At 68.4% G+C, this 114,505-nt stretch carries 100 protein-coding genes, 1 tRNA gene, 1 pseudogene and 1 other annotated feature (1 of these 103 running past the window's edge); of the genes and pseudogenes, 49 read left to right on the top strand and 53 right to left on the bottom strand.

Annotated features, from left to right (window positions below):
• Positions 1-13: 13 nt before the first annotated feature.
• The 4 genes from AC0VYB_RS17860 to AC0VYB_RS17845 are packed head-to-tail and all read right to left on the bottom strand — an operon-like array spanning position 14 to position 6,793.
• A complete protein-coding gene (locus tag AC0VYB_RS17860) occupies positions 14-2,302 on the bottom strand; it encodes a protein kinase family protein (RefSeq protein ID WP_475384902.1) in 2,289 nt (762 codons plus the stop codon).
• 60 nt (positions 2,303-2,362) lie between these two features.
• Positions 2,363-3,976 (bottom strand): murein biosynthesis integral membrane protein MurJ, encoded by a 1,614-nt coding sequence (gene murJ, locus AC0VYB_RS17855; RefSeq protein WP_063250374.1) that lies wholly within the window; start codon positions 3,974-3,976, stop codon positions 2,363-2,365.
• Positions 3,977-3,979: 3 nt separating this feature from the next.
• Positions 3,980-6,262 (bottom strand): DUF6049 family protein, encoded by a 2,283-nt coding sequence (locus AC0VYB_RS17850; protein WP_197932181.1) that lies wholly within the window; start codon positions 6,260-6,262, stop codon positions 3,980-3,982.
• A gap of 42 nt (positions 6,263-6,304) precedes the next feature.
• Complete coding sequence (locus AC0VYB_RS17845; RefSeq protein WP_197932180.1) at positions 6,305-6,793, bottom strand: NUDIX domain-containing protein; 489 nt, start codon at positions 6,791-6,793, stop codon at positions 6,305-6,307.
• Between the two features lie 114 nt (positions 6,794-6,907).
• Between AC0VYB_RS17845 and AC0VYB_RS17840 the strand changes: the two genes are divergently transcribed.
• The 9 genes from AC0VYB_RS17840 to AC0VYB_RS17800 all read left to right on the top strand — a co-directional run bounded on the left by AC0VYB_RS17840 (position 6,908) and on the right by AC0VYB_RS17800 (position 17,081).
• Positions 6,908-8,389, top strand: coding sequence for a CCA tRNA nucleotidyltransferase (locus AC0VYB_RS17840; protein WP_313450692.1), 1,482 nt, complete (start codon positions 6,908-6,910; stop codon positions 8,387-8,389).
• 109 nt (positions 8,390-8,498) lie between these two features.
• Entirely contained in the window at positions 8,499-10,205 is a 1,707-nt protein-coding gene (locus tag AC0VYB_RS17835; RefSeq protein ID WP_259800809.1) for an AMP-binding protein, read from the top strand.
• A gap of 325 nt (positions 10,206-10,530) precedes the next feature.
• Positions 10,531-12,870, top strand: coding sequence for a transglycosylase domain-containing protein (locus tag AC0VYB_RS17830; RefSeq protein WP_259800808.1), 2,340 nt, complete (start codon positions 10,531-10,533; stop codon positions 12,868-12,870).
• A 50-nt stretch (positions 12,871-12,920) separates the two neighbouring features.
• Positions 12,921-14,345, top strand: coding sequence for a hypothetical protein (locus tag AC0VYB_RS17825; RefSeq protein ID WP_259800807.1), 1,425 nt, complete (start codon positions 12,921-12,923; stop codon positions 14,343-14,345).
• 176 nt (positions 14,346-14,521) lie between these two features.
• Positions 14,522-14,812: a 30S ribosomal protein S6 gene (gene rpsF, locus AC0VYB_RS17820; protein ID WP_009376857.1), complete on the top strand. Its 291-nt coding sequence runs from the start codon at positions 14,522-14,524 to the stop codon at positions 14,810-14,812.
• Positions 14,813-14,843: 31 nt separating this feature from the next.
• Complete coding sequence (locus AC0VYB_RS17815) at positions 14,844-15,449, top strand: single-stranded DNA-binding protein (protein ID WP_475384901.1); 606 nt, start codon at positions 14,844-14,846, stop codon at positions 15,447-15,449.
• A 35-nt stretch (positions 15,450-15,484) separates the two neighbouring features.
• Positions 15,485-15,724, top strand: coding sequence for a 30S ribosomal protein S18 (gene rpsR, locus AC0VYB_RS17810; RefSeq protein ID WP_009376853.1), 240 nt, complete (start codon positions 15,485-15,487; stop codon positions 15,722-15,724).
• Positions 15,725-15,740: 16 nt separating this feature from the next.
• Complete coding sequence (rplI, locus tag AC0VYB_RS17805) at positions 15,741-16,199, top strand: 50S ribosomal protein L9 (protein WP_259819735.1); 459 nt, start codon at positions 15,741-15,743, stop codon at positions 16,197-16,199.
• A 246-nt stretch (positions 16,200-16,445) separates the two neighbouring features.
• Positions 16,446-17,081, top strand: coding sequence for a DUF1345 domain-containing protein (locus AC0VYB_RS17800; RefSeq protein WP_475384900.1), 636 nt, complete (start codon positions 16,446-16,448; stop codon positions 17,079-17,081).
• A gap of 174 nt (positions 17,082-17,255) precedes the next feature.
• On the opposite strand, the gene AC0VYB_RS17795 is transcribed toward AC0VYB_RS17800, so the two are convergent.
• Positions 17,256-17,858 carry a DUF488 domain-containing protein gene (locus AC0VYB_RS17795; protein WP_172706598.1) on the bottom strand — a complete coding sequence of 201 codons (603 nt, stop codon included), beginning with the start codon at positions 17,856-17,858 and terminating at the stop codon, positions 17,256-17,258.
• A complete protein-coding gene (locus AC0VYB_RS17790; protein ID WP_172706599.1) occupies positions 17,855-18,070 on the bottom strand; it encodes a hypervirulence associated TUDOR domain-containing protein in 216 nt (71 codons plus the stop codon). The genes AC0VYB_RS17795 and AC0VYB_RS17790 overlap by 4 nt, the downstream gene beginning before the upstream one ends.
• A gap of 349 nt (positions 18,071-18,419) precedes the next feature.
• Between AC0VYB_RS17790 and AC0VYB_RS17785 the strand changes: the two genes are divergently transcribed.
• Entirely contained in the window at positions 18,420-19,718 is a 1,299-nt protein-coding gene (locus AC0VYB_RS17785; RefSeq protein WP_101623312.1) for a DUF445 domain-containing protein, read from the top strand.
• A 147-nt stretch (positions 19,719-19,865) separates the two neighbouring features.
• Here AC0VYB_RS17785 and AC0VYB_RS17780 read toward each other — a convergent pair whose 3' ends face one another.
• Genes AC0VYB_RS17780 through AC0VYB_RS17770 form a run of 3 tightly spaced genes read right to left on the bottom strand, consistent with a single transcriptional unit; the run spans position 19,866 to position 21,761 of the window.
• Positions 19,866-20,972, bottom strand: coding sequence for an FUSC family protein (locus AC0VYB_RS17780; RefSeq protein ID WP_259801247.1), 1,107 nt, complete (start codon positions 20,970-20,972; stop codon positions 19,866-19,868).
• A 10-nt stretch (positions 20,973-20,982) separates the two neighbouring features.
• Complete coding sequence (locus tag AC0VYB_RS17775) at positions 20,983-21,372, bottom strand: VOC family protein (RefSeq protein ID WP_009376839.1); 390 nt, start codon at positions 21,370-21,372, stop codon at positions 20,983-20,985.
• A complete protein-coding gene (locus AC0VYB_RS17770) occupies positions 21,369-21,761 on the bottom strand; it encodes an ArsR/SmtB family transcription factor (protein ID WP_009376837.1) in 393 nt (130 codons plus the stop codon). Before AC0VYB_RS17770 ends, AC0VYB_RS17775 begins: the two co-directional genes overlap by 4 nt.
• A 189-nt stretch (positions 21,762-21,950) precedes the next feature.
• Between AC0VYB_RS17770 and AC0VYB_RS17765 the strand changes: the two genes are divergently transcribed.
• The 5 genes from AC0VYB_RS17765 (at position 21,951) to AC0VYB_RS17745 (ending at position 28,014) form a co-directional block, all read left to right on the top strand.
• Positions 21,951-22,676: an ABC transporter ATP-binding protein gene (locus tag AC0VYB_RS17765; protein WP_259788476.1), complete on the top strand. Its 726-nt coding sequence runs from the start codon at positions 21,951-21,953 to the stop codon at positions 22,674-22,676.
• Between the two features lie 8 nt (positions 22,677-22,684).
• The gene (locus tag AC0VYB_RS17760) at positions 22,685-24,040 is read left to right on the top strand and encodes an FtsX-like permease family protein (RefSeq protein WP_313450680.1); all 1,356 of its coding nucleotides are present in this window, start codon (positions 22,685-22,687) and stop codon (positions 24,038-24,040) included.
• A gap of 26 nt (positions 24,041-24,066) precedes the next feature.
• Entirely contained in the window at positions 24,067-25,443 is a 1,377-nt protein-coding gene (locus AC0VYB_RS17755) for an FtsX-like permease family protein (RefSeq protein ID WP_259788474.1), read from the top strand.
• A 164-nt stretch (positions 25,444-25,607) separates the two neighbouring features.
• Entirely contained in the window at positions 25,608-26,945 is a 1,338-nt protein-coding gene (dnaB, locus tag AC0VYB_RS17750; protein ID WP_009376829.1) for a replicative DNA helicase, read from the top strand.
• Positions 26,946-27,018: 73 nt separating this feature from the next.
• Entirely contained in the window at positions 27,019-28,014 is a 996-nt protein-coding gene (locus AC0VYB_RS17745) for a LysR family transcriptional regulator (protein ID WP_259801251.1), read from the top strand.
• On the opposite strand, the gene AC0VYB_RS17740 is transcribed toward AC0VYB_RS17745, so the two are convergent.
• The 4 genes from AC0VYB_RS17740 to AC0VYB_RS17725 all read right to left on the bottom strand — a co-directional run bounded on the left by AC0VYB_RS17740 (position 27,986) and on the right by AC0VYB_RS17725 (position 32,170).
• The gene (locus AC0VYB_RS17740) at positions 27,986-28,924 is read right to left on the bottom strand and encodes an NAD-dependent epimerase/dehydratase family protein (protein ID WP_259788462.1); all 939 of its coding nucleotides are present in this window, start codon (positions 28,922-28,924) and stop codon (positions 27,986-27,988) included. The two genes, AC0VYB_RS17745 and AC0VYB_RS17740, sit on opposite strands and share 29 nt — an antisense overlap.
• Positions 28,925-28,926: 2 nt before the next feature.
• Positions 28,927-30,507 (bottom strand): succinic semialdehyde dehydrogenase, encoded by a 1,581-nt coding sequence (locus AC0VYB_RS17735; RefSeq protein WP_259788458.1) that lies wholly within the window; start codon positions 30,505-30,507, stop codon positions 28,927-28,929.
• 30 nt (positions 30,508-30,537) lie between these two features.
• Entirely contained in the window at positions 30,538-31,446 is a 909-nt protein-coding gene (locus tag AC0VYB_RS17730) for an acetoacetate decarboxylase family protein (protein WP_063250368.1), read from the bottom strand.
• 154 nt (positions 31,447-31,600) lie between these two features.
• Positions 31,601-32,170, bottom strand: coding sequence for a TetR/AcrR family transcriptional regulator (locus AC0VYB_RS17725; protein ID WP_063250367.1), 570 nt, complete (start codon positions 32,168-32,170; stop codon positions 31,601-31,603).
• Positions 32,171-32,264: 94 nt separating this feature from the next.
• On the opposite strand from AC0VYB_RS17725, the gene AC0VYB_RS17720 reads away from it, so the two are divergent.
• The 4 genes from AC0VYB_RS17720 to AC0VYB_RS17705 all read left to right on the top strand — a co-directional run bounded on the left by AC0VYB_RS17720 (position 32,265) and on the right by AC0VYB_RS17705 (position 34,772).
• On the top strand, positions 32,265-32,993 hold the full coding sequence (locus AC0VYB_RS17720) for a type 1 glutamine amidotransferase domain-containing protein (RefSeq protein ID WP_063250366.1): 729 nt from the start codon (positions 32,265-32,267) through the stop codon (positions 32,991-32,993).
• On the top strand, positions 32,990-33,781 hold the full coding sequence (locus AC0VYB_RS17715; protein ID WP_063250365.1) for an SDR family NAD(P)-dependent oxidoreductase: 792 nt from the start codon (positions 32,990-32,992) through the stop codon (positions 33,779-33,781). Before AC0VYB_RS17720 ends, AC0VYB_RS17715 begins: the two co-directional genes overlap by 4 nt.
• 20 nt (positions 33,782-33,801) lie before the next feature.
• A complete protein-coding gene (locus AC0VYB_RS17710) occupies positions 33,802-34,248 on the top strand; it encodes a hypothetical protein (protein ID WP_063250364.1) in 447 nt (148 codons plus the stop codon).
• 80 nt (positions 34,249-34,328) lie between these two features.
• Positions 34,329-34,772 carry an acyl-CoA thioesterase gene (locus AC0VYB_RS17705; protein ID WP_223289833.1) on the top strand — a complete coding sequence of 148 codons (444 nt, stop codon included), beginning with the start codon at positions 34,329-34,331 and terminating at the stop codon, positions 34,770-34,772.
• A 16-nt stretch (positions 34,773-34,788) separates the two neighbouring features.
• Here the strand turns inward: AC0VYB_RS17705 and AC0VYB_RS17700 are convergent, their stop codons facing one another.
• From AC0VYB_RS17700 to AC0VYB_RS17685, 4 genes are all read right to left on the bottom strand, one after another.
• Positions 34,789-35,457, bottom strand: a complete 669-nt coding sequence (locus tag AC0VYB_RS17700) for an HAD family hydrolase (protein WP_144587768.1) — start codon at positions 35,455-35,457, stop codon at positions 34,789-34,791.
• Between the two features lie 51 nt (positions 35,458-35,508).
• Entirely contained in the window at positions 35,509-36,288 is a 780-nt protein-coding gene (locus AC0VYB_RS17695) for a DeoR/GlpR family DNA-binding transcription regulator (RefSeq protein WP_009376807.1), read from the bottom strand.
• Between the two features lie 209 nt (positions 36,289-36,497).
• Positions 36,498-37,871, bottom strand: coding sequence for a putative PEP-binding protein (locus AC0VYB_RS17690; protein WP_144587766.1), 1,374 nt, complete (start codon positions 37,869-37,871; stop codon positions 36,498-36,500).
• A gap of 496 nt (positions 37,872-38,367) precedes the next feature.
• Entirely contained in the window at positions 38,368-38,571 is a 204-nt protein-coding gene (locus AC0VYB_RS17685; RefSeq protein WP_009376805.1) for a cold-shock protein, read from the bottom strand.
• 300 nt (positions 38,572-38,871) lie between these two features.
• On the opposite strand from AC0VYB_RS17685, the gene AC0VYB_RS17680 reads away from it, so the two are divergent.
• From AC0VYB_RS17680 to nrfD, 6 genes and pseudogenes are all read left to right on the top strand, one after another.
• Positions 38,872-39,621, top strand: a complete 750-nt coding sequence (locus AC0VYB_RS17680; protein WP_222125955.1) for an ABC transporter permease — start codon at positions 38,872-38,874, stop codon at positions 39,619-39,621.
• Positions 39,622-39,689: 68 nt separating this feature from the next.
• Positions 39,690-40,106: a thioredoxin family protein gene (locus AC0VYB_RS17675; protein ID WP_009376803.1), complete on the top strand. Its 417-nt coding sequence runs from the start codon at positions 39,690-39,692 to the stop codon at positions 40,104-40,106.
• Complete coding sequence (locus tag AC0VYB_RS17670) at positions 40,103-40,840, top strand: class I SAM-dependent methyltransferase (RefSeq protein WP_095376528.1); 738 nt, start codon at positions 40,103-40,105, stop codon at positions 40,838-40,840. The genes AC0VYB_RS17675 and AC0VYB_RS17670 overlap by 4 nt, the downstream gene beginning before the upstream one ends.
• Before the next feature lie 47 nt (positions 40,841-40,887).
• Positions 40,888-44,052: pseudogene (fdnG, locus tag AC0VYB_RS17665) on the top strand (formate dehydrogenase-N subunit alpha); the annotation flags it as partial.
• 506 nt (positions 44,053-44,558) lie between these two features.
• A complete protein-coding gene (locus AC0VYB_RS17660; RefSeq protein WP_009376796.1) occupies positions 44,559-45,665 on the top strand; it encodes a 4Fe-4S dicluster domain-containing protein in 1,107 nt (368 codons plus the stop codon).
• Positions 45,662-47,041: an NrfD/PsrC family molybdoenzyme membrane anchor subunit gene (gene nrfD, locus AC0VYB_RS17655; protein WP_475384899.1), complete on the top strand. Its 1,380-nt coding sequence runs from the start codon at positions 45,662-45,664 to the stop codon at positions 47,039-47,041. Before AC0VYB_RS17660 ends, nrfD begins: the two co-directional genes overlap by 4 nt.
• A gap of 490 nt (positions 47,042-47,531) precedes the next feature.
• On the opposite strand, the gene AC0VYB_RS17650 is transcribed toward nrfD, so the two are convergent.
• From AC0VYB_RS17650 to AC0VYB_RS17640, 3 genes are read right to left on the bottom strand one after another with little or no spacing between them, the layout of a single operon-like run.
• Positions 47,532-49,172, bottom strand: coding sequence for an amidohydrolase (locus AC0VYB_RS17650; RefSeq protein ID WP_475384898.1), 1,641 nt, complete (start codon positions 49,170-49,172; stop codon positions 47,532-47,534).
• A gap of 45 nt (positions 49,173-49,217) precedes the next feature.
• A complete protein-coding gene (locus tag AC0VYB_RS17645; protein ID WP_475384897.1) occupies positions 49,218-50,015 on the bottom strand; it encodes an MFS transporter in 798 nt (265 codons plus the stop codon).
• Positions 50,012-50,440, bottom strand: a complete 429-nt coding sequence (locus tag AC0VYB_RS17640) for a hypothetical protein (protein ID WP_475384896.1) — start codon at positions 50,438-50,440, stop codon at positions 50,012-50,014. The genes AC0VYB_RS17645 and AC0VYB_RS17640 overlap by 4 nt, the downstream gene beginning before the upstream one ends.
• Positions 50,441-50,589: 149 nt before the next feature.
• Here AC0VYB_RS17640 and AC0VYB_RS17635 point away from each other — a divergent pair, with 149 nt between their 5' ends.
• Positions 50,590-51,192 carry a TetR/AcrR family transcriptional regulator gene (locus AC0VYB_RS17635; protein ID WP_475384895.1) on the top strand — a complete coding sequence of 201 codons (603 nt, stop codon included), beginning with the start codon at positions 50,590-50,592 and terminating at the stop codon, positions 51,190-51,192.
• 49 nt (positions 51,193-51,241) lie between these two features.
• Here the strand turns inward: AC0VYB_RS17635 and AC0VYB_RS17630 are convergent, their stop codons facing one another.
• The 3 genes from AC0VYB_RS17630 to AC0VYB_RS17620 all read right to left on the bottom strand — a co-directional run bounded on the left by AC0VYB_RS17630 (position 51,242) and on the right by AC0VYB_RS17620 (position 53,744).
• Positions 51,242-52,285, bottom strand: coding sequence for an ankyrin repeat domain-containing protein (locus AC0VYB_RS17630; protein WP_475384894.1), 1,044 nt, complete (start codon positions 52,283-52,285; stop codon positions 51,242-51,244).
• An 8-nt stretch (positions 52,286-52,293) separates the two neighbouring features.
• Positions 52,294-53,292 (bottom strand): selenide, water dikinase SelD, encoded by a 999-nt coding sequence (selD, locus tag AC0VYB_RS17625; RefSeq protein WP_009376786.1) that lies wholly within the window; start codon positions 53,290-53,292, stop codon positions 52,294-52,296.
• 95 nt (positions 53,293-53,387) lie between these two features.
• Entirely contained in the window at positions 53,388-53,744 is a 357-nt protein-coding gene (locus tag AC0VYB_RS17620; protein ID WP_063250354.1) for a nuclear transport factor 2 family protein, read from the bottom strand.
• A gap of 121 nt (positions 53,745-53,865) precedes the next feature.
• On the opposite strand from AC0VYB_RS17620, the gene AC0VYB_RS17615 reads away from it, so the two are divergent.
• Entirely contained in the window at positions 53,866-54,654 is a 789-nt protein-coding gene (locus tag AC0VYB_RS17615; protein WP_009376784.1) for a helix-turn-helix domain-containing protein, read from the top strand.
• Positions 54,655-54,667: 13 nt separating this feature from the next.
• Here the strand turns inward: AC0VYB_RS17615 and AC0VYB_RS17610 are convergent, their stop codons facing one another.
• The 3 genes from AC0VYB_RS17610 to AC0VYB_RS17600 all read right to left on the bottom strand — a co-directional run bounded on the left by AC0VYB_RS17610 (position 54,668) and on the right by AC0VYB_RS17600 (position 58,324).
• Positions 54,668-56,434: an FAD-binding oxidoreductase gene (locus AC0VYB_RS17610; protein ID WP_475384893.1), complete on the bottom strand. Its 1,767-nt coding sequence runs from the start codon at positions 56,432-56,434 to the stop codon at positions 54,668-54,670.
• Positions 56,431-57,300, bottom strand: a complete 870-nt coding sequence (locus tag AC0VYB_RS17605; RefSeq protein WP_162909075.1) for a lysophospholipid acyltransferase family protein — start codon at positions 57,298-57,300, stop codon at positions 56,431-56,433. Before AC0VYB_RS17605 ends, AC0VYB_RS17610 begins: the two co-directional genes overlap by 4 nt.
• A 226-nt stretch (positions 57,301-57,526) precedes the next feature.
• Positions 57,527-58,324, bottom strand: a complete 798-nt coding sequence (locus AC0VYB_RS17600; protein WP_040341360.1) for an SDR family NAD(P)-dependent oxidoreductase — start codon at positions 58,322-58,324, stop codon at positions 57,527-57,529.
• Between the two features lie 130 nt (positions 58,325-58,454).
• Here AC0VYB_RS17600 and AC0VYB_RS17595 point away from each other — a divergent pair, with 130 nt between their 5' ends.
• Genes AC0VYB_RS17595 through AC0VYB_RS17585 form a run of 3 tightly spaced genes read left to right on the top strand, consistent with a single transcriptional unit; the run spans position 58,455 to position 62,444 of the window.
• Entirely contained in the window at positions 58,455-60,671 is a 2,217-nt protein-coding gene (locus AC0VYB_RS17595; protein ID WP_009376780.1) for an HAD-IB family hydrolase, read from the top strand.
• On the top strand, positions 60,665-61,669 hold the full coding sequence (locus tag AC0VYB_RS17590) for a hypothetical protein (protein WP_167560096.1): 1,005 nt from the start codon (positions 60,665-60,667) through the stop codon (positions 61,667-61,669). Before AC0VYB_RS17595 ends, AC0VYB_RS17590 begins: the two co-directional genes overlap by 7 nt.
• Positions 61,659-62,444, top strand: coding sequence for a ferritin-like domain-containing protein (locus AC0VYB_RS17585; RefSeq protein WP_167560094.1), 786 nt, complete (start codon positions 61,659-61,661; stop codon positions 62,442-62,444). Before AC0VYB_RS17590 ends, AC0VYB_RS17585 begins: the two co-directional genes overlap by 11 nt.
• 87 nt (positions 62,445-62,531) lie before the next feature.
• Here the strand turns inward: AC0VYB_RS17585 and AC0VYB_RS17580 are convergent, their stop codons facing one another.
• From AC0VYB_RS17580 to AC0VYB_RS17570, 3 genes are all read right to left on the bottom strand, one after another.
• Entirely contained in the window at positions 62,532-63,239 is a 708-nt protein-coding gene (locus AC0VYB_RS17580) for a YczE/YyaS/YitT family protein (RefSeq protein WP_259864120.1), read from the bottom strand.
• 2 nt (positions 63,240-63,241) lie between these two features.
• Positions 63,242-64,294, bottom strand: a complete 1,053-nt coding sequence (locus AC0VYB_RS17575) for a glucose 1-dehydrogenase (RefSeq protein ID WP_259820805.1) — start codon at positions 64,292-64,294, stop codon at positions 63,242-63,244.
• A gap of 96 nt (positions 64,295-64,390) precedes the next feature.
• A complete protein-coding gene (locus AC0VYB_RS17570; RefSeq protein ID WP_259820806.1) occupies positions 64,391-65,329 on the bottom strand; it encodes an SMP-30/gluconolactonase/LRE family protein in 939 nt (312 codons plus the stop codon).
• A 160-nt stretch (positions 65,330-65,489) separates the two neighbouring features.
• On the opposite strand from AC0VYB_RS17570, the gene AC0VYB_RS17565 reads away from it, so the two are divergent.
• The 5 genes from AC0VYB_RS17565 to AC0VYB_RS17545 all read left to right on the top strand — a co-directional run bounded on the left by AC0VYB_RS17565 (position 65,490) and on the right by AC0VYB_RS17545 (position 69,793).
• Positions 65,490-65,585 (top strand) — tRNA-Sec (locus tag AC0VYB_RS17565).
• Between the two features lie 75 nt (positions 65,586-65,660).
• Entirely contained in the window at positions 65,661-67,121 is a 1,461-nt protein-coding gene (selA, locus tag AC0VYB_RS17560) for an L-seryl-tRNA(Sec) selenium transferase (protein ID WP_009376769.1), read from the top strand.
• Positions 67,121-68,968, top strand: a complete 1,848-nt coding sequence (gene selB, locus AC0VYB_RS17555; protein ID WP_009376752.1) for a selenocysteine-specific translation elongation factor — start codon at positions 67,121-67,123, stop codon at positions 68,966-68,968. The genes selA and selB overlap by 1 nt, the downstream gene beginning before the upstream one ends.
• A gap of 172 nt (positions 68,969-69,140) precedes the next feature.
• The gene (locus AC0VYB_RS17550; RefSeq protein ID WP_009376749.1) at positions 69,141-69,386 is read left to right on the top strand and encodes a type II toxin-antitoxin system Phd/YefM family antitoxin; all 246 of its coding nucleotides are present in this window, start codon (positions 69,141-69,143) and stop codon (positions 69,384-69,386) included.
• Entirely contained in the window at positions 69,383-69,793 is a 411-nt protein-coding gene (locus AC0VYB_RS17545) for a type II toxin-antitoxin system VapC family toxin (protein ID WP_009376747.1), read from the top strand. Before AC0VYB_RS17550 ends, AC0VYB_RS17545 begins: the two co-directional genes overlap by 4 nt.
• A gap of 137 nt (positions 69,794-69,930) precedes the next feature.
• Here AC0VYB_RS17545 and AC0VYB_RS17540 read toward each other — a convergent pair whose 3' ends face one another.
• Positions 69,931-71,202 (bottom strand): M20 family metallo-hydrolase, encoded by a 1,272-nt coding sequence (locus AC0VYB_RS17540; protein WP_009376745.1) that lies wholly within the window; start codon positions 71,200-71,202, stop codon positions 69,931-69,933.
• 31 nt (positions 71,203-71,233) lie between these two features.
• Positions 71,234-72,565 (bottom strand): MFS transporter, encoded by a 1,332-nt coding sequence (locus AC0VYB_RS17535; protein WP_009376744.1) that lies wholly within the window; start codon positions 72,563-72,565, stop codon positions 71,234-71,236.
• A 222-nt stretch (positions 72,566-72,787) separates the two neighbouring features.
• Here AC0VYB_RS17535 and AC0VYB_RS17530 point away from each other — a divergent pair, with 222 nt between their 5' ends.
• Together AC0VYB_RS17530 and AC0VYB_RS17525 are read left to right on the top strand one after the other, a co-directional pair.
• Positions 72,788-73,945, top strand: coding sequence for an RsbRD N-terminal domain-containing protein (locus AC0VYB_RS17530; protein WP_167560084.1), 1,158 nt, complete (start codon positions 72,788-72,790; stop codon positions 73,943-73,945).
• Positions 73,946-74,112: 167 nt separating this feature from the next.
• Positions 74,113-74,532 carry a VOC family protein gene (locus AC0VYB_RS17525; protein WP_009376740.1) on the top strand — a complete coding sequence of 140 codons (420 nt, stop codon included), beginning with the start codon at positions 74,113-74,115 and terminating at the stop codon, positions 74,530-74,532.
• Between the two features lie 177 nt (positions 74,533-74,709).
• Here AC0VYB_RS17525 and AC0VYB_RS17520 read toward each other — a convergent pair whose 3' ends face one another.
• Positions 74,710-75,918: a DUF2332 domain-containing protein gene (locus tag AC0VYB_RS17520; protein ID WP_240941165.1), complete on the bottom strand. Its 1,209-nt coding sequence runs from the start codon at positions 75,916-75,918 to the stop codon at positions 74,710-74,712.
• A 482-nt stretch (positions 75,919-76,400) separates the two neighbouring features.
• Here AC0VYB_RS17520 and AC0VYB_RS17515 point away from each other — a divergent pair, with 482 nt between their 5' ends.
• Positions 76,401-78,797 carry an HNH endonuclease signature motif containing protein gene (locus tag AC0VYB_RS17515; RefSeq protein ID WP_475384892.1) on the top strand — a complete coding sequence of 799 codons (2,397 nt, stop codon included), beginning with the start codon at positions 76,401-76,403 and terminating at the stop codon, positions 78,795-78,797.
• Here AC0VYB_RS17515 and AC0VYB_RS17510 read toward each other — a convergent pair.
• The 3 genes from AC0VYB_RS17510 to AC0VYB_RS17500 all read right to left on the bottom strand — a co-directional run bounded on the left by AC0VYB_RS17510 (position 78,717) and on the right by AC0VYB_RS17500 (position 81,499).
• On the bottom strand, positions 78,717-79,640 hold the full coding sequence (locus tag AC0VYB_RS17510) for an IS3 family transposase (protein ID WP_009381362.1): 924 nt from the start codon (positions 79,638-79,640) through the stop codon (positions 78,717-78,719). The two genes, AC0VYB_RS17515 and AC0VYB_RS17510, sit on opposite strands and share 81 nt — an antisense overlap.
• Positions 79,548-79,676, bottom strand: a sequence feature (AL1L pseudoknot). It overlaps the preceding gene by 93 nt.
• Positions 79,637-79,942 (bottom strand): transposase, encoded by a 306-nt coding sequence (locus AC0VYB_RS17505; RefSeq protein WP_009381361.1) that lies wholly within the window; start codon positions 79,940-79,942, stop codon positions 79,637-79,639. (Overlaps the previous feature by 40 nt.) Before AC0VYB_RS17505 ends, AC0VYB_RS17510 begins: the two co-directional genes overlap by 4 nt.
• 378 nt (positions 79,943-80,320) lie before the next feature.
• Entirely contained in the window at positions 80,321-81,499 is a 1,179-nt protein-coding gene (locus AC0VYB_RS17500; protein ID WP_240941302.1) for a LysR family transcriptional regulator, read from the bottom strand.
• Here AC0VYB_RS17500 and AC0VYB_RS17495 point away from each other — a divergent pair.
• Positions 81,468-82,328: a DMT family transporter gene (locus AC0VYB_RS17495; RefSeq protein WP_009376727.1), complete on the top strand. Its 861-nt coding sequence runs from the start codon at positions 81,468-81,470 to the stop codon at positions 82,326-82,328. The two genes, AC0VYB_RS17500 and AC0VYB_RS17495, sit on opposite strands and share 32 nt — an antisense overlap.
• A 42-nt stretch (positions 82,329-82,370) precedes the next feature.
• Here the strand turns inward: AC0VYB_RS17495 and AC0VYB_RS17490 are convergent, their stop codons facing one another.
• Complete coding sequence (locus tag AC0VYB_RS17490) at positions 82,371-83,357, bottom strand: siderophore-interacting protein (RefSeq protein ID WP_063250349.1); 987 nt, start codon at positions 83,355-83,357, stop codon at positions 82,371-82,373.
• Between the two features lie 392 nt (positions 83,358-83,749).
• Entirely contained in the window at positions 83,750-86,563 is a 2,814-nt protein-coding gene (locus AC0VYB_RS17485; RefSeq protein WP_009376717.1) for a hypothetical protein, read from the bottom strand.
• A gap of 577 nt (positions 86,564-87,140) precedes the next feature.
• Here AC0VYB_RS17485 and AC0VYB_RS17480 point away from each other — a divergent pair.
• The 3 genes from AC0VYB_RS17480 (at position 87,141) to AC0VYB_RS17470 (ending at position 89,887) form a co-directional block, all read left to right on the top strand.
• A complete protein-coding gene (locus tag AC0VYB_RS17480; RefSeq protein ID WP_475384891.1) occupies positions 87,141-87,590 on the top strand; it encodes a hypothetical protein in 450 nt (149 codons plus the stop codon).
• Between the two features lie 629 nt (positions 87,591-88,219).
• Positions 88,220-88,909, top strand: coding sequence for a hypothetical protein (locus tag AC0VYB_RS17475; protein WP_475384890.1), 690 nt, complete (start codon positions 88,220-88,222; stop codon positions 88,907-88,909).
• A 303-nt stretch (positions 88,910-89,212) separates the two neighbouring features.
• Positions 89,213-89,887, top strand: a complete 675-nt coding sequence (locus AC0VYB_RS17470) for a DUF6226 family protein (protein WP_475384889.1) — start codon at positions 89,213-89,215, stop codon at positions 89,885-89,887.
• Between the two features lie 7 nt (positions 89,888-89,894).
• On the opposite strand, the gene AC0VYB_RS17465 is transcribed toward AC0VYB_RS17470, so the two are convergent.
• Both AC0VYB_RS17465 and AC0VYB_RS17460 read right to left on the bottom strand, forming a co-directional pair.
• Entirely contained in the window at positions 89,895-90,836 is a 942-nt protein-coding gene (locus tag AC0VYB_RS17465; protein WP_475384888.1) for an ornithine cyclodeaminase family protein, read from the bottom strand.
• A 173-nt stretch (positions 90,837-91,009) separates the two neighbouring features.
• The gene (locus AC0VYB_RS17460; protein ID WP_475384887.1) at positions 91,010-91,930 is read right to left on the bottom strand and encodes a LysR family transcriptional regulator; all 921 of its coding nucleotides are present in this window, start codon (positions 91,928-91,930) and stop codon (positions 91,010-91,012) included.
• A gap of 191 nt (positions 91,931-92,121) precedes the next feature.
• On the opposite strand from AC0VYB_RS17460, the gene AC0VYB_RS17455 reads away from it, so the two are divergent.
• Both AC0VYB_RS17455 and AC0VYB_RS17450 read left to right on the top strand, forming a co-directional pair.
• Positions 92,122-93,456: an aromatic ring-hydroxylating oxygenase subunit alpha gene (locus AC0VYB_RS17455; protein ID WP_475384886.1), complete on the top strand. Its 1,335-nt coding sequence runs from the start codon at positions 92,122-92,124 to the stop codon at positions 93,454-93,456.
• A 62-nt stretch (positions 93,457-93,518) separates the two neighbouring features.
• Positions 93,519-94,664 (top strand): FAD-binding oxidoreductase, encoded by a 1,146-nt coding sequence (locus tag AC0VYB_RS17450; protein WP_475384885.1) that lies wholly within the window; start codon positions 93,519-93,521, stop codon positions 94,662-94,664.
• A 9-nt stretch (positions 94,665-94,673) separates the two neighbouring features.
• Here the strand turns inward: AC0VYB_RS17450 and AC0VYB_RS17445 are convergent, their stop codons facing one another.
• Complete coding sequence (locus tag AC0VYB_RS17445; RefSeq protein WP_475384884.1) at positions 94,674-95,666, bottom strand: proline racemase family protein; 993 nt, start codon at positions 95,664-95,666, stop codon at positions 94,674-94,676.
• Between the two features lie 31 nt (positions 95,667-95,697).
• A complete protein-coding gene (locus tag AC0VYB_RS17440) occupies positions 95,698-97,821 on the bottom strand; it encodes an oxidoreductase (protein ID WP_475384883.1) in 2,124 nt (707 codons plus the stop codon).
• A gap of 235 nt (positions 97,822-98,056) precedes the next feature.
• Here AC0VYB_RS17440 and AC0VYB_RS17435 point away from each other — a divergent pair, with 235 nt between their 5' ends.
• Positions 98,057-98,857 (top strand): GntR family transcriptional regulator, encoded by an 801-nt coding sequence (locus tag AC0VYB_RS17435; RefSeq protein ID WP_475384882.1) that lies wholly within the window; start codon positions 98,057-98,059, stop codon positions 98,855-98,857.
• 80 nt (positions 98,858-98,937) lie between these two features.
• Here AC0VYB_RS17435 and AC0VYB_RS17430 read toward each other — a convergent pair whose 3' ends face one another.
• Together AC0VYB_RS17430 and AC0VYB_RS17425 are read right to left on the bottom strand one after the other, a co-directional pair.
• Positions 98,938-100,446, bottom strand: coding sequence for an MFS transporter (locus AC0VYB_RS17430; protein ID WP_081590970.1), 1,509 nt, complete (start codon positions 100,444-100,446; stop codon positions 98,938-98,940).
• A 405-nt stretch (positions 100,447-100,851) separates the two neighbouring features.
• On the bottom strand, positions 100,852-102,438 hold the full coding sequence (locus tag AC0VYB_RS17425) for an aminotransferase class I/II-fold pyridoxal phosphate-dependent enzyme (protein WP_475384881.1): 1,587 nt from the start codon (positions 102,436-102,438) through the stop codon (positions 100,852-100,854).
• Positions 102,439-102,528: 90 nt separating this feature from the next.
• Here AC0VYB_RS17425 and AC0VYB_RS17420 point away from each other — a divergent pair, with 90 nt between their 5' ends.
• Positions 102,529-103,518, top strand: coding sequence for a LysR family transcriptional regulator (locus tag AC0VYB_RS17420; protein WP_475384880.1), 990 nt, complete (start codon positions 102,529-102,531; stop codon positions 103,516-103,518).
• Between the two features lie 95 nt (positions 103,519-103,613).
• On the opposite strand, the gene AC0VYB_RS17415 is transcribed toward AC0VYB_RS17420, so the two are convergent.
• The 4 genes from AC0VYB_RS17415 to AC0VYB_RS17400 form a co-directional block, all read right to left on the bottom strand.
• The gene (locus tag AC0VYB_RS17415) at positions 103,614-104,072 is read right to left on the bottom strand and encodes an RrF2 family transcriptional regulator (RefSeq protein WP_475384879.1); all 459 of its coding nucleotides are present in this window, start codon (positions 104,070-104,072) and stop codon (positions 103,614-103,616) included.
• 145 nt (positions 104,073-104,217) lie between these two features.
• Positions 104,218-105,114 (bottom strand): sulfite exporter TauE/SafE family protein, encoded by an 897-nt coding sequence (locus AC0VYB_RS17410; protein ID WP_475384878.1) that lies wholly within the window; start codon positions 105,112-105,114, stop codon positions 104,218-104,220.
• Between the two features lie 441 nt (positions 105,115-105,555).
• A complete protein-coding gene (locus tag AC0VYB_RS17405; protein WP_475384877.1) occupies positions 105,556-106,293 on the bottom strand; it encodes a GH25 family lysozyme in 738 nt (245 codons plus the stop codon).
• A 125-nt stretch (positions 106,294-106,418) separates the two neighbouring features.
• On the bottom strand, positions 106,419-107,684 hold the full coding sequence (locus AC0VYB_RS17400) for a pyridoxal phosphate-dependent aminotransferase (RefSeq protein ID WP_475384876.1): 1,266 nt from the start codon (positions 107,682-107,684) through the stop codon (positions 106,419-106,421).
• 225 nt (positions 107,685-107,909) lie between these two features.
• Here AC0VYB_RS17400 and AC0VYB_RS17395 point away from each other — a divergent pair, with 225 nt between their 5' ends.
• Genes AC0VYB_RS17395 through AC0VYB_RS17385 form a run of 3 tightly spaced genes read left to right on the top strand, consistent with a single transcriptional unit; the run spans position 107,910 to position 110,090 of the window.
• A complete protein-coding gene (locus AC0VYB_RS17395; RefSeq protein ID WP_475384875.1) occupies positions 107,910-108,530 on the top strand; it encodes a TetR/AcrR family transcriptional regulator in 621 nt (206 codons plus the stop codon).
• Between the two features lie 43 nt (positions 108,531-108,573).
• Positions 108,574-109,359, top strand: a complete 786-nt coding sequence (locus tag AC0VYB_RS17390; protein WP_475384874.1) for an ABC transporter ATP-binding protein — start codon at positions 108,574-108,576, stop codon at positions 109,357-109,359.
• A complete protein-coding gene (locus AC0VYB_RS17385) occupies positions 109,356-110,090 on the top strand; it encodes an ABC transporter permease (protein ID WP_475384873.1) in 735 nt (244 codons plus the stop codon). Before AC0VYB_RS17390 ends, AC0VYB_RS17385 begins: the two co-directional genes overlap by 4 nt.
• A gap of 72 nt (positions 110,091-110,162) precedes the next feature.
• On the opposite strand, the gene AC0VYB_RS17380 is transcribed toward AC0VYB_RS17385, so the two are convergent.
• The 6 genes from AC0VYB_RS17380 to AC0VYB_RS17355 form a co-directional block, all read right to left on the bottom strand.
• Positions 110,163-110,738, bottom strand: a complete 576-nt coding sequence (locus AC0VYB_RS17380) for a GNAT family N-acetyltransferase (RefSeq protein WP_009376670.1) — start codon at positions 110,736-110,738, stop codon at positions 110,163-110,165.
• A 44-nt stretch (positions 110,739-110,782) separates the two neighbouring features.
• On the bottom strand, positions 110,783-111,907 hold the full coding sequence (locus AC0VYB_RS17375; protein ID WP_475384872.1) for an ABC transporter permease: 1,125 nt from the start codon (positions 111,905-111,907) through the stop codon (positions 110,783-110,785).
• Positions 111,904-112,791, bottom strand: coding sequence for an ABC transporter ATP-binding protein (locus AC0VYB_RS17370; protein WP_101623372.1), 888 nt, complete (start codon positions 112,789-112,791; stop codon positions 111,904-111,906). Before AC0VYB_RS17370 ends, AC0VYB_RS17375 begins: the two co-directional genes overlap by 4 nt.
• A gap of 34 nt (positions 112,792-112,825) precedes the next feature.
• Positions 112,826-113,503: a TetR/AcrR family transcriptional regulator gene (locus AC0VYB_RS17365; RefSeq protein ID WP_475384871.1), complete on the bottom strand. Its 678-nt coding sequence runs from the start codon at positions 113,501-113,503 to the stop codon at positions 112,826-112,828.
• Positions 113,504-113,756: 253 nt separating this feature from the next.
• Positions 113,757-114,428 (bottom strand): response regulator, encoded by a 672-nt coding sequence (locus AC0VYB_RS17360; RefSeq protein ID WP_009376666.1) that lies wholly within the window; start codon positions 114,426-114,428, stop codon positions 113,757-113,759.
• A protein-coding gene (locus AC0VYB_RS17355; protein ID WP_009376665.1) for a sensor histidine kinase crosses the window boundary here: on the bottom strand, positions 114,425-114,505 show its final stretch. The gene runs 1,347 nt beyond the window's last position; only the last 81 of its 1,428 coding nucleotides appear in the window; its start codon lies beyond the right edge, outside the window; its stop codon occupies positions 114,425-114,427. Before AC0VYB_RS17355 ends, AC0VYB_RS17360 begins: the two co-directional genes overlap by 4 nt.

Below are 114,505 nucleotides of genomic sequence, written 5' to 3'. Positions count from 1 at the left end.
CGACCGCGACCGCTCAGGCGAGGTCGACGGTGCTGATGGTAGCGCGGTACCCGCCGTCATCCTTGGGCAGCTGGGTGATCCACAGGATGAGAGAATCGGTCTCCACGCCCTCATCGAGCTTGACGGTCACCCCGTCGTCGCCCTTTTCGAACTCGCCCTCGCCGACCTTCTTCGCCGAGGTGGGATCGGAGCCGTTGAGGATCTCGAACTTTCCCCCGGAAGTCGAAGACTTCACGGTGACCTCATTGACGGTCGCCGACTTCTCGAGCTCGAAGAGCAGGCCGACCCCGGACTTGAGGTTGCCGAACTTCGCCGAGTTGTAGCGATCCGTCCGCCACGACCCCTTCTCGCCGGAGACGACGTCGCCGGCGCGGTCGTCGTTCTCCTTGTCGTCGCCCTCGGGATCGAGTGCGGAGACCTCGGCGATCTTCGGGGGCTCGGCCTTCGGTTCCTCCTCGGCCGGACTGTCTTCCGCGGGTTCGCTCGGAGCCGCAGTCTCGGGTGTCGCCGTCGGCTCGTCCTGTCCCGAATTGAGATTGACGACGATGATGCCGATGATCACTGCGGCGACGACGAGGAGACCGAGGACGAGGAGGGCGAAGGGCTTCCGCGTTCGGGCTCGGGTCTCCCGCGGATCCTCCCCGGGGGCGGACGCCAGGCTGCTCGCCGAGGCGGCCCCACCGTTCCCGTGCCCGGACCCTCCGGTGGATGCTGAGCTCGTCGGTGCGGTGTTCCCGGGTCCACCGGCTCCCGCCGCTGCCGCGCCCACGCCGGCCGCCGCGGTCCCGGCGGCCGCGGTCCCGCTTTCGCCCTGGTCGACGGTCTCCGGGGAGAGCCTGCGCACCTGCTTCGGCGGGGCCGCTGCTTCGGCTTCCTCGCGCCGCGCGGCAGCCGAGGCATCGAGGGCGGCGAGGCGGCGTCTCGCCTCCTCCTCCTTCGCGCGGGCGATGCGGCGCTCGCGTTCGTATTCGCGCAGCTGGTGCTCGCGCTGCTGCTCCGAGGTCTCGAACATCCCGCCGAGGAACCACGAACCGTCGTCTTCGTCGTCGATGATCACGCGGGTGTCGTTGTCGTCGTCCTCCTCGTCGACGGCGACGATGTCCATCGCCTGCGTGTCAGGGTCGGGTTCATCGCGGTTGAGGATCGGGGTCGTGAGATTCTCGTCGTACTCATGCGCGGAGTAGCCGGAGTACTCCGAGTACGTCTGCTCGGGGGACCACTCGTCCCAGTCCTTCGCGGCGTTGTCGATCTGCTCCGCGCCGATCGGGAAGCTCGAGGCCTGTCGCATCTGCATGCGCTCCGCGTAGCGACCGGTCGTGCGTCCGACGACACCGGCAGCCAGGCCACGGGTCCCAGGACGGGTGATGCCGATGCGCACCAGAGCCGCCTTGACCTGGTCGTCGCTGGCCTGCGATGTCGACCCGCCGAGCGGCGCCGGACCCGGACTCGGCAGCTTCGTCGCCTCGTCGAAGCTCGACGGGGACTCGTCGAAGAGCTTGTCGTTCTCGGCTGCGGGCGTGCGGTTGACGTAGCGCAGCAGCTCGGCGTCCCATTCGTCGAGGAATCCGAGCACCTCGGCGACGGACCCGGGACCGGGATCGGCGCCTGTGAGCACACCGCTGACGAAGTCGTCGAGTTCGGCGGGGATCTCCGGGTTGAGTGACTTCGCCCGCGCGATCCGCGAGTTCTCGCGGGGCGCTGCGGGGATGCCGTCCTTGCCCTCTTCGCCCGGCCAGTATCCGGTGACCGCTGCGTAGAAGAGGCGGACGAGGTCGAGGGCGTCCTGCCGGGAGGCTGCCGTGGGCGTGTAGTCGTCGGGGTCGATGACGCCGTTGCCGAGCGCGAGCGCGGCATCGATGCCGATTCCCGAGAGAAGGATCCCGCCGTTCGCGTTGATGCCGACGACGCTCGGGCGGAGGAACATGTGGAAGAGACCTCGCCTCGCCGAGGTGACGAGGACCGTGCCGACCTCCCCGATGAGCGCGCGGGCGGCGTCGATGGGAAGCGGCGTCTTCGGGAGGATGGTGCCGAGCGGGGTGACGGCGATGCGCGTCGAGACGACGTAGTCGAGCCCGTTCGAGTTCCCGACGTCGAGCGTCGGGGCGATCCGCGGGTCGCCGAGGATCGAGACCCGGCGTGCGGCTTCGAGGACGTCGGAGCCGCCTGAGGCGTCGGCGACGTGGATGAGGACCGGTTCGTCGAGGATCGCGTCGAGGGCGGTGCACACCGCACCGACCTCGGGCCTGTCCTCCAACCACGGGCGGTCAACCGTTGATACGACATAGCGACCGGCAACGACCATGCCGGGTTCGATATCGATCAGGGGGATCACCTCCGGGGCGGCGGGACGGACGAGGACTGACTATCTCCTAAGTTTTCCAGCTGCGAGGCCAATAATCGAATGCAACTCTCGGACTCGGAGCAGAAAGCAGGCTCCGACGTAGACGATGAGCATGACCGTGCCGACTCCCGCGGTGGCGACGAAGGCCTGCCATCGCCCGGAGAGTGCGAAGTCCGGGAAGAAGAGGAGGAGCCCGTAGCCGGCGAGTCCCGCAGCGAGCGCGGCGAGGAGGAACTTCACATGCGCCTTCGCAATCGTGCGGACGTCGATGTCGCCAAGGCGTTTGGAGAGGATTGCGAATGAGAGGATCATCGCGAAGAGGTAGCCGAGGCTCATGACGAGGCCGATGATCGCCACCGTCACGGACTTCGGGAAGATCGACGCCGAGAGGACGGCGAGGGACTGGAAGACGATCTGCGGCAGCTGGATGAAGAACGGCGTGCGCGCATCCTCGTACGCGTAGAACACGCGCTGGGCGAGGTAGTTCGCGCTGAACGGGATGAGCCCGAAGACCATCGTGATGATGACGAGCCCGACGGCCATCGCCTGTTCCCGCCCGGCCCCGGCGATGATCATCGCCACCGGAGAGGCGAGGACGACGAGGGCGGCCACGGCGAAGGAGTTGACGAGCCCGACCATGCGCACGCCCATCGAGAAGTCGGACTTCACCGCCTCGGTGTCGTGCTCGGCGGCGTTCCTGCTCAGTGAGGTGAAGAGGGCGGTCGCGAGCGAGACCGCGATGAGGGAGTGCGGCAGCATGAAGACGAGGTAGGCGTTCGTGTACGCCGCGTTCGAGGCGTTCCCCTCGCCGGGCACCGAGGCGCCGGCGGCGACGCGGGAGATGATGAGGAAGCCGAGCTGGCCGATGAGCATCGCCGCGAACGTCCAGAAGGCGACCTTGCCGGCCGTGCCGAGGCCGACGCCGCGGAAGCCGAAGGTCGGCCGGTATCTGAAACCGATCCGCTTGAGCGGCCAGATGAGGATGAGCGCCTGGGCTGCGACGCCGAGGGTGGCCGACCCGCCCATGAGCGCGATCTTCTCGGGCGTCCACGTGTCGAGCGTGTGCGGTGAGGCGGTGTTCGTGCCGAAGACGACGATGAAGACGAGGAGTCCGGCGATCGCGACGATGTTGTTGAGCACCGGCGCCCACATGTAGGGACCGAACGACGACTTCGCGTTGAGGACCTGGCCGAGCAGCGTGTAGAGGCCGTAGAAGAAGAGCTGCGGCAGACACCAGTATGCGAACGCCGTGGCCAGCGCCATCTGCTCAGGACTCCACCCCGAGGAGTAGAGCCACACGAGGATCGGGGCGGCGAGCGTCGCGACGACGCTGACGATCGCGAGCAGGAGGAAGGAGAGCGTGAGGAGGCGGTTCGTGTAGTCGCGTCCGCCGTCCTCGCGCTTCGTCGCGCGCACGAGCTGGGGAACGAGCACGGCGTTGACGACGCCGCCGGCGAGCAGCATGTAGAGGGTGTTCGGGACCTTGTTCGCGACGTCGAAGGCGTCGGCCTGGACGGCGGTGATGCCGATCGCGGTGGCGAGCAGGGAGGCCTTGACGAGGCCGAGGATGCGCGAGGTCAGGGTGCCGGCGGTCATGATCGCCGAGGATCGCGCCAGGCTCGAGAAGTTCGCCACGTCCTACCTCTTCTCCGGTTCGTCGTTCTTCGCGCGGGCGACCGCCGCCGCCAGCTGCTGTTCGGGGATCTTCCGCCGTCCGCGGGACACGGACTTGACCAAGCCGATCACGAACACGGCCGCGAGCGCCAATCCGACGACCGCGGTGCCGATGTTCTCCCAGTCCGCGCGGACCCGCACGAGCAGTGAGGCGTCCTTGGGCAGGACGACGCCGTCGGCGGTGACCATCTCGATGGTCGTGGGCACGTCGGCGTTCGCGAGCCCCTCGACGGGGACATCGACGCGCATCGTCTCCGCGGGTGGGACGGCGACGGTCTCCGTGGTCTGGGCCCGCAGCTGCGGGGTCTGCGGTTTCATCTGCAGCCTGAGCGTCGCCTCGGCGTTGGTGTCGTTGACGATCGTCACCGGGATCGTCGTCTTCTCCCCGGTGACGAGGAGCACCGAGGAGCCCTTCTCGAGGTAGAGGCCGTCCATCTGCGCCCGGCTCGTCTGCTGCGCCTTCGCCAGGCACGTCGACGAATCCCCGCCGAGGGTCCACGCGACCGAGGTGCACGCGAGCAGGGACCGGTCGAGGCGCGTGTTCGCGGCCTCAGGATCGGAGAACGCGCTGTTGAACTTCGACTCCGTGGTCCGGACCTCGGCGATCCCCTCGAGCGTGCTCGTGGCGATCCGCTCGGGATCCGTCGCCTTCTGGAGCAGGCCCCGCGGTTCGGGATCGCTCTCGAGCAGGGCATCGAGACCGGCCGCTTCGATCCAGGGGGTTCCGGTCACGGTCTTCACTGTCGACTCCCACCCCGCCGAGGCGGTCGTGCGCGGCAGAGGCACGAGCAGGTGCCGTGACCGGTTGGGCGCCTCTGACTGGATCGCCGCGGTCGTGGCGACGAGTTCGCTCATCGCCGCCGGCGGTGCCTCGGCGTTGATGACGTCGGCGCTCAGCCGGGTCAGGGCCGAGTCGGAGATGAGCGTCTCGACGGTCGACTGCCCGTCTGAGGTCGTCCGGGTCACCGAATGCGCGTCCTCGCGGATGCCTGAGGTGGGAGGCTGCTGGACGTCATCGAGGATGACCGTCGAATTCCCCGCCTTCTGCAGGGCGCGGAGGTCCGCACGGTCCGCGGTGCCGGCGATCGGCCACGCGATGTCCGTGCGGGCATTCGGAAGGACATCCTTGACGATGCTCTTCTCCTTCTCCGCGAAGGCACCGAGGTCGTCGAGCTCCTCGCCGGTGAGCGAGTTCTGATCGGGATCGCCGAAGGGCAGGGCGAGCACCGTGCGGGTCTCTGCGGTCGCGAGGAACTCGCGGTACCACGCGTCGAGGCGCTTGCGCTGCTCCTCCCGCTCGTCGGGGCCTTCGGCGGCTGCGGTCTCACCAGGGCTCGGCGGCGGGGAGGGCGCACCGGTCTCCTCCTCCTCGCCGTCCTCGGCGGGGGGTTCTGCCACGGCGGCCTCGAACGAGGCGACGACCCTGGGGTCGAGGGCGATGGCCACCTTGGGGTCCTCGAACGCCCGGGCGGCGTTCGTCAGCGCTCCGTCCTCGGCGATCGCGGCATCGAGCTCGTCGGGGCCGATGAGGCCGTCGGTGGTGTAGCCGGGCAGGGTGACCGGGGCGAGGAAGCTGATCGCTGTGCGATCGAACTTCGGGTTCGGATACCACGTCGTGAAGCCCACTCCGGTGGCCAGCGCCCCGGAGGCGTCGCGGATCTGCACGCTCAGTCCACGGGACCCCCACGAGGAGTTCGGGGAGGACGCGCGCAGACCGAGCTGGTCGGCGGGCACCGTGATCGTGAACTCGCCCGTGGACCCCGGGGCGAGTTCCTTGGCGAAGGTCGCATCCACCGAGGTGACCGGATCGGCATCGTCACCGCCCTGCTTCTCGGCCTGCTTCCTCGCCTCCGGCCCGTCGCTGTTGAGATCGGCGACGACCCGGTGCCGGGACTGATCGGTCTTCCACGCTTCGATGCGGTATTCGGAGTCGAGGGTGCGCAGCGACATGCCGAGGCGCAGCTGCGGATCGACGATCGCCGTGTCCGTCGAGTTCGTCACCGTTCCGCGCACGGTCAGGGTGCCCTTGTCGTCGAGCCACGGAGTGATCTCATCGAGTCGCATCGACACGCCGGTGCCGGATCTCCCGCCGTCGGCGTCGCCGCCGTCGGCCGCGCCGCTCGCATTCTCGCCGCTCTGGCCGCCGGAAGCCGCCGCGGCCAGGGGGAGGGCGAAGACCGACCCTGCCAGCAGCAGGGTCGCAGTCAGCAGCGCGAAGAGGACGCGCGCGGGGGTGAAGCTGTTCACTGTTCCATTTCGTTCGTCATGCGGCACACAGGCACACCGCCCTCACAACTCCCACTCACGGACCATGGGACGGGCAGCGGCGACGATACGGCGTTCGTTGGCGAACGACAATCGCGTCCGCAGCTCGTCGAAGGGCACCCAGGCGGCGTCGACGGCCTCCTGGTCGGGATCGTTGTCGACCGTGAGCGTGCCGGACCTCGCGCGGAGCAGGAAGTGGTGGACGAGTTTGTGGATGCGGATCCCGGTCACCGTGAACCAGTAGTCGACGGTACCGAGCGGGCAGATGACCTGGCCGAGGATCCCGGTCTCCTCCTCGACCTCACGGCGGGCCGCCTCGGCGGCGGTCTCCTCCCCTTCGAGATGCCCTTTGGGCAGGCACCACTCGAGACGCCCTGCGCGGTTGAGTCGGGCGATGACGGCCACACTGAGATCCTGACTGGAGAAGTCGACGACGATGCCCCCGGCGGATGTCTCCTCGACCGTGGTGCGTCGGGATGCCCGCGGTCCCGGTTTGGGCATCGGTGTGGTCATTCTCCTACCTTAATGGGCGATTCTTGGAAGTCCCGCTTGACGCGCTCCCGGTAGGCTGGAGGTTGCTCGATCGCCGTGCCCGCAGGCCGGCTTACCCCAAGAGTCAGGAGTTCGGTGGACCCGCAGAGCGCGCATGTGCGGCTGTACGACAAGCTCGATGAGCTCGACGACATCCTCGGTCCGCTCGGCAGTCGATTCGCCGAGGCGGGATTCGAGCTCGCCCTCGTCGGCGGCTCGGTGCGCGACGCGCTCATGGGACGGCCGATGCCCGACCTCGACTTCACCACCGACGCCCGCCCCGACGACATCCTCGCCCTCATCGTCGACTGGGCCGATGCCCATTGGGACATCGGCCGGGAGTTCGGCACGATCGGAGCGATGAAGTCCGGGGTGCAGATCGAGATCACGACCTACCGCGCCGAGGCGTACGAGCCCGATTCGCGCAAGCCCGTCGTCCGCTTCGGCACCGACCTCGACGCCGACCTCGTCCGCCGCGACTTCACGATCGGGGCGATGGCCGTGCGCCTGCCCCAGAAGACCTTCGTCGACCCCTACCAGGGCTTCGACGACCTCATGGCCGGCCGGATCCGGACACCCGGAACCCCGGCGGACTCGTTCTCCGACGATCCGCTGCGGATGATGCGCGCCGCGCGCTTCACCTCACAGCTCGGACTCGACGTCGATCCCGGTGTCGAGGCGGCGATGACGGAGATGGCCGACCGGATCGCCATCGTCTCCGCCGAACGCATCCAGGTCGAACTCGTCAAGCTCATCACCGGCGTCGATCCCGCCGCCGGGATCGACCTGCTCGTGCGCACCGGGATCGCCGACCATGTCCTGCCCGAGGTGGCGGGGCTGCGGCTCGAGACCGACGAGCACCACCGGCACAAGGACGTCTACCAGCACAGTCTCACCGTGCTCCGGCAGGCCGTCGACCTCGAGGCCGCCTATGCCGCGAGGCAGCGGGAAGCCGGAGTCGAGGCCGCCGACCCACAGCACCTGCCCGAACCCGACTTCGTCGTCCGCTTCGCCGCCCTCATGCACGATGTGGGGAAGCCCGCGACGAGGAACTTCCTCCCCGGCGGTGCCGTGACCTTCTACCACCACGATGTCGTCGGCGCGAAGCTCACGGCGAAGCGGATGAAGGCCCTGCGCTTCGACAAGGACACGACGAAAGCCGTCTGCCGCCTCGTCGAACTCCATCTGCGCTTCTACGGCTACGGGGATGCGGGGTGGACGGACGCTGCCGTGCGCCGCTACGTCACCGATGCCGGATCCCTGCTCACCCGCCTCCACATCCTCACCCGTGCCGATGTCACGACGCGGAACCGGAAGAAGGCCGACCGGCTCGCGTTCGCCTACGACGATCTCGAGTCGAGGATCACCGCGCTCGCCGAGCAGGAGGAGCTCGCGGCGATCCGGCCCGACCTCGACGGTCGGCGGATCATGGAGATCCTCGGCATCGAACCCTCTCCGCTCGTCGGGCGGGCCTACAAGCACCTCCTCGAGATGCGCCTCGAGCACGGACCGCTCGGCGAGGAGCGGGCCGAGGAGATGCTGCGGGCCTGGTGGGCGGAGAACTCCCCGAAGGAGTGACACCGCCCCCCGCCTCTACGGGGACGGCCGCCGCCTGGTAACTTCGGAGTCGTGAGAATGTGTGCGCCGTCACAGACGACGCGCGAGCAGCGACCACGAGGAGACCGCAATGACTGTGACTGACGAGTTCCGGGCGGCCAGGGGCCGGCTCATCGAGCTCCGCAGCGACTACAACGCTGCCCGTGAGAACTTCGAGTGGCCGCGCTTCTCGCACTTCAACTTCGGCATCGACTGGTTCGACCGGATCGCCGAGGACAACGACGATCCTGCGCTGTGGATCGTCGAACAGGACGGGTCGGAGGGCAAGTGGAGTTTCGCCGAGCTCGCCGCACGTTCGAACCAGGTCGCGAACTTCCTCCGCCGCTCCGGCGTCCAGCGCGGGGACCACGTCATGGTCATGCTCGCCAATCAGGTCGAGCTGTGGGAGACGATGCTCGCCGGCATCAAGCTCGGCGCCGTGCTCCTGCCGACGACGACGCAGCTCGGTCCCATCGACCTGAGCGACCGCGTGGAGCGGGGCCGGGCCCAGTTCGTCGTCGCCGGTCCTGAGGACGCTGCGAAGTTCGACGACGTCGACGCCGAGGTCGTTCGCATCGTCGTCGGCGGAGAGCCGACCCGCCAGCAGGACTATGCCTACGCCGAGGCCGAGGAGGAGCGCACCGAGTTCGAACCGCAGGGCCGCTCCCGCGCCGACGACCTGCTCCTGCTCTACTTCACCTCGGGCACGACGTCGAAGGCGAAGATGGTCGCCCACACCCATGTCTCCTACCCCGTCGGACATCTCTCGACGATGTACTGGATGGGGCTGACCCCCGGCGACGTCCATCTCAACGTCGCCTCGCCCGGATGGGCGAAGCACGCCTGGTCGAACATCTTCACCCCGTGGATCGCCGAATCGTGCGTGTTCCTCTTTAACTACTCGAAGTTCGACGCCGGCGCGCTCATGGAGACGATGGATCGGGCCGGGGTGACGAGCTTCTGCGCGCCTCCCACGGTCTGGCGGATGCTCATCCAGGCCGACCTGGGCCAGCTGCAGACCCCGCCGACGAAGGCCCTCGGGGCGGGTGAGCCGCTCAACCCCGAGGTCATCGACCGGGTCAAGAGCGAATGGGGTGTGCTCATCCGCGACGGATACGGACAGACGGAGACGACCCTGCAGATCGGCAACTCCCCGGACCAGCCGCTCAAGTACGGGTCGATGGGCAAGGTGCTCCCCGGCTACGAGGTCGTCCTCATCGACCCGGCCAGCGGGGAAGAGGGTGACGAGGGCGAGATCTGCCTCCGCCTCGACCCGCCTCCGCTCGGCCTGACCACCGGGTACTGGAACAACCCCGAGAAGACCTCTGAGGCCTTCGAGGGCGGCGTCTACCACACCGGCGACGTTGCGCAGCGCGATGAGGAGGGCTACATCACCTACGTCGGGCGGGCCGACGACGTGTTCAAGGCCAGCGACTACCGGCTCTCCCCGTTCGAACTCGAGAGCGTGCTCATCGAGCACGAGGCCGTCGCCGAGGCGGCCGTGGTCCCCTCCCCGGATCCGGTCCGTCTCGCCGTCCCCAAGGCCTATGTCGTCGTCGGCAGCGGCTTCGAGCCCGATGCCGAGACCGCGCGCTCGATCCTCGCGTACTGCCGGGAGAACCTCGCCCCCTACAAGCGGATCCGCCGACTCGAGTTCGCCGAGCTGCCGAAGACGATCTCGGGCAAGATCCGTCGCGTCGAACTCCGCGCGAGAGAGGATCAGCTCCACCCCTTCAGCGGCGAACCCTCTGTCGAGGGGACCGAGTACGCGGACACCGACTTCGACCTCAAGGGCTGAGTCGGGCGGCTGCACGACAGGGGATGCGGACGGGAGGTCGGCCTCGCGGTCGGGGCGATTTCAGTGCCTGTGACAAGGGAGAATGTGAGCAAACACGCACTCTGAGTGTTTGCTTTACGTGAAGAGATGTAAAATTGCCGGTGAACGGGTTGCCGTAGGCGCGCCGTTCTCACAGCGGGTGATGCTCAGCAGCCACATGGCGCGGCGGAACCGCATTTTTCACGGTGTTCCAATGAACGCGTGCGACACTGAAATCCATTTGTGACCTTTTCGAACCTCGTCGCCATCGCAGTGCGGGACGTGGAGAAGACCTGGAGGACCTTGGGTGGCTAAGGCAGAGAAAGCAGCCGGAACCAGAGGCAGGAAGACGAAGAATCTGCTCAACTATCCGCGTGCCGGAGTGAGCGGGTGGACGCGCTTCCTGCCCAGTCTGCGCATCCTCGTCGTCGGCGGACTCAGTGCGATCATCCTCGCGTGCATCGCGTTCGCAATCGGCTACGCGACGACCGAGGTCCCCGAACCCAACCTCGAGGCGACCGGGCAGACGTCGACGATCTACTACAACGACGGCAAGACCCCGATCGGCCACTACAAGATCGAGGACCGGAGGTCTGTCGACATCGGTGAGATCTCCGAGCCGATGCAGAAGGCCGCGATCGCTGCCGAGGACACGTCGTTCTACGAGAACCGCGGCATCTCGATCAAGGGCCTCTCCCGCGCTGTGGTCGGCGTCGTGACCAACCAGTACGCCGGCGGCGGCTCGACGATCACCCAGCAGTACGTGAAGAACTTCTACCTGACGAACGAGCATTCGCTCGACCGCAAGGTCAAGGAGATGTTCATTGCGCTCAAGATCGACCAGCAGCAGAGCAAGGACGAGATCCTCGCGAACTACCTCAACACGATCTACCTCGGACGCCGCTCCTACGGTGTCGAGGTCGCAGCGCAGAACTACTTCGGCAAGTCCGCGAAGGACCTCGATCTCGCCGAATCCGCGCTCCTCGCCGCGATGATCCAGCGCCCCGGTGCCGCCGATCCTGCGGAGAACCCGGAGATGTACCAGGACCGCTTCGACTACGTCATCAAGTCGATGGTCGACGAGGGCTTCATCACCCAGGAGCAGGCCGACCAGGTCGAGATGCCCGAGGTCAAGGCGCAGAGCAAGGAGGACTCGCTCAGCGGTCAGAAGGGCTACATGTGGGAGTACGTCCGCAAGGAGGCCATGGCGAAGCTCGGGATCGACGAGTCGCAGCTCGACCGCGGCGGCTACGACATCGTCACGACCTTCGACGCGAAGCGGATGAAGGAAGCCGAGCAGGCGATCAACGACCTGCCGAAGGACAAGCCGAAGGGCCTGCAGGCGGGCCTCGTCTCGATCGATCCGAAGACCGGCGGCATCGAAGCCTTCTACGGCGGCAAGAACTACCTCGATCAGGCGTTCAACGCCTCGACGCAGGGACACGCTCAGGCGGGTTCGACGTTCAAGCCCTTCGCCCTCGTCGCCGGCTTCGAGAACGGCGTGCGCCTGACCGATCGGTACCCGGGCAGCCCGACGACGCTCAACAATGACGGCACTCCGTGGCCGGTGAAGAACTTCGGCGGCTCGAGCTATGGACCGGTCACCCTGCTCAAGGCCACGCAGTCCTCGATCAACACGGCCTATGCAGCGCTCAACGTCCAGGTCGGTCCCGACAAGACCGTCGACGTCGCACAGCGGGCGGGCCTGAGCCCCAACTGCACGAAGGAGCAGATGGCCTCGGGCGACACCGGCAACTGCACGATCGACCTCACCCCGAACGCGGCCAACGTCCTCGGTACGCCGAGCGTCAAGGTCATCGACATGGCCACCGCGTACGCGACGTTCGCTTCGAACGGCGTGCGCCACGAGACCCACTCGATCGAGTCGGTCTCGAAGGACGGCGAAGAGGTCTACAAGGCCGACACCAAGGGTGAGCGGGTCTTCGACAAGGCCGTCGCCGCCGAGACCACCTACGCCCTGCGCCAGGTCGTCAACGGCGGGTCGGGCAGCTACGCCCAGAACCTCGGCCGCCCGGCGGCCGGCAAGACCGGTACGTCGACGTCGAACAAGTCGGCGTGGTTCTCCGGCTACACCCCGCAGCTGGCCACCTCGGTCGTCCTCTACCGTGAGGTCGACGGCAAGTCCGTGCCGATCGGCGCCTACGGCGGTCGCAGCGAGGTCACCGGTGGTTCGTTCCCGATCCAGGTGTGGACGGCGTACATGAAGGACGCCCTCGAGGGGACGAAGGTCGAACCCTTCCCCGAGCGCGGCAAGCTGCCAGAGGTGAAGAAGCCCGCCAATACGAACGCTCCTCCGGCGCCCAAGCGCGAGCCGCGCGAGGATGACGACGACGCGCGGAAGAAGGCTCCCGTCGACGAACCGACGAAGAAGCCCAAGGACGACGAGGAGAAGGACTCCGGCAAGGACAAGGACAAGGAGAAGGACGCCGACTCGACTGCCGATACCGACGGCAAGGACTCCGCCGACGGGTCGAATGAAGGGTCCAAGGACGGCAACGAAACCGGGTCGTCAGACGAAGGCGGGGACGGTGAGAATCCGACGAAGCCGCCTAAGAAACCGGACCCGACTAAGCCCCCGAAGAAGCCGGTTCCTATCGATCCGCCGACCGGAGCGCCCGGCGGGTGATCCCGCACGCCGGGGGCCGGTCATCGTCCGATGACCGGTAACCTCTGAATATGCCTTCGACTCCAGCCACCCGGATCGCCGAGCCCCTGCTCGGCGGTCCGGACGGCATTCACCGCGGTTCCGCATCGGCCGTGTACCTGCGCGGGCAGGCCTTCGTCCTCGCGGGGATCCTCGGGATCACGACGTTCCTCGCTCTCGCTCTCCAGGGGCCGTGTCTGAGCTCGGGCTACGAGCGGCCGAGCGCCTCGGCGAGGATGTGCGCGGGCCCCCTGTCGACGGCGTTCCTCGGGCAGTTCAATCCCGAGGCGGTGGGCCGCGCTCGCGGCGGAGCCTCGGGACTCTCCGTTCTCGACGGCGTGCTCGTCGACGTCTTCCGCCTCATCACCGATGACGTCTCGGTGTTCATGGCCTTCGTCCTCCTCCTCAACGTCATCGGCATTGCCGCCCTCGGCGTCGCCCTTCTCCTCCTCGCCCGCCGGCGGGCATGGCTCGTCGCCGTCTTCGCCTCACCCGTCATCCTCTTCACCCTCGGATCGACGCTCGACCCTCTCGCGCTCGCGCTCAGTCTCTGGGCCGTCGTCCTCGTCGTCGCTCCGGCTCCGGTGACTCCGCGACCGTGGCTGGCGGGGATCCTGCTCGCGATCGCCGCGTTCGAGAATCCGCTCGCTCTCCTCGTCCTCGCCGCCCTCACGCTCTCGGGGCTCTACCCGCCGGGCCGGCTCGAGCGCCGCAACCCGCAGATGATGATCGCAACCGCGACGATCGCCTCGGCGATCATCCTCGTCGCCGACGGCACCACGATCCGCCGGATCACGCAGTGGCTCTCGGACGCCGTCGACGGCGGTTCGTTCGCCTCGATCCTCGTCATGGCCCGCATCGGTGACGCCGGGACGTGGGCGACGGTGTGGATCGTCGCGAGCGGGATCCTTGTGGCGGGCGTCCTCGTCGCCCTGTTCATGGTGCGTGGACACGGCCTCGACCCGGCCGTCACCTCGTGTCTGCTCATCGGCTCGTGCCTCGTCCTCGCCCCCGCCCTCATGCCGTGGGATTCGCTGTGGATCCTCCCCTTCCTCGCCCTCGCCGTTTCCCGGTGGTGGGTGCTCATCGCCTGGGCCCTCGCCGAGGCGGTCTTCGCCGTCGCGATCCAACTCGGCGACGTCACCGGCATCGATCCGAGCAAGGGCCTCGAACCCTCCTTCATCGCCCTCTTCTCCCTCCTGCGGCTCTTCGCCCTCATCATCGTCGTCGTCTTCGCCGGGGAGAACCTCTACCGGCGTCGGGTGCGCGGACGGCTGCGCCCGCGGATCCGGACGGCAGAGCCGGCCACCGGCGATGCCGATCCCGAGACCGCGGGCCCCCGCGCCGACGTCGCGGCCGGCGGGAATGACGGAGCGGCCGGCGGCGGTGCCGGGACGGTTGCCGCGGGAGACTCAGGCGGACACGGGGACTCGGGCACCGCCTCGGCGAGGGAATGACCCTGCCCCCGTGGCCAAGGGCACGGGATTCCGACATGACAGCCGGAGGCGCGGTCCCGTAGAATAGTGAGGTCTGTTCCCATTTCGCGGACGTCGCGGAGGACGGAACGGGCACGCATTTACCCTCCTGCCATGGACCGACCATGGCCGTGAAGACCAGAGGAGGTGGGTGACACATGCGTCATTACGAGCTCATGCTCATTCTCGACAGCGACCTCGAAGAGCGGACGTTGGCTGACACCGTGAACAACCTGATCAAGGTTGTCCCGGCAGAGAACGGAACCGTCGACAACGTGGACATCTGGGGACGTCGGCGCTTCGCCTACGAGATCCAGAAGAAGTCCGAGGGCTACTACGTCGTGGTGGACTTCCACGCGGAGCCGGCCACGACCAAGGAACTCGATCGTCAGCTCGGACTCAACGAGTCGGTGCTGCGGACCAAGATCCTCCGCCCGGACGCCAAGTAAGCGTCACGCTACCCCGTTTGAGGAGCATTCAATGGCAGGCGAAACAGTCATCACGGTCGTCGGGAACCTGACAAGCGATCCCGAACTGCGCTTCACACCCAACGGTGCTGCAGTCACGAACTTCACCGTGGCCTCGACGCCGCGTATCTTCGACCGTCAGTCGAACGAGTTCAAGGACGGGGAGACCCTGTTCCTGCGCTGCTCGGTCTGGCGTGAGATGGGAGAGAACGTCGCCGAATCGCTGCAGCGGGGTACCCGGGTCATCGTGCAGGGCCGACTGAAGTCGCGCTCGTTCGAAACCAAGGAAGGCGAGAAGCGCACGGTCATGGAGCTGGACGTCGACGAAGTCGGCCCCAGCCTGCGACGCGCGACCGCTCAGGTCTCGAAGAACGAACGCGGCGGCGGAGGCTTCTCCGGCGGTGGCGGCAACTCCGGCGGCTACCAGGGTGGCGGCCAGCAGGGCGGCTACCAGCAGCAGTCGTCGGGATGGGGCAACAACCCGCAGCAGGGTGGACAGCGCCAGGGCGGCTACAGCCAGGGGAACAACGGTCCGAACAACGACCCGTGGGCATCATCTTCTCCCCAGAACGACAACGGCGGCTGGGGCAATCCCGGCGCCGACGAACCGCCGTTCTGACCACGTTTTAGACATTTCTCATACAGGAGAGACTCATGGCAAAGCCAGAGATCCGGAAGCCTATCAAGAAGAAGGCGAATCCGCTCAAGAAGGGCGAAGCGGCCAACATCAACTACAAGGACACCGCTACGCTCCGCAAGTTCATTTCTGACCGTGGCAAAATCCGTGCACGACGCGTCACCGGCGTGACCGTGCAGGAACAGCGCGTCATCGCGAAGGCCGTCAAGAACGCCCGCGAGATGGCACTCCTGCCCTACTCGAGCTCTGCTCGCTGATCGGAGGAGAACAGTTATGCCGAATCGCAAAGTGATTCTCACTCAGGAAGTCGACGGCCTCGGGGCCGCCGGTGACATCGTCGAGGTTCGCGCCGGCTACGCGCGCAACCTGCTCGTCCCCCGCGGCTGGGCCACCCCGTGGACCGAGGGCGCGGAGAAGCAGATCCTCGCGCTGCGCAAGGCCCGTCAGGCCAAGCAGATCGCCGACCACGACGAAGCCGTCCGCGTCAAGGACCAGCTCGAGTCGACGAGGGCTCGCATCGAGCTCAAGGCCGGCAAGAACGGTCGCCTCTTCGGCGCCGTCACCCCGGCGCTCGTCGCCGAGGCGCTGCAGACCGCGACCGGACACGACTTCGATCGTCGTCAGGTCGCGCTCACCGGTCACGTCAAGACCTCCGGCAGCTACACCGCTGTCGTGCGCGTCAACGACACGATCACCGCGAACGCCAAGTTCGACGTCATCGGCAAGGCCTGATCGCCGCAGCCTGATCGGCTGACGGTCCTGCGGGATCGTAGGCTGGTCGGTCCCCCGGGTCTGTGAGCTGCTCGGTCCTCCGGGACCGGCCGCCGAGACCACGACCGCCGGGTGCCCATCGTGGGCACCCGGCGGTCGTGCATTCACGTGGCAGGAAACGGCCAGATCGGCTCCGGGTGTGGCAGAGTGTTGTCGAAAACCTCGATTGTCGGAACTCCCGCCCCGGTCGATTGGAGACGTGACCCAATGAAGAAGCTCATGATCAGCGCCACCGGACGGCTCGTCGCGTCCATCATCGTCGGTCTCATCATCGGCGGCATCGTCGGTCTCCTGACCACCACCGGCGATGGGTTCCTCGTCGGCATTGCGGCGGCGGCGACGTTCTTCGTGCTCGTGGGCACCGCCGCCCTGTGGCCGATGTCCTCCGAGGAGACGAAGTCGAACGCGAGCCGGGAGGACTTCAATCCCGTCCTTGACGAGGTCGTCATCACGATCGCCCAGCTCTGCGGACTCGGCGGCATCATCCTCCTCCAGATCGTCGGCGGCTCCCAGGCCGGTAACTGGGAAGCTGCGATCGCCCTCCTCGGCGTCTTCATGTCCTGGGCCGGCCTGCAGATCCTCTACAGCGCCCGCTACGCCTACATGTACTTCGGCGACGGGACCCCTGGCGGCATCGACTTCAACTCCGATCGGGTGCCCAACTACAAGGACTTCCTCTACTTCGGCTACGCGGTCGGCATGACCTTCGGCGTCACGGACACGAGCGTCTCCGACACGCAGATCCGCGCCGTCGTGCTGCGCCACAGTCTGCTGTCCTACGTCTTCAACGCGGTCATCCTCGCCACGGCCATCAACCTCGTCGTCGGGGTCTTCTCGAACTGAGGGCGGCGGGGCGCAGGGAGTTGCGCTGCGGGTGCGGTCGTGCGTGTAGACGACACCGCAGACGGGGTTGTCGGCTGTTCCGGAGGAGGATCCGATGCGAATCCGGGCCCGATTTCGGACTCGATTCTCCTCGGGAAGACTGCCGAGGGTAGGACGAAGACTTAGTGAGCGCAATCAGCGCTTCGGGTAGGTGATGGTCCGGTCGTCGGCGACGACGGCACCTGAGCTGAGCACCGCCTCGGCGGTCTGATTCCTTCCGAGCACATGACGGACGGGACGGTCACGGGCGAGGAGGTAGTCGGCGATGATGCGCCGATGACAGCGCCACCACACGGCCTCCGAGCACATAACGGCACACCGCCGCTCATCGCCCCAGCCGAGCAAGACGTCGATGTCGGTGGCGAACTCTACGCCGAGGGCATGGTCGGCGTAGTTGTGGAAGCTGCGGTTCTCCCACCATGCGTTGACGTCGAAGGGCACGTCGTCGCTGACATTCCGCCGTCCGGTCAGTCCGTCGAGACGACGCAGCTCGATGTCCTGATCCGCAAGCGCCTCGGCGAGGACATCGGCGTTGAACTGCGGGTTCGCCTTCGATCCGGGCAGCTTGCGGACGTCGACGACCACCTCGGCGTGATTCTCGTGGAGAAGGTCGAGGAACTCCTCGAGGGGCCGGTTCGAATGGCCGATCGTGAGGAAGTCGGGTCCGCCCGGTGCGGGTGCGGGGGCTTCGGGCTCACCCGATGCGGGCCCATCCGGTTCCGGCGCGGAGTCGCTCATCCGTCGATGAGGTGGAGTGCGCTGCCCTTGTGGGCGGCGATGTGATCGGTCTTGTCGCTCTTGATCGCGTACTGGGGATCGTCCGGCGTCGCCCGGTGCGTGTGCCCCTTGTAATCGAAGTCCGCGGTGTGGACCCGGATGATGTGCCCGGAGACCTCACCGGCCTCGGAGTTCCACCCCACGTGATCGCCGACGGAGAATTCGTGTGCCATGACCTGCCCTTTCACTCGAATGCGTACCTGGCTCTGCTCATGTCGATGCGGTGCCCGACCATCGGCGTGCTCCCCGTATGCTGAGTTCCGCGCGTATCCCCTGCGGACTGAGTCAACCACTCTGACTGAGAGGGCGCCGTCCATACGACTACGGTACTCTCCTCGACAAGGCGACTGTTGTCGAAGCCGCTTCCGCAGCGCGTGGTCCGTGGGTGCTCGGGACGGCGGGGACCCTGATCACGGCACGCACGCTCGAGGTTCCCAGGTCCGACCCAGCCGGTCGGCACGGAACCCGGCCCATAGTTCGCTAGAGTCGGTGTTCGCTAGAGTCGGTGCCCAGGGGGTAGAGATGACGATCGAGAGAACCGAGCCGATGCCGCGCTTCGGCGGGCCGAGCGAACTCACACCGGAGGATCGGGAACGAGCGCGGGGCCTGCGGAAGATGCGTCGGCTCGCCCTTTCCCTGCTCATCCTCGCGACCCTCATCTTCCTCTCGACGAACCTCTTCACCGACCTCTCGGGCGTCTGGGGCTTCATCGCCCGCGGCTCCGAGGCCGCGATGATCGGTGCGATCGCCGACTGGTTCGCCGTGACCGCACTCTTCCGCCACCCACTCGGCCTGCCGATCCCGCACACCGCAATCATCCCCCGGAAGAAGGACGCCCTGGGGGCGAGTCTCTCCGCGTTCGTTGCGACGAACTTCCTCCACGCCGAGGCGGTGTCGACGAAGATCCGGTCGCTGGGAGTCTCACGGCGCGCCGGGGAATGGCTGAGCAGGTCCGCCAACCGCGACCTCGTCGTCGACCGGGCCGCCGGCGGACTCGAGTACGTCCTCGACCGCATCGACGACGAGCAGATCGCGGCGCTCACCCGCAACGTCATCATCCCGCGTCTGGTCGCGACGAAGAAGTCACCGGTGCTCGGCCAGCTGCTGCGCCAGATCGTCCTCGACGGTGCCCACCACAAGCTCGTCGACCTCGTCATCGCCGAGGCGTACACCTGGTTGAGCGACAATCCGCAGGTCATCGACGAGATCGTCCACAACCGCGCCCCGTCCTGGGTGCCCGACTTCGTCAACGATCAGCTCGCCAGCCGTCTCCAGCGCGAGATCCTCGGCTGGCTCGTCGACGTCCGCGACAACCCGTACCACAAGGCCCGCCAGGCCCTCGACGCGTGGCTCGTCGACCTCTCCACCGACCTCTCGACCGACACGCCGCTCGCCGAGAAGGCCGAGGACATCATCAACGACCTCCTCACCCAGGACGGGGTCGTCGACTCGGTCCTCGAGATCTGGACCTCCCTCAAGCAGCTCCTGCGCGAGGCGATCATCGAACCCGACGGTGAGGTCCGCGACCGCATCGCCGATCTCATCGGCGAATTCGCCGAGCGCCTCCAGACCGACACCGCGTTCGCGGAGAGGATCGACGACCGCGTCGCGACGACCGCCGGCGACCTCGCCGAGAGCTTCGGCCCCGAGATCGCCAGCGTCATCTCGGACACGATCGAACGCTGGGACGCGAAGGAGGCCGCCGACCGCATCGAGCTCTACGTCGGCCGCGACCTCCAGTACATCCGCATCAACGGCACCGTCATCGGCGCACTCGTCGGCCTCGCCCTCCACACGGTCATCGTCCTCCTCCCGACCTGAGACCGGCGTCATCACCGACCGCATCGTCCGGTGAGAGGACCGATGCCGCCATGCGCACGGAACTCACGATCGACGGTCTGCCCATCCGCCCGAGGCCGCGGGCGGTGACCCGGCACGAGCCGAGGTGCGATGAGTGCGGAACCCGGCTCACGCCTCGGCGAGGCCGTCGTCCGTGCGCGACTGAGCGCTGCGACGCCTGCCGAAGTACCCGACGACGAGGACGACGGCGATGCCGACGACCGCCCCGAGCAGTGTCTCGATCCCGCGGTCGATGATGAGCGTCGAGCGTGGGATCGGGTGCGCGAGCTGGGTCATGAGGAGGATCATCGGGGTGAAGAACGTGAGCGCGAACCCGTAGTTGCGCATCATCAGGTACTCGGTCGGGAACTGGAGGAGGATGACCGGGATCGCCAGCCACACCGGTGAGGGGTCCGGCCAGAGGATGAGCGCGGTGAGGATGAGTCCCGAGAACGTCCCGAGGACCCGGTGGACGCCGCGGGAGATACGGCCGGGAAGCTCGGCCGCGGCCAGCGGCACGGCCGCCGAGGCCATTGCCCAGTACGCGTGATCGAGTCCGATGAGCGTGCCGAGGATCCCCGCCGAGGCGACCGCCACCGCATACGTGGCAGCGTGCCTGACCATGCGCGGAGCATGCGGGCTGCGCAGCGGGGTGATCGCCCGCCGGGAGCCTGGCCGCCAGGTGCGGGTGCGGAACCATCCGAGGAAGCCGATGGCGATCGCGAAGGCCGCCGCGAGGACGCTGATGCCGATCGACACCCACGGTGGGGCCAGCGGTTCGACCGAGGCACAGGCGCCGAGGGCGAAGATGGCGTAGAACGGTCCTCCCGGGCGCATCCGCGCGCGGTCGGCGATGATCGACCCGACCGCGGCGAAGAACGCCTCGATGCCGATGAGCCCCCACACGGGTGTGTCCATCGTCGCGAGCATGACGCCGATGACGACTCCGGAGAGGAGGAGCACGGCTGCCTGGAGCTGGTGGATGAGTCGCAGCTGGTGCGGCTCGCCGCGGCCGTACATGCCGCAGAAGGCACCGAAGACCGCGTAGATGATGAACTGCTCATACCCGAGGATGAGGAGGACGAGCGAGGGGATCGCGACGCCGAGGCCGACCCGGATCGGTGCCCCCCGGTCGTCATCGCCGGGCTCGAGGCGCAGGGTGCCCCGCAGATAGTCGATGATCCTCTTCATGGCTGTGGTGCCGACCGCCACCCGCCAGGTGGTCGGCGGACGCACCGGGGCGCGGTCATTCCTCCTGGTGGATGAGCTGGACGAGATTGCCCACCGTGTCGTCGAGCACGGCGGTGGTGATCGGCCCCATCTCGAGGGGCTTCTGGGTGAATGATACGCCGAGGCCGGTCAGCCGCTCGTACTCCGCGGCGACGTCGTCGACGGCGAACTGGTTGATCGGGATCCCGTCGGCTTTGAGCGCCGAGGTGTACTCGCGGGCCGCGGGGTGCCCCATCGGCTCGAGGACGACCTCGACGCCGTCGGGCGCCTCGGGTGAGACGACCGTGAGCCAGCGCGCCTCACCGACGGGGACGTCGTGCTTGAGGACGAAGCCGAGCTTGTCGGTGTAGAACTCGAGCGCGCGGGCCTGGTCCTCGACAGGGATACTGATCCACTGTGCCTTCATGATGGGTCTCCTTCTCTGGGGTCTGCGGTGCCTTGGGTTGGGGTGGCTGGTGCTGGGCGGTCCGGTGCTGGGCTGTTCTGTGCTGGGCGGGCGGTGCCGTCGGACTGCGCTGCCGCCTGCTGCCCTCCGGTCCACCGGTCGAACGCTGTCCGGAGCGGTTCGGGATCGAGCCGGTGGAACTTGTAGCGCCCCTCCCTCCTGGTGACGACGAGGCCGGCGGATTCGAGGACCTCGAGGTGCTGTGACACCGCCTGCCGGGACAGGCCGAGCCCGTGCCTGTTCGCCAGGCGCGAGCAGATCTCGAACAGGGTCTGGTCGTCGCGCTCGGCGAGCTCGTCGAGGATCGTCCGCCTCGTCGGGTCGGCGATCGCCTTGAAGAGGTCCGTCACCCCGCCACCATAGGCAAGTGATCACTTGCCTGTCAATGGTCTGAGGTCACTGAAGGTGTCGAATCAGGCCGATCTGTTGTCCCAGGTCACAGTCCCCGCAGTTCCCCCACCAGGAGAGTCGGGTTTTCCTACCGCGAGCAGTGGGAGGACTGCATGGCCGCTGAGAACGATCGACGAAACCATGGAGATATGAACACACACATGCCCGCGATCATCACCGCCTCCAATGTCGTCAAGCACTACAACCAGACCTACGCCCTCGCCGGAGTCGGCCTCGACATCGGCCTCGGCGAGTCCCTGGCCATCATGGGACCCTCGGGGTCCGGCAAGACGACCCTGCTCCACTGCCTCGCCGGAATCATCCGCCCCGATGAGGGCTCGATCCGCCTGCTGCCCACCGATCGCAGCGCCGCCGCGGACATCACCGGCCTCAAGGAGTCCGGCCGCACCGCGCTGCGCCGCGAGGTCTTCGGCTTCGTCTTCCAGCAGGGACTCCTCCTGCCTGAGCTCACCGCCGAGGACAATGTCGCGCTCGCCGCGATGCTCGCCGGCATGAACCGAACCGAGGCCACGAAGCACGCCCGTGCCTGGCTGCAGCGCCTCGGCCTCGGCGAACACCTGGGCAAGCGCATCGGTCAGCTCTCCGGCGGCCAGGCCCAGCGTGTGGCCATCGCCCGCTCCCAGGTCACTCAGCCCGTCGTCACCTTCGCCGACGAACCGACCGGAGCCCTCGACTCCCGCACCTCCTCCGAGGTCCTCTCCGAACTCCTCGCCTCGACGACCGGACGCGGTTCGACCCTCGTCGTCGTCACCCATGACGAGAACGTCGCCGCCCGCTGCTCGCGCGTCGTGCGCCTCGCCGACGGCCGCATCGTCTCCGACTCCGCCGCGCAGTACGCGACGAACAACGGGTGATGCCGACCATGAATGTCCTCCCACTCGTCCTCTCGAAGCAGACGTTCACCTCGACGACGGCCCGCCTCGTCGCGATCGCGTTCTTCGCCTGCTCGACCCTGTTCCTCACCGTCGCCGCCGGCGCCTGGGCGTTCAACGACCGTCCCGAGGTCGACCGCTACGCCGAGGTGGCTGAGCTCTACCGCATGCTCGCCGTCCTCGCCACGGTCTTCCTCATCGTCCCCGCCGTCAGCCCCGGCGTCGCCTCAGCGAAGCTCAGTGCCCGCCGTCAGGACGAGCGCCTCTCGATGCTCTCGCTCCTCGGTGCCTCGAAGGGCACGGTGCGCCTCGTGGCCGTCGCCGAACCCTTCATCCCCGCTGCCGCGGGCATCCTCGCCGGCATCGTCGGCTACCTGGTCCTCGCCTACCCCCTCAGCTTCATCGTCTTCACCGGTGTTCCGCTCGGATACTCTGCGCTGCTCATGCCGGTCTGGCTGCTCGCTGCGGTCGTCGTCGGGCTCCTCCTCGTGTGTCTCCTCGCCGCTCTTCTCGGGCTGCGCAAGGTCATCGTCTCCCCGCTCGGTGTGCGCACCCGCTCGCTGGCGCGGAAGTTCCCGATCGTGCGCATCATCACCGTCGCCGTCCTCGCCGTCGTCATGGTCTCCGCCCTCGTCTTCTCCCAGCAGGAGGGACAGCGTCAGCTGACGACAGCGATCGCGAGCATCGTCACGATCGGCGTCGCCCTCCTCGTCATCAACGTCCTCGGTGTGCTCATCATGAGGGTCCACGCCGCGGTCAGCAGCCGCATCGCCCGTCGCCCCGGTGCGATGCTCTCGGCGGCGATGATCGCCGATGCGCCGTCGCAGTACTGGCGTCGGGTCGCCGGTCTCGCACTCATCACCTTCATCGCCGTCGTCGGCGGAGCGGGAGCGGCGATGATGCGGGGCAACATCGAGGCCCTGCCCGCCGAGGAGCTCGCGCAGATGGGCCCGTACCAGTTCACCGCGGACGACGTCTTCACCGGACTCATCCTCACCCTCGGATTCGCGTTCGTCTTCATCGTCGTGTCCGCGACGATCAACCAGGCCGCGGACATCCTCGACCGTGCCTCGACGTACCGTGAGCTCCACGCGGCCGGCATGACGCAGTCGATGATGCACGGAGTCACCGTCCGTTCGGTGATGTCCCCGATCATCCTCGTCACCCTCGTCTCCCTCGTCCTCGGCGGACTGCTCGCGGCGGTCATGGCTCAGGCCGAAGATGTCGGTGATCCCGTGACCCTCGGCGTCGTCTCCGCAGTCCTCATCGGCGGAGTGGCAATGGTGTGGCTGGGACTGCAGTTCACTCGTCCGCTCGTCCGCCGCGTCACCGCGGTCGCCGCCTGAGGCGACCGCCCGAACAGGAGTCAGCCATGTCGGCACCCGTGAAGATCCTCCCCGTCGTCCTCGGTCGCAGGACCGTGACCTCCCCGAGTTCGCTGCTCGTGATGAGCTCGTTCTTCGCCTGCGCGACGCTCTTCCTCACCGTCGCCGCGGGGGCGTGGATGTTCTTCCAGATCCCGCCGATCCCCGAGGCCGAGGGGATCGACGGAATGTACAAGTTCCTCGCCGCCTTCGCCACGGTGCTCCTCGTCATCCCGGCGAGCACCCTGGCGTCGGCTTCGGCGACGCTCTCGGCGCGGCGGCAGGACGAGCGGCTCTCGACGATGTCCCTGCTCGGGGCCAGGCGCTCGGAGATCGTCGCGCTCGCCGTCGCCGAACCCCTCGTCCCCGCCGTGTGCGGCATCGTCCTCGGCGTCGGCGGCTACCTCGTGCTCGCGTGGCCGGTCAGTCTCATCCACTTCCTCGGTCGGCCGATCGGGTATGCGAACATGCTCATGCCGCCGCTGCTGCTCGCAGGCGTCGTCGTCTTCCTCATCCTCGTCTGCGTCCTCTCAGCGCTCGTCGGGCTGCGGAAGGTCACGGTCTCCCCGCTCGGAGTGCGCACGAAGTCGCTTGACCGGAAGTTCCCGCTCGGCCGGGTCATCGCCGTGACCGTCGCGATCCTCCTCCTGCCGGTCGGCCTCTTCCTCGCGAAGTCCGCGGAGCTCGGGTTCGCCGTGGTCATCGCTGCGATCCTCACGGTGTTCCTCCTCGGGCTCATCGTCGTCGACCTCCTCGGCGGGCTGCTCATGCGGTGGTTCGCCCACATCGCCGGCACCCGGGCCTCGTCGTCGGCCAGGCTCATCGCCGCCCGCCTCGTCTCCGACGAGCCGAAGCGGTTCTGGCGCCGGGTCTCCGGGCTGGCGATGACGGCGTTCGTCGCGGCCGTCGGCGGATCGGGCATCGCGCTCATGCAGGTGGGGATGGACACCGTCGAGGATCCCGCGACCGATGCTCCCGCCGAGGTGGGGGTGTTCTTCGAGGACATGTTCACCGGCATCCTCCTCGTCCTCGGCATCTCGATCGTCCTCATCGCCGTCTCGGCGCTCATCAACCAGGTCGCCGACATCTACGACCGAGCCGACACGTTCGCCGACCTCTATGCCGCGGGCATGGATGTCGACACGATGCACGCAGCCCTCGTGCGGGCCGTGCTCTCCCCGGTCGTCTGGGTGAGCCTGCTCGCCGGTGGACTCGGCCTCCTCCTCGTCCTGCCCCTGGCCGGTGCGGCGCTCGTGTTCAAGCCGGTCACGTTCCTCACGATTCTCGCGTCAGTGGTCGTCGGTATCGTCGTCATCAGACTCGGCCTCCAACTCGCGAAGCCGATTCTCGCCTCGGTGGCGACTGCCGGGCGCGCCCGGGTCTGAGGGACGTCTGGCAGGACCACCGCAGCACCGCCTCGGCGGGCCCTTCGTCCGGTCGCCGAGGCGGTGACGAGGATCGCTGTCGATCCCGAGTCGGGCCCGGGTAAAGTGGGATGGCACTGCATCCGGGTCGGGGCCGTGGAACGGCGAGGGAGGAAGTCTTGGGAGTGACGACAGATCAGGAGTTCGACGGCCTGAGGACCCCTCCGCAGGACGTCGAGGCCGAGGAGAGCGTCCTCGGGGCGATGCTCCTGTCGAAGGACGCGATCGCCGACTGCGTCGAGTCGATGTCCGGCGACGACTTCTACCGTCCGGCCCACGAGACGATCTACGAGGCGATCCTCGACCTCTACTCCCGCGGTGAGCCCGCGGACTCGGTGACGGTCGCGAACTACCTGACGAAGACCGGTGACCTCTCGCGCATCGGCGGGCCCGCCTACCTCCACACGCTCATCGCCTCGGTGCCGACCGCGGCGAACGCCGCGTACTATGCGACGATCGTGCGCGAACGCGCCGTTCTGCGCCGCCTCGTCGAGGCGGGCACGCGGATCGTGCAGATGGGCTATGACGCCGAGGGCGACACCGATGACGTCGTCAACAACGCGCAGGCCGAGATCTACCGGGTCACGGAGAAGCACACGACCGAGGACTACGTCATCCTCTCCGAGATCCTCGGCGAGGTGGCGCAGGAGATCGAACGCAACGGCGACACGGATGGGCAGACCGCGGGTGTGCCGACCGGGTTCACCGAGTTCGACCAGCTCACCAACGGCCTCCACCCCGGGCAGATGATCGTCATCGCCGCGCGCCCCGGTGTCGGCAAGTCGACGCTGGCCCTCGACTTCATCCGCTCGGCGGCGATCCACCACAAGCAGGCCGCCGTCTTCTTCTCCCTCGAGATGGGCAAGAACGAGCTCGTCATGCGCCTGCTCTCGGCCGAATCGGAGATCCCGCTGCAGTCCCTGCGCCGCGGCGAGCTCAGCCCCCACGACTGGACGAACCTCGCCGCGACCGAGGCCCGCATCAACGATGCCCCGCTCTTCGTCGACGATTCCCCGAACATGGCGCTCACCGAGATCCGCGCGAAATGCCGCCGGCTCAAGCAGCAGCACGACCTCAAGATGGTCTGCGTCGACTACCTCCAGCTCATGAGCTCGGGCAAGCGCGTCGAATCGCGTCAGCAGGAGGTCTCGGAGTTCTCCCGTTCGCTCAAGCTGCTCGCGAAGGAGCTCGAGGTCCCGGTCATAGCGCTCTCCCAGCTCAACCGCGGCAGCGAGCAGCGCACCGACAAGCGCCCGATGATCTCCGACCTCCGCGAATCCGGTTCGATCGAGCAGGACGCCGACATGGTCCTCCTCATCCACCGTGAGGACATGTACGACAAGGAGCACGAACGAGCCGGTGAGGCCGACATCATCGTCGCCAAGCACCGTGCCGGACCGACCGGTGACATCGCCGTGGCGTTCCAGGGAGCGAAGTCGCGCTTCGTCAACATGCCGCAGTAGGGGGCGATCACGCGGGCGAAGATCTACCGCGAGGGCTCCGCCGACGCCTGAGTCGCTTTGTACGATGGCAGTCATGGACACGACGCCGAACGACCTGCTCGTGCTGCTCGCGGTCTCCCGGTCGGGGAAGTTCGCGTCGGCCGCCCGGGTTCTCAAGGTCAACCACACGACGATCTCCCGGCGGATCGCCGCCCTCGAGAAGTCACTCGGCGGCCGCGTGCTCTCCCGCTCCGCCGAGGGCTGGGAGCTCACCGAACTCGGAGCCTCCGCCGTCCGCGTCGCCGAACAGGTCGAGTCCGCGGTCCACAGCCTCGGCGAATCCGGACAGACCCCCGACCCGATCACCGGGGTCGTGCGGATGTCGGCGACCGACGGGTTCAGCGCCTTTATCGCCTCCCCGGCGGTCGCGAAGCTGCGGCAAGCTCATCCGGGGCTGAGCGTCGAGATCATCACGGTGACGAGGCAGGCGCTGCAGCAGCGGTCGGGCCTCGACATCGAGATCGTCGTCGGCGAACCCCAGGCACACCGCGCCGAAGCGCTGCGACTCGGGGAGTACGCGCTGGGCATGTATGCCGCCCGCGACTACCTCACCGAGCACGGGACCCCGAGCACCGTCGACGAACTCATGGAGCACCAGCTCGTCTACTTCGTCGACGCGATGCTCCACGTCGACGACCTCGACGCTCCCCGGCGACTCGTGCCGTCGATGAAAGACGGGGTGACCTCGACGAACGTGTTCGTCCACGTCGAGGCCACCCGCGCCGGCGCGGGCATCGGGTTCCTCCCGTGCTTCATGGCCGACCGGCATCCCGACCTCGTCCGGCTGCTGCCGGGCGAGCTCTCCGAACGCCTGCCGTACTGGATGGTCCTGCGCACGGATTCGCTGCGCCGGCCCGCGGTCGCCGCCGTCGTTCAGGCGCTGCGGGAGGAGACCGTTTCGCAGGCGGAAGCGCTGCTCGGCCGGAGCAGACACTCCGACGCAGCGGCCGAGACCGACAGCGCCGGGCCCGACAGTGCTGGGCCCGGCGGCGCCGCTCTCGTCAGTGCGCCCGATCAGCCGGCTCGGTGAGGATCGCCCCGATGCCCTGCTCGTACGTCGTCACGGCGAAGTCCGGGAATCGGGAGGCGAACTTCGCGGTGTCGAACACGTTGTCCCCGCGGTACCGGGGTAGGAGTTCGGCCGCCTCGGCGAGCATCGGATTGAACCGGCTCCCGATCTTGAACACCCACAGCGGCAGCACCGTGTACCCGATCCTCCGCCCGGTGACCGCCGAGGCGATTCCGATGAGCTGCCGGTAGGTCTGCCGGTTCTCATCGATCGGCAGATGCCACGTCTGCCCGTAGGCGTCCGGGGTGTTGCCGAGGAGCGCGAGCGCCCGCGAGGCATCCGGAGTCCAGATGAGCGAGCGCTTCGTGCGCGCACTCACCGGCACCAGCGGGCGCTTGCCCGCCCTGATCCGGTCGAAGACGAGCATGTTCGACCAGCTCTTCGTCTTCCCCGGCCCGTAGAACTCCGGAGCCCGACCGATGAGCGCCTCGATCGTCCCCGCCTTCATCTCCTCGAGCAGCATCGTGACGATCTCCGCCCGCACCCGACCCTTCCGGCCGCCGGGCGCGAATCCCGTCGACTCGGTTTGCGGGGCAGGCGTGCCCGGATACATGTACGTGTTGTCGAAGAAGACGAGCTTCGTGCCGTGGACCTTGCACGCGTCGATGACGTTCCTCATCATCACCGGGAACTTCTCCTCCCACAGCGCCGAATCCATCGGCAGTCCCACGGTGAGGTAGGCGATCTCACTGCCCGCGACGGCGCGCTCGGTCGAGACCGGGTCCATGAGGTCGGCGGCGACGAGCTCATCGGTGCCGTTGACCTGTTTGGGTCGCCGGCTGACGAGACGGATGTCTGTTGTGAAGTTCCGGTGGAGCTCGCGGGCGAGCTCATCGGCGATGGGTCCGCCGGCTCCGAGGATGGTCTGCATGATCACTTCACTCCCGGGATGTGCTTGAGCACGCGCAGCGCGCCGGAGACGATGCGGGCGTAGCGTGCGGGATCGGCCTTGTCCGGTGCACCGACGGGCAGGAGTCGCGAGGCGGCGATGGTCTGCGATTCCGTGTACTTGAGGATGCCGTGCTCCCCGTGACGTCGGCCGAGTCCCGAGGACTTCATCCCTCCCATCGGAGCGTCGACGGAGCCCCACGCGGCGGCATAGGCGTCGTTGACGTTGACGGTTCCCGCCTGAAGACGGGCCGCCACCCGGACACCACGGTCCTCATCCGAGGTCCACACGCTGAAGTTGAGTCCGTAGTCGCTGTCGTTGGCCTTCGCGATCGCCTCCTCCTCGTCGGCGACGCGGTAGAGGCTGACGACGGGACCGAAGGTCTCGTGGGCGAAGACCTCCATCGACGCGTCGACCTCGGTGAGGATGGTCGGCTCGAAGAAGTACGGGCCGAGATCCGGGCGGGCATTCCCACCAGCGAGGACGGTCGCTCCCTTCGCCTTCGCATCCTCGACATGGCGGACGACGGTGTCGAGCTGCTTCTGCGAGACGAGCGATCCCATGTCCCCTGAGTAGTCGAGACCGGCCGACAGCGTCATCGCCTGTGCTGCGGCGGCGAACTTCGTCGTGAACTCGTCCCAGAGGACGCCGGGAACATAGATCCGCTCCATCGAGATGCACAGCTGACCGGTGTTGGAGAAGCTCGCCCGGATCGCCCCGGACACGGCTCTGTCGACATCGGCATCGTCGAGGACGAGCAGGGCGTTCTTCCCGCCGAGCTCCATCGAGGACTCGATGAGGTTCTCCCCGGCCTGCGCGGCGACGGTGCGACCGACGGCGGTCGACCCCGTGAACATGAGGAAGTCGGAGTTCTCGATGATCGGCCGGCCGAGCTCGGCACCCGAACCGGTGACGACCTGGACGAGGCCGGGCTGCATGCCCGCCCGTTCGAGCAGTTCGACGGCCCACAGGGCGGAGAACGGGGTCTGCGCGTCCGGTTTGGCGAGCACGGCGTTGCCGGCGACGATCGCCGGGAGGGCATCGCTGATGCCGAGGGTGAGCGGATAGTTCCACGGCGAGATCACCCCGACGACGCCCTTCGGATGGTGGAGTTCCCAGACCTTCGTCAGGCCCAGCTGCACACCCTGCCGGCGCTTGGGCCGGAGGATCCTCTCGGCCGTATGCGCATAGTAGCGGGCGTTGATGGCGACATCCATGATCTCCTCGAACGCGTGCCGACGGGCCTTGCCGTTCTCGAGCTGGATGAGGTCGAGGACTTCGTCCTGATGGGCGAGCACGAGGTCATGGAAGCGCAGGAGCACGCGGGCGCGCTCCTTGATCGGTCGCTCGGCCCACGCCTGCTGGGCTCTGCGGGCGCGTTCTGCTGCGGTGACGATGTCGACCTCGGTGCCGTGCGGCACGGTGCCGAGGACCTCACCGGTCATCGCATTGGTGACGTCCTGAGTGGAGGCGGGATCGGCCACCTCGACGCGGCGTGCCAGGGCCGCGAGCCGGTCGGTGGTGATCCTCGGGGTGAGCCGCCGGGCGGCGGTGAGAGTGGACACGATGGTCTGCCTTTCGAACGTATGAGGAGGTCAGTCGAGGGAGATGACCCGGGGCATGTGGAGTGCCGCCTGGCCGTGGGTCATGACATCGAACATGAGCGTGCGACCCGTGCGCAGCGAACGGAGATCGTCGGAGACCCGTCCCTCGCCGAGGTGGAGGTCGATGTCCCGCGGGAACAGCGTCGTCCCCGAGACCAGGGCATTCGTCTGGTTGAACGTTCCGTGCCAGCCGCCGTCGAAGTGCGTGTACGACGTCAGCGAGGACACCGCGGTTCCCGAGCGATGCCGCTTCTGCCGCGGGGTCGGCGCGTGGAGTTCGACGTCGATTCCCCCTGAGTCGTTGAGCACCCGTCCGGAGACCGACTGCGCCGTGATGTCGACGTCGATGTCGGTGACCCACTTCGGGAAGCCGTAGCCGTCGTGGCCCCGGACCTGGGCGATCTCCGTATTCACCGGCAGCGAGAGGACGTAGGAGTCAAGATGGTTGTTCTTCAGCGCCGCGATGAGGTCGATCGCCCCGAGCGGACCGTGGTGGGGCGGCTTGACCGCGATCCCCACCGCCGCCTCGGTGTAGAAGTCGATGTCGGCGACGTCGTAGCGGAAGAGGATGAGCGAGGCGAGGCCGAAGCCGGGGACGACCTCGAGCGGATTGAGAGGCGCGGGAAGGCGATCGCGCAGAGCGCTGGTCGGAGCGAGCATCGTCAGACGTGCACTCGACATCGCGTAGTAGAAGTTCGGGGTGAAGGTCGGTCCGATCGCCGACTGCACCTCGACCTTGGGCTGGTCCCGGAAGAACTCCACGCCGCCCACCCGGGGGTCGCGGGCCACATCGTCGAGGTCGGTCTGCATCCGGTAGCGGTCGAAGAGTCCGCCGGCGGGGACGGACACGGTGCGGTTGCCGAGGGTCACTGTTGTGGAGGTATCGCGGTCGATGCTCATTGTCACTCCCATTCGCTTCGGTACTCCCGGGTCGAGAGTAGCCAGCCGAAGTTAACGGTGTCAACATCGAGATGGAGGGAATCATTCCCCTGGGGTGGTGATCTCGGACTCAGGCTGCGGGGGCGGGGCACATGCGCGGTGCGGGCGCGGCGCCTCAGCCGGCGACGGCGGCGAAGGCCGCGCGGACGCGGTCGTCGAAGTGGTCGTCATTGCGGCCCAGCGTGCCCTCGAGGTGGAGCGTGGCCATGCCGTGGGCGAGCGCCCAGCCGGCGGTGGCCATTCCGTGGGCGTCCCGGTCAGGGTGGATCTTGGCTGTGACCTCCTCGATGAGCGCGAAGACCTGCGCGCACGCCTCACGGCGGGCTTCGTCGTCGGCGAGCTCGGAGCCGAACATGAGCGCGTAGAGCGCGGGATGGTCCTCGGCGAAGTGGATGTAGACGAGTGCGAGATCGACGAGCGGGACCTGCCCGGCCTCGGTCGCGTCGATGACGGCGCGGAGCGCCGCTTGAAGTTCGCGGAACCCGTGTTCGGCCATGGCGGCCTCGATGTCCTGTTTGCTGCCGAAGTGGCGATAGGGCGCGGCCTGCGAGACCCCGACCCTGCGCGCGACGGCGCGCAGCGAGAACGGCTCTCCTTCCTCGAGCATTTCGATCCCCGCCGCCACGAGGGCGGCGCGGAGATTGCCGTGGTGGTGACGTGGCTTCTCGGTGGTCGGCGTTGACACTGCTGTGGTTCCCCCATACGTTGTAGACACCGTTAACTTTACCAAGCCGGTCGGCCGAGGAGGTCGGCGGCATCTGCGCCCGGAAGGCATTCCCATGACCTCGGTTCTCTTCGTCATCACCGCAGCCACCGGCTGGACGCTGCGCGACGGCACCGTCCACCCCACCGGCTACTGGGCCGAGGAGGTCGCCGAACCCTACCGCGTCTTCTCCGAGGCCGGATGGGACATCACCGTGGCCACCCCGGGCGGAGTCGCCCCGACCCTCGACGAGCTCAGCCTCGGCGTCGCCGGCGGCAGGCCGAAGAAGCGCCAGGAGATCCGCGACTATCTCGAGTCGATCAAGGACGTCCTCGACCATCCGGTCGCCCTCGACTCCGTCGATGAAGCCGACTACGACGTCGTCTTCTACCCCGGGGGCCACGGTCCGATGGAGGACCTCGCGGTCGACCCGGTCTCAGGCGAACTGCTCAAGCGCAGACTCGCCTCGGGCAAACCGCTCGCCCTGCTCTGCCACGCCCCGGTCGCCGTCCTCGCAGCGACGAACGACGACGGCACGAACGCCTTCGCGGGGCGGACGATGACCGGGCTGTCGAATGTCGAGGAACGGCTCAACCCGTTCGCCTGGAAGGCGAAGTGGCTGCTCGAGGACGCGGTCAAGGACGCGGGCATCCACTATGAGAAGGGCATCGTGCCGCTGCGCCCCCATGTCGTCGTCGACGGCAGCCTCTACACGGGACAGAACCCGGCATCCGCCGAGGCGCTCGCCGACCGCATCCTCGCCGATGTCGAGGGACAGACGGCGGGCACGGGAGCAGCCCGATGAGGCGTGCACCGCTCGACCACCGCGGCACCACCGCGCTCGTCACCGGCGCGAGCTCGGGTCTCGGCGCCGAGTTCGCTCGCCAGTTCGCCGCGCGTGGGGCCGACCTCGTCCTCGTCGCCCGGCGCCGGGATCGGCTCGAGGCGCTCGCGGATGAACTCACGGCCGCGCATCGCATCACGGTGAACGTGTTCACTCAAGACCTCGCAACCTCCGACGGGGTGCACGGTCTCCTCTCCGACCTCGAGACCCACGGAATCGCCGTGGACTCGCTCGTCAACAACGCCGGCTTCGGCATCACCGCCCCGTTCGCCGAGACCGATGCGCACCGCCTCGACGAGATGCTCGCCCTCAACGTCGTCGCCCTCACTCGCCTGACCAGGACGCTGCTGCCGCAACTGCTCAGTGCTGACCGGGGCGTCCTCGTCAACGTCGCCTCCGCTGCGGCATACCAACCGACGCCGGGCATGGCTGCGTACGGGGCGACGAAGGCCTATGTCCTCTCGCTCACCGAGGCGATCGCCGAGGAGACGCGCAGGAGCGGCCTCCGCGTCCTCGCGCTCAGTCCCGGACCCACGAGCACGGAGTTCTTCGCCGTCGCCGGCGGCGACTTCTCCCAGCCGATCAGCTTCGAGACCCCGGAGAAGGTCGTGTCCGTCGCGTTCTCCGCCCTCGACCACCCGCAGCCGCGGTCGGTCATCTCGGGACTGTCCAACCGGGCGATGGTCGCCGCCGCCGGTCTCATGCCGCGCCGGATCGCGCTCTACGCGGCCCGTCGTGCCCTCGAATGACCTGGTTTTAGGGTGGTCGTATGAGCATCGACACCGCAGAGATCACCGCATACCTCGACCGCTATGCGCGGTCGTTGAGCGATTTCGACGCCGAGGCGGCCGCCGGGCTGTGGTCGATCCCCGGCATGATCGTCGACGAGACGTTCGCCGGAGTCCTCGACTCCCGGGAGGCGATGGCCCAGGGACTCGAGCAGTCCTACCCCGTCTATCGAAAGCTCGGGCTCGCCTCCGTGGGATACGACCTCCTCGGCGAGGATCACCTGACCGAGGGGTTCGTCATGGTCCGCGTACGCTGGGACTTCTTCGACGCCGACGGCGCCCGGCTCACGGACAGCGTCGCCCACTACCTGCTCCGGCGGGAGGACGAGGGGCTGCGGGCGACCGTGTGCGTGCAGACCGACGACGTGGAGAAGCTCCAGGCGCTCGCCGCCGAGAAGGGCGTCGACCTCTTCGCTCAGGAGGAGTGACCACCCCGCGTGTCGGCGGGCGTCACTGCCTGACACATGGTCGAAAAACCGGTGAAACATCCGCTCGCTACGCTGGCCGCATGAGCGAGACGACTCTCACGGCCAGGGCCGAGACGACCGGCGGGATGAACTTCTACACGCGCAAATGGGTGCGGCCCGAGGACCTCAATGCCAACGGCTCGCTCTTCGGCGGCAGCCTGCTGCGCTGGCTCGACGAGGAGGCCGCGATCTATGCGATCGTCCAGCTCGGCAACCACCGCGTCGTCACCAAGCTCATCTCCGAGATCGAGTTCGAATCGTCTGCCCGCGAAGGCGACATCATCGAGATGGGCTTGGTCGCCACCCACTTCGGGCGCACGTCGCTGACGATGCGGGCGAAGGTCCGCAACATGATCACCCGCAGGGTCATCCTCAGCATCGACCGGCTCGTCTTCGTCGGCGTCGACGAGTTCGGCACGCCGATGCCGCACGGCTACACGACGATCACGTACAAGCGCGACCGGATGACCGCCGAGAACGGATGAGAGTCGAGGGGACCCCTCAGCGGCGAGGGGACCCGCCGGGAGCGGTGCGCTCGCCGGCGACCGGTCCGCTCGGGGCGTCGAGGACTCCGAGGGACTCGAGTTCGGTGCGCAGGTCGTCGGCGCCGGTGAAGACGATGCCGATGATCCCGAGCCGGCGGGCCGCCTCGACGTTGGCCTCGAGGTCGTCGACGAAGACCGTGCGGTCCGGGTCGAGGCCGAAGCGGGAGAGGAGGAGGTCGAAGATCGCCGGATCAGGTTTGATGAGCTTCTCCCGACCGGAGACGACGATGTCCTCGAGCTCGCTGATCGCCGGGGCTGCGACGGGTGCGTGGTGGATCGTCTCGGCCGACCAGTTCGAGAGCCCGAGCAGCCGGACGCCGGCGTCCTTGAGCTCGGCGACGATGTCGGCCATCCCCGGGATCGGGCCGGTGAGCGAGTGTTCGAAGCGCTCATAGTAGCGGGCGACGATCTCCCCGTGGCGGGGATCGACCCGTGCGGCGCGGTCGACCACCTCGGCGACGGTGGCCCCGTTGTCGGCGGAGACGTTGAGGGAGGCGAAGTCAGCCGCGGCGGCGAACTCCTCCCACTCGGCCCGACTCATCTCATCGGAGAGGGGACCGGTCTGGTCCCAGCCGACGAGGACCTGGCCCAAGTCGAAGACGACGGTCGTGGGGACATCGGACATCGGAGCACCGCCTTGGAGTGGATTCGTTCCCGGACTCCCTACGCTACCGCGTCAGGCGAGGAGGACCTCGACCCCGGCGGCGGTGAGTTCGGCGACCGCCTCGGGATCGGCGTCCTCGTCGGTGACGAGGACATCGATGTCCTCGAGCGGGCAGATGCGCACGAAAGCGCTCTTGCCGATCTTCGAACTGTCGGCGACGACGACGACCTGCTTCGCGCGGGAGGCGAGGACTCCGTTGATGCTCGCCTCGCCCTCATCGTGGGTCGTCGCCCCATAGCCGAGAGCGACGCCGTCGACGCCGAGGAAGACGAGGTCGAGGTTGAGCTGGGAGATGACGTCGTAGGCGATCGGGCCGATGAGCTCGTTCGACTGGGGGCGGGCGACCCCGCCGGCGACGACGAGCTTGATGTGCTGGCGCACCGTGAGGAGGTTGGCGATGTTGACGGCGTTGGTGACGACGGTGAGCCGGCTGTCGTAGGTGTGGTGGACGAGATCGGCGCGTTGGGCGAGCGCCTGCGCGGTCTCGCTCACGGTCGTGCCGCCGTTCATCCCTACGGTCATGCCCGGTTTGACGAGTGAGGCGCTGAGCGAACCGATCCGCTCCTTCTCATTCGCCCGCTGCGCTGACTTGTACTTGATCGGAAGGTCGGCGACCCCGGAGGACACGGCCCCGCCCCGCGTGCGCGTGAGCAGCTGCTGTGCCGAGAGGTGGTCGAGATCGCGACGGACAGTCGCCGTCGAGACCGCAAGCCTGTCGGCGAGCTCGTTGACGCTCATGTGATCGTTCTCAGCGAGGAGCTCGAGTACTGCGTTGAGACGCTCATATCGCATCGCGCGACCTCCTGTGCTCCTATGGCATACCGAATGTTGTGCATGAGCGTAGCACTCGGCTTCTCGCCGCGATCAGGCGGAATGCCGTGAGTGGGGATTCTCGAGGAGTTCGGCGAGCGTGGCCGCTCCCGCGCCTCCGGGCGTGTCCTCGTCAGCAGCATCCTCGTCTCCCTCGCTGGTGGGCAGCAGTGGTCGTCAGTCGGTGCGATTCAGGCTCGGTGGGTGGGCTCAGGGGTGCGCAGGTCGGCGGTCGCGAGCGCATGCCGGGCGGCTGCCCGCGCCGCGCTCGCCGAGGAGGCGCCGAGCGCGGCGACGGCCATCGCCTGGCACTGACCGTGGTCGGATTCCCCGATCGCCTCAGCGACCGCGGGCAGCGCCCGCGGCGACATCGACAGCGAGGTCACACCGAGTCCGACGAGCACGCATGCGAGGAGCGGGTCGGCAGCCGCCTCGCCGCACACCCCGACGGGTTTGCCGTGCGCGGTTCCCGCCACGGCGACGGTGCGCACGAGGCGGAGGACCGCGGGCTGCCACGGATCGTTGAGCTCGGCCACGGCACCGAGCTCCCTGTCGGCTGCCATGGTGTACTGCGTGAGGTCGTTCGTCCCGATCGAGACGAAGTCGCATTCGGCGAGGATCGCGTCGGCCATCACCGCTGCCGCGGGCACCTCGATCATCACCCCGGCACGGGAGATGCCGTAGCGCCGGGCGATCATGCGGAAACCCCTGGCTTCGGCAGGGGTCGAAATCATCGGCGCCATCACCCAGGGGTCCACATCCTGCACGCGGGCGGCGATGGCGATCGCCCGCAGCTGGTCCTCGAGCAGATTCGTCGTCGCCCGATATCCCCGGACCCCGAGCGCGGGATTGCGTTCGCCGAGGCCGTGTGACGGGGGCATCGTCGTATCCGTGCCCGTGTCGAGGGTGCGCAGGATGACCTTGCGCTCCGGGACCTCGGCGAGCACAGAGGAGTAGAGCCGCGCCTGGACCTCGATGCTCGGTTGCCGGGTGCGCGTGCGGAAGGCGAGTTCGGTGCGGAAGAGCCCGATTCCGTCGGCCTCGCACGCGGCCACCTCGGCCGCTCCGGCTGCGTCGCCGACGTTGCCGAGGAGTTCGACAGGGTATCCGTCGGCGGTGCGGGTGCCGCCGACGCTGCGTTGTGCGGCCGGTGCCGCTGTGCTGCGGGCGGGTGACTCCGTGACGTCCGCGACGCGGACCCGGCCGGTCCCGCCGTCGACGCGGACGCGCATGCCGGTGCGCAGGGCGGTGGCTCCGGCGGCGACGACAGCGGGGATGCCCAGAGACCGGGCGACGATCGACGTGTGGCTCATCGGACCTCCGGCCTCGGTGATGAGCCCTGCGACGAGATCGGGATTGAGGCCGGCGGCGTCCGCGGCGGAGAGATCGCGGGCGATGAGCACGGTGGGCTCACGGAGCTCGGGGGCACCGCCGGCCGCCTCCGACTCTCCGTTCTCGGTCAGCGTCTGCGGGCGCGGGGGTCCGAGCCTCGGTGCCATGAGCTGCACGACGCCGACGCCCGTGCCCGGGCTGACACCGAGTCCGGTGACCACCTCGGCGCTCACTGGGAGGGACTCCCGGACGTGGAGAGCGGGGTGGCCATCGTTGACTCCTCAACGGTCTGCAGCGAGCGCGGGGTCTGCCGTGCGACAGCGAAGGACTCCGCCAAGAACATGAGCAGAGTTGCATAAAAATGCACAAAAAGTCAACGGAATGATCGAAAGTCTCACGCTGTGAGCATCGTTGGGCAACGGATTCCGCAGGCTGAACAGACTGCAGGATCACCGTGGAATCCCTGATCAGAGTTGAAGTGCTTCCGCTATCAGCCTCATCGTCAGCGGCGCGGGCGACGGAAATCGTCGGTGCGCTGCCATCGGGACTGTGATCGGTTGAGTGACAATTCGATCATCTTCGATCATCGAGAGGATCGGCATATGTGCTCGGCACATATGCGAAGCGGCCGGTGACAGCAGACATGCTGTCACCGGCCGCTCCGATCCGCGTCGGGACGATCAGCGCGGAGGCGTCGACCGTCCCGAGGAAGTCTCTGGGCTGGTGGGCTCAGAGGGGGCGAACGGTCGTGGCCTGGAGGCCCTTCTGTCCCATCTCGGACTCGAATTCGACGTTCTGTCCCTCGACGAGCTCGCGGTAACCGGTCGATTCGATGGCGGAGTAGTGCGTGAAGACATCGGCCGAACCGTCGTCAGGCTGGATGAATCCGTAGCCCTTCTCCGCGTTGAACCATTTCACGGTACCTGTGGTCATATTCTTTGTATCCTTATTCAACTGCGACCGCCGGAGCGGTCTTGATGGTCGGATCCGAGACGGATCCGGCTGTTCACACACAGGGGCCCGAGCGATGGTCGGCGGGTGCCGCACATCGCCGGGCCGTGAGGTGTGAGTTTTCCGTCGGAGGACGTGCGGACGAACCGCAGGTCCGACGGAGATCTGGGGGAGGCGTCGATGCACGACGCGTATGAGAAGGGAGAAGAGGGAAATGAAGCGATGCCCCCACCCTAGCAGAGTCCGCCGGTGCACGGTCGCGCGGCATCCTAGACTGTCCTCGTGACGATCACCGAGGTCCTTCCCTTCCTGGGCGGCATCACCGTCCTCCTCGTCATCACCTTGGCCGTCCTCCGGTTCGCCGAGGTGGGGCTCGGATGGCTGCCTGTCGTGGCGATCGTGCGCGCCGTCGTCCAGCTCGCCCTTGTCGCCCTGCTCCTGTCCGGGGCGCTCACCGCCTGGTGGTCGGTCGCCGCCTTCGTCGGTCTCATGCTCACGACTGCCTCGGTGACCTCCCTGCGTCGGGCCCGCGGGCTTCCGCGCGGACCGCTCGGCGCCGTCCTCGGCGTCGTCATCGGCACCCTTGTCACCCTCGGGCTCGTCCTCGTCCTCGGACTCGTCGATCTCCGGTTCGAACGGGTCATCGCGATCGCCGGCATCGTCTCGGGCAACGCGATGACCGTGGCCACGCTGTCGATGCGCCGCTTCGCCTCCGATCTCCACACCGGCTGGGGCGAGGTCGAGGCGTGGCTCTCCCTCGGTGCCCAGCCTCGGCGGGCCGGGAAGCGGCTGCGGCAGACCGCGGTGCGCGAAGCCCTCCTGCCCAACTTCGACCAGACGAAGAACACGGGGCTCGTCACCCTGCCCGGAGCGTTCGTCGGCGCGCTCTTCGCCGGCGCGGCACCGCTCGAGGCCGCCCAGTTCCAGATCGTCGTCCTCACAGCGATCATGCTCGCCGGGGCGATCACCGCCGTCGTCGCCACGCAGGTCGCCTCCGGGGTCGCCCTCAAGCCGGCAGAACCAGCACAGTGAACCCTGCTGAAAAGGACAGATGCCTCCATGTGCAGACAGCGCCCATGATCCGGGTTTAGACTGCCCAGATGTCTACGATCGAGATCACCCAGGACAACTTCGAGACGACCATCAACGACAACTCCATCGTCCTCCTCGACTTCTGGGCCGCCTGGTGCGCCCCGTGCCGCCAGTTCGCCCCCGTCTTCGAGCAGGCCTCCGACGCCAATCCCGACATCGCCTTCGGCAAGATCGACACCGAGGCCCAGCAGGAACTCGCCGGGCTCTTCGCCGTCACCTCGATTCCCACCCTCGTCGCCTTCCGTGACGGCATCGTCGTCTTCGCCCAGCCCGGAGCGCTCGCCGCCCCGCAGCTCGAGCAGGTCATCACCGGGGTCAAGGACCTCGACATGGATGCCGTCCGCGCAGAGATCGCCCAGCGCGAAGCCGCATCCGGCTCCGACGGCGCGAACGAGGGAGCGACCGAACCCGGTCAGGAGAGGTGAGCCGCAGACCGCATCCGGGGTCGGCTGGTGAGTGGGAGGAGCGCTACGCCGGCACCGAGGCGGTGTGGTCGGGCGAGCCGAACCCCTCCCTCGTCGACGTCGTCACCGAGCTCGACCTCTCGCCCGGTCGCAGCCTCGACGTCGGCTGCGGCGAGGGCGCCGACGTCCTCTGGCTCGCCGCCCGAGGCTGGCAGGCGGTGGGCATCGACGTGTCCGCGACCGCCATCGACCGAGCCCGCGCCGCCGCTGCGGCCGCCGGGACGAGCGCGGACTTCGCGGTCGCGGACCTCACCGACTGGGCCGGAGCGACCGACGCCCGGAGAGCGGCAGCATTCCCTCGCCGAGGCGGCTTCGACCTCGTCACCGGATGCTTCCTCCACACCCGGATTCCCGACACGCGCGAGGAGCTCCTCTCCCGCCTCGGCGAATTCGTCGCCCCCGGCGGACACCTCATCCTCATCTCCCATGCCGGGATCCCGCCGTGGGCCGCCGGCCACTCCGGCGGTGACGACGGGTCGCATGACCACGATGCCGACCACGACGCCCATGCTGGTCACGACGCCCACGACGAGAACGACTTCCGCGGTCCGGAGGAGGACTTCGCCCTGCTCAAGGCGAGCGGAACCGGGGACTGGGAGCTCGACCTCGGCGAGATCCGCACTCGTGCGGTGACCGCTCCGGACGGCTCCTCAGTCGACCTCGACGACGGCATCCTCGTGGCAAGGAAAGTTTAGGCATTCTTCACTACACGACGTAGAGGTCGCGGGGGTAGGATGACGCCATGGCTCGGTTCAGCTTCCTCGAGTGGCCGGTACTCCGGCAGTTCCGTTCGTCCGACCCGACTGGACGCGGCGAATCCGTCGTGTCCCCGCAGACGCGCAACACGGTGCCGCGGACGACGACGGCCGACAAGGTCGTCCAGTCGGTCTGCCCCTACTGCGCCGTCGGCTGCGGTCAGCGGATCTTCGTCAAGGACGACAAGGTCGTCGGCATCGAAGGCGACCCCGACTCGCCGATCTCCCGCGGACGCCTGTGTCCGAAGGGCTCGGCGAGCGAGCAGCTCGTCAACAACCCCTCCCGACAGACCGAGGTCCTCTACCGCGCCCCCAAGGGCAGGGACTGGCAGAAGCTCGACCTGAGCACCGCGATCGACATGATCGCCGACCGCTTCATCGACGCCCGCCGCAACCACTGGGAGGATGTCGACGACAAGGGCCACCCGCTCCGGCGGACGATGGGGATCGCCAGCCTCGGCGGGGCGACCATCGACAACGAGGAGAACTACTTCGCGAAGAAGCTCTTCACCGCGGCCGGGGCGATCCAGATCGAGAACCAGGCCCGCATATGACACTCCGCCACGGTTCCCAGTCTGGGAACCTCGTTCGGGCGCGGCGGCGCCACTCAGCCCGTCCAGGACATGGCGAATGCCGACTGCATCGTCATCCAGGGCTCGAACATGGCCGAATGCCATCCGGTGGGATACCAGTGGGTGACTGAGGCCAAGGCTCGGGGTGCACGGATCATCCACGTCGATCCGCGCTTCACCCGGACCACGGCGGTGGCCGACAAGCACGTCCCGATCCGGGCCGGCTCGGACATCGTCCTCCTCGGTGCGCTCATCAACCGCGTCATCTCCGACGGGCTCTACTTCGAGGAGTACGTCCGCGCGTACACGAACGCGACGAACCTCATCAGCGACAACTACCTCGATCCCGAGGACCTCGACGGGCTCTTCTCCGGCTACGATCCGGCGACGAACTCGTACGACAACTCGACGTGGGCCTACCAGACCGACGAGGCGGGCGTGGCCCTGCGCGATCCCAACCTCAAGGACCCGCGCAGCGTCTTCCAGATCCTCGCCCGCCACTACTCGCGCTACACCCCTGAGATGGTCGCCGACAACTGCGGCATCTCGGAGGCCGACTTCGAGTATCTGCTCGAGTCGATCACGACGAACTCCGGACGCGACCGGACGACGTGCTTCGCCTACGCCGTCGGTTGGACTCAGCACTCGCTCGGCGCGCAGTTCATCCGCACCGCCTCGATCCTCCAGCTCCTGCTCGGCAACATGGGCCGCCCGGGCGGCGGCATCATGGCGCTGCGAGGACACGCGACGATCCAGGGTTCGACGGACATCCCGACGCTGTTCAACCTCCTGCCCGGCTACCTGCCGATGCCGAGCGCCGGGGTCCATGACACGTTCGACGACTACGTCGCCGCCGTCGGCACCCCGGAGACCCACAAGGGCTACTGGGCCAACGGACGCAGCTACGTCGTCAACCTGCTCAAGGCCTGGTGGGGCGATGTGGCGACACCGGAGAACAACTTCGCCTTCGACTACCTGCCGCGGATCAACGGCGCCCACGGGACCTACCAGACCCAGGTGCGCATGCTCAACGACGGCGTCGACGGCTACTTCATCCTCGGCCAGAACCCGGCCGTGGGATCGGCGAACGGGCGCATGCAGCGCATGGCGATGAGCCATCTCAAGTGGATGGTCGTGCGCGACTTCAGCCTCATCGAATCCGCCACGTGGTGGAAGGACGGCCCGGAGATCGCGACCGGGGAGCTGAAGACCGAGGACATCGACACCGAGGTGTTCTTCCTCCCCGCCGCCAACCACACCGAGAAGGCCGGGACGTTCACCCAGACCCAGCGCCTCGTCCAGTGGCGTCACAAGGCGGTCAATCCGCCGGGCGATGCGCAGAGCGAACTCGAGTTCTTCTTCGAACTCGGCAATCGGGTGCGGGAGAAGCTCAAGGACTCCGACGATCCGCGCGACCGGCCGCTCCTCGACCTCACGTGGGACTACCCCCTCGACGAGGACGGCGAGGTCGACGCCGAGGCAGTCCTCCGGGAGATCAACGGCTACCATGTCAGCGGCGAGAAGGCCGGGCAGCCTCTCTCCGTCTACACCGAGATGACTGACGACGGCACCACCGCCGGGGGCTGCTGGATCTACGCGGGCATCTACAAGGACGGCGTCAATCAGGCCGCCAGGCGCAAACCGCGCACCGAACAGGACGAGATGGCCCTGGAGTGGGCGTGGGCGTGGCCGGCGAACCGGCGGATCCTCTACAACCGCGCCTCGGCCGACCCCGAGGGCAAGCCGTGGTCGGAGCGGAAGAAGCTCGTGTGGTGGGACGAGGAGAAGGGCCGCTGGGTCGGAGCCGACGAACCGGACTTCCCCCTCGAACGCGAGCCCTCAGCGCACTCCGACGTCCCCTTCGGCGGGCCCAGCCAACTCGACGGCGACGACCCGTTCATCATGCAGGCCGATGGCAAGGGCTGGCTCTTCGCACCCAGCGGCATGGTCGACGGTCCGCTGCCGACCCACTACGAACCGCAGGAGTCGGGGACGAGCAACCCGCTCTACACCCAGCAGAACAACCCGCTGCGCAAGATCATGCGTCGCGAGGACAACCTGTCCGCGCCCGGTGCCGGCTTCCCCGGCTCCGAGGTCTACCCCTACGTGTTCACGACCTACCGGCTCACCGAGCACCACACGGCCGGCGGCATGTCACGGTGGCTGTCCTACCTCTCCGAACTCCAACCGGAGATGTTCTGCGAGGTCTCACCGCAACTCGCCGAGGAACTCGGCCTCGAACCGTACGGGTGGGCGACACTCGTCTCCCCGCGCGGAGCGATCGAGGCCCGTGTCCTCATCACCGAGCGGATGACGCCCCTGACCATCGGCGGACGCACCGTCCACCAGATCGGCCTGCCCTACCACTGGGGCGTCGGCGGCGACGGGGCGTGGGTCGACGGCGATTCGGCCAACGACCTCCTCGGCGTGACGATGGATCCCAACGTCTTCATCCAGAACGGCAAGTACGTCGCGGGCACCGCAATGGCGGGCAGGCGACCGCGCGGTCCCGAACTCGTCGACTTCGTCGAGAAGTTCCAGCGTGAGGCGGGGCTGACCCCCGAATCGGGCAACGAACTCGTCACCGTGCCGCCGGAGGTCGTCGACGAGGCGGCCGCCGCGGGATCCCCGGCGACGACCGGCGGACACAACGAGCGCGGAGGCGACTCCGCGGTCGGCGTCACCCCCGGTCGCACGTACGGTGCCGACGAGAGCGGAGACTCCGGCGGCGCCTCGGCGAAGGGGCACCGCGAGGTCACGGACTCCGGGGACTCGTCCGACGCCGTGGACGGTCAGGGCGAGGGCTCGGCCGGTTCGGACCGCCCGACATCGTCGGGAGGCACCGATGCGGTCGGCGGGTCCGAGGCTCAGTCGGGAAGCACCGACGACCAGCCGAAGAAGCGCGTCGACGCGAACTTCGCCGTCGACGGCGACCCGACCGACGGGGACCCGGACTACGGCTACGACGCCGAGGGCCGACCGTACGAACCGGTCGATCCCGAGCAGCCGGCGAACGCCTGGGAGTACGAGAAGCGAGCACGCAGACGCGACGATGAGCGCGCTGAGGAGAAAGAGGAGGACGACTGATGGCGGCACCGACGCTGGATGGCGGCACCGTCGCGGACGGCCACTGGCACGACTCGACGCACCACCGCAAGGGATTCTTCACCGACACCTCGATCTGCATCGGCTGCAAGGCGTGCGAGGTCGCGTGCAAGGAATGGAATCACAACCCGCAGGACGGCAACTTCGAGATCCTCGGGATGTCGTACGACAACACGGGTGAGCTCGGTGCCAACACGTGGCGTCACGTCGCCTTCATCGAACAGGGCAAGGAGCAGATCGAAGCGGCGAGGGAGTCGGGTCGCAAGCTCGTCAACCTCGGCATGCCCGGGATCCGCCCGCGCACGGATGAGACCTCCGGCCCCCAGCCGGTGGGCGGGGCAGGCGGAGGTCTGCCGTCGTCGCCGCAGCTCGACGTCGACCTGCTCGCCCCCGGAGCCCTCGACCCCGTCGACTTCGACGGCGTCGACACGACGCCGCCGGACACCGCGGACTTCCGCTGGCTGATGTCCTCGGATGTGTGCAAGCACTGTACGCACGCCGGCTGCCTCGACGTCTGCCCGACCGGTGCGCTCTTCCGCACCGAGTTCGACACCGTCGTCGTCCAGGCCGATGTCTGCAACGGCTGCGGCACGTGCGTGGCCGGCTGCCCGTTCGGCGTCATCGAACGCCGTGACGACGGCACGATCCGTCCGCCCACGGACCGCAACGGCAACGAGCGGCCCCTGGACACCGACGACATTCCGAACATGCACACGGCGAACAAGTGCACGCTCTGCTACGACCGCCTCGTCGAGGGTCAGACCCCGGCGTGCGCGCAGACCTGCCCGACGACGTCGATCAAGTTCGGCGACCGGGAGGACATGGTCGCCCAGGCGCACGACCGCGTCGCCGAGCTCCATGCGAAGGGACTCACCGAGGCGCGCCTCTACGGGGCCAACCCCAACGACGGCGTGGGCGGCACCGGATCGGTCTTCCTCCTCCTCGACGAACCCGAGGTCTACGGCCTGCCGCCGGACCCCAGGGTCGCGACGAAGGACCTGCCCGCGATGTTCGCCACCGCAGGCATCGCCGCGCTCGGCATGATCGCCGCGGCCGGTCTGTCCTTCCTCGGGAGCCGACGTCCATGAGCACATCCGAATACGATTCCTACCGTCCCCCTGAGCCCGAAGGCGGCCGGAAGAAGCGTCGCCGAGGCGGTCGTGGAGGGCCCGGGTCTGGCCGCGGTTCCGGTGGTCAGGGCGGCTCCGGCGGCGGCTGGCAGAACCGCGGCGCCGACGACGGACGCGAGATGCCGATGGTCGAGGACGTCGAGTTCACGTCCTACTACGGTCGGCCCATCGTCAAACCGCCGCCATGGGGGCATGAGATCTCGCTCTACCTCTTCCTCGGCGGGCTCGCCGGGGGGTCGACGCTGCTCGGGCTCGGCTCGCAGCTGAGTGACCGGCCGGGCATGCGGGCGGCGACCCGGCTGACCGCGATCACTGCGACCGCCGTCGGCGGTGCCGCGCTCGTCAAGGATCTCGGGCGTCCCGAGCGGTTCATCAATATGATGCGCGTGGTCAAGGTGAGCTCCCCGATGAGCCTCGGCACGTGGATCCTCTCCGGGTTCGGCGTCGGCGCGGGCATCACGTCCGTCATCGAGGTCGACCGGCTGACGAGGGAGAAGCTCATCCCGCTCGGTCCGTTCCGGAAGCTGCTCCACGCCCTCGAGCTGCCTGCGGCCCTCGAGTCGGCGCTCTTCGCGACCCCGCTGGCCGCGTACACGGCCGTGCTCCTCGGCGACACCGCGGTGCCCACCTGGAACGCTGCCGGCCGCAACGGACTGCCGTATGTCTTCGTGTCCTCGGCATCACTGGCCGCCGGTGGTGCGGCGATGGCGCTCTCGCCGGTGCGCGAGGCCGAACCGGCGCGCCTGCTCGCCCTCATGGGGTCGGCCGGGGACATGTATGCGATGTCGCAGATGAAGAAGCGCATGCACCCGGTCGAGGTCGAACCGATGGAGGACGGCGAACCCGGTCACAAACTCCACCGGGCCGAGAAGCTGCTCATCGCCGGCGCGATCGGCGCCGCCGTCGTCGAGGTCGGAGCCAGCGTGTTCGCGAAGAAGCTCGGATCGCGGACCGGGGACAAGGCGCTCGGCGTCGCGAAGGGTGCGGCCAAGGGCGCTGCCTCCGGGTTGGTCTCGGGTGTCGCGTCTCTCAAGGGCGCGGGAGTCGTCAAGGCCGCGGCGAGCGGGGCGGCCGGTCGCGTCGCTGCCTCGGGCGCCGCGACGGTGGCCGCGAACAAGGCGGGCCGGAGCTGGAAGACGCGGACTCTGCTGCGGACGCTGTCCGTGGTCAGCGGTGCGGCACTGGCAGCCGCCTCGGCGTACACGCGTTTCGGTGTGCTCGAAGCCGGCATCGAGTCGACGAAGGATCCGCGCCACGTCATCGAACCCCAGCGCGCCCGCCTCGCCGAGCGCCGCGCCCGCGGCATCACCGACGACTCGATCACCACCGCGTGACCAGCGCGGTGCTCGGGGAGTGTGTGCGGCTGCGTGCGCTGGATGCGCGGGGAGTGTCGTCGCGACGCACCTGTAGCGGCACGTCATACCCTTAGCGGCAGTCCCGCGGCGGAACGCCACATCCTCCGCGTGGCTGCGCACAAACTACCCTGAGCGCCTAATCCGAGCGGTGCACGGGTTGTTTGTGCGGCTGCGTGCGCTGGATGCGCGGGGAGTGTCGTCGCGACGCACCCTGGGCATCACGTCATACCCTCAGCGGCAGTTCCGCGGCGGAACGCCACGTCCTCCGCGTGGCTGCGCACGAACAACCCTGAGCGCCTAATCCGAGCGGTGCACGGGTTGTTTGTGCGGCTGCACCGACAGGGTGCTTGACGGGGGTCGCCGAGAGGCACCCTGGGCATCACGACCTACCCCCAGCGCCACGTCCTCCCAGAAGCGCCACGTCCTCCCAGGAGCGGTACGACCAACCCGCCCGTCGCTTCTGCGCTCCCTACACCTCGACCGCGGGGCCCCGCCAGAGCACGTCGCCGTCGACGATCGTCTGCAGCACACGGGAGTCGAGGAGTTCGTCGCGGGCGCCGGTGAACGGGTCGACGCTGACGACGATGAGATTCGCCCGTCCGCCGGGCACGATCTCGCCGACGCCGTCGGTGAAGCCGCCCGCCTGCGCCCCGGCCCGGGTCAGCCCGTCGAGCGCCTGCGCGGGCGTGAAGGCACGCTCGGGATGGTACTCGGCGGGCCCGGGTTCGAGAGCCGAGCGCGTGGTCAGGGCGATGAAGAGATTGTGGGCGGCCTCATGGGGCGCGGTCGGAGCGTCGGTGCCGAGTGCGATCGGCACTCCCGCCTCCCGGAACCTCTGCCACGGGAAACCCGTCTCCGCACGCTCGTCGCCGAGCATCGCCTTCCAATTGCCCATGATCGCCGGATCGCAGTGGACCGGCTGCATCGACGCGGTGACCCCGAGGGCCGCCATGCGCCGGATCGTCGCCTCCGTGCACGATTCGAGGTGTTCGATGCGCGGAGTCCGGATCTTCGGGCCGTTGACCCGCACACACTCCTCGACGAGGTCGAGCGCGATCTCGCTCGCCCGATCCCCGATCGCGTGCATGGCCAGCTGCAGACCTGCGGCGTCCGCGGCCACCGCCACCGGTGCGGCGGTCTCGAACGACCAGATCGGCTCGGCATTCGACCCGTCCGCGTACGGTGCGCGCATCGCCGCGGTGCACGCATCGATGACCCCGTCGAGGATGAACTTCACCCCGGTGATCCGGAACGAGTCCGTGTCGAACCGCTCGGCGACGAGGTCGCGCACCTCGGCGGCGCGGGCGACGGCGGCAAGGTCAGCCTCCGGATCACCGGTCGGTCGGAGCAGCCAGTGCGCGCTCACAGGAAAAGGCAGCCGGCCGTCGCGCTCGAGCCGGCGGAGGAACGTCGCGAGCTCGGTCTCACCGAGAGCCATATCCGTCGCCGCCGTCACCCCGGTCTCGAGGTAGGTCGCGAACGCGAGGTCGAGGAACCGATCCCGGTCCTCGTCGGTGGTGATCTCATCGAGGTAGGCCCAGACGTACTCGATCGCCGCGCTCTCGAGGAAGAACCCGGTCGCCGCCCCCGTGCCGTCGCGGACAATCCGGCCGCCGGGTGGATCCGGCGTCGTCGCGTCGATGCCCATCGCCTCAAGCGCGGCCGTGTTCACCCACGTCGAGTGGACGTCGTTGGAATCGAGGACGACGGGGATGTCGGCGACCGCCTCGTCGATCATCGCCGCGGTCGGCTCCCCGCCCGGCACGGCTTCGAACATCCAGCTGGCGCCGAGGAGGTACTCCGCATCCGGCTGCTCCTTCCGTGCCTGTCGGAGCCGGTCCTGGATCTGCTCGAGGCTCGTGCAGTCCCGCAGTTGGACCTTGTCGAGCGCCTGGCCGAACATCGCGAGGTGCGTGTGCGCCTCGACGATGCCGGGGGTGACGAGTGCCCCGCCGAGGTCGGTGACCTCGGCGTCCGGCCCGGCCGCTGCGACGACGGACTCCCGGTCCCCGACGGCGAGGACACGGCCGGCGTCGAGGGCGACCGCCTCGTCGAGGGGGGAGTGCTCATCCCCGGTGAAGACGGTGGCGTTGGTGAAGACGGTGGTCATGGTGTCCTTCCGTGGAGGGGCAGGGTGCGGGGACGGCGGGCGCGGTCAGGCGGGGTCCTCGCCGAGGTGGCTGAGCGTGCGTTCGACGCGGGTCGAGACGCGGGCGATCCACACGGTCGGGATGATGACGACGAAGCTGACGATGCCCATGATGAGGCCGAAGTTCGCGATGCCGACGGACTCGATCACCCACGCGCCGATGATCGGGGCGAAGCTCGACCCGACGATGTAGGCGCCGATGAGGGGGCCCGACCAGCTGCCGCGCGCGTCGAGGCCGGCGGCGGTGGCGATGAAGAGGACGAACGCGAACGCGTAGATCGTGTTGACGACGACGATGAGGACGGCGAGGGTGAGCGCATCCGTGGTCATCCCGATCCAGATCTTCGTGATCCCGCCGAGGAGGAGGGCAGCGGCGAGCGGCACAGCCCGTCCGATCCGGGTGCCGAGGAGGGTGACGACGAGCATCGCCGCGGCCCCGACACCGGCGGCGGCGCTGAGCGCGAAGCCGAGGCTCTGCTCGCTCAGACCGACGGCGTCGCCGAGGACGGGTGCGAGCGTCCATACGGAGTCCTCGCTCGTGCCCCACACGGGGAAGACGATGAGGACGCCGATGCCGGCGAGCATGATCGTGCGCGGCGTGCGGGACCCGGCGGGCGCCTCGGCGACGATGTCTGCGGTCGAGTAGTCGGGGGTGTCGGGCAGCCACACGGTCACGGCGAGGCTGATCGCCGCGAGCAGGGCGAGGGCACCGAAGACGGTGATCTGGGCGAGCCCGATGACGGGGATGAGGGCGAGGACGACCATGACGAGGAGACGGTTGACGACCCCGCTCGTCGCGCTCACCCGGTTGGGATTGCGGACGGCCGCGATCGCCGCGCCCGAGCTCGAGATCGCTGTGCCGACCCCGCCCCGCCGATGATGAAGCCGGTGACCACCGCGCCCGGGGAGCCTGCGAAGGCGGCGACGAGGAAGCCGATGATCGCGACGATGAGCCCGATCGAGGCGAGCGTGCGACGGTGGGAGCCGGAGGCGAACCGCGAGGTGGCGAGGCCGACGACCGCCGAGGCGAGCAGCGCCCACGTGAGGATGTTGCCGGAGGCGATGACGTCGAAGCCGACGTCCTCGAGGACCGACATGATGAGCGGGGCGAGATTGGCCATCATCAGACCGGCGAGCGAGACGAGGAAGATCGCCGCGCCGTTGCGCAGTCCCAGCGGCACGCGCGGATCGTCGACGGTGCTCGCCTGGGTCGGTGTCGGTGAAGTCATGGACGGCCCCTTTGCCAGAAACTCAGTTAACCGAAATGTTTTCGGTTAACTAGTATGGTGCATGCCACACCCGTCGATGTCAATCCATCGGCGCCGACCAGCCACTGCCGACCAGCCACTGCCGACCTCGACCCGGGAAAGAGCACTCGATGGCACGTCCGACCTCACCGCTGCTGAGCCGAGAGAAGATCGCGCTCGCCGCGATCGAGATGCTCGACTCCGGGCAGGAGCTCAAGATCCAGCCGCTCGCGAAGCGGCTCGGGGTCAGCCTCTCTTCGCTCTACCACCACGTCGACGGGCGGGAGGGGATCGTCCATGCGATGCGCGAGGTACTCAGCGGGCAGTACGTGCTGCCGACGCCGGACGGGGATACGTGGCAGGACGCGGTGCGCGCGGGGGTCGGCTCGCTGTGGCGCCTCTACGCCGACCATCCGCGGGTGATGATCCACCTCCTCGGCGTGACCATCGAAGAACCGCAGACCCTGCGCCTCTACGAATCCCTCGTCTCTGCTCTCAAGCGGGCGGGGCTGCCCGAGGGCGAGGTCCTCTCGACCGTCGAGGTTCTCGACGCCTTCGCGTTCGGGGTCGCGATCGATGCGCTCTCACCGACGCAGATCTTCGCCCCCGACGACGAGGACTCACCCCTGACGGATCTCATCGCCGCGCATCCGACGGGGACTGCGCGCAACGAACTGCTCTATCGGCGCGGCCTCGACATCATCATCGCCGGCATCGAAGCGCGGGTGGGGTGAGGGAGCGCGCGGGCCGGCTTTCGAGAGCCCGACGAGTGGGTGAACGCGTTCAGCGGAGGTAGTCGGGCGTGTCCAGGGGACGGCGCTCGGGGTTGGTGAGCACCCAGGTCACGCTCTGCTCGGTGAGCGTGTCGACAGCCTGCTCCGAGATCCCGCCGCCCCGGACCTGGTCGAGTGCGGCATCGACGGCGCGCAGACCATCGTCCGAAAGCGGCACCCCGCTCCGCACATGCCGGGAGAATGCCGTCGCCATCGCCGCGAAGTCGCGATCCCAGTTCGCCCCGCCGTTGTCGAGGACCTCATGACCGATCCGACCGGCGATGCGGATGACCTCACCCTGCACACTCGCGGCGGGGCCGGAGCCCGGCACAAGGATCCTCCACAGTTCTGAGAACTGCTTCGTCCATCCTGAGGTAGTGACGGTGATCGCCTCGCCGTCGGCGAGCACGCGAGGGCGTGCAGGCAGGTCGATATCGAACATCTCAAGGAGATCTGTCATAGCGTCGACCGTCGCGATGCGAGCATTGCCGGCGGCCTGGTACCGGTACAGCGTCGTCATCGCCTTGCACAGATACGGGCGAGCGTCCTCGCTCAAAGTTCCGCCCCGGGAGGCGAGGAGCCGGACGACGGGCAGTCCTCGTTCGACCTTCGACGGTTCGCAGCGGATGGCGGCGAGATCGAGTGCCGTCCACCCGAGCGGATCCGTCTCGGTCAGGGTTGCCCCCCGCTCGAGGAGCAGGGCGACGACGTCGACGCGGTGGTTGGCCGCCGCAGCACACAGCGGCGTGTGCCTGCTTCCGGCTCTGATCGGGTCCGCCCCGCGCTTAATGAGCAGGTCGACGACCTCGAGATCGCCCGCCGCGGCTCGCGTGACCAGCGGCGACGCGCTGAACTGGTCTTCGGCCTCGATGTCGGCACCGTGGTCGAGCAGCCAGGTGACGCCCTCGGCGGTGACGGTGCTGTAGGCGAGAGCCGTCTGCTTGCGGTATCCGCCGCGGGCATCGAGCGGCCGAGACTCGAAGATCTCCTCCACCTCGGTCAGGGAGTACGCATCGCCGTATTCTCGGAAGTCCTTGGGCAGGGTCGTCGCCATCGTTCTCCTCAGCGGACGGTGATGCCCGACCCGGCGACGGTCTCGCCGATGACGGGGTAGCCGGGCAGCTCGCCGACGACGAGGAGGCCGCCGGACGTCTGCGCATCGGCGAGGAGGAGCAGGTCGTCCTCGGTGACGGTGTCGCCGGTCGTCAGGTGCGGACGCACCCAGTCGAGGTTGCGGCGGGTGCCGCCGGAGACGAATCCTGCCGCGATCGACTCATCGACCCCGCCGAGGCGGGGGACCTTCGTCGTGTCGATGACCGCACCGACCCCCGAGGCCCGCCCCATCTTGAAGAGGTGGCCGAGGAGGCCGAAGCCGGTGACGTCGGTGGCCGCGCGGACGCCTGCGGCCACAGCCTCCCGGGACGCGGATGCGTTGAGTTCCGTCATCGTCGCGATCGCCTCGGGGAAGACCTCTCCGGTCTGCTTGTGTCGATTGTTGAGTATCCCGACGCCGATCGGCTTCGTCAGGGTGATCGGCAGTCCCGCCTCGGCGGCGTCGTTGCGCATGATCGCCTCGGGATGGGCGACCCCGGTGACGGCCATGCCGTACTTCGGCTCGGGGTCGTCGATCGAATGACCGCCGGCGACGGGGCAGTTCGCCTCGGCGGCGACGTCGAGGCCTCCGCGGAGCACCTCGGTGAGCAGCTCGAACGGCAGGACCTCGCGCGGCCACCCGACGAGGTTGATCGCCGTGACCGGGGTCCCGCCCATCGCGTAGATGTCCGAGAGCGCGTTCGCCGCCGCGATCCGCCCCCAGTCGTAGGCATCGTCGACGACGGGGGTGAAGAAGTCGGCTGTGCTCAGCACTGCGAGGTCGTCGCGGATCCGCACCGCTGAAGCGTCATCGCCGTCGTCGAGACCGACGATGACCTGCGGGTTCGTCTGCCCGGTGAGGCCGCGGACGGCGTCCTCGAGCTCGCCCGGGGGGATCTTGCACGCACAGCCGCCGCCGTGGGCGAAACCGGTGAGGCGGTACTCCGAGACATCGATCGAGGTGTCCATGTGCGCGAGCCTAGCAGGGGAAGACTGCGGTGGTCTGGGTGTCCGAGAGGACCCCGACCGGTGCCGCGTGTGCACCTGCCGAGGTCCTCTGGTGTTCAGGCCGAAGCTGGCACCCTGTCGAGGAATCCACGCACATCCTCGATCCGGCCATGGTCATCGACGATGATGACGTCGAAGCCGATGATCACGGGTTCTGCGCCTTCGGGTCCCAGGCCCCAGCGGAAGCGAACCTGGTCGTGGTGGCCGTCCGGATCTCCGAGCGCTGTGAAGACGAAGTCCGGGAACTGGGACTGTGTGCTGTCGATGAGGGCGTCGATTCCTCCGCGCCCTCCCACCTCGGACAGGGGATCACAGTAGCTGAGGTCAGCAGAGAAGTGACGTTCGAGCAGTGCCTGCCGGTCGTCCCGGGCGGAATTCCAGGTCGCGATGCAGGCGTCGATGATCTGCTGCATGATGGCTCTCCTTGATTGTTGGGTGTGCAGGATCATCACCCATGTTTTCGCCGCTGCAGGGCGTTGGCCATGACTTCACAGGTCATGGAGGACGAGTCCGGCGCATGCCTACACTGACGACATGAACACGGTGGCGAAAGCGCAGTCGGTGGGGGACATGCTGCGGTGGTGGCGGGAACAGCGTCGCTTCAGTCAGCAGGAGCTGTCGAATCTCTCCAGCGTCTCGACCCGCCACTTGAGTCGGGTAGAGACCGGGCGTGCCCGACCCACTCCGGAGATGATCGACTTCCTCGCAGAGAACCTCGATGTGCCGTTGAGAGAGCGCAATCGGCTGTTTCTGGCGGGCGGCTATGCGCCGAAGTACTCAGAGGCGGACCTTGACGACACCTCTCTGTCCGTGGTGATGACCGGCCTGCGAGGTCTCCTCGATGCGCACGCACCGTACCCGGCTCTGCTCCTCGACGAGCAGTGGACGATCATCGACGCCAATGACGCGGTCGCTCACCTGCTGACCGACTGTGCTCCCGAGCTGCTTGAACCACCTGTCAATGTTGTCCGTCTCAGCCTTCACCCTCGCGGCCTGGCCCCGCACCTGGAGAATCTGTCCGAGTGGGCTGCTCATCTCTATCACCAGGTGCTGCGGCGGGGACAGCGCACGTGCGACGTGCGATTGAGGGATCTCGCCGACGAGATCTGCGAACTGATCGGGGAAACACCCCGCACGGAGGTCCCGGCGGGTCCCGTGGTGACGATGTCACTGCGAACGGAGACAGGGGTGTTGAAGCTGTTCAGCACCAGCGCCCGGCTCACGACTGCAGCCGACACCGCCCTTGAGGGTCTGCAGTTGGAGACGTTCCTGCCTGCCGATGCCTTCACGCGTCGGCACTTCACGTCCACCCAGGGGCAATAGGCTGTCAACTGGGTCAGTCGACGGCAGCGGCACGGCTGTGCTGGGACCCGGGGTCGGTACGGCCCTTGGGCACCGCCTCGGCGACGATCTTCCCGGGGTTGAGGTTGCGTCCGGGATCGGTGGCGCGGAAGAGCGAATCGACCATGAACGCGCCCGCCTCGGTGATGTCGTCGACGAGCCACGGACGATGCTCGGTGCCGACCCCATGGTGGTGGGAGAGCCCTCCCCCGGAGTCGATGAACTCCTGCTGCACGGCCTCCTTGACCATTCGGTACTCCGCGAGCGCGGTGGCCTCCTCGGTGTAGGGGATCGCGAACGTGAAGTAGAGGCACGCGCCTCCGTGATAGCTGTGGGACATGTGGCAGAACATGAAGCCGGGGCCGCCCATCTCGGCACGGACCTGGGCGAAGCGCTCATGCACGCGCGCATGCATGTCCTTGAGGTTCGCCCAGCTCACCCCCGTCTCGCAGACGTCGCCGAAGACCCGGTAGTTGAGGAGGAAGTCGCGCAGGTAGGGCGTGTCGAACTTCTTCTGGTCGTAGATCGCGCCCGGCCCGGTGCCGAGGCTGATTCCGCCGCGACCTGCGACGATCTTCTTGACCGCGGCCTTCTCGCGTCCGACGTGCTCCTTCGAGCCCTCGAAGCAGACGTAGGACAGGCACATCCCCTCCGTCGTGTCCCAGCCGCGCGAGCGCAGATAGGCGAAGAGTGCGTCCTGACCGCGGGCGGTGAGCTTCGCCTTCACCGTCGTCGGCTCCGAGACCATGGCGAGGCTGAACCGCGTCTCGGGTCCGTCGGAGAGCCGGGTGAACGTCGGGTTGGCCTCCGAGCGCGCGATGTCGTGCATCGCCTCGACCCCGGACGCCCAATCCGGGTAGAGGTAGGCGACGACCTCCCTCACCTCCGGCTTCCGGTGGATCCGGACCGTGCATTCGCTGATGACGCCGAGGCGGCCCTCACTGCCGAGGATCATCTCGTGGACCGAGGGGCCGGAGTCCCGGCCGGGGATCGGCTTGCTCACGACGACTCCGCGCGGGTGGACGACGCGCATCCCGCGCACGATGTCCTCGATGTCGCCGTACCTGTCCGACTGCATCCCGGACGACCGGGTCGCCGCCCACCCGCCGAGCGTCGAATAGCTGAACGAATCGGGGAAGTGCCCCATGGTCCACCCGCGGACGCCCAGCTGCTCCTCGAGGTCGGGTCCGTACGCGCCGGCTTCGACCCGCGCGAGGCCCGAGTACTCGTCGACCTCGAGGACGCGCCGCATCCGACCGAGGTTGAGCGACACGATGGGGCGCTCCTCGTCGGGGTCGGGGGTGACCGAACCGGAGATGCACGAGCCGCCCCCGTAGGGGATGAGGACGAGATCGTGGTCGAGGACCGCGGTGAGCACCTCGGCGATCTCCTCCTCGCTGCCGGGATGGACGACGACATCGGTGAGACGGGGCATCGTCCCGTTCCGGACACGGTAGAGGTCGGGCAGGGAGCGCCCGAAGGAGTGGATGACCCGCAGCTCGTCGTCGACGCTGACGTTCTCGGTCCCCACCGCCTCGGCGAGGACGGCGAGGCCATCCTCGCTCACCCGTGAGGCGGGAACGTCGAACCCGCCGAGGTCGGGGATACGCGGGCGCGGGGCGTTCCACAGGTCGAGGCCGACCTTCTCCTTCGCGATCGCAGCGAAGGCGGGCTTCGTCTCCCAGCGGAACTCGACGCCGTCGGCGCCCCAGCCCCACCAGCGGTGTCGCCTGACCTCGTCGACGCTCAGCGGTGCGCTCACGTCCTCGTCCCTTCGTCGGTGGTGTGATCTGTGGTGCCCGGTCTGTCGGCTGTGGCCTGCTCTTCTGCCGCGCCCTGCTTGTCGGGCTGCGGGGCACGGTCGGTGCGCCCGGATTCGTCGCCAGGGACACGTCGGTGGGTGAGTCGGGCGAGGCCGAGTTCGTCGGCCCCGGCGTCGAAGAGCTCCTCGACCCGGCACTGGACCCGCGCCGTCAGCGCCGGCAGCGACTCCCCGGGCTGGGCGAGGACGGGGGCGCCGACGATGACGCGCACCGGCCGGCGGCCGGGCACCGGCCAGCTCGTGCCCTTCGGCATCGCCTCCGAACCGCCGACGACGGCCGTCGGGACGATGGGCGCGCCGGTGTCGACGGCGAGTTTGATCGCCCCCACCTTGAAGTCGGCGACGAACCCGTTCTGCTGACGCCCGCCCTCGGGGAAGAGGAGCACGGGCACACCTGAGCGCAGCAGGGCGCGGGGCGTCTCGGAGCTGCCGTGGGAGCCCTCCCGGTAGACGGGGAAGGCGTTGAAGAGGAGTCGGACGAACATCCGCTTGTGCCACGCTGTGAAGAAGTAGTCATAGGCGACCCCGGCGGCGAGCAGACGCGCCTGTCCTCGCGGCAGGCTCTGCGCGATGAGCGGCGCGTCGAGGTGCGAGGTGTGGTTGGCGACGACGAGGAACCCACCGCGCAGGCCGCGCACCTCGGGATCGATCCGTGCCGAGGGGGTGATCGTCGAGCGGACGAGACCGCGAAAGAGGACGCGCTGGAGGACGAAGCGCAGCGCCGCGCGCGCCCGGGAGCGGTACATCGCCGTGGGCGGGGCTGGTCGGGGCGGGGGCGCGGCCTCCGGCGTCTGGGGCACAGTCATCGGGGCCGTCTCGGGCACGGTCGATGGCCCCTCGGGCGCATCCGATGTGGTTCTCTCTGCTCTCATCGCCCGGGGTTCGGAGCCGACCCCAGAACCGGATGCCGCCTCGGCGAGGAAATTCTCCCCGTCCCTCGTACGGTGCCCCACGCGCGGACGAAGCCGCTCGCGCGGATGGCGCACGTCGTGCGAGCGAAGCCCCACGTACGCACGGTCGTGGGGCTCGCGATCAGGCGCCACGGCGGTCTCTCTCCTCGTTCCGGCGGGAGGTGAGAGCACTCGAGAGTCGGTGGATCGCCGACCGGGGGGCGATCCGGAGGCCTGCGACGATGGCCTTCCAGCGCAGCTGCGGTACGCTCACGGTCCGACCCCTGGCGACGTCGCGCAGGCACTCCTCGACGAGGTCGTCGGGGTCGAGCCAGAGGACATCGGGGATCGAGGTCCCGGCGATGCCGGCGCGGGCATGGAACTCGGTGCGCACCCAGCCGGGCACGAGCGCCGTCACGGTCACCCCGGTGCCGGCGGTCTCGACCGCGAGCGACTCCGAGTAGTTGAGCGCCCAGGCCTTGATCGCGGTGTAGTTGTTCTGGGTCAGGCCCGAGCTCACCGAGCACACGGTGATGATCCACCCGCGTCCGCGCTTGGTCATCGCCCGGGCCGCGGCACCGCCGATGACGAGCACCGCCCGCTGCATCACCTCGAAGCCGCGGTCATGCTCCTCGAGGTCCGTGGCGAGCAGGCTCGCCCGCACGGAGAACCCGGCGTTGTTGACGACGATGTCGATGGGTCGGTGCTCTCCGGGGTCCTCGATGCGGACGGCGACCCGCGTCTGGTCGTCACGGTCGGCGAGGTCGGCAATGAGCGTCTCGACCTCGATCCCGAAGGTCGAGCGCAGGTCGGCCGCGAAGGTCTCGAGCCTGCCCTCATCGCGGGCGACGAGGACGAGTCCGACGCCGCGAGAGGCGAAGGCCCGGGCGAACGCGGCACCGATGCCCGCGGTGCCTCCCGTGATCAGAGCGACATGCATGCTTGTTACGATACAGTGACCTGCGTCATACTCCGCGATGACCTTGAGGGTGACCGCACCACCCATCCGATTCCCCGCCGGCTCCGAATGAGCATCCGAGACCGTTTCCGCGCGACCCGATAGGCAGCACATGACATCCAGCCGCATTCTCCTGACCGGCGTGACGGGATTCCTCGGTCAGGCGGTGCTCCAGGCCCTGCTCGAGAGCAGGCCGGACGTCACCATCACCGCCCTCGTGCGTCCCCGGGGCACCCGGTCGGGCAGGCAGCGCCTCGAACGGCTGCTCGCGAAACCGGTCTTCGGCTCCTGGATCGGACGGGCCGGTGAGGCCGCCGTGCGGGATGCTCTCACGGCGCGTGTCGAGGTCCTCGAGGGTGACCTCACCGACCTGCCGCCGCTGCCGCACGCCTTCGACGTCGTCATCCACTCCGCGTCGTCGGTGTCCTTCGACGCCCCCATCGACGAGGCGTTCCGCACCAACGTCACTGGAGTAGAGCATCTCTACCGGGCCCTGCGCGAGACCGGGCAGGACCCGCACGTCATCCACGTCTCGACGGCGTACGTCGGCGGCATCTCCAAGGGCCTCGCCCAGGAGCGTCGGCTCAGCCACAACGTCGACCACCGCGCCGAGTCCGCGGCCGCTGAACTCGCCCGCGACCGGGTCGAAGCCGAATCCCGTGCTCCCGAACAGCTGCGCCGCTTCCTCCGCAGTGCCCGCGCCCAGAGTTCCCGGATGGGACCCAAGGCCGTCGCCGCGTCCGCCGAGGCGGCGCGGGAGGCCTTCGTCGCCGACCGCCTCGTCGAGTTCGGCCGCACCCGCGCCGAATCCCTCGGCTGGACCGACGTCTACACGTTGACGAAGGCGATGGCCGAACGCGTCGCCGAAGCCGAATGGGCCGACCAGGGCCACCGGGTCTCCTTCGTCCGGCCCTCGATCATCGAATCCGCGCTCCGCCTGCCCCACCCCGGCTGGATCGACGGCTTCAAAGTCGCCGACCCGCTCATCATGGCCTATGCGAACGGCGGGCTGACCGAGTTCCCCGGCCACGCGGACTCCGTCCTCGACATCATCCCCGTCGACTTCGTCGTCAACGTCATCCTCGCGCTCGCCGCAGAGGACGAATCCACCGCCGCCGAGGCGGGGGCCCGGTACTTCCATGTCGTGTCCGGCACGTCGAATCCCCTGCCGTTCCACCAGATGGTGAGCACGGTGCGCGAGTACTTCCTCGACCGCCCGATCCCCGACCCCGAGGGCGAACCGACCCCGGTTCCCGAATGGAGCTTCCCGAGTTCCGAGCTCATCGAACAGCGCATCCGCCTCAAGGAACTGAGCTCACGTCTCGGGCGGGCCGTCGTCGACCGGCTGCCGTCGTCCCGGCGCACCCGCGGGTGGGTCTCGCATCTGAGCCGCGTCGATGCGGGGCTGCGGTCTCTGCGCCAGTTCGCCGACCTCTACCGGCAGTACACGAAGACCGAGATGGTCTTCGACGACGCTGCCACCCGCCGACTCCACGAACGACTGCCCGCGGACACTGCGCCCGAGCGGGGGTTCGACGTCACCGACATCGAGTGGGACCGGTACTTCAAGGACATCCACCTGCCCGCCATCACCGAACTCACCCGCACCTACGCCCGCACCCGGGCGCGCACGAGGCAGGACCGCACCACCTCGGCGGGGCTGCTGCCTGCCGGCGATGCGCTCGCCGTGTTCGACCTCGACGGCACGGTGATCTCGACGAACATCGTCCGGCAGTACGCGGCTGTCGTCCGCGCCACCCAGCCTCCCCACCGCTGGCCGGGAGCGCTCGCCGGCATCGCCGGGATCGTCCCCGGGCTCCTGCGCGCCGAATCCCGTGACCGCTCCGAGCTCATCCGCATGGTCAACCGCCGGTACCGGGGGTTCCACATCGACGAGCTGCGCGCGGTCATCGCGGGCAGCCTCGGGGAGCGGATCCGCGACTCGATCCGCCCGCAGGCCCGCACCCTCATCGACGAGCACCGCGCGGCCGGACACCGCACCGTGCTCGTCACCGGTGCCCTCGAAGTCCTCGTCGAACCGCTCGCCGACCTCTTCGACGAGGTCGTCGCCACCCGCATGGACGTCACCTCGGACGGCGTGCTCTCCGGGTACCTCGCGACTCCGCCGCTCGTCGACGAAGCCCGCGCGAACTGGCTGCGGAAGTACGCGAGCGGCGTCGGCGCCGACCTCGCGAAATCGACCGGCTACGGCGATTCCTTCGCCGATGCCGCGTGGCTCGAGCTCGTCGGCGAGCCGATCGCCGTCACCCCCGACCTCGGCCTCTACGGACATGCCCTGAAGAAGCGATGGAAGGTGCTCGAATGGTGATGCAGGGAAGCCGGAGTGCGGTCGACGTCGAGCATCCGCCGGGTCACGTCGACGGACGCCTGTTCTCCGACGCGGACCATCCGACGGTCCTCGTCACCGACTTCGACGTCCCCGGCTACCTCGAGCAGGCGCGGGGTCGCATCCCCGTCGACCGCGAGCGCATCGATCTGCCCGCCGAGGCGGCCCGTGACCTGGGATTCCTCTGGCGCTTGGAGAACTCTGCGCTCGCCGAGACCCGGGCGCTGCTGGCCTCATGGACGGCGAACGAAGCCCGGATCACCGCCTTCGTCACCGCGTGGGGATATGAGCGATACTGGCTGGCCAAAGCGCTGCGGGACGTCCTCGATGCCGGTCGGACAGCTTCCGTCCCAACCCCTTCGCGCTCGCCGTCGACCAGGCTGCGCGAGGTCTGGGTCGAGCGTGCGCTGCCGATCGTCGCTCCCATCGTCGGGGGCGTCGTCAGGGAGCCCGTCACCGCCGGCCACATGGCCCGGCTCGCCGTCCAGGAGGGCGCCCTCCAGGTCGCGGAGGCCGCCCTGCTTCCGCGGCTGAACGGGGAGGCCCGCCGTGTCCTCGCCGAGGTGGTCGAGCGTCGCGAGGAGATCGTGCGGTTCTTCCGCACCGAGGCGATCGCCCGCATCACCCGGTCACGGCGCGAAGCCGTCCTCGCCCGGATCCACCTCGGCTGGCCCTGGGCGCCGCTGCGCGTCGTCGGTGTGCCCGAGCCCGACGAGGCGGCGGCACTCGCGAGCCTCTTCGCCGAGGGCTTCGACCGGCGGGCGCTCACCGCCTCCGATGCGGTGATCGGACAGCTGCTGACCGGGAACCCTCGGCCGTCGGCGGACGAGGTCCGGGCGGCGCTGCGCACCGCGCGCCGACGGCCGGGTAGTCCAGGCCGACCGAGGGTGACCAGGGACGGACGGCCAGGCACCGCGGGCAATCGCCTGCGGCCCACCCGCAGGCGACCGGTTCGAGACAGGAGTGAGAATGGCCTTTGACTTCGACACCTATGCCGAGACGTCCGAGGCGGTGAGATGGTCGGACCTCGACTTCGACGTCTTCGACGAGATGCCGTTGGATGCGGACACCCTGCGCACGGTCCGCTACATGTGCGACGTCGAGTACCACACGACGTGCTTCGTCCGGGAGCTCCTCGTCACCCCCTCGCACCGGGAGGACGCGCCGGCGGCGTTCATGACGATGTGGAACCGGGAGGAGTTCTGGCACGGCGAGGCGCTCGCCGCGGTGCTGAAGAAGCACGGCATCCACGTCGACTACGACGAGATCAAGGCGAAGCGGGCGGGACTGGGCTGGAAGCTCGCCCTGGGTCCGGCGAAGCAGTCGCTGCTGTCGAACATGGTCGGCTCCGACTTCATCGCCGTCCACATGGCATGGGGCGCAGCCAACGAGCTCTCGGCCACCGCAGGCTACCGTCGGATGGCGGCGATGCAGGACCACCCGGTGCTCTCGCCGCTGCTCGAGCGCATCGCCAAGCAGGAGACCCGCCACGTCGCGTTCTATTCGACGCAGGCGAAGGAACGGCTCGAGGACAACCCGCGCGCGCAGAGGATCGTGCGACTGGCGCTCGGGAGGCTGTGGAAGCCGGTGGGCTCGGGGATGATGGACGACGCCGAGGTCAAGCACGTGATGACCCACCTCTTCCGGAACCAGACCGCTGAACTCGACAAGCTCGACAAACGCGTGCAGAAGCTGCCCGGTCTCGGGGACCTGACGATCTTCCGCAACGCCTTCGCCCGCCTCGGCATCGACTGAGAGGCGCGGCACCGGACTCCGGCACCGCCTCGGCGGCGCATGCGAAATCCTCACCACCTCGGCGAGGGAATGTGAACGGTCGAGGGATCAGATGAGCTTCGTCGGATCGGCCGGGTTGCCGGCCTCGGGATGGCAGTCGCTGAGCGCCCGACCCTTCGTCAGCCGCGCGACGAGGGGTTCGTTGACGCGGGAGGAGAAGAAGGCGATGAGCGGGCCGCAGAAGAACGCGGTCATGATCGTGCCGACCCCGACGGGACCGGAGACGAGGATTGCGCCGACGAGGACGATGAGGTCCTGCGGGACGCGCACACGCTGGTACTTCCACCCGGTGCGGTCGACGATGATCGGGGCGATCGCATCGTAGGGCGCGGTCCCGACCCCGGCGGAGATGTATCCGCTGGCACCGAACGCGAAGACGACGATGCCGATCGCGAAGAACAGCGTCGCACCCCCGTGATCGCCCGGTGCGACGGTGAGCGGAGCGAGGAGACCGGCGAAGAGGTCGATGAAGAACCCGGTCAGGGTCATGTTGATGACCGTGCCGACGCCGATGTAGCGGCGGGCGAAGATGAGCACGGGAATGAAGAGGATCGCGTTGCTCAACAGCTGATATGCCCCGAGGCTCCACCCGAACCGCTCACTGATGCCGATGTTGAGCGCCGTGTACGGGTCGACGCCGACCCCTCCGGTCTGGAGGATCGCCGCGCCGAGGCCGATGAGGACGACTCCGGCGAGCGCGTAGAGCGACCGCAGCGCCAGGGATCCGGGAGCTCTCTCCTTCGCCGCGGTCGCCATCGTCAGGCCTGGAGGTCGATGACGACCTTGATGTCGCCGGGGTGATGTTCGAAGGCCTCGAGCGCCTGGGAGAGGGGGACCGTGCGGGAGAGCAGGGAGGTCAGCCATTCCTCGTCGGCGGCGGCCAGCGCCGCGGCTGCCTGCTTCCAGTGGTCGACGTTGGCGTTGACGGATCCGACGATTGCGACGTTGTCGAGGACGATCGTCTTGCCGATGCTCGCGAGGTCGAGTCCGGTGGGCTCCTGCGGATCGTGCATGCCGAGGAGGCAGACGACCTGGTAGGGGGTGACGGCCTCGAGGATGTCGGCGAGGGTCGCCGAGTCCCCGGTCGTGTCGAGGACGATGTCGGGCTTCACCTCGGCGAGGACGCCGGGGAGATCACCGGAGTGGAACTGCCCGCCGAGGCGGTCGACGAGCTCCTCCTTGTTGTCCCGCTGGGTGGCGTTGTAGAGATGGACGTCGAGCCCGCGCTGCCGGCCGAGGAGGGCCGCGAGCAGCCCGATCGTCCCGCCGCCGACGATGACGACGGACGCCGGGTCGAAGAACGCGCGCTCGCCGACGCGGAAGACCTGATCCCAGGCCTTCGCGACGACCGAGGTCGGCTCCATGAGCACGCCGGTGCGCCCGAGGCTCGGGTCGAGCTTGACGGCGAAGTCCTGCTTGACGACCCACTGCTCGGACCCGAATCCCGGCAGCTCCTTGATCCCGCGTTCGGTGTACTCACCGTTGCGGCACATGTCGAACTCGCCGTGCGCGCACGCCGGGCACGGCACGGGGTCGGGGCGCCGGACGACCCCGGCGATGAGGTCGCCCGGGGCGAAGGCCGATCCCTCCGGGGCGGCTTCGACGCGGCCGAGGGACTCGTGGCCGATGATGAGCAGTTCCTCACCCGGAGGCGCCCACCCGTACTGCCCGCCGTTGAGCTCGCGGTCAGTGCCGCACACCCCGATCGCCAGGCCGGTGACGAGGAGTTCGTCGGCGGCGGGCTCGGGCGTGGGCATGTCGGTGACGGCGAGCGAGTCAGCGGTGCCGGGGGTGACGGTGAGTGCTCTCATCGGGGTCCTTCGTGGTCGGGTTCGGGGTCGTGGGTGGGTGTCGCGTGGGTCGTGAGTGGGTGTCGCCTGGTCGGGCGGCTCGTCAGGCGGCGTCGCTCACCCGTCGAACGGTGCTGCGGGGACCCCGGTGGCGCCGGGGGCGACGGCGAAGACGCCTCCTGCGCCCGGTTGGGTGCCCGGCTCGGCGTTCTCCTGGGTCGTCGTGATGAAGAGGGTGCGCAGATCCGGTCCGCCGAAGGTGCAGGCGGTGACATTGGTGACGGGAAGGTCGACGATCTCGAGGAGTTCGCCGCCTGAGCTGCGGCACTCGACCCGCGATCCGCCGTAGATCGCCGTCCACACATTGTCCTCGGCGTCGACGCAGAGTCCGTCCGGTCCGCCGGCCGGGTCATCGTCGTCGAGGGTGAACACGCGACGGGGGTTCCTCAGTCCCGCCGACTCGTCCCAGTCGAGGACCCAGGTACTGCGGGTGGGGGTGTCGTTGTAGAAGGCGCGGCGCTCATCCGAGGTCCACGCGATGCCGTTGGAGATGGTGACGTCGTCGAAGACCGTGCTCACCGAGCCGTCGCCGGTAATCCGATAGAGGGCGCCGCCGCCCTCGCCCTGGTCGTAGCGCATCGTGCCGGCGAGGAATCGACCGGCCGGGTCGCACCCGCCGTCGTTGAAGCGGACGTCGGGGTCGGTGACCACCTCGGCGATCTCCGTCCATGCCCCGCCGGCGGGATCGTCGGAGACGCTGAGTCCGTGCTCGGTGAGGACGGCGACGCCGCCGGCGACGCGGGGGCGCAGGCATCCGGCGACCGGGCCGGGAACGTCGAGCGCGTCGACCATGTCGGGGGCCACCGGTGTGAGAACTGACCCGGCGGAAGTGCCGCTGACGTCGGCGGTCAGCGCTTCGGGTCGCACGGTGAGGATCCGTCCGGCGAGCATGTCGACGTAGCGCAGCGTGTTCGCGACCGGTGAACCGTCGTCGGGCCACCAGACGGGACCTTCGGCGTGGAAGGCGACGGGAGGGACGAAGAGCTCTGCTCGCATGCTTCCTGCCTTGTGGGAGGGACGCTGGACGGGGTCGGTCGGGGACGTCGGCCGTGGGGTCCACGCTATTGCCGCCGCTCACCTCAGTCAACGCCCCTTGCGGGATGGGGTCCGACCGCGGTGGATCGCCATGTCCGCGGTACCCGGTAGAGTTCGTTCCGGAGGCGTCTGGCGTCCTGGTGGGCCCCCCGGTCTTCAAAACCGGTGAGACCGAGCATCTCGGTCTGGCGGGTTCGATTCCCGTCCGCCTCCGCCACAGACATCGCCGGCAGGGACGCCTGCCGGAACGGGACGTGAGCGTGTGCGCGTCGGCACAGAGGAGGAGGCAGCCATGGTCGAGGCCGACCCCCGCCGGAGCATTCCGCGCACCGATCATCTCCTCGCCCTGCCCGAGGTCGCCGCCGCCCGCGACCGCCTCGGCGAGGCGACGATCCGTGCCCTCATCGCCGATGCCCAGGACTCCGCCCGGTCAGGGAAGCTTCCCGTCGCCGAGGTGACCCCCACCGTCATCGCGGCCGTGACCACGCGTTCGACCTCCTCGCTCACCCCCGTGCTCAACGCGACCGGCATCATCGTCCACACGAACCTCGGTCGCGCACCGCTCTCACCTGCGGCGCAGCAGGCCGTCAGCGATGCCGCCGGCTACGTCGACGTCGAGATGGACCTCGAATCCGGCAAGCGGAGCAAGCGCGGAGTCGGGGCGAAGGCGGCGCTGCTGCGCGCCTGCCCCGCCGCCGAGGACGCGCTCGTCGTCAACAACGGCGCCGCCGCCCTGCTCCTCGCCGTGACAGCGCTCCGGGGCAGTGGGGACGCTGCGGATTCGACCTCGCCGGGCCGGTCCGGTCCGGGAACCACCGTCCCGGATGAGATCGTCGTCAGCCGCGGGGAGCTCGTCGAGATCGGGGCCGGCTTCCGTCTGCCCGACCTCATGGTCACCACCGGCGCTCGCCTCCGCGAGGTCGGCACGACGAACCGGACGCACCTGGCCGACTATGCCGCGGCCATCGGCCCGGCGACCGCGAGCCTGCTCAAGGTCCACACGAGCAACTTCCGCGTCGACGGCTTCACCGCCGAGGCGAGCCTGCCCGAGCTGCGCGGCCTCGCCGACGAACACGGGCTGCCGCTCATCGCCGACCTCGGCAGCGGGCTCCTCACCCCCGACCCGGTTCTGCCGAACGAACCCGACATCGACACGGCCCTCCGGGACGGGGCTGACGTCGTCATCGTCTCCGGCGACAAACTCCTCGGCGGACCGCAGGCCGGCCTCATCCTCGGCCGGACCGGGGCCGTCGAGCGGATCGCGAGGCACCCGCTCGCCCGCGCGATGCGCACCGACAAGCTCACGCTTGCGGCGATAGAGGCGACGATCGCAGGAGCCTCGAACCCGGTTCATGACGCCCTCCACCTCGACCCGGTTGACCTGCGCAGACGCACGGATCGCCTCGCCGAGGCGGTCGGCGGAACCGTGGTCGTCCACGAGGGTCGCGTCGGCGGTGGGGGTGCTCCCGGCGTTCCGCTGCCCGGGTGGGCGCTCGAACTGCCCGAGGAGTTCGCCGAACCGCTGCGCCTCGGCGACCCGGCCGTCGTCGCCCGCGTCCACCAGGGTGTGTGCCTCGTCGACCTCCGGTGCGTGCCCGAAACCTCCGACGATGCGCTCGCCGATGCGATCCGGGCGGCCGCCGACCGCCTCGGCGGGACCGGCGCAGCGGCTGACCGCGGTCAGGGCGGACCCGGCATCACGGAAACCGCGACGCAGACGGTCACGAACGACCGCCTCGGCGAGGGCACCTGATGTTCGTCGTCGCGACGGCTGGGCACGTCGATCATGGGAAGTCGACCCTGGTCAAAGCCCTGACCGGGATGGAACCGGACCGGTGGGAGGAAGAGCGCAGGCGCGGGCTGACGATCGATCTCGGGTTCGCGTGGACGACGCTGCCCTCGGGTCGGGAGCTCGCGTTCGTCGACGTCCCCGGGCACGAGCGGTTCCTCGCGAACATGCTCGCCGGGGTCGGGCCCGCGCCGATCGTCTGCTTCGTCATCGCCGCGGACAAGGGCTGGCAGGCCCAGTCGAGCGATCATCGGGACGCGATCGCGGCCCTCGGGATCGACCGGGGGCTCGTCGTCGTCACCCGCGCCGACCTCGCGCCGGACACCGTCACGGAGACGGAAGCCCAGGTGAGGGCCGAGCTGCGGGGGACGACGCTCGCCGATGCGCCGATCGTCACGGTCTCGGCGACGACGGGGCAGGGCATGGACGAACTCATCGCCCGCCTCGACGAGGTCACCGCCGCCGCCCCCGCTCCGGACGCGGACGCGCGCGTGCGGCTGTGGATCGACCGGGCGTTCTCGATCACCGGGGCGGGCACCGTCGTCACCGGCACGCTCACTGCGGGAACCCTGCGCGCAGGCGACCGGGTGCGCGTCGTCGGCGAGTCCGTCGACCTCGTCACCGGGATCCGCGGGATGCAGAGCAGGGAATCCTCCGCCGAGGTCGTCACCCCCGCCGCGCGCGTCGCCGTCAACGTCCGCGACGTCCCCGTCGACGACATCCACCGAGGTGACGCCCTCATCACGCCCGATGCGTGGCCGATCGTCGAGGTGCTCGACGTGCGCCGGACGATGGGTGAGGCGCTCGACGACGGCGTCCACGAGCTCATGCTCCACATCGGCACCGCCGCCGTGCCCGTGCGTCTGCGCCCCTTCGACGCCGAGCACGCCAGACTCACCCTCGAGCGCCCGCTGCCGCTGCAGCTCGGCGACCGCATGGTGCTGCGCAACCCCGGCAGCCGCAACGTCTTCGCCGGCGTCGTCGTCCTCGACGTCGACCCGCCTGAGCTGGGACGACGCGGCGACGGGGCGCGGCGGGCCGCTGCGTTGGCATCGCGGCCGGTGACCGGGGACGTCCTCGCCGAGGTGGCCCGGCGGGGAGCCGTCGAACGCGTGGTCCTCGTGCGGTTCGGTCTGACGGTGCCCGAGGCGCTGCCCTCAGGCGTCGAGGCGCTGGGTGCCTGGCTCGTGCACGCTCCGACGCTCCAGGCGTGGGTGACGGCGGCCAAGGAAGTGGTGGCGAAGCAGCTCGCCGCACAGCCGATGGCCCCGGGCGTGCCGGTCAAAGCCGTCGTCGAGGCCCTGCGTCGGGTCGATCCGCCGCTGCCGAGTGCTGGGGCCCAGCCGGCCGCGTCCCCAGGCAGCGGAACCGGGATCGGCGCGCTCGTCGCCGAGGTGATCCGACGAGCCGGTCTCGAGGCGGCCGACGGCGTGGTCCGCCCACCCGGTCACCGCGCGGATCTCGGCCCTGCGGAGGCGGGTGTCGCCAAGGTCGAACAACGCCTCAAGGCCAATCCCTTCGATGCCCCCGAGGCCGATGATCTGCGGGCGCTGTGCCTGGGAGCGCGGGAGCTCGCGGTCGCCGAGAAGGCGGGGAGGGTGCTGCGCCTCGGCGACGGTGTCGTCGTCTCCCCGCGGACCCCGGCGCAGGCGATGCGACTGCTCGCGGGACTCGATCAGCCGTTCACGACGAGTCAGGCCAGGCGGGCGCTGGGGACGACGCGGCGCGTCGTCATCCCCCTGCTCGAGCACCTCGACTCCCGCGGGTGGACGAGGCGACTCGACGGTTCGCACCGCGAGGTCGTGCGGTAGGACGTGCTCGAAAGCGGCGGGCGGTCCGCGGTGCAGTCAGGGCCGCTGACCAGATGTCCGAGCGCGACGGACAAGTCCGCTGCGCAGGGACTTCACGTTGGCGATATTGATGCGCCCCCGCATCAGCGCCGGTAGAATGTAGTGACAGTAGGCACAAGCCGGAGGGGTTGCGATGACGACGATGTCGAGTCGGGAATTCAATCGAGACGTGTCTGCGGCGAAGCGTGCGGCAAAGGACGGCCCGGTCACCATCACCGACCACGGGCGACGCTCACATGTGCTGCTCACTGCGGAGGACTACGACGCACTCGTCGACTCCGACGAACTCATGGGTGATCGGCTCGTCATCGAGGGCGACGATGTCGAGCTGGAGCTTCCGCCGCGCTCGGGGTCGTCGCTGCGGATTCCGACGCTGTGAGGTTCCTTCTCGACACGAACATCGTCAGCGATGCGCGCCGCGGAGGCCGCTCACCGGCCGCCGAGTGGGTGAGGACGCAGCGACTGCGCGCCCTCGCAATCAGCGCGATCACCCTCCTCGAGATCGACCTCGGAATCCGGCTCAAGGAGCGCAGAGACCCCCGAGCCGGGGTCGTGCTCCGACGCTGGCTCGACGATCAGGTGCGGGAAGCGTTCACCGGGAGGATCCTCCCGGTCGACGAAGCAGTGGCGCTGCGGGCGTCGCAGCTTCATGTCCTCGACCCGATGTTGGACATGGATAGTCTCATCGCGGCGACGGCGATCGCGCATTCGCTCACGCTCGTCACGCGGAACACCGCTGACTTCGAACGCACCGGCGTCGCCCTGCTCAACCCCTGGGACGACTGAGGAGCGTCGGCGCGAACCCGCCGGGACACTGACCGCCGGCAACCGCTCGGTTCCGATCCCACTGCGCTGGATCGATCCATGCCATGTGGATCGGAACCGAGCGGTGACCGATTCGCGATCCGCCCCGTGCGCGCTCCTCACCCCGCAAGCGCGCCGCCTGCCAACCGCCGGACCACCTCGGTGAGGTGATGGAGACCGGAGAGGAGGTCCTCGTCCTTCGTGAACTCCTCAAGGTTGTGCGAGATCCCGGCGACGCTCGGCACGAAGAGCATGACCGTGGGCACCGTGTCCTTGAGATTCGTCGAGTCGTGCCCGGCCACCGTCATCACCCTCGCCGAGGTGAGCCCGAGGTCATCGGCGACCGCGCGGGCGAGCTGGACGCCGTCCTCGCCGTAGGGGTTCTGATCCCAGCTGTGCTCGGCGGTGATCTCGATGTCGACCCCGACCTCCTCGGAGACCTTCGCGACCGTGCCCATGAGCGAGGCATGGGCGGCGGCGATCACCTCGGCGCTGGGGGAGCGGAGGTCGAGGAGGAGCTCGACCTCGCTCGCGACGACGACCGGCGAATTCGGGTAGACGTTGAGCTCACCGCACGCGGTGTGCAGCGCTCCGGGCTCGAACTCGTCGACGAGCTCGCGTGCGGCGACGACGAGTCGCGCCGCGCCGAGCAGGGCATCGCGCCGATCGGCCATGAGCGTCGACCCGCTGTGGGCCTGCGCGCCGTGGACGCGGAACCCGAACTTGTGCGCGGCCCACGTCGCATCGACCAGCCCGATCGTCACGCCGTCCTCCTCCATGCTCCGCCCCTGCTGGACGTGGATCTCGGCGTACGAGGCGATCTCCGGGGCGGTGAAGTCCCCGCGTTCGCCGATCGCATCGAGCGCCTCGGCGACGGTGACCCCGTGCGGGTCGGTCGTCGCGAGCGCCGCCTCGAGGTCGGCCTTGCCGGTGAAGACGTTGCTGCCCATCATCGAGGGCTTGAACCGTGAGCCCTCCTCGTTGAACCAGTTGACGACGGCGAGGTTGAACCGCGCCTGCGAGGGGTCGGCGCGGAGTTCATCGGCGATCGCGAAGCACGCGTGCGCGCTCGCCATCACGCCGTACGCGCCGTCGAAGCGACCGGCCGTCGGCTGCGAGTCCATGTGCGATCCGGTGAGGACGTACGGGGCGCCGGGGACGAACTCGAGCAGTCCGAACTGATTGCCGATCGCGTCCCGTTCGACGGTGAACCCGTGGTCCTCGAGGAGCCGGGCGAACCACGTCCGCTGCTGCCCGTCGGCCTCGCTCGCGGCCTGCCGATCGACCCCGTTGGTCCCCTCGACCGCGCCGAAGCGGGAGTGGACGGCCCAGTCGGCGAGGAAGTCGGCGTCGCGTTCGGCCTGGGTTGGGGTGCTGGGGTTCTCGTTCATTGTGTGGACTTTCCGTGCGGGAGCCAGGTGCTCAGTGCTTGAAACCGGGGAGGTCGACGCTCAGCCTCGGCGCGATCGCTCCGGCGAACGCCGTGAAGAGGGAGAGGAAGACGAGCATCGCCGCGGCCGGCCACCAATGGTCGTTCGCCGAGGCGACGAACCCGGTCGCGAGCAGCGGGATGAAGCCCGAGAGCATGCCCGCGGCGTTCTGCGCCATGCCCACCCCGGTGTAGCGGGTCGTCGCGGGGAAGAGCCCGGTGAGCACCGTGCCCGAGGCCGCGTACGGCAGGGACAGCGCACCGACGGCGATCGTCATGGCGATGACGATGAGGACCGGCTGGCCGGACTCGAACAGGAGGAACGCGGGGACCGCGATGACCGCCGAGGCGATGCCGCCCCAGAGGATGACCTTGCTCGCGCCGTACTTCGCACCGAGCATCCCGCCCCAGATGAGGATGAGGATCTCGACCGCGGCGGCGACCATGCTGCCGAGCAGGAGGAGCGAGTCGTCGTAGCCGAGGATGTTCACGCCGTAGTAGACGCAGAAGGCGGTGACGAGATAGAAGCCGCCGACGCCGAGGAGTGCCGCAGCCATGCCGACGATGATCTGCTTCCAACTGCGCTTGAGCGTCGTCGAGATCGGGCTCTTCTCGACCTCACCGGACTCCTCGAGCTGGCGGAAGACCGGGGACTCCTCGAGGCGGCTGCGGATGTAGACGGCGACGAGGAGGAGCGGGATGGCGACGAGGAACGGGATCCGCCAGCCCCACGAGTTGAAGTTCTCCTGTGAGAGGAGCAGGGTCATGACGAAGAAGCCGCCCGAGGAGAGGATCGTGCCGATCGGCGAGCCGATCTGCGGGATCGCGGCGTAGCGGGCGCGCAGGTGGAGCGGGGCGTTCTCGACGACGAGCGTCATCGCCCCCGACCATTCGCCGCCGACGAAGAGACCCTGCGCGATGCGCAGGAGGACGAGGAGGACCGGGGCGGCGAACCCGATCGCCGCGTACGTCGGGAGCATGCCGATGAGGCCGGTGACGATGCCGATGCCGACGATCGTGATCATGAGGACCCGACGACGTCCGATCTTGTCACCCATCCGACCGAAGATGATGCCGCCGATGGGGCGGGCGGCCAGGCCGACGCCGAAGGTCGCGAACGATGCGAGGGCTGCGGCGGTGGCGTTTTCCGAGGTGAAGTACTGGACGTTGAAGATCAGCGCGGCGGCGGCGCTGAAGAGGAAGAAGTCATACCATTCGAGCGCGGTGCCGATGAGTGCCCCGGCGGCGACCTTGTTCGCGTCCTTGACGCTGAGTTCCTGCGTCGCGTCGTATTCGATCGCCGAGGTGGTGGGGTCGTTGCTCATGCGTGATCTCCGTCGATTGCGTGGGCGGTTCTGCGATTGCGGGGGCGGGCGTCCGCCCGCGTGGGTCGGGCGTTCGGCTGGGCGGGTGGGGCGTCCGTCTGAGCGGGTCGGGGCGGACGACCGTGTGACTCAGAACATTACCGAGTGAGATCGCTCGGTCTCCACGGAGAATTGCCGCAATTGTCCCGGTCGGGATTGTGCATATGCACATACACTGACGACATGAGTGCGAACGACGGCCGCCTCCATGATCGGCCGCTGCCCGGCGATCGGCAGCGGTGGTTCGAACTCCTCGACGCCCTCGACCTCGACGAGCTCACCGAGTCCTTCATGGACCGCGTCGTCACCGTCCCAGGCTACGACCCCGCGCCGATCCCCGTCTCCGAACTGCGCCGCACCGGCAGGAACTCGTTCACCACCCTCATCGACGGTCTGCGCGCCGGCGGCTTCGACGGGGTCGTTGCCGTTTCGACCGAGGTCGGCGTCTCCCGCGCCCGAGCGGGCATCCCGCTCGAGGCGCTGATGACGGCGATCCGCCACGATTTCACCGTGCTCTGGGAGGCGCTCACCCGCGTCGCCACCCGGGACGACGCCGAACTCGTCATCCGCCACACCGGTGACGTGCTCAGCACCGTCGACGAGTACGTCCTCCAGGTCCAGCGGGCCTACACGGCCGAGCTGCAGCGGATGCGCGCCGAGGAGTCCTCGGTCCGCCAGGGCTACATCGCCTCGCTCTTCCAGGACGTGAACCCCACGGACGAGCGGTTGGCCACGATCGCCTCGGCGCTGGGGATCGATCCGACCGAGGAGCTCATCGTCGCCGCCTCCCGCGAGGAGGACACCCCGGACCTGCGCGTCCTCGTCTCCGCACACGAGAGCACGGGCGGGACGATGTTCACCCACCACCTCGGCGGGGTCCTCATCGCTTTCGCATCCGCGGCAGGGGTGCGGCGGACGGGGATCGACGCCCGCCTCGCCGATGCGAGGGTCGGGTTGGTCACGGCCGCCGGGATCGCGTCCCTGCGTCGCCTCGCGCTCACCGCCAGGGATCTCGCGCAGGCCATCACCCCAGGTGAGACGGGAGCGATGACGTGGAGTCGGGGGTGGGCCAGGCTCGCGGCGCAGGCTCTCAATGCGACGGGGAAGACCGTCGGCGGCGACATCGACGAGGCCCTCGCCGCGTGCGGGACGGCGGAGCGGGAGCGCCTCGTCGAGGCGACCGGGGCGTACCTCGAGACCGGGAGCATCGGACGGACGGCTGCCGTGCTCTACTGCCATCGCAACACCGTCGCCAACCGGCTGCGGCGATTCGCCGAGGTGACCGGGGTCGATCCGACGATCCCCGCCGAGGCGGCCCGCCTCGTCGTCGCGTGGGCGTGAGCCTCTGTCGTCGACGGGGTGGGCGCGGTGGGGACGCGGTGCGGGAATCGCTGTCGCCGGCGGGAACGTCTGTCCCCGGCGGGACGGTCGGGGCATACTTGAGTCACGACGACCGGCAACGGAGCCGGTCGTGCGGTCTATCCGTCCACGTCATGAGGTGAGAAGCCATGCCGGTCAGTCCCCACGTCTTCATCAGCGGCGGCCAGTGCGCCGCCGCGTTCGAACGCTACCGCGACATCCTCGGCGGTGATCTCACGATCGCGCTCGCCAAGGACGCGCCTCCCGAGGCGCGGATGCCCGGCGCACCCGAGGATTCGGTCATGCACGCCGAGCTCGACCTCGGTGATTCGCGGATCATGGGCGCCGACGATCCGACGGGCACAGGGGACGCGATGACCGGGGTCGCCCTCTTCTATGCCGCTCCCGATCCGGAGGTGGCGAAGCGGATCTTCGACGTCCTCGCCGAGGGCGGTGAGGTGCAGATGCCGTTCGCGCCGACATTCTGGTCGGCGGGATTCGGGGCGTGCATCGACCAGTTCGGAGTGCCGTGGATGATCGATACGACCCAGGAGCCTGCTCCGCAGTGAGCCTGAATCGGCCCGGGCTGGGTCGGGGTGGAGCCGGGTCGGGGTGGGGCTGTTCGGATTGGGGTGTGCCGGAGGGTCCGCCGGACAGTTCGCGGGACGGTTCGCGGGACGGTCCGGCGGACAGTTCGCGTTCGACGGATGCCGTGGTTGCCGAAGTGCTCTGGTTTCACGGAATACCTATGGTGCCTGGGGCAGTGGTGTCCTCAGGCCCTCGCAGCTCTGCAGGCTCTCGTAGCTCTGCCCGTGGGGTCCGGTGAGGGCGGTTGCGATGCCGTCGACGGCGAGGACGAAGCGGCCGCCGGAACTCTCGATGCCGAGGTCACGCAGCTGGTCGCCGATCTCGGGCAGCACGCGCTCGCCCTCGTTGCTCACCCAGACGACGTCGTCGCGGGAGCGCATGAGGTCGGCGAAGGCGGCTCGGTGTGGTGGGTCGACATAGGCGAGGACAGCGCTGTGGAACACGACGACCTGTGAGTCGGCCGGGGCCTCGGCGATGAGCGATTCCACGCCGGCGACGAGATCACCGGTGACCAACCTCGGCGGGTCGGCGGCGGCGATGGCGGCAGCGGCGTCGAGGCGGTCGCGGCGGACGGTGTGCTCGGGCCAGATGAGCGAGCGCAGCCATGCGCGGTCCTCGGGGTCGGTGACGTCGAGAGGGTTGAGGTCGATCCCCGCGCGCCAGACGACCCCGGGGAGGCGAGTCGGCGGCGCTGTGCCGGTGAGCGTGCACTCGAGATCGACGGTGCTCGGGCCGTCGACGGGATCGAGTCGGACGGTGCTCGGGCCGTCGACGGGATCGAGTCGGACGGTGCCGAGCTCTCCTGTGCCGTGCTCCGCTGAGTCCGACTCCTTGGCGCCGGACTCTCCGGCTCCGGACTCTCCGGCTCCGGACCCTCCTGTGCCTGACCCTCCAGCACCTGACTCCCGGTCGGCGATCGAGACGTTCTCCCCGGGGACGGCGACGGTCCGATACGTGTAGCTGTAGCGATCGGGATAGAGGCACAGCCCCGCCGAGGCGCCGACTTCGATGAGCGAGATAGGCCCGTTGATCTGCGCCAACGCCGGCAGCAGGACGGCGCACCGACCGGCCTCGTTCGTCTGCGTCGAGCGGGCGAGCATGAGCGAGCGGGTCTCGTCCCAGTGCTCGAGCAGCCACGTGCGCAGCTGCGCGTAGTCGCCTTCACCGGCGCCGAGGTGTCTGGCCGCTCCGAAGAGCAGATTCGCCTGGCGTTTGGGCCGGGGAAGGTCGAGAAGGAGGCGGAGGACCGCCTCGTCCTCGGCGACACCGCTCGCCCAGTCGACGTAGATCGGGGAGGTGCCGGCCGCCTCGACGCCGGCGAAGTTCCGGTAGTATTCGCGCAGAGTTTCGGTGTCGAGATCGGTCATCGGTCGCATGCAGTCGTTCCCTTCCGGCCGAAGTCACCGCCGGTGCGGCGCGATCGTCTCCTCATCGTAGACCGGGCGGTGTCGGCCTGGGCGGTTCGGTGCGGGTGTGCCTCGGGACTGCGCGGGTGTGCTTCGGGACTGCGCAGGTGTGCTTCGGGACTGAGCGGCGGCCGCGCCGTGCCCCGGCGTCAGCACCTGCTCGTAGGATCACCCACACCCAGGCCGTGCCGACCCCTCCGCTGTCAGACCCTCGACGCGCCTGCGCAGGCACCACGACGAGGCCACCAACGGTCGCCATGAGAGGACCGCCCCAGATCACAAGCGCAGACCATCACACACCCAGCACACTTGAGAACAAGAACAGTTGACGACAGATTCGAAGCACATAGAACAGGAGTCAAATAGTCGAACAAAAAACAAAGAAAACCATAGACAACACCGAAATAGGTGTATACTAGGAGCATCAACACCGACGTTGATGAATGGACCAGGAGGCCATGACTCTCACCCCGGACCGCACCCCGAAGAAGCCGAAGCGCCACGCTCCGACTCCCTCGCAGAATGCGCCCGGGCCCGATGAGACGTCGACGAACTCCCGCAGGACACCCGCGGCTGATGGTCCACGTGACGAGGCGATCAGCGAAGAACTCCAGTCACTGCGCGACCAACTCGCCCAGGCCGGATTCGACCTCACCGGACACCCCCTCGCCGACGACTTCGACGCCCTCGACCCCGTCACCACCAACACCCCGGTCCCCGAGGACCCCGCATTCGACTACTTCTCCACCATCGATGACTCCGATATCGACCTCTTCGGACCTCGCCGAGACAACGGCGGAGAAGAGACGGACGAGTGGCCCGGCGATGCTCCCTCACAGGACCCCGAACACCCGATCCCAGACGACACCGCCCATCCCGGCGACCTGCCCGCGACCGCCCGCAATGGCCAGTCACAACGGGTGCCGTCGACTCCCGCGAACTCAACCAACACCCCTGGGCCCCTCCCGTCCGGCTCGTCGATCCCGCAGTCTCCTGATGACTTCAAAACGTCGGTTCCCGTCGACACCCCCACCACGGACACCCCGGAGACTGTCGGCACAGGCACCGTCGAGACGGCTGATGCTCCTGGGTGGGTGAGTCGCCACCCTCTGCTCACTGACACCGCGTGGGCGGACCTGTCGAGGTTCGCTCCGGAAGTCACGACCAGCATCACCACGCTCATGGACTTCAGCACCGGGCTGCGCTCCTTCGACCGGCCCATGGGCCCGGATGAGGCTCTCCTGCTCATCGATGGCACCGAGGCCCTGTCCCGGATCACCGAGGCACTCTCCACCCTGGCCCTGTCGGTCTACGAACGTGTCGGAACACCAACGGACACAGGTGCCAAGGACACGAAATCCCTCATCCGCGACCGGCTCAACCTCACCCCGACCGAGGCGAACCGGCGGGCCGAGTTGGCGAAGAACCTCGGGGGCAGGGTCGATACCACCGGACAAGCCCTGCAACCGTTGTGTCCGGAAGTCGCCGAAGGCCTCCATGCGGGCATGCTCTCGGCAGGGCAGGCGAAAGCCATCGATGACTGCCTTGATGACCTGCCCGCCTGGGTGTCAGCCGAGCAGCGGGCGGATGTGGAGAAACGCCTCGTCGACTACGCACCCCAGGTGCGGGTGAAGGATCTGCGGGGGATCTTCGATCGGATGTTGGCCTACATCGACCCCGACGGGGCCAAACCTCGTGAGGAGACCCCGCGCACGGACTATTCGGTGACGGTTCGGCCCAAGCGCAATGGGGACTGGGTGCTCGGGGGACTGCTCGACCCGGTGTCCGGGGCGGCATTGAACGGGTTGCTCACCTCCCGCATCCACTCAGTCACCCCGGATACCGATGCCAGCGGCCACAACTCAGGGACCACGGGTGATACGGGCGTCGACAGTGAAGACGCCGGTGGCACATCGCTGGGACACCCTGCAACCCCGAGCGGCAGCAATGACACTGCCGCCGACCAGGCTGCGCTCTTCGAGATTGTCGATCAGGTCCTCCACGGGGAGCTTCATGATGCGCCTCTGCCGATCCCGCAGGCACCCCCAGACTGGGCAGTCCCGCCTGCCACCGACGACGCCTACACGCTCGGCAACGGTGACGGCGACGGCACGGGTTCTGCCACTTCGGCCGGAATCACCGATCCGACCAACACCACAGGCGGCGTGGCTTCCGGTTTCCCGGTCGGGGTCGGGGTGCGTGAGGACGGCACCCCGGTCGACCTCACCGGGCAGCGGCCTTCGGCGCGGGCGTGGATCTATGAACGCTTCGCCACCCTGATCTCTCGGATCAGCATGGACCAGGCCGGCACCGGATCCCCCTACGCTCTCGTGGTGACCGCGACCGCTGAGGACCTCGCTCATCGGACTGGGGAGGGCACGACCGGGGTCGAGACCCCGATCCCGATCCACGAACTCGTAACCAACGGGCTCAACGGGGACGTGTTCTTCCACCTCATGAGTGAGACCGCGCACACGATGCAGGTGATGACGGAGAAACGGTTCGCGAACAAGAAACAGGTCGCGGTCATCACCGCCCGTGACAAGGGGTGTACGTTCCCCGGGTGTGATGCGCCCCCGGGGTGGTGTGAGGCCAATCATGTGGTGCCCTGGGCCAGGGGTGGGAAGACGACGATCAACAATCTGGCTCTGGCCTGCAGTGCCCACCATCACCTGTTGGATCGCTGCGACTGGGAGATGCTCATGCTTCTGGATGGGTGTCAAGCCCCGGGTTTCGTAGAGGCTCCTATTCTTGGTTTCCTAAGCAGCCGCGGGTTCTGTCCCGGACTGGTTGATCCATTCGGAATGGACCTCGACGGGCGGTCGGTAGTTAATCGCTGAATGCAACCTGGACTGGTTGTACCAAGCCACCCACTTCGACGTCTCCGCCATCACCTCGATCAACCCCGACCACCCCTTCCGGTCGATGAGTTCGGCCTTGTAGACCGAGTTCAGCGCCTCGGCCATGGCGTTGTCGTACGAATCCCCACGCGACCCCACCGACGCCACGACCTCGGATTCCGCCAGGGTCTCGCCATAGCGAATCGATCGGAATTGCACCCCGCGATCCGAGTGGTGCACCAGCCCGGAAACGTCTTCACCGGCCCGATATTTCGCAGCGAGAGCCATCGTCAGAGCGTCCCTGGCCAGGGACTCCCGCATGTGGTTCGTCACCTGCCAGCCGACGATCTCCCTGTGGAAGACATCGAGGATGAACGTCGTGTATACCCACCCAGCAGTCGTCGGAACATAGGTGATGTCCGCGACCCATAGACAATTGGGTGCCGGTGCTGCGAACTCACGCTCGACAAGATCATCCGGACACTCCTCAGCCCTAGCCGAAGCCGTCTTCGGGCGCTTCCTCCTGCGTCGAATACCGTCGATGCCTAACTGGCGCATCAACCGCTCCACCGTGCAGCGGGCCACCGGGCCGAACTGATCCGCGTACTCGCGGTTGATCGCCTTCCACATCTTCCGCACCCCGTAACACGAGTAGTTCGCCTCATAGACATCCTGGATGACGACCATCAGCGCCTGGTCTCGGCGGGCCCTGGCCGATGGTTCGCGTTTCTTGAACGCGTAATACGAGCTCACAGCAATCCGTGCCGCAGTCCCGGACAGGGCGCGTACGATTGGCTCGACTCCGAACTCGTGACGATTGTCGTCGATGAAGACGACAATCACTTCGATGGGCGGTCGAGCTCCGCCGCGAAGAAAGCCGACGCTCTCTTCAAGATCTCGTTGGCCCGCTTCGCTTCAGCCAACTCCGCCCGCAGCCGACGGTTCTCCGCTTCCAAATCGACTGACTCAGTCGGTGTGGCCTTGCCGGAGTCTTTGTGCTTACGGACCCAGACTCGCAGGGTCTCTTTGCTCAGACCGAGCTCGCCGGCGACACGGGTGATTGCCCCGTTCGCCGTCTCCGGATCGGCCTGAGCATGAATGACGAGTTCGACGGCGCGAGCCTTGAGTTCGTCGGTGTATTTCACTGGCAAGAGAGAATCTCCTTCTTCCAATCTCCCTGCCTCTATTATCCCCGGGGCGATTCAGGGCGTCCGGCGTGGAGACCACCGGCGTCGGTGGATCCTGCCCGACGACCACTGTTGCATCCGCGGTTCCTGGCCGAGGAGATCATCGCGTCCCTCTTCGACGACCACCCCGACACGGTGAGAGATGATCACTCTGACGGGACTGGTCAGGATCAACAGCGGGGCACCGGGTGAGGGCACAGCCCTGTCCTCATCGGCTGAGTTGAAGCACCTGTTCACGCAATCTCTCGGACCTCATCCGCATGACGTCATCCGTGCGACGCCATTTGTATGACGCCATCCGTAGAAAGTAATCCGTATGACGCCATTAGTGCGATGTCATCCGTGAGAAGGAGTCTGTGGGGTGTCGTTGACAGCGAGATCCCGCAAGGCGGAGATGGCATCGGCGATGAGCTCCTGTTGCGGATGCCCCGGATCGCTGATTGCGTGGATGTATCGCGTCGGAGCGGGATCCGCCAGTGGCACGATTCGCACTCCCGGCGGCAGCGGGTCGATGCCGAGCCGGGGAAGGATCGTCACACCGAGTCCGCGACTGACCATGTGCAGGGCCGTCGGGAAGGAATGCGCCTCATGCTTGAAGTGGATCCGTACGCCGGCTCGCGCACATGCGTCGAAGAGAATCGTTCGGCAGGGTCCGTCGCCGATGTCATTGTCGATCCACTGCAGCTCTTCGAGCTCAGCGAGCGAGATCGAGTCGCGAGAGGCGATCCGATGGTCGTCGGGAACAGCGACGACATACGGGTCTGCGACGAGCAGGTTGCTGTCGACCTCGACGGGAAAGCGCAGTTCCTGCGACTCAGAGATGACCAGCTGAATATCGGAGCTCAGCTCCCTCCACGGTCCTTCCGCGAGATTGAGCTGAACGGCGGTATCAGGGTAGCGGTTCTCGAGGTAGGCGACGAGCTCCGGCAGCCATCTCGTCCCAGCCGACGCGAAGTACCCGATCGACAGCCGGTTCACACGGCTCTCCTGCAGTTCGGAGATCCGCTGCTGCAGTCGACTCGATGAATCGAGAACCGCCTCTATCTCTCCGAGGATGGAGGCGCCCGTTTCTGTCAGGCACAGTCCGCGTCCGCGCCGGGTGAATAGGGTGAGACCGGTTTCGCGTTCGAGCAGCTTGAGATGATGACTGACGGCTGACGGTGAGAGTCCGAGATGATGAGCGGCAGAGCGGACCGAGCCCGTCATCGCGACCGACTTGAATGACTGCAGATGCGCGACGGAGTGCATACCCCAACCGTACGAATACCGTGCACAGTTGTGCAAGAGCGTGCGCTTTTCCCTTACGATGAGAACCGTAATAATCACAGATATGAGACGCAATCCAGAGCGAGAAGGCTCGTCGAGGGCAGCCGACGACGCTGTGGACACCACGGCGACACCGCTGGCCACCGCGCCGACCGGCCGATCGCTGCCTCTCTCCGTCCGCTTCCCCGCATTGCCATGGGTTGCCGCACTGCTGACCATGGTCTTCTGGGCGTCGTCCTTCGTCGTCATCCGTGACGCAGCTGCCCACTTCAACCCCGGAGCGATGGCACTGCTGCGCTGCCTTGCCGCAGCCGCCGTGCTCTCGCTGTGGATGCTCATCCGGCGCCCGCGGTTCCCCTCATCGATGCGCGCCTGGCTCATCGTCGCCCTCTGGGGAGTGGCGTGGTTCGCCGCCTATGTCGTCGTCCTCAACGCAGCGGAGCATTCCATCGACGCCGGCACCGCCTCGATGATCGTCAATGTCGCACCGCTCATCATCGCGGTCTTCGCAGGCATCGTCCTCCGCGAGGGGCTGCCCTGGCGCCTCCTGCTCGGCATACTCATCTCGCTCGGCGGCATCGGGCTGATCACGGCAGCGAGTTTCACCGGAGTCATCACCTTAGGTGGACTGGTCCTCAGCCTCGTCGCCGCCGTGCTCTACGCGGCATGTGTGCTCCTCCAGAAGCACTTCCTCTCGCGCGAGGACTCCGTGACCGTGACGTGGCTCGGTATCCTCGCCGGCACAGTTGCGTGTCTCGTCTTCACTCCGAGCCTCGTCGCCGAGGTGGCCGCCGCACCCATCGGCATCACCCTCCAGGTCGTCTACCTCGGCGTCGTGCCGACTGCGATCGCGTTCAATCTCTGGGGATTCGCTATCCGCGTTCTCCCGGCCGGCCTGCTCAGCTCCTCAAGCCTTCTCGTCCCGGCGATCGTCGTTCTTCTCTCATGGATCATCCTCGCCGAGGTGCCGCCGCCGCTGGCAGCCGCGGGCGGAGTCCTCTGCCTCGTTGGGGCCGCATGTGCGATCGGACCGCAGATCGTGAGCTCGCTGCGAGCGTCCGCCGAGCGCTCGGGCTGACCGAAGCACGCCCCAAGGCGCACGGACGGCGGTGTGATCCGCTCAGCCTTCGGCCTTGCCCTGACGCCAATAGCCCATGAACGCCACCTGTTTGCGATCGACGCCGACCTCCTGGACAAGATACCGACGCAGGCGTTTGACCGGTCCCGCCTCACCGGCGATCCACGCGTAGAACGGCCGGGCCGTGCTGTCGCTCGAACTGCTCTGGGCGGCCTGAGAGAGCTGGGAGGGAACGTCCCAGAGGATCTCGGAATCGATGTCGACGTCCGGGAGCTCGACGCCCGAGCCTGATCCTCCCACCTCGGCGAGGACCCTTCTCTCCGCCTTCACCGCCGCCCGGACTGCGGGCTCGAGTTTGGCGCCGAACTCAGCATCACCACGGGGGAGCCATTCGATCTCGAATCCGTCGGGGAGGGTGAGATCGAGGACATCGGCAGGGCTGGGGACCTCGATGACCGCCTTCCCACGCACGCTGCCCCCGACCAGTGATTCGAGGATCGAGGCGATGGCCGGCACGGCGGTCTCATCTCCGGCGAGGAGGAGCTGATCGGCGTCGCCGGATCGGAACTCGATCCCGCCGTAATCGCCGTCGTGATCGCGCGACGGTCCGATGATGTGAAGGCGGTGACCGATCTCTGCGGTCTCGGCCCAGCTCGCGGCCGGACCCGAATGTCCTGCCTCGTCCGTGTGAAGGACCATGTCGACGACGAGCTCACGGGCCTCGTCTCGCCACTCGCGGACCGTGTACGTGCGCATGCACCCGCGCAGCGCCTCGTCGAGCTGCAACCACGCCTGGTACCACGAGGTCCCGGCCTGTGCCTGCTCGCTGAAGAACCCCACAAGGTCGAAAGCGGGAGCGGTCGTGCCGCCTGGGGGAATGACGAGCTTGATCCTCAGGTCGCGCGGATGGTCGGTGACGCCGAAGCCGGCGAGTCCGGGACCTCCGAACGTGATGCGACGGAAGGCGGGACTGAGATCCTCGATGCCGATGACGGTGGCTTCGAAGGCGTTGATGGATGCTCGTGACACGGGTTCTCCTCTGGCCCCCGCGGCGAGTCGAGACCCCGCGGCGACGATGGACGTTCGTTCACGTCGAGTCTACAGATAAGGGTAGCCTTTCCACACTGTCTGATCGCCGATGTGATTCAACCGACGTCCCGACGGCGGCCGGGTGCGAGCACGGACTTCCCGTGTCAGGTCGGGCGCGCGAAGAGACGGCGCACCGGACCGATGCGAGCCAGGCATGCTGTGCACCGGGCCGGCGCGAGCGGGGTCGTGCTGTGCGCCGGGCCGATGTGAGCCGGGCATGGTGTGCCCCGGGTTGGCAGGCGTACCGGGAAGGCGGGCGCGGGGGCGTGCTGCGGCCGGGCCTATGTGAGCGTGGACCGCGCACCGGCCCGGCCCGCGAATTCCCCGGCGTCTCAGTATCCGTAGCCGTCGTTGATGGTGATGACGACCTTCCCGTCGACGATCTCAGCCGTCCCGTCCACGGAGAACGTCACCGTGTCATCGAACGTGCCGTCATCATCGAAGAACGAATCATAGTTGCCGGTGACGAACGCCTCTCCCTCGGTCACCGAGGTGACGGCCCAGGCAGGACCGCCGTTGGGGCCGGTCGTCTCTCCCAGGTCGTAGTACGGATCCGACGAGCTGTCCGCCACGGTGACCGTGGGATACGAGGAGGTGGACCACTTGATGTTCGTCGCGTCGTAGCTCTCGGCGCTGAACGAGCCGAACGGGCACCCGTCGGGCTGGGCGACGGTCTTCTGCGCGCAGCTGTCGATGAGGGTCTTGACCTGCTTGTCGACCTCGCTGCGGAACGCATCGGTCGGCTGCGCCGCGAGGAGAGCCGGTTCGACGCCCTCCATGTCCGCATCGTCGACGCTGCCGGCGAAGAACGTCCGTGCCTCGATGGGGTCGGCGGAGATGAGCTCTGTCTGCTCGGCGAGCCCGACTTCGTAGAGCGCCGGGAACGCCGGCAGCGCCAGCTGACTGCCGTCTGTGTCGACATCGATGCCGTTGACTTTGACCGTCGTCAGCCCGGGAGTCTCCACCGCGAGGTAGGACAGCTCAGGTGACTGCAGCTTCCAATCGTCGAAGAACAGAGCAGTCTTACCCGACTTGACCAGGGAGAAGTCGGTCGTGCTCTTGCTTCCTCCCAGGTCGAAGGTCGCCGACACCGTGGCCTGGTCGTCGGAGACGTCGGCATCGGCGACGGTGATGTCCGTGGGCAGAGCCTTGGCGGCGCCGAGGACGTCGTTGGTGAGCAGCTGCCTCTGCTCCGCCGGCACATCGACATCCGCGATCGACAGCGCCCCTTCGGCGTCTCCGTCGGCCAGTCGGTCAAGGTATTTCTCGACGGCCGCTTCCGGGCCGAACATCCGACCGTTGACCTGGGTGACGACGATGAGCGCGGCGACGATGACGAGGACCGAGACTCCGCTGATGACGCCGACGACGGTGGCCTTCTTCCGGTCGAACGGCTTGGCCGGGCCTCCCGACGCGCCGGGGGATCGCCCGTCGTACGCAGACTGCGCTGGTGCCGACGCTGCCCCGGAATAGGTGCCCGCCTCCGACCACGCGCGCGTGGATCCCGTGCCGGTCTGACTCGGCGATGGGTCTGCGCTCCACGAAGATGAGGGTCCGGCGAAGTCTGGGGCGGACTGCGCCGCTGATCCCGAGACGGATGGATCCGCAGCCCCGGAGGCGGACTGTGCAGTCGAGCCGGAGGCCGCGTGGAGGGCCGAATCGAAGGCGGACCGAGACGTCGTCCCGGAAGCAGGCTGTGACGCCGAGCCGGGTGCTGACTGCGAAATCGGATTGCCGCTCGAATCCTGCAGTGCTCCCGACTGCGGACCGGCCGGGCCGAACGGAGTCTGCGGCGGCGGAGGCGGTGTCTGGCCCGATCGCGTGCCGGAGACCGCGCTGCGATGGATGAGCGGATACTCCGGAGCGCTCATGCCGAGTTCGCGACCCCAGTGCGGGTGCGTCGCCCGACCGGCGAGGAACCGCGTCACCGCAGGCATCGTCAGCGCCAGGCGCGGCCCGAGCGTGCGCGAGAGCACCTCGATGAGGCCGCCCCAGACTGCGAAGACGAGGAACGACCACGCCAAGGTGCTCAGTGCGGCCTGTCCGGCAGCCATCGACCCGAAGACATCCGTCGCTCCGGCCGAACCGCGCACAGAGGCCCGCATCGGGATCGCCGTCAGCGAGAGGATCCCCCACACCGCGGCGAAGGCGAGCGGGATCCTCCACGCAGAATGCCACTGATTCGGATCCTGACCCTGCACCGTCCACCGCGGCTGCCGCGTCACCGTGGCGACGAGCGTTGCGGCGAGGACCGCGACGACGACGGCGAGCAGACCCAACCACAGCTGCCCGGGAGCCTCGTCGCTGAAGATCGTCAGTGACTCGGAGAACGTTCCCGAGTCCGAGAAGCCACCCGATCCCGAACCGAAGCCACCCTGTATCGAGAACGTCACCCCGCCGAGGTGGACGAGCAGAGTGAGGATGAGACCCATCGTGATGAAGACGAGCGGAACCACCTGGCCGGGGACGTCGAGACCGAAGGGCAGGACGAAGATCGCCACGATCGACATCACGGCGACCATGACGACGAGATGGACCCATGCGACGAGCAGAGGCGGAACAGCCCAGCGGAGGAACGGGGCGCCGATCGCCTCTGTGCCCTTGAAGTGGCCGGCGACTCGGCCCCACGCGCTCACCGCGGCGATGACGAGCAGAGGGACGAAGAACGAGCGCGCAGTCACCGCCGAGAACTCGAACTGCGCGGCACCGCCGCCTTCCATGAGCGCGAACCGTGCCGCGAAGATGAGCTGGAGCAGGAAGAGCACGATGGTGAACGCCAGCGCGGAGATTCCGATCCGGATCCACGTCGACCCGCGGTTGGGAGACGGCTGGCGTCGCTCGCTCCACTGGGTGAACCACCACAGGGTCCCGAGGACGACGAGCGTGACGAGCAGTGGGGCGCCGGAGAGGTGGAGTGCGCCGTTCGCGGAGGCGAAGTCCTCGATCTGCAGGTCGAAGCGGAACGCGGCCGAACCGAACAGGGCCAGAGCCATGAGGACGAATGGAAGGGCGTAGCCGATCTTGTCGGTGTCCGCGCCCATGGTCTGGGAGGCCGAATCGACCTCGGCGGTCGACATGACGACGACCGTGAGGATGATCGACACGAGGATGCCGGCGGCCAGGGCGATCCCCGGAGGAATGAGCACCGCCTTCCACGTGGCTCCGCGGGCAAGCGGTGCCAGGTATGTCGCCGCCCGCGGCGAGGGTCCCGCGCTCGATGTGGGATAGGGAATGCCCTGCGGGGTCGCCCCCTGCTGGGGATACTGTGAACCCTGGTACGGCGTGCCCTGCTGGGGGTGTGGCGCACCCTGCGAGGCGGCACCCTGATACGGCGATCCCTGCGAGGCGGCTCCCTGATACGGCGCATCCTGGTACGGTGATGCTCCCTGGTGAGCGGGCCCCTGGGGCGGATGCTGCGACCCCGCCCCCTGCCACGGCGGCGTCGACGGGGGATTCGGAGTTCCCTGAGGAGGGGCACCGTGCGTGGATTCGCCCTGTGGCTGCCGGGACCCGGATCCTTCCGGGGAGTAAGGGGTCCCCTGCTTTGGGGAGGGCGAACCTTCCGGCGAGTACACGGAGTTCTGCTGGGCAGCGGCTTCCGGGGAGAAGCGCGGGAACTGCTCGGTCGGCGCGCTCGTGTCCGAACCTGAGCCCGGTGCCCTCGTGTCCGAGCCCGGTGCGCTCTGAGAAGTCGATTCGCGACTGTCCACTGCTGGCGCGGCTGTGACGGTGTCTTCCGCATCGGTGCCGCTGGACGCGGAGCTGTTGAGATTGGAGCTGCTGGTGTCAGAGGTGCCGGGATCAGAGTTGCTGGGATCAGAGCTGTCGGGCGTCGAGCTGCCGGGACTAGAGCTGACGGACGCCGAACTGCCGGGACGGGTGCTGCTGCGGGCGGGCTCGGCGGAGGGCTTCTTCGGTGCCGCTGACGGCTTCCCGGCAGCCGACGGCTTCGCAGTTTCTGACGGCTTCGTGGTCCCCGACGGCCTCGCGGCTTCCGATGGCTTAATAGCTTCCGACGGCTTCGCGGGCTTCGACGGTTTCGCGGAGCCCTCCTCGGGGCTGCGCTTCGAACTGTCGGGGGACCGCTCTTCGGGGTTCTGGGACGATGTGCTCATGGGGAATCCTTCGACTGCTCAGGCCCGAGTGCGTCGCCGACCTCATTGCCGCCAATGATGCCTGCTGCGCCGGGCTGATGGGGACGTGATCAGTCATTCGCAACGACATATCCATCTGTAGTGGCATCCTATATTAGGCTGGAAACAGCAGAGGGAGTTTTTCTCAGAATTCTGTGTCCGACGACCGATCTGGAGCTGCCGATGAGCGACAACCCTTCCCGAGGCGGGCGTGGCCAGAACGATGGGTGGCCGCGCGATGATGCGAGCGGAGGACCTCAGCCCGGCCGTGGCCCGGGGCCCGGTGATGCGGACGCGTGGGGGCCTGCCGCGGAGACCGGTTGGGGATCGGGGTCCGATGACGGCTGGGACCGAGGTCCCGCCGACGGCGCCGAGGCTGCTCGACAGGGCAGCGCGGGTCCCGGCGCCATCGGAGCATGGGGTCCCCCAGCGGAGACGGGATGGGGCCGCCCGAACGAGGCCTCGCCCTTCATCGCCGCTCAGCAGCCGGCGTCGGCGCGGCACCCGAACGGAGCAGAGCGTCTCGGTGGGGAGCAGGAGCGTCCCGGACACGAGCCCGCGCGCCCGGCGTCCGAGCGCCCCGGCATACCTCCTCGTCAGCCGGAGGCGGGACCCCACCAGCAGGGAATGGAGCCCCATCAGCCGGGAGTGGGGCCCTACCAACAAGGGATGCGATCCCAGCAGCAGGAGATGGGGCCCCACCAGCAAGGGGCCGGGTTCGCTGCCGCGGGCCCGGGGCGGTCTGCGGCGCCGACGACCGATCGACGCCGTCGCAGGGGCGTCATCGGACTCTTTGTCGTTCTCGCCGTCGTGGTCGCCGGTGCCATCGGGTGGGGCGCGGCGATGTTCTTCACCCAGGACGACTCGGGTGAGACGACAGTCGCCAGCTCTCCGACCGGCTCGGCCTCGCCGTCGCCGTCCGGCGGGCCGAGTGCGGAGACCACGCCGACCGCAGAGTCATCACCCGAACTCCCCGATGACCCGAAGGAGGCGCTCGATCAGATCGTCGACCGCGACCGCCCCTCTGTGGTCAAGGACCTCAATGGCAAATGGGTTCCCCAGCTGAGTTCGAAGCGAGTCGGCCTCGAAGCCGAGGGAAAGACGTGGAAGGAAGCGGACATCCTCGCCGAATACGAGGATTTCCGCAACGAGTATCCCCGGGTACAACTGGTGTGGTCGGGTGATTTCTCCAGCTTCAAAGAGGACGATTTCTGGGTGACCGTCGTCGGCATCGGCTACAGCGACCCCGAGGACGCACTCGCCTGGTGCTCCTCGAACGGTCTGGGGCCCGACCACTGCTACGCCAAGCAGCTCAACACCTCAGGGGGATACGAGGGAACGACCCGACTGCAGGACTGACGGCGTCGGCGACGAACGGACCTGATGCGACGGCAAGCACACCTGCACCTATGACGGCTGCGCGGCGCGGCCCGACGGCCCCGCCGACGTGCTCGAACGCCGTGAGGACATCGCAGAGGAGTGACGTTCGATGATTGGTGACCAGGCAGTGACCCGCTGTGACGAAGTGTTGACTCCGCAGCGGAACGAGCAGTCTAAGATCGAACCATGACTTTCTGGTGGCAGGAGCTGCGAAGCAACCTTGCCCGATCTTACGAAGACCCTTCTGACCAGCGGTGGAATCCCGCCATTGCGACTCTTCCGGTGTCAGAGAGGGCTGCCGAGCTGTTCCGTGAGGTCGAGGAGGACTTCCGCGCCACCGGGTCGCGCACGCCGAAGTGGGAGGACCCCCACCTCGACCCCGAGTTCGAGTGGGGCGGAGGACCGGCCCCCGACGGCTGGTCGGACGTGACCGATCATGAGAAGTTCACCATCGTCCACGCACGCGCGCGGGCGTGGATCAATGTGCTCGCCCGACGCGGCACCCGCGTCGCCGACCACCCGGTCGATTGGGCCAGCGACGACCCCTTCCTCTCCGTGGCCGACCGCAGCGCGATCCTCACCAGCGACGTCGAGGGCAACCCCGAGCTCGTCATCGGATTCAACGACTTCGTCGCCGACGACGACGGAATCGACCGCGTCGCCAACGTCGTCGTCGCCCTCGGCGATCCGGCCGTGTCTCTCGCCCGCGTGCCCGACTGCGGCTGCGACTTCTGCGACTACGGTTCCGACGTCCTCCTCCAGCAGCTCGACAGCCTCATCTTCTCCGTCGTCGACGGTTCGATCGAAGCGCAGTCAGGGGGCCGGTACTCCGGCTACCGCACCTCGTTCGACGCCGCCGGAGAATTCTCCGGGGAGATCACCCACCGCCAGGCCAGACATCGGTCACGACCGTGGTTCCCCGATTGGACGCCCCGGCCCATGCAGGAATGGGCCTGACCGCAGCTCACCGATCGCCGCGGTCGACGGTCTCGACGAGCTTCGCCGCGACGGCGAGGTCCTCCCACGACATCCCCGACCCCTTGAAGATCAGCGTGCGGTCCGCGTCAAGCGTGACCTCGCCCGTGCTCACCTGCTTCATCGTCACGATCGTGTCCGCGTCGAGGGCACCATCGGTGATCGCGAGGACGACGTCCCCGGCTTCGCGCAGGGCGGTGTCGAGGTCCTCGACGACGACCTCTGAGCGAGCGAACAGCTCCGCCGGCAGCTCCCGTGCGTGCGGATCATGCGAGCCGCACGCAAGCACCACGGCACCGGGGCGGACGAGATCGGCGTCGAAGAGCGGCGTGCGCGCGGTGGTCGCGGCGACGACGATGTCGGCGTCGCGCAGGGCCTCGTTCGCTTCCTTCGACCCTGCCGCGAGTACCCGTCCACGATCTCGCGCCTCGTCGTCGACCCGGTCCGGGGAGCGGACGACGAAGACCGCCTCGGCGACGTCGAGCTCCGCCCTGATCGTGTCGGCATGACCGATCCCCTGGGGCCCGGCGCCGAAGATGACGACCTTCACCGGGTCCGGGAAGCGCGAGAGCGCGGGCAGGACTGCGGCGACGGACACGGCGGGAGTGCGCAGGGTCGTCAGTGCCGCGCCGTCGATGACCGTGCGCAGGCGCAGCGTGGAGGCCTCGTACATGAGGTACTGGCCGAGGATGCGGGGCAGCCCGCGTTCGGCATTGTCCGTCGAGACTCCGACGAGTTTGACCCCGACCCACTGTCCGAACTCCGAGGGCATGAAGATCATGTTCCCCGCGCTGATGTCGGTGACGGTCCGGGGAATGTCGTCACTGGGATCGAATCCCCCGGCCAGCGTCTCGCGGAGAGCGGAGACCGCCTCGGCGGGGGAGAGGGCCGCGAACACGGCTTCGGCGTCGAGATAGCTCACGTCGTCCATGGGTTCTCCTCACTGGTGCGGGTGCCACGGCTGTCCTGCCACACTATGTGATCGCGCCCACAATTCCGAACGGATTCCGCCGGGAGGAAGCGGCGTCAGCCGCGATGGAGGGCCGGCCGGGGTGGAGGGTCAGCGTGGCGAAGGCGACCCCGGCGGGTGGAAGGGGTCGCCCCTCACACCGAGCGTCGGGCGGCGGAGGCGGCCTCTTCGGCGAGGATCGTCAGTGCCTCGGCGATGAGCGGCTGCCGACCCGAACCGCTGCGGACCCCGGTGAGGATCTTTCGGGAGGGGACCGGGTCGCCTCGGAGGGGGACCCGGACGACGTCGTAGCCTTCGGGCAGGTGAGCGAGCCGGGGGACGAGCGCGACGCCGAGTCCGGCGGAGACGAGCGCCGCACCGGTCTCCCATTCGTGGGACTCGTGGGCGACCTCGGGGAAGAACCCTGCGGCCGCGCATGCCGTACGGACGAGCCGGTGGTAGGGCGTGCCGGGCCGGTCAAGGATCCACCGTTCCTCCGCCGCCTCACCGAGCGCGACCGACTCCCGGCCGGCGAGACGGTGGCGGCTGGGGACGAGGAGGTCGAGACGGTCACTGAAGAGCGCCGACTGCTCGAAGCGGGTGTCGCTGCGCGGCGGCAGCGGATCGGTGGCGACGACGACGGCGATGTCGGCCTGGTCGGCGACGAGGAGGTCGAAGCACTCCTGCGGGTCCGCCTCGATGATCCGCACGGTGCAGTCCGGATGCGCGCCCATCACCCGGTCGGCAGTGAGCGGGAGCAGGCTCGCCGCCGCCGTCGAGAACCCGCACAGGCGCAGCGTCCGCGTGCCCGTGGCGGGACCGATCGATGCGAGCTCGCCGCGGATCTCCTCCCACCGGGTGAACAGCTCCTGCGTGCGGTCGAGGAGCATCTGCCCCGCCGGGGTGAGTGCGAGCATCCGCCCGCGCTGCTCGAGCACGGTCACCTCGAGGTCCTTCGACAGGGTCCGCAGCTGGTGTGACACTGCCGACGGCGTGTACCCGAGCCGCTCCGCGGCGGCGGTGACGGTGCCGACCTCGGCGAGCACGCGGAGGACGTGGAGACGACGATCGATCATGCAATATTCTTGCATGATCGCGGACAAAATGATTCGCTTCCTTTCGCCGAGGTGGGGGCGGAGACTGAGAGGGAACGGCGAAGTCCCTCCGGCGCTGGGCCCGCGCCGCGACAGCCGCTGCAAGGCGGTCGCAGCCCGGGGTGCTCGGTCGCCGGCGCCGATGACCCCGACGCGACAAGGTGGTGGAACCGATGACCCTGCTCCCCGACAGCACAGTCGATCCCCGAACGCGGGCACGCGGGCTCGATCTTGCCAGGCCGGTCGTCCCCGGAACGGATCCACGCGGGCTCGATGAGCTCATCGACGAGCGCCGCCCGGGCTACTCGCTCGAGGCCCCGTTCTACACCAGTCCCGACTTCTTCGCCCGCGATGTTGAGGCGATCTTCGCCTCGACGTGGATCTTCGTCGGCTCCGTCGCCGAGGTGCCCGAACCCGGCGACTTCGTCACCATCGACATCGGCACGTACTCGGTCATCGTCATCCGCGATGACGACGGCGAGGTCCGTGCCCACCACAACGTCTGCCGCCATCGCGGGACGAGACTGCTGAGCGACCTCGCCGGATCGGTGGGCAACATCGTCTGCAGCTACCACCAGTGGACCTACACGCCCCGCGGTGAGCTCATCTCCGCGGGAGCACAGGCACCGGGCTTCGATCCCGCCTGCTTCTCCCTGCGCTCGGTGAGCGTGCGCACCATCGCCGGGCTCATCTTCGTCTGCCTCGGACCCGAGCCGGACGACATCGACGAGGTGGCCGACGTCATCGCGCCGTACATCGCCCCGCATGACATCGCCGGAGCGAAGGTCGCAGCACAGGTCGACCTCATCGAGGACTCGAACTGGAAGCTCGTCATGGAGAACAACCGCGAGTGCTACCACTGCGAGGCCGGGCATCCGGAGCTCACCTGCACATTCTTCCCCACCTACGGGTACGCCCCCGAGGAGATCCCACCCCGGCTGCAACCGGCCTATCAGCGCTTCCTCGATGCCGAACGGCGACTCCACGACGACTGCGACCGCAACGGACTTCCCTTTGCCCTCGTCGAGGAGCTCAGCGGCCGCCCGACCGGGTTCAGGATCGAACGCGCCGCCCTCGACGGACACGGCGAGTCGTACACCATGGACGGGTCGGCCGCCTCGGCGAGACTGCTCGGCGACCTCGACACCTTCTCCCTGGGCCGGGCCTCACTCCATGTCCAACCGAACATGTGGTTCCACGCGATGGCCGACCACATCGTCACCTTCAGCCTCGTCCCCCTCGCCGCTGACAGAACGCTCGTGCGCACGACGTGGCTCGTCGACGCCGAGGCGGAGGAGGGCGTCGACTACGACCTGGAGAACCTCACGACGGTGTGGATGAAGACGAATGAGCAGGACGCGGCCTTCTGCGAACGCGGTCAGCTGGGGGTGTCGTCGCCGGCGTACCTGCCGGGGCCCTATGCCCCCACCGAGGCGCATCTCGACGAGTTCTGCACGTGGTACATCGAACGGCTGAAGGCCCACAGAGAGAGGGTGTGCGGGCGATGAGGTACGTGAGGTCGCCGTTCCCGCTCGTCGCACCGGAAACGCCGAGCAGGTCGAGGTTCCGAGTGCCGGCACTCGCGACCCCCGCTGCCCGACCCCGCGGCACGGACGGACTCCGCGACACGGGCGAGCTCCGCGACGCTGACGAGTTCCGCGACACGGACGAGGGGATCACCGGTCTCGCCGTCTGCACAGCCATTACCGCGAACACCCACGACGTCATCACGATTGAGCTGTGGACACCGTGGCTGACCAGGGCCGACTTCGAACCCGGCCAGTACCTCACGGTGCACGTGCCCGAGCTCGGACTCGACCGCTGCTACTCGATCTCCTCGGCGCCGTTCGGCACGAACACGCTGACGATCACCGTCAAACGACAGGCGGGTCCGGTCTCGGCCTACCTCCACGACCGGCTCCGGGTCGGCGACCGACTCCATGTCGACGGGCCGTACGGCCTCTTCAGCACGAGCTTCCATCCCGCCCGCCGCCACCTCTTCGTCTCCGCGGGGTCGGGGATCACCCCGATCATGTCGATGGTCCGTGCGCTGCTCGCCCGCAATCCTCCCGAGACGATCGACATCGTCCTCCTCCACAGCGCCTCGACCCCCGACGACATCGTCTTCCGCACCGAACTCGACCAGTTGGCCGAGGTCCCCGGGATCACCGTCATCACGATGTGCTCCCGCGACTCCGCGACCGAGATCTGGAGCGGTCCGCGCGGGCGGATCCGCCGGGACGTCCTCGAGTCGGTCACCGACCTCACCGAACGGGAGGCCTTCGTCTGCGGGCCCAGCGGATTCATGGACACCGTCCGTTCCCTGCTCGCCGAGGCGGGGGTGAGCCGAGTGCACGAGGAGACGTTCGCCTTCGCGACGACTCCCGCGCAGCGGCTCGCTCGCCGCAGAACCCCGGCGACGGAGGGTGTAGGCGCGACAGTCTCCGCGGGACTACCCTTCACCGTCGAGTTCGCCGCGAGCGGCCTGTCCGTCGACTGCGACGCCGAGACGACCGTGCTCGACGCCGCGCTCGCCGCAGGTCTGACCGTCCCATCGTCATGCGAGTCGGGCATGTGCGGGACGTGCAAGTCCGACCTGCTCTCCGGCGAGGTCGATATGGACCACCAGGGCGGCATCCGTCCGAAGGAGATCGCCGCCGGCCGATTCCTTCCCTGCTGTTCGACGCCGCTGAGTGACCTCGTCATCGACGGGTGAGCAGACCGCTCACCGCAGGACGAAGCCCGGGACGAGGTCATCCTTCGGGTCGACGGTGAAGCTCGACTCGGCGACCTGGTGCGCTGTGCCGGTGACGACGGGGACGACGCCGTCATCGGTGACGTCGAGGACCCGCGCGGTGAAGCGCGTGCCGACGATCGACTCGTGGACGAGCCGCTGCCCGTCACCGAGCTCGCCGGTCGCATGGAGGGCGGCGACCCTTGCCGCTGTGCCCGACCCACACGGGGACCGATCGACCTGCCCGTCGGCGAAGATCGTGACATTCCGCTGGTGCAGCTCGCCGGCTGAGGTGGTGCCGAGCCGGTCGACGACGATCGTCCCGTACACCCCGCTCAGCCGCTCGTCATCCGGGTGGACGGTCAGCGGATGTCCGCGCAGTCCCGCCTTCACCTCCCGTCCGAAGGCGATGAGCTCGCCGAGGCGGTCGGGAGTGACGTCGATTCCGCTGTCCTCGACACAGGCGTAGAGCGCCCCGCCCCATGCGAGATCGACCTCGACGGGACCCCGGCTCGTCTCCACCGTGACTCCTGAGGCGACGAGGCGGCTGGGCACATTGACGAAGTCGACGGCGGTCACGGCGCCCTCGGCGTCAGTGTGCACGCTCGCCCTCACCCTGCCGGAGGGGACGTCGAAGACGACCTCGGTGGGACCCGCCTCGGCGGGGCGGATGAGCCCGGACTCGACCGCCCAGACACCGAGCGCCATCGTCCCGTGACCGCACGCGGTGGAGAACCCGTCCTTGTGCCAGAAGAGGACGCCGAGGTCCGCGCCGTCATCATCGGGCGGGACGAGGAACCCGCCGTACATGTCGGCATGCCCGCGCGGTTCGAAGCAGAGCAGCCGACGCAGTCCGTCGACCTCCGGACTGGCGATCGCGCCCGCCCGCCGGTCGGCGACGGCGGACCCGGCGATGTCGATCAGCGGGTCCGCGACGATCCGGAACGGCTCCCCGGCCGTGTGGTAGTCGACCGTCTTTATCATCACTGTGGGTCTCCCTTTCCCTGACACTGCGTCACAGTCCCATCCCGACCCGCAGGCCCTCGAGCACCGCGGCATGGATGTTGCGGGAGGCGACGGCGTCCCCGATCCGGAAGAGGGCGAAGGACCCAGCAGCCTCGGCGGGCTCGGCACGCGTGGCGGGACCGGGCTGTTCGGCAGCGTCGGCAGGGTCGGCGGATTCGTCAGCCGTGGTGGGACGGGACGATGGCCCGGTCCCGGGCTGCGGTTGCCCGTGCACCCAGGCGTCGAGGTCGATCTCGCCCCGGTTGTGTGAGCGCTCGCGCAGCTCGAGGTAGACGTCGTCGTTGGGCACCGTCCCGTGATCGACGACGACGGCGTCGGCCTCGACCGCGGACTCGAGATCGGAGTACTCGTTGCGCAGTCCTGCCCGGACCCGCGTCCCCTCGGGCGCTGCCGCGACGAGGCGCTCGCCGAGGCGGACGTCGACGCCGAATTCGGAGAATGCCCGCAGGTAGGCGGGGGAGTTCATCGAGCCGACGTCGATCCCGATGGTCCGCTCGGGACTGACGTAGACGACCTCCTGTCCGCCGCGGGCGAGGCGTTCGACGGCATCGAGGGCGGGATAGGCTCCGTGGTCGTCGAAGACGAGCACCCGGGACTTCGCGCGCAGATGATCGTCCATGACGTCCCAGACGTCGAACGGCTGGGTCCCGCCGAGCGGAGGTCCGGTGTCGGGGATCCCCCCGGTGGCGACGATGACGACGTCGGGATCGAGGGCGAGCACCGCCTCGGCGTCGGCGAAGGCGTTGAGACGCAGATCCACACCGTGCTTGGCGCACTGCTGGACGCGCCAGTCGACGATCCCGATGAGGTCCCGGCGGCGCTCGGAGCGGGCGGCGATGCGGACCTGACCGCCGGGCGCGGAGTCGGCCTCGAGGACGGTGACCCGGTGCCCGCGGACCGCGGCGACGCGGGCGGCCTCGAGGCCTGCGGGGCCGGCCCCGACGATGACGACGTGCTTGGCCACGGCGACGGAATCCTTCGGGACCTCCTGCGGGAGATCGGCCTCCCGGCCACTCGCCGGATTGTGGATGCACGTCGCCGAACCGGAGGTGTAGATGCTGTCGAGGCACATGTTCGCGCCCACGCAGGGACGGATGTCGTCCTCACGGTGCTCGGCGATCTTGCGAACGAGATGGGGGTCGGCCAGTTGCGCCCGCGTCATCCCGACGAGATCGAGACAGCCGTCCTCGATCGCCCACCGGGCGGTCGGGACATCGGCGATGCGCGCGGCATGGAGGACGGGGATCTCGATCGCCTTCCGGATCCTCCGACACGTCTCGAGCCACGGGGCCGAGGGAGTGCCCATGCCCGGTATCGCCTCGGCGAGCACCCTGTCGGAGCCGATCGTGCCGACGTTGAGGTTGAGGAAGTCGATGCCGTGGGCGGCGTAGACCTCGAGCACATCGGTTGCGCGGTCCTCGCGCATCCCGTCGTCGCGGCGCTCGTCGACGGCCATCCTGATGCCGACGAGGAACCCGTCGGGCACGGCCCCCCTGACGGCGTCGATGATCCGGAGGGGGAAGCGCGTGAGATCGGCGAGCTCGCCGTTGCAGTCGTCGGTGCGCTCGTTGAGCCAGGGCGCGAGGAACGCATCGAGGAGATGACCGGCATGCATGATCTCGATGCCGTCGAAGCCGGCGTCGGCGACCCGAGCGGCCGCGGCGGCGAAGTCGGCGACGATGCGATCCATGTCGAAGTCCTCGAGCGCCTTCGTGAACGACCGGTGCGCGGCCTCACGGGTGCGCGAGGGGGAGACGAGCGGCAGCCAGTCGCCGGTGAAGTTCGACGAACGCATGCCCAGATGGGTCGCCTGGATCATCACCGCCGCTCCCTCGGCATGACAGTCCTCGGCGATCGCCGCGAGCCACGGGGTCACCTCGTCGGTCGAGAGGTCGATGTTGCCGAAGGCCGCAGGTGAGTCGCGCGAGACGATCGCGGATCCGCCGATCATCGTCAGGCCGACGCCGCCGCGCGCCTTCTCCCGGTGGTAGAGGCGGTACCGGTCCTTGGGCATGCCGAGTTCGGTGTAGGCCGGCTCGTGCGAGGTCGAGACGATGCGGTTGCGCAGAGTGAGTTCGCCGAGGTCGTACGGCTGGAGCAGCGGGTCGTCCATTCCTCCTCCATCGCAGGAACAGGTTCCCTTCCGGGAACGAGCGATCTAGGTAATCGATTACCGACTACCGTGCTTCCATCGTCGATTCTCCGGGCTATGCTGTCAATAGCTCTGCGAAGTTTGTGCGGGAGCCGGACGAGCAGATCGCGCGGGAGTTCAGCGTGCAGGTTTGTGCGGGAGAGTTCGGCCGGAACTCCGGCGAGCAGATCGCGACAGGTGAGCGAGGGGGATGAGCATGGATCGACCAGCGGCACCACCGTCGCTGCGCGAGCACGCGCTGGCGATCATCCGCGACGCGATCGCCACCGGGGAGCTCGACGAGGAGCGGATCTACTCGGCAGCGGGACTCGCGAAGCAGCTGGGCATCTCACTCAGTCCGGTGCGCGAGGCGATGATGGCTCTTGTCACCGAAGGCACCGTCGAGGCCGTGCCCAACCGCGGGTTCCGGCTCGTCCCGGTCACCGAGGCCGACCTCGAGGAGATCATCCGCATCCGTGTGCTCCTCGCCGTCCCCGCCGTCCGCGAACTCTGCCGGCAGTTGAGAAGTGCGGGCCCCGACGGCGGGCCTCCGGAGGCCGGCGACCCGGAGATCGCCGGGACTCCGGACGCCGGCGACCCGGAGATCGCCGGGACCGGACCCGCAGGCGTGGCCGCCGATCCCGACTCAGCGCGCCCCGAGACAGCCCACCCCGACATCGGCGACCGGATGCGGCAGCTGCGCGAGCACGCCGAGGCCACCGTGGCCGCTGCCGAGGCCGGGGACATCGTCGGCTTCTACACCCACGACCGCCGGTTCCATGAGTCCCTGCTCGCCTTCGGCCTCGGATCCCGGGCCGCGGAGATCAGCCTGCGCCTGCGCGACCAGTCGCGCATCGGCGGGCAGGCGCCGGTCGGAGGGGTTGCGGTCGAGGACATCGCGGTCACCTCGGCGAAGGAGCTCATCGACATCGTCGACCTCATCGAAACCGGGGCCGATGATGAGGTGGCCGAGCTCGTCACCCGCAACCTCTACTTCTTCCGACGCACGGAGGCCTGAGCCGCCCGAGACGACCGGCGCCCCTCGACGCGGGCGGCCAAGCGCGGGCGTCGAGGGGCGAGAACGGGAAGGGCGAGCGCTTACCTCCCGGCGCCGATCGGCATCGTCTCCGGGTCGATGTCGGGGTTGTCGTCCTGGGTCTTCTCGAGCTCGACGGCCTCCTCGTGCGAGCTCACGGTCGGGAACGACCCGAGGAGGGGCCGGTGTGCCGACTCCTTCATGAAGCACACGGCGACGAACGCGATCACCGAGAAGAACATGATGTAGAAGGCAGGCATGTACGAGTTGCCGGTGAGATCGATGAGCGCCTGGCTGAACAGCGGAGTCGTGCCGCCGAACAGGGAGACGCCGAGGTTGAAGGTGAGTCCCATGCCGCCGTAGCGCGAGGCGGTGGGGAAGAGCGCCGGCAGCGTCGAGGCGAGGCAGGCGATGTAGAACGCCGCGGGGACGGCGACCATGAAGAGGGCGATCGTCACCGCCCACATCTCACCGATCTGCATGACCGCGAAGGCGGGGACGATGAGGACGATCGTCAGCCCGGCGGCGAGGCCGAAGACGAACTTCCGCCCGAGCCTGTCCGAGAGACGTCCGATGAGCGGCAGGCTCGCCGACATGAGGACGAGCACGGGGATCGTCACGACGGCTGCCTGGATGTTCGAGACCTTGACCGTCTCCTCGAGGTAGGTCGGCATGAAGCTCGTGAGGGCGTAGCCGATCGTCTGCGATCCCGCGACGATCGCGATGCCGATGAGGATCTCCTTCCAGAAGTGACGGATGACGCCGATGAGCCCGTGGCGGGCGTAGGGGTCGTCGTTGTCCTTCGTCACGAGGCCCTCGTGCTGGGCCGCTTCGAAGCCGGGTGTCTCGGGGATCTTCATCCGGAACCAGATCGCGACGACGCCGAGCGGGATCGCGACGAGGAACGGGATCCTCCAGCCGCCGTCGACCATCGCGTTCTCGCCCCAGATGCTCGTCGTCACCACCGAGGTGATGGCGACGGTGCCCGCACCGGCTGCGAAGCCGAGGTACGAGCCGACGTCGAGCCACGACGCCCAGTAGCCGCGCGACTTGTCGGGAGCGAACTCGGAGACGTAGGTCGTCGCACCGGCGTACTCGCCGCCGGTCGAGAAGCCCTGGATCATCTTGAGGATGTAGAGGGGGATGATCACCCACAGTCCGACCTGGGCGGCCGTGGGGAGCATGCCGATGAGAGCGGTGGCGGTGGCCATCGTCGCCATCGTGAAGAAGAGGACCTTCTGCCGGCCGATCTTGTCGCCGAGGGGTCCGAGCACCATGCCGCCGAGCGGGCGGACGAGGAACGAGACCGCGAAGCCGAGCAGGGTGACGAGCAGACCCATCTGCTTGTCCATGCCCTCGGTGAACACGGTCGTCATCGTCACGGCGAGGTAGCCGTAGACGCCGAAGTCGAACCATTCCATGAAGTTGCCGACGGTGGTCCCGCCGATCGCGGTGCGGATGGACTTCGGTTCGACGACGATGCAGTCATCGGCATCCAAACGCTTCTTCCTCCGCTTGATGCGGAAGGGCTTTCGGCCTTCCCTGGACGGTTCCGAGTGGCCGGTGGTCATCTGCGAATCCTCACGTTGACAGCAGTGCAATCGCCGCTCACATGGTGGGCGGCAAAAAGACAATGCAGAACATCATTGCGCGGTGTGCAAACCATGTCAACAGTCGGAGTGAACCGGATCACGCAAGACAGCTTGTTTCCCTGGTGCGCGATGCGACCGTACTCGGGGCGGTTCGAGGGCGCAGGAGCCCTTGTGCGACAAGGCAGAGACGACCCTGCCGATCATCGACCTCGGCCGTGTTCGTCACCTCGGCAGATGTGATCATCACGACCCCCGCCGAGGTGGGTGTGCGTTCCCCGCCGAGGTGGTGCTCCGATCCGACCGCGGCCGGATCTCCGGCCCCAGAAGAAAGGCGTGCGGACCCCATCGAGACGGGATCCGCACGCCCTCGAGACGATGCTCAGATCAGAGCGGAGAGTCTCCTGCGTGGGGATCGCGGACGACGCGGAAGGACTCGAGTCCGGGATCGACGCTGCCGCGGACGTGGCCGGACGGGCTCGCGGCGACGGCCTGGAGGAAGGCGACGGTCTCCTCGGTGATCTCCTCACCGGGAAGGACGTTCGGAATCCCGGGCGGGTAAGCCGCGAGCGAGTTCACGCTGATCCGGCCGGCCGCCTCGGCGGCGGGGACGACCTCGGACTCGGCGAAGAACGCCTCACGGGGGAGCATGACCAGATCACCGGCGCTCGGCAGCGGCGGGATCTCGACGGGGGTGTCCTCGACAGCGTCCTCGACTGCTGCCGTGCCGACTGCTGCCTCGTCGTCCGCGGCGGCGTCGACCGTCGCCGCGTGCTCGCCCCGGAGTTCGTCGAGGGCGGTGAGCAGCGGGGTGATGTCGGGGGACTTGCCGAGTCCGATGAGCGCGACGAGGGTGGTGGCCGTGGCCATCTCGGCGAAGATGCCGTAGTCCTCTGCCAGCCGCTTGCGGATCGTGTGCCCGTCGAGGCCGGTGGCGGTGATGTCGATGGGCAGGCGGAACGGGTCGATGTCGACGACGTCGGGATGACTGAGGAAGTCGCCGGAGAGGAGGCGGTAGCGCCCCGTCCCCTCGACCTGGGCGCGCATGTGCCGGATGTTCTCGAGCGAGTCGGTGATCGCGTCCTCGGCGTTGACGAGCTCCCGGCGGGCGATGTCGATCGACGCCATGAGGTGGGCGTTCTCGCTCGTCGAGGCCGTCATCATGAAGGCGCGGGCGAGTGCCGGCTCGAGGCGATCGGCGTATTCGGTGTCGCCGAGGTGGAGGAGAGCGGACTGGGTGAAGGAGCCCGCGAGCTTGTGGGTGCTCATGATGACCATGTCGGCCCCGAGCGTCACCGGGGAGGCCGGCAGGTCGGGGTGGAAGCCGAAGTGGGCGCCCCAGGCCGCGTCGACGACGAGCATCGCGCCGGCCTCATGGGCCACCTCGGCGAGTGCCGCGACGTCGGCGACGGCACCGAAGTAGCTCGGGGTGACGAGGTAGACCGCGGTGACCTTCTCCGGGTGCATGCGGATGGCGTGGCGCAGGGCGTCGGGGGTGACGCCGTGGGCGATGCCGTTGACCTCATCGACGCTGGGGTACACGAAGCGGGGGTTGAGTCCGGCGAGCACGATGCCGTCGATGAAGCTCGAGTGGGCGCTGCGCTGGGTGATGACTCCGGTGCCGAGGGTGCCGATGGCCAGGGCCGCCATCCGGTTGCCCTGGGAGGAGCCGTTGGTGAGGAACCAGGTCCGCCTGGCCCCCCAGGCTTCGGCCGCCAGCTGCAGCGCTTCGTCCTTGGGGGTGTCGACGCCGAGGTCGATGCCGTCGAAGAGTGGGGGGATGTCGAGGGCGAGGGTGTGATCGCCGAAGAAATCGGCCTGACCTGCGGAGATCCCTTCCCGATTGCCGCCGTGCCCCGGAGTCGAGAGGAAGAGCGAATCGCGGCCCGCCGCCGTCGCGAGGGCGTCGGCGTAGGGCGCGCGCGTGTGCGCGCGGGCGGTTGCGGGCATGGGGGAGTCCTGGTGCACGGTCATGTCTCCAATGTAAGGAGCGAGGAGTCTGAGGAGAATACCAAGTTTCCTCCCGTACTCTATAGCCACTATAGAGATCATGGGGGTAGACTAATGGAAGTCCTCGATACTCGGGGTCTCGTGGCGCTGCGCGCCGTCGCCGATTCCGGGTCGGTCGCCGCAGCGGCCTCAGCGCTCGGCTGGAGCCAGCCCACGGTCAACCATCACCTCGGCAACCTCGAGCGATCGCTCGGAGCCACGCTCGTCGAGCGCACCCCGCGCGGATCGCACCCGACGACTGTCGGCGCCCTCGTCGTCACCCGCGGCGTCGAGATCCTCGGACTCTGCGACCGCCTCGTCGACGAGGTCGGCCTGTGGCGCGACTCCCAGGCGGTGCCGGTGAAGATCGGAGCCGTTCCGACCGTCGGCGCCCGCGTCATCCCCAAACTCCACCACGAGCTGCAGAAGCGACCGCGCTGGCACCAGGACGCCCCGGGCCTCGGGGCGGCGCTCGATGTGACGATGGACGAGCACGCGAAGCTCGTCTCCCGCCTCGAGGCCGGGGACCTCGACCTCGCGCTCCTCGTCTCGACCGACGTCGACAAAGTGTGGATCCCGCCGAGCCTCACTGCCGAGCATCTCTACTCCGAACGGCTCTTCCTCTGCGTGCCCGCATCCGTCGGTCCCATCCCCGTCGATGCCCACGGGATGCCGGACTTCGCCGCCCTCGTCACGCAGTCGTGGGCCTTCAGCATCGACCCGGGCGATGCGATCGACGAGGTCATCCGGGCGCTGTGCCTCGCCGCGGGATTCGAACCCCGGGTGGGCATGCGGATGGACGACTACGCGGCGATCAACCGGATGATCGCCGCCGGACTCGCCGTCGCGATGATCCCCGAGTCGTCACTGCCGAGCGATCCCGAGATCGACGTGGTGCCGCTGCCGCTCACGGCCGCCCGCCGCGACGTCCTCCTCGTCTCCCGGGCCCGGGTGCTCGGTCCGAGCCGCCGGCCCGCGCGCCACGATCCGATCGCCGCCGCCCATTCCGCCGCCCTCGCCGAGGTGGACGCCGACGTCCGCACGGTCACCGCGGTCTGGCGGTGAGGGCTCACCGAATCCAGAAGTGAGGATCCTGCACGTGGCGGTGAGGGCGCGGTGTTTTCCGGCGGCGCGGGTTCTGTGTTTCGGGCGGTGAAGGCTCAGTGCGGCTGCCAGGCGTCCTCGATCGCGGCCTTGTCGGCGATCTCCGGAGGCAGGGTCTTCGCCGCGAGGTCGGCGATCGTCACCTTCTCGAGGACGTCACGCAGCGCATAGCGGGCGGCGACCCAGACCTGCTGGAGCGCCTCGGCGGCGGCATCGTACTCGACGGCCTCGGGGCGTTGGCCGTAGATGGAGACGAGGGGGCCGTCGACGGCGCGGATGACATCGGCTGCGGTCACCTCGGCGGCGGAGTCCGCGAACTGCCACCCTCCGGACTTCCCGCGCACGGACACGAGGATGCCTGCCCGGCGGAGGTCGGCGAGGATGGCCTGGAGGAACCCCTTCGGGATGTCCTGGCGGCGGCCGAGTTCGTCGGCGCTGATGGGGTCGCCGTCGCCGCTGGCGGCGATCTCGATGAGCGCGCGCAGCGCGTAGTCGGATTTCGTGGTGACCCGCATGCCGTCATCGTACAGCGGCACTGTCCTCGCACTGCGGGACCGTGAAGGTGCAGCGGTGCCGTCGTCGTGCGGCGGGACCGTCATCGTACGGCGGCACCGCGGCCCGACCGTGGTCGTTCCGCGGTGCCGTGGACGGCTCAGCGGCTCAGACGTCGGCAGCGACCGGTTCGGCCGCCTCCTCGCGTCGCGACTTCCGCTCGAGGCGGACGACATGGACGAGGAGCGAGACCCAGACGAGCGCGAGCCCGATGAGGATCGTCGTGAGCACCGGGGTCGAGGCGCCGAGAGCCAGTGCGATCGTCCGTGCGTTGGTGAGGATGATGATGCCGCCCGCGGCGATCGCGAGCACCTTCGCGGGGAGGATCTTCACCAGCCACGCGGCGAAGGGGGCAGCGATGATGCCGCCGACGAGGAGGGCCCCGGCGATCGACCACTCGATGCCCTGTGAGCCGAGGGCGAAGAGGAAGCCGAGCGAGCCGCCGACGGCGACGACGAACTCGCTCGTGTCGATCGAGCCGACGACCTTGCGCGGTTCGAGGCGACCGGAGGAGAGCAGCGTCGTCGTGCCGACGGGACCCCAGCCCCCGCCGCCGATCGCGTCGAGGGCGCCGCCGACGAGGCCGATGGGGACGAGGAGGGTCTTCCCCGGACGCGCTTTGAAGGTCGGCCTCGCCCCGCCGAGGGCGAGGAAGCGCCAGATCACGTAGATGCCGAGGGCGAGCAGGAGGCCCGAGATCCACGGCGTCGCCGCATCGCCATTGAGGCCGACGAGGAACGTCGCACCGGCGAAGGCGCCGATGAATCCGGGAACGGCGAGGATGAGGACGGTGCGCCAGTCGACGTTGCCGAACTTGTGGTGGGAGATGCCGGAGACGAGGGAGGTGCCGATCTCGGAGAAGTGCACGGCCGCCGAGGCGGTCGCCGGGGCGATGCCCGTGGCCAGCAGCAGGGTCGTCGACGTCACGCCGTACGCCATGCCGAGGGAGCCGTCGATGAGCTGGGCGATGAGCCCGACGATGCCTAAGACGATGAGCTGCCGCATGGAGGCCGCCTTTCCGTTGCGTGAGGATTGTTGAGCAGTTCTGCGGTACCCCCACACAATAGCCACTAAGTTGAGTGGATTACTACACTATGAACTTCTGTGACGCGGCGAGGCGAAGAGTAGCAGTGATTCGGCGGATGGTCGCGGTGGCGCGGGCCGCGTTGGGCCTGTCTGCTGAAGGGCTGGCGGCGGGAATCGCCGGTTGGGCGGTGCGGGATCAGTGGGTGGGGAGCCCAGATTGCTCAACTGTGTCGTCGTGATGGAGGAGATGCCGAGGTAGGGGAGGAGATGCCGTCGCGGAGGACACGATGCCGACGTGGTGGAGGGGTGGAGTGCGTGCCGGGGTGCGTTCGGCGGCGGGGTGCGCTGCCGTCCGGCGCCGGGATGCAGGGTTGCCGGGATGCCGGGATGCCGGGATGCCGGGGTGCACCGGTCGTTCGACTACTCCGAGCGGGGGATGGCGCCGAGGCGGAGGACGTCGAGGTCGACCTGCCCCTCGATGCCGTCGATGGACGCGAAGTAGTGGACCTGCCACATCGTCCAGCTGTCGTCGGCCGGCCGGACGAAGAAGTTCGTCACCCACTGCGGACGCTCGGCCAGCGCGCCGATCGAATACTCGGAGGTGAAGGACCCCCTCGCGTAGACGAGCAGGGGCCGACCCCACGCCTCCTCGACGATGCGGCGGAAGTCGGTGAGTTCGGCATCGACCTCGGCCTGGGACGGTCGCCTCTCGCACGCGCCGATGAGCTCGAGATCGATCGCCGGAGCGAGCGCATCCGCGTCGGGCGGGGCTGCTGAGAGGAAGTTCTCGGCCTGTTCGGCGCCCGGCGAGCACAGGGTGAAGAAGTGGTAGGCGCCGCGACGGATCCCGGCCTCGCCTGCACCCGCCCAGTTCTCGGTGAAGCGGGGGTCGACGTAGTCGTTGCCCTCGGTCGCCTTGATCATCGCGGCCCCGACGTCGTCACCGGCGACGGCTGGCCAGTCGATGGCGCCCTGATGGTTGGAGACGTCGATCGCGAGCACCTCGCCCGCCTGGAGTGCCGGCCTGCCGTTCGGCACGTAGGCGAACCACCAGGCGGCACCGATGCCGACGACAGCGACGAGGACGATCGCGGTGACGACCAGAGGTCTGCGCGAACGCCTGCCGCGCCGCCGTCGTGAGGAGTGGTGTGCGCCCATGACCCCAGGTTAGCGGCGGTCCCGGCCGACCCTGGAACTCGGGCTCGGGTTCCAGGCCCCCGACGTCGGGCCGCTCAGCCCCAGATCTCAGGCCCCCGACGTCAGCCGCCGGAAGCTGCACGAGCTCAGGCCGCGCCCTCGACATCACGGACGACGGGAAGCTCGCACGTCGTCGGCGCGACCTGGTGGTAACCGGAGAGGAATTCGCCGAGGCGACCGATCGACTCCTCGAGCACGTCGACCGAGGGCAGTGTGACGAGCCGGAAGTGATCGGGGCGCGACCAGTTGAACGCGGTGCCGTGGGAGATGAGGATCTTCTGTTCGCGCAGGAGGTCGAGCGCGAACTGCTCGTCGTCGGTGATCCCGAACCTCTCGGTATCGAGCTTCGCGAAGAGGTAGAGCGCCCCATCGGCCTGCTGCGCGCTCACGCCGTCGATCGCGTTGAGCCCGGCATGGGCGACGGCCATCTGCTCGCCGAGGCGACCGGTCGGCAGGACGAGGTCCTCGATCGACTGGCGACCGCCGAGAGCGGCCTGGATCGCGTGCTGAGCCGGGACGTTCGCGCACATCCGCATGTTCGCCAGCAGGGTGATCCCCTCGATGTAGCTCTTCGCCTCCGCCAGCGGTCCGGTGATCGCGAGCCAGCCCGCCCGGTAGCCGGCGATCCGGTAGGCCTTCGACAGACCCGAATACGTCAGGCACAGCACGTCGTCGCCGGTCAGGGTCGCCAGGTTGACCATCTCGACGCCGTTGTAGGTGATCTTCTCGTAGATCTCGTCGGCGAAGACGATGAGGTCGTGTCGGCGGGCGATGTCGACGATCGCGGCGAGCGTCTCGCGGGGGTAGACGGCGCCGGTCGGGTTGTTCGGGTTGATGACGACGATGCCGCGGGTGTGGTCGGTGATCTTCGACTTGAGGTCCTCGAGGTCGGGCAGCCAGCCGTTCTCGTCATCGCAGAGATAGTGCTTCGGGGTGCCTCCGGACAGCGCCACCGAGGCGGTCCACAGCGGGTAGTCGGGACTGGGGACGAGGATCTCGTCGCCGGGATTGCACAGTGCCTGCAGGGAGAGGGTGATGAGCTCGCTCACCCCGTTGCCGAGGAAGACCTCACGCGTATCGAGGTTCGTGATCCCCTTCGACTCGTAGTGCTGGACGACCGCGCGGCGACCGGAGAGGATGCCCCGGGACTCGGAGTAGCCCTGTGCGTGGGGCAGGTGCCCGACCATGTCCTGGACGATCGCCTCGGGGGCTTCGAAGCCGAAGGGTGCCGGATTGCCGATGTTGAGCTTGAGGATCGTGTGTCCCGCTGCCTCCATCGCCTCCGCCTCCTCGAGGACGGGTCCCCGGATGTCATAGAGGACGTTGGCCAGCTTCGACGACTGCCTGAACATGTGAGCCTTTCCCTGAGAGTGCTGCCTCTCCCACGCTATTGCCTGACCCTGGGTGGTTCCGACCCGGCAGAGGCGCGTTTCGAACACCTTTGGCCGCCTCGGCGGACCGTTGTGCAGACCTTTGCGCCGCAGCGGCGTCCGGACCAGCGCGCGATGCCGGTGCCGGCGCGGTCTCCCCCTCCGGGCTCAGTGCCCAGCCGATCGCGCCCGACTAAGCTGAGGTCTGTGCCCCCGAACCAGCGCCGCCGCGGTCGTCCGCCGAAGTCGTCCGGCGGTGACGCGCGCCAGGCGATCGCCGAGGCGGCCGCCGCCGAGTTCTCCGAGCGCGGCTACGACGCCGCCTCGATGCGGGGGATCGCCCGCCGGGCCGGCGTCGACCCCGCCCTCATCCACCACTACTTCGACTCGAAGGCCGCCCTCTTCGCCGAGGCGGTCAGGCTTCCCGTGCGCCCCGACAGAATCGTCCGCCGCGCGCTCGACGCCCCGCTCGACCGCCTCGGCGATGCGATCGCGACGACGGTGCTCACGGCGTGGGAGGATGCGCGGGTCAAGCCCGTCGGCATCACCCTGCTCAAATCGGCGATCGGGGGTTCGGCCGCAGGCGGTCTGGTCAGGCAGTTCCTCGTCCGCGAGCTCGGCAGTCAGATCGCCGGCAGGCTTGCGGCCGAAGGCGTCGAGGCGACCGAGGCGGATCTGCGGGCCTCCCTCGTCCTCGCCCAGATGGCGGGGGCGCTCATCGTCCGGCACGTCATCGTCCTCGAACCGCTCGCCTCGGCGCCGCTGGACGAGGTGATCGCCCGGGTCGGTCCGGCCGTACAGGGGCACATCGACGGTCGTGGCGGCTGACCGACCCTTGACGTGAGCGCGCATCGGGCGTGTAATTCATCATATGGTGAATAATTCGATCGAGATCCGGGACCTCACGGTCCGGCGCGGGAGGACGACGGTCCTCGACCGCCTCGATCTCAGCGTGCCCGGCGGGGAGATCGTCGGACTCCTCGGCCCGAGCGGCAGCGGGAAGACGACGCTCATGCGGGCGATCGTCGGGGTGCAGACCATCCGCGGCGGCGAGGTCAGCGTGCTCGGACGGCGCGCGGGATCGTCCGCACTGCGCCACCGGGTCGGCTACATGACCCAGCAGGCGAGCATCTACGACGACCTCACCGTCGAGCAGAACCTCCGCTACTTCGCCCGCGTCGTCGGGGCTTCGGCGACCGACGTCGCCCGAGTGATCGAGCGCACCGGGCTCAGCGCGCAGGCTCGCCAGCTTGCCCGGACGCTCTCAGGCGGTCAGGCGAACCGGGTGTCGCTCGCGGCGGCGATGCTCGGCACCCCCGAGCTGCTCGTCCTCGATGAGCCGACGGTCGGCCTCGACCCCGTGCTGCGCGCCGAACTCTGGGACATCTTCCGGGGGCTCGTCGACGACGGGGCGACGATCCTCGTCTCGAGCCATGTCATGGACGAGGCCACGCGCTGCGACCGGCTCCTCCTCATGCGCGACGGCCGTGTCATCGCCGACTCGTCTCCGCAGAGTCTCCTCCGCGAGACCGGGTCGGCGACGGCGGAGGACGCCTTCCTCCGGATCATCGAACGCGACCTCAGCGATGACCGAGGTCAGGGCCACCGCCTCCTCGGCGAGAGGCGCCCCGCCCGGCCGAGGGGAGGTCGGCGATGACCCCGCAGCGCACGCTGGCGACGACGGGTCGCGTGCTCGCCCAGATCCGCCACGATCCCCGCACGATCGCCCTCCTCCTCGTCGTGCCGAGCCTGCTCATCGGGCTCGTCGCGTGGATCTTCGACGAGACCGATGTGTTCGAGACGATCGGGCCGGCGATGCTCGCGCTCTTCCCGTTCATCGTCATGTTCCTCGTCACGAGCATCGGCACCCTGCGTGAGCGGCGCAGCGGCACCCTCGAGCGCCTGCTGTCGATGCCGCTGGGCAAGGGCGACTTCATCCTCGGCTACACACTCGCCTTCGGTCTCCTCGCGATCGTCCAGACGGCGATCGCCGTCGCCTTCGCGGTGGGGGTGTGCGGTCTGACGATCGACGGCTCGCTCGGCCTCCTCTTCGTCGTCGCGATCGCCGACGCCCTGCTCGGGACCGCACTCGGGCTGCTCGCGAGCGCGTTCGCCCGCACCGAATTCCAGGTCGTCCAGTTCATGCCGGTCCTCGTCTTCCCGCAGATCCTCCTCGGCGGGATCTTCCTCCCGCGTGACCGACTGCCCGACGTGCTCGAGGTGATCGGCGACTGGCTGCCGCTCTCCCACGCGATCGACGCGCTCACGGCGGTGGCGACCGGGGACGAGGACGCGGGCTGGGTGTGGCTGCGGATCCTCTTCATCGGCTGCTGGATCGTCGGGGCGATCGTCGTCGGGTCGCTCACCCTGCGCAGGCGCACCCCGTAGGAGCCGTGCGCGGTGCGTCGTCATCGCTTGCTGATGCGGCGGGCGGGGTGGTGCGATCGGGTCGGGAGGTGTTCACGCGGTGACGCGGTCGCTGGCGAGCATGGCGAAGACGAGGGTGTCGGTCCACTCGCCCTTCGACCACCAGTCCTGACGCAGATGCGCCTCCCGCTTCATCCCGATCCGCTCGGCCAGCTTCGCCGAGGCGGTGTTCCGGGCGTCCATCTGCGCGACGACCCGACGCAGCTCACAGTCGTCGAAAGCCATGTTGAGCACGGCGATCGCCGCCTCCGAGGCGAAGCCGTGACCGCTCGCGGCAGGGTCGAGCACCCAGCCGATCTCCGCCTTCGTCGGATCAGTGCCGTCGAGCCAGATCCCGATGTCGCCGATGACCCGCGACCCGGCGATCGCGTCGTTGTCGTCATCGGTCTCGATGACGAGGGCGAGCGCCTTCGCCTCCCCACTCAGCCCCGTGCGCTGCAGCCGCTTGCCGACCTCGGTGCGCGCCGCCTCGGCGGTCCACGGGTCGCCGAGGAGGAACCGCGAGACGTCCTCGCGGGAGTAGATCGGCAGCAGCGCCTCGGCGTCGGAGGGCTGGTAGGTGCGCAGTCGCAGCCGATCGGTGTGCAGCGTCAGTGCCGGCTCGCTCATAGCGTCTACCGAACCACGCCGGGACCCCGCGGTCAAGGTGCGGGTCACGCAGGACTCAGGGCCTGCCTCCACGTCACCCGCGGACCCGAGCGGAGGATCGAGCCCTCGAAGATGCGGGTCGCGAGCAGCAGGGCGAGGACGGTCGTGACACCGAGGATCGCGAGCGAGACGACCGGCTCCCACCACTCGGTCGTGCCCATGAACACCCGCATCGGCACGGCGACGGCTGCGGAGAACGGAATGTAGCTGAGCACGGCCATGACCGCCTCGTTGTCGGCGAAGAGGACGACGGCCATGTACGGCAGGAGGATGAGCATCATGAGCGGGGAACTCGTCGACCCGAGGTCCTCCGACCGGGAGACCATCGAGGCGGCCGCAGCGTAGAGGGCGGCGATCATGACGAAGCCGACGACGAAGAGCGGGATGAACCACGCGATCGGGGCGGCGAGGCGGCCGAGGACGAGATCGTTGCCGCTGATCGCGGCCCCGACGAGGACGGCGACCGCGGTGAGCGCGATCTGCGCGAACGCGAGGATCGAACACGCGATGACCTTGCCGAACATGAGCACCTTCGCCGAGGCGGAGGCGAGGAGGATCTCGACGATGCGCGACTGCTTCTCCTCGACGACGGAGGACGCGATCGTCATCCCGAAGGTCATCGCGGAGCTGAGGAAGATGAGCCCGAGGCCGAGCCCGATGAACTTCGTCAGCGTCGGATCCGGGGCGTCGGGGTCGAGGATCTCGACGTCCGGGGTGAGGCTGAGCGCCCCGGCCAGCGACTCCGGGGCCGACCGCAGGGCGATGACGGTGGTGCCGGTCGGCGAGTCCGGGGAGTCGACGACGGCCGCGGCGACCGCCTCGGTGCGCACGAGCTCCTTCGCCTCCTCGACGCCGGCAACCTCGACCGGTTCGATGCCCTCGATCCCGGCCACGGTCTCCGCCGAGGTCACCGCCACCTTGTCCGTCGAGGCGAACAGAGAGGGCAGCGCCCCCGATGCGGCGACGGCGGCGCCGAAGAGGACGATCGAGAGCAGGGTCGAGATCATGAACGCCTTCGACTTCACCCGCACCATGATCTCGCGTTCGATGACGAGGCCGATGGCCGTGGTGAAGCTCGCCCGGGTGGGCCGGGTCGGTGCAGTCCGGTCCGTTGCGGTGATGGTGCTCATGGCTGCGTGACCTCCTGGAAGAGACGGTTGAGTGGAACGGAGTGCGGAGCGAACGACCTCACCGAGGACACGGACAGCGCGCGGCGCAGGACCGCCTCGGCGGCATCGGCATCCGGGGCGGTGAAGCGCACCCACGAGCCGTCGAACTCGGTGACGTCGACCTCGGGGACCTCACGGACCCACGCGAGGTCGGCGTCGGCCTCGAGCGTCCACTCGGGCAGGCTGCGGGAGCGGCGCAGCTCATCGGCCGTGCCCGTCGCGATGAGCCTGCCGTCACCGATGATGACGAGGTCGTCGACGAGGCGTTCGACGAGGTCGAGCTGATGGCTCGAGAAGAGGACGGGGGCGCCGGTGGCGGCGAAGTCCGAGAGCACCTGGAGAGTGCGTTCGACGGCGGCGGGGTCGAGGCCGGAGAAGGGCTCGTCGAGGACGAGGGCGCGCGGGCTGTGGATGAGCGCGGCGGCGATCTGGACCTTCTGCTGGTTGCCGAGGCTGACCGATTCGAGGGTGTCGCTCGGCTCGCCCTTGAGGTCGAGGCGCTCGAGGAGGTCGAGTCCGCGGCGCTTGGCGTCGTGGCGGCTGAGCCCGTGGAAGCGGGCGAGGTAGACGAGCTGATCGATGATCGGCATCTTCGGGTAGAGCCCGCGCTCTTCGGGCATGTAGCCGATCGCGCTCCGATCGGCAGGGGTGATGTCGGTGCCGTCGACGGTGATCCGTCCGCTGTCTGCGGCGAGGACGCCGAGGAGGATGCGCATCGTCGTCGTCTTCCCCGAACCGTTCGATCCGACGAAGCCGGTCATCCGGCCCGCGCCGATCGAGAAGCTCAGGTCGTGGAGCACCTGCGTGGCACCGAAGCTGCGGGAGATTCCCTCGAGAGTGATCATGCTCCCACGCTACGGCCGAGCGGCCGTCTGCGGTTCAGTCGTGCGGACGAGATCGGACTCCGCTGGCCGGGGGAGCCGAGGCTGCGGCGCTCGCCTGGTCGATGAGCAGGCAGGCGAGAGCGACGGTGCGATCGACGTCGGCGTCGTCGAGCAGTGGTGCACCCGGGATGAGGGAGCGCATGAGGAAGGGGCCGACGCTCGCCTCCATGAGGGTGTCCATGTCGAGGCCGGAGCGCACCGCGTCTCCGCGCTCCTCCGCCCGGGCGAGGATCGCCTCGAGCACAGCCATCCGCTGCGGGAGGAAGCCCTCGACGAACGGTCCCGAGGTCTCCGGGGACTCCTGCATGTGCGCAAGCCAGCCCGGCATCGCCGCCCGGACGAACGGGTCGTTGAAGATCTCGGCCTGTGCAGTTTGGAAGGCACAGAGATCGCCGGTCAGCGACCCGGTGTCGGCGGGGACGCTGAGCTGATGGCGCCGTTCGACGAGCGCCGGGACGAGGTCGGCGACGCTGTCGAAGCGACGGTAGAAGGCGGGTTTGCTCGTTCCGGCCGCTTTGACGATCGCCGCGATCGTCGCCGCCGAGTAGCCGTCGTCGATGATGATCCGTGCCGCCGCGTCGAGGATCGAGGAGTCGATCGAATCGTCTCGAGGGCGACCGGAGAGCCTCTGGATGATGATGTCGACAATCCTTCTTCGGGTCGGGTCGCTCACGTCGACTGCAGCCGGGACTCCCGGCACCAGGGACGTTGAAGAACATCTTACATTGCGTTACGCTACGTAATGCAAGTGGAGACCGACTCCGCGTGCACTCCCCGAGGAGTATCCGATGACGGCAATCCCCAGAGGCGCCTCGGCGTTCTCAGCCTCGTCATCAGGGGCTGCCGGTGCGCTCGAACCGGCAGCCCCCGGACCCTCAGCGGGCTGAGCTCCTCCGGACCGTTCACGGCCCGCGTCGCTCTGACCGTCAGCGGTCCGCGCGGCCTTCGCCGACTCTCACGACCCCGTTCTCATACGCCCAGATGACCGCGTGCGTGCGGTCGCGGATGCCGAGCTTCGCGAGCACATTCGACACGTGCGTCTTCACCGTCGCCTCCCCGAGGAAGAGCTGCCCGGCGATCTCGGCGTTGCTCAGACCCGTCGCGAGCAGGCGGAGCACCTCGTGTTCGCGGTCGGTGAGAGAGTCGAGCTCGGGCGCCGGGGCGGCGCTCGCCGCCGGAGTGCTCACGGAGCGTTCGATGACCCGGCGGGTGACCTCGGGTGAGAGGAGACCGTCCCCGCCGGCGAGCGCGGCCACGGCGTCGATGAGCTGTTCGGCCTGTGCGGTCTTGAGGAGGAATCCGCTCGCTCCCGCCGCGAGGGCGTCGAAGAGGAAGTCGTCGCGGTCGAAGGTCGTGAGCATGAGCACGGCGCCGGCGGCGCCCCGACGGACGATCTCCGCGGTCGCGGCGAGCCCGTCCATGACCGGCATCTGCACGTCCATGCAGATGACGTCGGGGGAGAGTTCGAGGGCCCGATCGACGGCCTCCTGCCCGTTCTCGGCCTCACCGACGACCACGATGTCGTCCTCGGACTCGAGGATCGTGCGGAAGCCGGTGCGGACCATCGACTGGTCGTCGACGAGGAGGACTCGGATCATGGGCTGACCTCCGCTGGGGCGAGTTCGTCGGGGGTCCTCGCCGAGGCGGCATCGACAGCGGGGTCCCCGGACGGGTC

Source organism: Brevibacterium sp. Z349TD_9 (genome assembly GCF_056173565.1).
This window is presented reverse-complemented; position numbering and strand designations above follow the sequence as displayed.

Coding starts and splice junctions, on each gene's coding strand:
- AC0VYB_RS17860 (WP_475384902.1), bottom strand. CDS start 2,302: ATGGTCGTTGCCGGTCGCTATGTCGTATCAACGGTTGACCGCCCGTGG.
- AC0VYB_RS17845 (WP_197932180.1), bottom strand. CDS start 6,793: ATGACCACACCGATGCCCAAACCGGGACCGCGGGCATCCCGACGCACC.
- AC0VYB_RS17835 (WP_259800809.1), top strand. CDS start 8,499: ATGACTGTGACTGACGAGTTCCGGGCGGCCAGGGGCCGGCTCATCGAG.
- AC0VYB_RS17825 (WP_259800807.1), top strand. CDS start 12,921: ATGCCTTCGACTCCAGCCACCCGGATCGCCGAGCCCCTGCTCGGCGGT.
- rpsF (WP_009376857.1), top strand. CDS start 14,522: ATGCGTCATTACGAGCTCATGCTCATTCTCGACAGCGACCTCGAAGAG.
- AC0VYB_RS17815 (WP_475384901.1), top strand. CDS start 14,844: ATGGCAGGCGAAACAGTCATCACGGTCGTCGGGAACCTGACAAGCGAT.
- rpsR (WP_009376853.1), top strand. CDS start 15,485: ATGGCAAAGCCAGAGATCCGGAAGCCTATCAAGAAGAAGGCGAATCCG.
- rplI (WP_259819735.1), top strand. CDS start 15,741: ATGCCGAATCGCAAAGTGATTCTCACTCAGGAAGTCGACGGCCTCGGG.
- AC0VYB_RS17800 (WP_475384900.1), top strand. CDS start 16,446: ATGAAGAAGCTCATGATCAGCGCCACCGGACGGCTCGTCGCGTCCATC.
- AC0VYB_RS17795 (WP_172706598.1), bottom strand. CDS start 17,858: ATGAGCGACTCCGCGCCGGAACCGGATGGGCCCGCATCGGGTGAGCCC.
- AC0VYB_RS17790 (WP_172706599.1), bottom strand. CDS start 18,070: ATGGCACACGAATTCTCCGTCGGCGATCACGTGGGGTGGAACTCCGAG.
- AC0VYB_RS17785 (WP_101623312.1), top strand. CDS start 18,420: ATGACGATCGAGAGAACCGAGCCGATGCCGCGCTTCGGCGGGCCGAGC.
- AC0VYB_RS17775 (WP_009376839.1), bottom strand. CDS start 21,372: ATGAAGGCACAGTGGATCAGTATCCCTGTCGAGGACCAGGCCCGCGCG.
- AC0VYB_RS17765 (WP_259788476.1), top strand. CDS start 21,951: ATGAACACACACATGCCCGCGATCATCACCGCCTCCAATGTCGTCAAG.
- AC0VYB_RS17760 (WP_313450680.1), top strand. CDS start 22,685: ATGAATGTCCTCCCACTCGTCCTCTCGAAGCAGACGTTCACCTCGACG.
- AC0VYB_RS17755 (WP_259788474.1), top strand. CDS start 24,067: ATGTCGGCACCCGTGAAGATCCTCCCCGTCGTCCTCGGTCGCAGGACC.
- AC0VYB_RS17745 (WP_259801251.1), top strand. CDS start 27,019: ATGGACACGACGCCGAACGACCTGCTCGTGCTGCTCGCGGTCTCCCGG.
- AC0VYB_RS17740 (WP_259788462.1), bottom strand. CDS start 28,924: ATGCAGACCATCCTCGGAGCCGGCGGACCCATCGCCGATGAGCTCGCC.
- AC0VYB_RS17730 (WP_063250368.1), bottom strand. CDS start 31,446: ATGAGCATCGACCGCGATACCTCCACAACAGTGACCCTCGGCAACCGC.
- AC0VYB_RS17720 (WP_063250366.1), top strand. CDS start 32,265: ATGACCTCGGTTCTCTTCGTCATCACCGCAGCCACCGGCTGGACGCTG.
- AC0VYB_RS17715 (WP_063250365.1), top strand. CDS start 32,990: ATGAGGCGTGCACCGCTCGACCACCGCGGCACCACCGCGCTCGTCACC.
- AC0VYB_RS17710 (WP_063250364.1), top strand. CDS start 33,802: ATGAGCATCGACACCGCAGAGATCACCGCATACCTCGACCGCTATGCG.
- AC0VYB_RS17705 (WP_223289833.1), top strand. CDS start 34,329: ATGAGCGAGACGACTCTCACGGCCAGGGCCGAGACGACCGGCGGGATG.
- AC0VYB_RS17700 (WP_144587768.1), bottom strand. CDS start 35,457: ATGTCCGATGTCCCCACGACCGTCGTCTTCGACTTGGGCCAGGTCCTC.
- AC0VYB_RS17695 (WP_009376807.1), bottom strand. CDS start 36,288: ATGCGATATGAGCGTCTCAACGCAGTACTCGAGCTCCTCGCTGAGAAC.
- AC0VYB_RS17685 (WP_009376805.1), bottom strand. CDS start 38,571: ATGACCACAGGTACCGTGAAATGGTTCAACGCGGAGAAGGGCTACGGA.
- AC0VYB_RS17675 (WP_009376803.1), top strand. CDS start 39,690: ATGTCTACGATCGAGATCACCCAGGACAACTTCGAGACGACCATCAAC.
- AC0VYB_RS17660 (WP_009376796.1), top strand. CDS start 44,559: ATGGCGGCACCGACGCTGGATGGCGGCACCGTCGCGGACGGCCACTGG.
- nrfD (WP_475384899.1), top strand. CDS start 45,662: ATGAGCACATCCGAATACGATTCCTACCGTCCCCCTGAGCCCGAAGGC.
- AC0VYB_RS17650 (WP_475384898.1), bottom strand. CDS start 49,172: ATGACCACCGTCTTCACCAACGCCACCGTCTTCACCGGGGATGAGCAC.
- AC0VYB_RS17640 (WP_475384896.1), bottom strand. CDS start 50,440: ATGACTTCACCGACACCGACCCAGGCGAGCACCGTCGACGATCCGCGC.
- AC0VYB_RS17635 (WP_475384895.1), top strand. CDS start 50,590: ATGGCACGTCCGACCTCACCGCTGCTGAGCCGAGAGAAGATCGCGCTC.
- AC0VYB_RS17630 (WP_475384894.1), bottom strand. CDS start 52,285: ATGGCGACGACCCTGCCCAAGGACTTCCGAGAATACGGCGATGCGTAC.
- selD (WP_009376786.1), bottom strand. CDS start 53,292: ATGGACACCTCGATCGATGTCTCGGAGTACCGCCTCACCGGTTTCGCC.
- AC0VYB_RS17620 (WP_063250354.1), bottom strand. CDS start 53,744: ATGCAGCAGATCATCGACGCCTGCATCGCGACCTGGAATTCCGCCCGG.
- AC0VYB_RS17615 (WP_009376784.1), top strand. CDS start 53,866: ATGAACACGGTGGCGAAAGCGCAGTCGGTGGGGGACATGCTGCGGTGG.
- AC0VYB_RS17605 (WP_162909075.1), bottom strand. CDS start 57,300: ATGACTGTGCCCCAGACGCCGGAGGCCGCGCCCCCGCCCCGACCAGCC.
- AC0VYB_RS17600 (WP_040341360.1), bottom strand. CDS start 58,324: ATGCATGTCGCTCTGATCACGGGAGGCACCGCGGGCATCGGTGCCGCG.
- AC0VYB_RS17595 (WP_009376780.1), top strand. CDS start 58,455: ATGACATCCAGCCGCATTCTCCTGACCGGCGTGACGGGATTCCTCGGT.
- AC0VYB_RS17590 (WP_167560096.1), top strand. CDS start 60,665: ATGGTGATGCAGGGAAGCCGGAGTGCGGTCGACGTCGAGCATCCGCCG.
- AC0VYB_RS17585 (WP_167560094.1), top strand. CDS start 61,659: ATGGCCTTTGACTTCGACACCTATGCCGAGACGTCCGAGGCGGTGAGA.
- AC0VYB_RS17580 (WP_259864120.1), bottom strand. CDS start 63,239: ATGGCGACCGCGGCGAAGGAGAGAGCTCCCGGATCCCTGGCGCTGCGG.
- AC0VYB_RS17575 (WP_259820805.1), bottom strand. CDS start 64,294: ATGAGAGCACTCACCGTCACCCCCGGCACCGCTGACTCGCTCGCCGTC.
- AC0VYB_RS17570 (WP_259820806.1), bottom strand. CDS start 65,329: ATGCGAGCAGAGCTCTTCGTCCCTCCCGTCGCCTTCCACGCCGAAGGT.
- selA (WP_009376769.1), top strand. CDS start 65,661: ATGGTCGAGGCCGACCCCCGCCGGAGCATTCCGCGCACCGATCATCTC.
- selB (WP_009376752.1), top strand. CDS start 67,121: ATGTTCGTCGTCGCGACGGCTGGGCACGTCGATCATGGGAAGTCGACC.
- AC0VYB_RS17550 (WP_009376749.1), top strand. CDS start 69,141: ATGACGACGATGTCGAGTCGGGAATTCAATCGAGACGTGTCTGCGGCG.
- AC0VYB_RS17540 (WP_009376745.1), bottom strand. CDS start 71,202: ATGAACGAGAACCCCAGCACCCCAACCCAGGCCGAACGCGACGCCGAC.
- AC0VYB_RS17535 (WP_009376744.1), bottom strand. CDS start 72,565: ATGAGCAACGACCCCACCACCTCGGCGATCGAATACGACGCGACGCAG.
- AC0VYB_RS17530 (WP_167560084.1), top strand. CDS start 72,788: ATGAGTGCGAACGACGGCCGCCTCCATGATCGGCCGCTGCCCGGCGAT.
- AC0VYB_RS17525 (WP_009376740.1), top strand. CDS start 74,113: ATGCCGGTCAGTCCCCACGTCTTCATCAGCGGCGGCCAGTGCGCCGCC.
- AC0VYB_RS17520 (WP_240941165.1), bottom strand. CDS start 75,918: ATGACCGATCTCGACACCGAAACTCTGCGCGAATACTACCGGAACTTC.
- AC0VYB_RS17515 (WP_475384892.1), top strand. CDS start 76,401: ATGGACCAGGAGGCCATGACTCTCACCCCGGACCGCACCCCGAAGAAG.
- AC0VYB_RS17495 (WP_009376727.1), top strand. CDS start 81,468: ATGGTCTTCTGGGCGTCGTCCTTCGTCGTCATCCGTGACGCAGCTGCC.
- AC0VYB_RS17500 (WP_240941302.1), bottom strand. CDS start 81,499: ATGACGACGAAGGACGACGCCCAGAAGACCATGGTCAGCAGTGCGGCA.
- AC0VYB_RS17475 (WP_475384890.1), top strand. CDS start 88,220: ATGCGATCCCAGCAGCAGGAGATGGGGCCCCACCAGCAAGGGGCCGGG.
- AC0VYB_RS17465 (WP_475384888.1), bottom strand. CDS start 90,836: ATGGACGACGTGAGCTATCTCGACGCCGAAGCCGTGTTCGCGGCCCTC.
- AC0VYB_RS17460 (WP_475384887.1), bottom strand. CDS start 91,930: ATGATCGATCGTCGTCTCCACGTCCTCCGCGTGCTCGCCGAGGTCGGC.
- AC0VYB_RS17455 (WP_475384886.1), top strand. CDS start 92,122: ATGACCCTGCTCCCCGACAGCACAGTCGATCCCCGAACGCGGGCACGC.
- AC0VYB_RS17445 (WP_475384884.1), bottom strand. CDS start 95,666: ATGATAAAGACGGTCGACTACCACACGGCCGGGGAGCCGTTCCGGATC.
- AC0VYB_RS17440 (WP_475384883.1), bottom strand. CDS start 97,821: ATGGACGACCCGCTGCTCCAGCCGTACGACCTCGGCGAACTCACTCTG.
- AC0VYB_RS17435 (WP_475384882.1), top strand. CDS start 98,057: ATGGATCGACCAGCGGCACCACCGTCGCTGCGCGAGCACGCGCTGGCG.
- AC0VYB_RS17430 (WP_081590970.1), bottom strand. CDS start 100,446: ATGACCACCGGCCACTCGGAACCGTCCAGGGAAGGCCGAAAGCCCTTC.
- AC0VYB_RS17425 (WP_475384881.1), bottom strand. CDS start 102,438: ATGACCGTGCACCAGGACTCCCCCATGCCCGCAACCGCCCGCGCGCAC.
- AC0VYB_RS17420 (WP_475384880.1), top strand. CDS start 102,529: ATGGAAGTCCTCGATACTCGGGGTCTCGTGGCGCTGCGCGCCGTCGCC.
- AC0VYB_RS17415 (WP_475384879.1), bottom strand. CDS start 104,072: ATGCGGGTCACCACGAAATCCGACTACGCGCTGCGCGCGCTCATCGAG.
- AC0VYB_RS17410 (WP_475384878.1), bottom strand. CDS start 105,114: ATGCGGCAGCTCATCGTCTTAGGCATCGTCGGGCTCATCGCCCAGCTC.
- AC0VYB_RS17405 (WP_475384877.1), bottom strand. CDS start 106,293: ATGGGCGCACACCACTCCTCACGACGGCGGCGCGGCAGGCGTTCGCGC.
- AC0VYB_RS17400 (WP_475384876.1), bottom strand. CDS start 107,684: ATGTTCAGGCAGTCGTCGAAGCTGGCCAACGTCCTCTATGACATCCGG.
- AC0VYB_RS17390 (WP_475384874.1), top strand. CDS start 108,574: ATGGTGAATAATTCGATCGAGATCCGGGACCTCACGGTCCGGCGCGGG.
- AC0VYB_RS17385 (WP_475384873.1), top strand. CDS start 109,356: ATGACCCCGCAGCGCACGCTGGCGACGACGGGTCGCGTGCTCGCCCAG.
- AC0VYB_RS17380 (WP_009376670.1), bottom strand. CDS start 110,738: ATGAGCGAGCCGGCACTGACGCTGCACACCGATCGGCTGCGACTGCGC.
- AC0VYB_RS17375 (WP_475384872.1), bottom strand. CDS start 111,907: ATGAGCACCATCACCGCAACGGACCGGACTGCACCGACCCGGCCCACC.
- AC0VYB_RS17370 (WP_101623372.1), bottom strand. CDS start 112,791: ATGATCACTCTCGAGGGAATCTCCCGCAGCTTCGGTGCCACGCAGGTG.
- AC0VYB_RS17360 (WP_009376666.1), bottom strand. CDS start 114,428: ATGATCCGAGTCCTCCTCGTCGACGACCAGTCGATGGTCCGCACCGGC.